The organism is Hydrogenophaga sp. OTU3427 (assembly GCF_038440225.1).
In the GTDB taxonomy this organism is placed as follows: domain Bacteria; phylum Pseudomonadota; class Gammaproteobacteria; order Burkholderiales; family Burkholderiaceae_C; genus Hydrogenophaga.
In genome coordinates, this window is record NZ_JASATI010000014.1 from 1 (window position 1) to 104,552 (window position 104,552).

Genomic DNA, 104,552 nt, shown 5'->3' on the forward strand with positions numbered 1-104,552 from the left:
CCCCGGGCCCCCCCCGCCGGGGCGGGCTGCGCGGGACGGCTGGTGTCGCCCCCTTGAGGGGGTGACGCGCCCTTAGGCGCGGCGCGGGGGTGGGCTCGTTCAAATGGCCACCATTTCGAAATCTTCCTTGCGCGCCCCACACTCTGGGCAGGTCCAGTTCATGGGCACGTCGGCCCACTTGGTGCCCGGCGCAATGCCATGGTCGGGTGCGCCCGCGGCCTCGTCGTAAATCCAGCCACAAATCAGGCACATCCAAGTCTGGGGTTCGGTCATGATGCAGGAAAAATCATTGTCTTAGAATGGTTTCATTGTAGCCAGCCCCCGGTGGTGCCCCTGGGCACACCCGGGGTCGACAGACCCCCCACGCGCCCCGCGCCGCGCCGCCGAATGCCATCCCCCACCGATCCCTCCGCCACGACCAGCACGGGCGAAGCCGTGTCGCTGCCCTGCGTCATGGCCTTCAACGCCAACGACCCCAGCGGCGCCGGCGGACTGGGGGCCGACGTGGCCGCCATGTCCAGCGCCTCGGCCCACGTGCTGCCGGTGGTCACCGGGGCCTACGTGCGCGACAGCAGCGACATCCATGGCCACGTCGCCTTCGACGAGGAGGCGGTGGACGACCAGGCCCGCTGCGCGCTGGAGGACATGACGGTGCAGGCCATCAAGGTCGGCTTCGTCGGCACGCCCGAGAACCTCAGCGCCATCGCCGAGATCGCCTCCGACTACCCCGACCTTCCGCTGGTGGCCTACATGCCCAGCCTGGCCTGGTGGAACGAGGTCGACATGGAGAACTACCTCGACGCCTTCGCCGAGCTGCTGCTGCCGCAGACCACGGTGCTGGTGGGCAACCACAGCACCCTGTGCCGCTGGCTGTTGCCTGACTGGGCCGACGAGAAACCCCCCGGCCCACGCGACGTGGCCCGCGCCGCGGCCGAACACGGCGTGGCCTACACCCTGGTGACCGGCTTCAACGCCGCCGACCAGTACTTGGAAAGCCACCTGGCCACGCCCGAGACCGTGCTGGCCACCGCCCGCTACGAACGCTTCGAGGCCACCTTCACCGGCGCCGGCGACACCTTGTCGGCCGCGCTGGCCGCGTTGATTGCCGTGGGCGCCGACCTGCAGACCGCCTGCGCCGAGGCCCTGACCTACCTCGACCAGTGCCTGGACGCGGGCTTCCAGCCCGGCATGGGCCACGCCATGCCCGACCGCCTGTTCTGGGCCCACGACGGCGATGAATCGGAAGACGACGAGGGGGAGGACGCGGGCCCGGGCACCGACGACTTCCCCGTCGGCGACACCAAACACTGAACCACGATCACGATCCCATGGACCACAACCAGCAACTGTTCGAACGCGCCCAGAAGGTCATCCCCGGCGGCGTCAACTCCCCCGTGCGCGCCTTCCGCGCCGTCGGCGGCACGCCCCGCTTCGTGCAGCGCGCCCAAGGCGCCCACTTCTGGGACGCCAACGGCAAGCGCCACATCGATTACATCGGTTCCTGGGGCCCCATGATCCTGGGCCATGGCCACCCGGCCGTGCTCGAAGCGGTGCAGCAGGCGGCCCTGGACGGTTTCAGCTTCGGCGCCCCCACCGAACGCGAGGTGGAACTGGCCGAGGCCATCCTCGAACTCGTGCCCAGCATGGACATGGTGCGCCTGGTCAGCTCCGGCACCGAGGCCGGCATGAGCACCATCCGCCTGGCGCGCGGCGCCACCGGCCGCAAGAAGATCATCAAGTTCGAGGGCTGCTACCACGGCCACGCCGATGCCCTGCTGGTCAAGGCCGGCTCGGGCCTGGCCACCTTTGGCAACCCCACCAGCGCCGGCGTGCCGCCCGAGGTGGTGCAGCACACCCTGGTGCTGGAGTACAACCACATCGAGCAGCTCGAATCCGCTTTCGCCGAACACGGTGCCGACATCGCCTGCCTGATGATCGAGCCCATCGCCGGCAACATGAACTTCGTGCGCGCCAGCGTTCCCTTCATGAAGCGCTGCCGCGAGCTGTGTTCCCAGCACGGCGCACTGCTGGCCTTCGACGAGGTGATGACGGGTTTTCGCGTTGCCCTGGGCGGCGCACAAAGTGTCTACGCCCAGCTCATCCCCGGCTTCGAGCCCGACATGACGGTCATGGGCAAGGTGATCGGCGGCGGCATGCCGCTGGCCGCCTTCGGCGCCAAACGCGCCGTGATGCAGCAGTTGGCACCCCTGGGCGGCGTCTACCAGGCCGGCACCCTGAGCGGCAACCCGGTGGCCACCGCCTGTGGCCTGGCCACCTTGAAGGAAATCCGCAAGCCCGGTTTCTTCGACGCCCTGTCGGCCCGCACCCAGTCGCTGGTCAGCGGCCTGACCGCCGCGGCCCGTGACGCCAACGTGCCCTTCTGCGGTGACAGCCAGGGCGGCATGTTCGGCTTCTTCCTGCTGGACACGCTGCCGCAGAACTACGCCACCGTCATGACCACCGACGGCCCACGCTTCAACGCCTTCTTTCACGGCATGCTGGACCGCGGCATCTACTTCGCGCCCGCGCTGTACGAGGCCGGCTTCGTGAGCGCGGCCCACGGCGAGGCCGACGTGGCGGAAACGGTGGCGGCGGCGCGCGAGGTGTTCGCCCAGCTGGCCTGACACCACGCTGTCAGTGCCGCTGGGGTCTCACCGGGGCACCTGGAAGCGGCTCCGCGCCCGCGCCGCGTTTGTGGCCACCACACAGCCGGGCGCATGGTCGTTCACCAGCCCCATGGCCTGCATGAAGGCATAGACCGTCGTCGGGCCCACGAACTTCCAGCCGCGCCGCTTCAGGTCTTTGGACAAGGCCGTGGATTCGGGCGAGATCGACACCGACTGCGGCGCGGCGGCACGCAGGGGATCGGCTTCGAACCGCCAGAAATAGCTGGCCAGCGAACCACACTCCGCCTGCAGGTCGACGGCCCGGCCAGCGTTGTGGATGACCGCTTCGATCTTGCCCCGGTGGCGGACGATGCCCGCATCCTGCAGCAGGCTGTCGACCTTGTTCCCGTCGAAACGCGCCACGCGGTGAAAGTCGAAGCCCGCGAAGGCCCGCCGGAAGTTCTCGCGCTTGGCCAGAATGGTCCGCCAGCTCAGGCCGGACTGAAAACCCTCCAGGCACAGCTTCTCGAACAGGCGCACGTCGTCATCGACGGGGAAGCCCCATTCGCTGTCGTGGTAAGCCTCGAATTCGGGCGCGGCGGCGCACCAGCGGCAGCGGGGCTGGCCGTCGGTGCCGATCACGGTCGAAGGCGCGTCCATGAGGCCCCGCGCCTCCGGCTCAGGCGAACACGCCGGCCGTGTCCTGCATGCGTGCCGACACCTCGCCCAGGTGGTGAAGGGTGTCGCCCCAGGTGAGCTCCAGCTGGGTCAGTTTCTTGAAGCAGTGGCTGACGATGTACTCGTCGGTCACGCCGATGCCGCCGTGCAGTTGCACCGCCTGCTGGCCCACGAAGCGCATGCTGGTGCCCAGTTGGTACTTGGCGCGCGCCATGGCACGGCGGCGCTCGTCGGTCGGGGCGTTGAGCTTGAGGCTGGCGTAGTAGCTCATGGAGCGGGCCAGTTCCAGCTGCATCTTCATGTCGGCCACCCGGTGGCGCAGGGCCTGGAAGGTGGCGATGGCCACGCCGAACTGCTTGCGCGTGTTCATGTAGTCCACGGTGATGGCCAGGGTCTGGTCCATCACGCCCACGGCTTCGGCACACAGGGCGGCGATGCCGATGTCGATGCCGTGCGCCAGCGCGGTCTGGCCGTCGGTGGTGATGAGCGTGGCGGGGCTGTGGGTCAGGGTCACGTCGGCCGCGCGGCCGCCGTCCTGCGTGAGGTAGCCGCGCGTGGCCACGCCGGCCGCGCCGCGCTCCACCACGAACAGGGCCATCCGGCCCTTGGCCATCGCCGGCACCACAAAGGCGTCGGCCTGGTCCCCGGCGGGCACCAGGTGCTTGGTGCCGCTGACGGTCCAGCCATCACCGGCCGCCGTGGCCACCGTGTCGCAGACATCGGCGCGGTAGCGGGCCTTGCGTTCCTGGTGGGCCAGCACGACCAGCTTCTCGCCGCTGGCCATGCCGGGCAGCCAGGCGGCCTTCACATCGGCACCGGCGTAGGCGCCGATGACGCCGCAACAGACCAGTGTCTGCGCCAGCGGCTCCAGCACCATGCCGCGCCCCAGCTGCTCCATGACCACCATGCCCTCGACCGGGCCCATGTTCAGGCCACCGTCGTCTTCGGACACGTAGAGCCCGGCCAGGCCGAGTTCGGCCAGTTCGTTGTAGGCCTCGCGCGAGAAGCCACCGGCGGCCGTGATGCCGCAGCGGCGCTCGAAGCTGTAACCCTTCTCGACCCACTTGGCGACGGCGTCGCGGAGCTGCTGCTGGTCGTCGGAAAAATCAAAGTCCATGTCGTGTCTCCTGATCAGCCCAGCACGGTCTGTGCAACGATGTTGCGCTGCACTTCGTTCGAGCCGCCGTAAATGGTGGTCTTGCGCATGTTGAAGTAGGTCGATGCCAGCGGCGCGTTGGCCCACACGCCACCGGGGAAGTCGCCCTGCCAGCCGGCTTCCATGGCTTCTTCGATGAAGGGCAGGCTGTAGGGGCCGGCGGCCAGCATCATGAGCTCGCTGTAGCGCTGCTGGATTTCGCTGCCCTTGATCTTGAGCAGGCCGGCGATGTCCAGCGAGTTCTTGCCCGACTTCTCGGCCGACAGCACGCGCAGCACCAGCATCTCCAGCGCCACCACGTCCACCTCCAGTTTGGCGATCTCGTCGCGGAAGCGGGTGTCGTCCCACACGCCTTCGGTCTTGGCGATGCGCTTGAGGCGTTCCAGCTCGCGTTTGGCGCGGTTGACGTCGGCGATGTTGGTGCGCTCGTGGCTCAGCAGGTGCTTGGCGTAGGTCCAGCCCTTGTTCTCCTCGCCGATCAGGTTCTCGGCCGGCACCACGACGTTGTCGAAGAAGACCTCGTTGACCTCGCACTCGCCGTCGAGCAACTTGATGGGGCGCACGGTGACGCCGGGCGACTTCATGTCGATCAGCAGGAAACTGATGCCGGTCTGGGGCTTGCCTTCGGTGCTGGTGCGCACCAGGCAGAAAATCCACTCGCCGTACTGGCCCAGCGTGGTCCAGGTCTTCTGACCGTTGACCAGGTAGGTGTTGCCCTGGCGCTCGGCGCGGCATTTGACGGAGGCGAGATCGGAGCCCGAGCCCGGTTCGCTGTAGCCCTGGCTCCACCAGACCTCACCGCTGGCGATGCCGGGCAGGAAACGCTGCTGCTGCTCGGCGTTGCCAAAGGCCATGATCACCGGCGCCACCATCACCGGGCCAAAAGGCACGATGCGCGGCGCACCGGCCAGGGCGCATTCTTCCTCGAACAGGTGCTTTTGCACGGCGGTCCAGCCGGGGCCGCCAAACTGCTGGGGCCAACCGTAGCCCAGCCAGCCCTTCTTGCCCAGTATCTTGGCCCAGCGCTGCATGTCGTCGCGCGACAGTCGCAGCGCGTTGTGCACCTTGTGCGAAATGTCGGCGGGCAAGTTGTCCTTGACCCAGGCCCGGATTTCCTCGCGGAAAGCCTGCTCCTCAGGGGTGAATGCCAAATCCATGGGTGTCTCCAAAATGGTGCGTGCCTGCTCACGATACAGGACCGACAACCGCGTTTTTAGCACGGTCGTTCGTTTTTATTTGTCCTCGTCGCGACAACACGGCGCGGCCGCCCCCACAACCCGCGCTTCCACCCCACCCGTCACTGGGCGCGCGCCAGCTCCACGCCTTTCTTGGCCAGGGTGTCGATCTCGGTGCTGATGTTGGCCAGCACGCTGGCCACCACCGCGAATTCGCGTCCGGCCGTCCCCGCGCGCGCGGCCATGACCTGGGCGTTGAAGGACACCACCTTGGCCTCGCGTGCGACCGACTGGATGTCGCCCACGATGGCGCGCAGGGTGCCGCTGACTTCGCGTTCGCGCGCGCTGCTCAGGGCATCGATGGCCTCGGTGGCGAGATTGAGGGCCGCGAGCACCCCATCGGTGCGCTCCAGCAGGCGATCGAGGCGGATGGCCGCACCACTGGAGGACAGCGTGGCCAGCTCGATCGCCGCCCGGGCGTCCTGAATGAAGGCCTGCACCGTGGTCTCCACCCCGCCGGAGCCGAAATACACCTGCTTGACCGCCGCCCCCTCCTTGGGGTTGAGGCCACGGGCCACGTCCACCAGGGTCGCCTGGCTGCGCACAAAGGTGTCCAGCGACTGCTGGGCCTTCTGCGCCATGCCGGTGCGTCCCTGCACCGCCAGCACGGTCTGCAGGATCAGGCGCTGCGACAACATGCGCTGGCGCGCCGCGAGGTTGACGATGGACAGGGCGGGCGTGGAAGCCAGCCCGCCGGGAGACGAAGAGATCGTGCTGCTCATGGACGGCCCTCAAGACATGGAGATGGGCACATACCAGCATTTAGCGTGCCATGCCCCCACGAGCACGGGCGCCACGGCTCAGGTGGCGAGCAGGACGCCCCTGAATTCATGGATGTGGGCGAACTCCAGCTTGCAGCTGACGCAGCGGTAGCGGCCGTTGGGCCGCATCGCGCCCTGTGCGTCGCGCGCCAGCACCGGCCGGTAGGCCGAGGCGCCACACTGGTGGCAGACGTTGACCGGCCGCCCGTCCACCCAGGCCAGACCCTGCCGCTCCCAGGAACGGGGGCGGGCGGGCACCGCGCCGGACAAGATGGCCTGGGGGCGCATGCCCAGGTCGAGCACACTCGAGGGTCGCATCGCGGGTCTCCGGAAAGAAAGGTTCGGCCCATTCTGGGCAACGTGCGGCTCACCCAGCGATACGAGGGTCCACCGGCCGATCAGCGGTGGTATCCGGCCCCCCGGCCGGTCGCATGGTGATGACCCCAAAGGGGCACCGCCATTCGCACTTGCGGCAGCCAGTGCAGTCCTGCGCGTCGTGCAGGGTCGAGGCCTTGCGCCCGGCACTGGGCTCCAGGGTCAGCAAGTGCAGGGGGCAGGCCGCCACGCACCAGCCGCAGCCTGTGCAGCGGGTGGTGTCGATGTCGGGCAGCCAGGGTCGGCGCGGTGCGGGCATGGTGGCCCCATTCTGACGCCGGCGCCCCTCCCCGGCACAAGATCCCCGGGCCTAGACGTCCTGCCCCGTGGGCGCCCGACTGCCCCGGGACTGCGGGCGCAGGGGCACAATGCGGGCATGCCCCGCCTGCTGTATTGCCTGTCGCTGCTGATCGCCGCCCTGCTGGGCGGTGGTGGCGCCAACGCACAGACCGCGGCGCCGGTCCGCGTCTACAACACCTACCTCAGCGCGCCCTTCACCGGCCCCACGCCGGGCACCGGCCTGGCCAGCGAATTGGTGGCCTACCTCAACCAGCGACTGGGCGGCGAGCCAGTGCTGCAACTGGAGACCCTGCCGCGCACCCGGCTGCTGCGGCTGATCAATGCCGATGGCCGCCCGGGCTTCAGTGGTGCCGCCCTGTTCCTGCACCCCAGCTTCATCGGCGACCCACAACGCCGGCGTTTCCTGTGGACACACGCCTTCGTCGAGGACCGCAACGTGCTGGTGCTGCGCGCCAGCCACCGGCCTGTGCCCCACGCGCTGACGCAGCTGCAAGGACTGCGCTTCGGCGGCATTCACGGCAACCGCTACGGAGCGATCGACGACCTGGTCGCCACCGGCCAGTTGTTGCGCGAGGACGTGCGCCAGGAACTGTTCAACCTGCGCAAGCTGGCGCGAGGACGCATCGACGTCACCCAGACGAACCTGTCCTACTTCCGTTCGATGAGCCGGGAGGCCGGCCTGGTCGCGCCGCTGGTGGCGGTCCCGCGTCCCGACCAGACGGCCTTTGGCCGGCACATCATGCTCAGCCGCGACCTCGCCGGCCTGCACCAGCGTCTGGAAACGATCGTGGCGCACATGCCCCAGGACGGGGACTGGCAAGCCATCCTGCGGCGCCACGGGCAGTCACCGGTGCAGGCCGCCGACACACGCTGATCAGGCGACAGCGGCGCCCGTGCGCATCAGGCGCTCGAAGGCATCGGCGGGCAACGCCGGCGCATACAGGAAACCTTGCCCGAAATCGCACCCTGCCGCGCGCAGCAGCGCCGCCTGCTGCTCGGTTTCTATGCCTTCTGCCACCACCCGCAAGCCCAGCTTGTGCGCCATTGCGATGATGGCCTCGCACAAGGCCAGATCACGCGAGCCGGGCTGCAACGGGCGCACGAAGGCCTGGTCGATCTTGAGGAAATGGACCGGATAACGCTGCAGGTAGGCCAGCGACGAATACCCGGTGCCGAAGTCATCCAGTGCGATGCCGATGCCGGCCGCGCCAAAGGACGCCAGCAAGTCGTGGGTGCGGCTGGACGCGTCCATCAGCACGCCTTCGGTGATTTCGATCACCACGCTGTCACCCACCATGCCATGGGACTCCAGGTGCGCCAGCCAGCGCTCGGCCATGGCCATCGGCTCCTGCCGGAACTGCACCGGCGAGGTGTTCAGGCTGATGCAGAAACCAGGGTCCAGCGTCTGGCGCCAACGTGCGGCCTGCGCCGCCGTGGTCTCGAACACCCAGTCACCGATGGCTGGCATCAGGCCTGTTTCCTCGGCCACTGGAATGAAGGTCGCCGGGTTGACCATGCCACGCCCGGGGTGCTGCCAGCGCAACAAGGCCTCGGCCTTGTTGATGCGGCCGGTGGGCAAATCCACGATGGGCTGGTAATGCAATTGCAGTTCCCCGCGCTCCAGTGCCCGGCGCAGGTCACGCGCCACGCGGGCGCGCGACAGCGCCGCCTCCTGCATGGCGGCGGTGAAGAACTGCCACCGGCCCTGACCGAGGACCTTGGCCGCATGCACCGCCTGGTCGGCCTGCTTGAGCAGCACCTCGGCCGAAGCGCCGTCGTCCGGATGCACAGAAATGCCCACGCAAGCGCTCACGTAGGCCGTGTCGGCGCCCAGCACAAAGGGTGAAGCGAAGGCCCGCTGCAGGTCGGTCGCGAGGGCTTCGATCTGCAGCGTGTCGTGGGTGCGCGGCAGGATCAGTGCGAATTCGTCGCCGCCGATACGCGCCAGCGTGTCGCCATCGCGCACCACCGACAACAGCCGCCGTGCCACTTCCTTGAGCAGAACGTCGCCGATCGAATGACCTTGCGTTTCGTTGATTTCCTTGAAGCGGTCGAGATCGATGACCAGCAGCCCGAGCCGGTGCCCGGCGCCATCGCATTCCCGCAGGTCCTGCGCCAGGCGCTCCAGAAACATGGTGCGGTTAACCAGGCCGGTCAGCGGGTCGAAGTTGGCCTGGCGCCAGATCAACTCCTGCGAGGTCTTGAGGGCCGTGATGTCGTTGAACAGCACGACCCGGCTCTGCGCCTGGCCTTGCATGTCGCGCACGGTGCGCATGGTGACAGAGCACACGATGTCCTCGCCGTCCTTGCGCCCCACCCACAGCTCGCCCTGCCACTGCCCGGTGTCGGCCAGCTGCTCGCGCAGGCGCCGGTAGAAATCGTCGCCGTGGCGGCGCGAACGCAGCTGCCGCAGCTGACCGCCGCGCAGGATGTCCTCCAGCTCGTAGCCGGTGATCTGGGTCAGGGCCGGGTTGACCGACAGGATGTTGTTGTCGAGATCCACGACCAGCATGGCCTCCGGGCTGCTCTGGAAGATCAGGTTGGCCATTCGCATCTGCGTTTCGGCGCGGTGGCGTTCGCTGACGTCGCGCACGCTGCCGGTGAAACCACGCTGGCCGTTGACCACCATCTCGCGGACCGCCAGCTCCATCGGGAAGGTGCTGCCGTCCTTGCGGCGCCCCACCACCTCGCGGCCCGGGCCGATCACACGTGCCTCGCCGGTGGCAATGAAATGGTGCAGGTAGCTGTCGTGCTCACTGCGGTAGGGGTCCGGCATCAACAGGCTCACGTTGTGCCCCACGACCTCGTCGGCGCTGTAGCCGAAGATGCGCGCGGCCGCCAGGTTGAACGTGCGGATGTGGCCCGCCTCGTCGATGGAAATGACGCCGTCGGACACGGTGTCCACGATGGCCTGCAGCAAGGCTTCGTTGGCCTGCAGCTGGGTCTCGCTGGCCAGCCGCTGGGTGATGTCCTCGCCGATGCTGGCCGTCCCGATGGGCTGGCCGTCGGTGTCGCGCAACACCGAATTGGTGAAACGCACCGTGAGCGTCTGCCCGGAACGGGTGCGGATGTTGTTCTGGAAATGGCGCGCCTGCGGCTCGTCGTGGATCACCGCCTGGAACACCTCCGCCACCTCGGTCTGGGGCCCGGGCGCAAAAGACTCGAACCAGTTGCGTCCCAGCAACTCGTCGCGGCTCCAGCCGGTGACGCGCAGCAGGTGGTCGTTGCAGTAGGTGATGCGCCCGGTCATGTCCAGCGTCACGGCCATCAGCTCCACGTTGTCCACGATGTCGCTGTAGCGCCGCCGGGATTCGATCAGTTCCCCCAGCAGCGCACGCAAGCGGTCGCCCGCGCCATTGAGGGCGTCGACCATCTGATCGAGCTCGTCACGCGAGCGCAACAGCCGGGGCCCGCGCCGCAAGCTCAGCCGTCCCTGCCCCAGCGGATTGCGCGAGCGCGTGACCGAGGTGGCGATGTGCTGCAGGTGCCGCCCCACCTGCCACTGGAACAGCACGAGCACGAACACCCAGATGAGCAGGAACGTGACCAGCGCGTTGGCGAGCCAGGTCCAGCGCTGCGCCTGCACCCGCTGGAGGGCCCCCGCCTGGCTGGCCACCAGCACCACCTGGCCCAGCGCCGCCGAGTCGGGGCCATCGGCACGCGTCAGCTCAAACCGGTGCTCCAGCACGCCTTGCGTGGGTATCACGCCCACACTGGCCAGGACCGTGCCATCGCTGTCCAGCACCCGCGCATGGCGCATGTCGGGCACGTTGAGCAGGCCCTGAAGCTGCAGGCGCAGTGCATCGGTGTCCATGTCCCACAGCTGCTCGGCCAGGGCTGCCGCGTAGCTGTCCTGGATCAGGCGCAGCCCCTCGACGAGCCGCGCCTGTTCGGCCTGGCTCTCGCTGTCGACCCGCAGCGCCGTGACACCCAACGCCAGCGCCAGGCTGAACACCAGGGTCAGCAGCGCGAACCGCCCGCCGATGCTGCGCAGCAGCAACGCACGCTGGAAAAAGCGCAGCACGTGGCGCAGGCGCCCGATATCGGCAGGGGATGAGTCGATAAGTGGCATTTCTGACATGACAGGCGCAACCATACATGGAACACGGCCCCCGCGGCCAGTCCCCGCGCCAACGGCATGGCCGCCGCACAACACACCTCGCCAAAACACAAACAGAAGGCAAAAAACCCCGCTTTTCAGAACCTGGACAAACGCCCACGGGCGTAGATTCGAGTCCACTGCACAGGGCCGCGTCCGTCCTGTGCCCCCGCGGTGCGCTGAGCACCCAGGCCCATTTCCGCATCCACACGCCCAGCCATGCGACCGACCCCACCGCCGCCCCTGCCCTACCGCCGCCTGCTGGCGCCGGGAGCCGCGCTTGTGGCCGGGCTCCTGGGCCTGGGCTGCAGCACCCTGGACGTGCCCCACGCCCACAACCACCCCGCCAGCTCCCAACCCAAGGTGCGGGCCGTGCACCACTGGGACGTACTGGCCGCCGACGTGGCCGAGCGCATCGCCGCCAGCATGGGCGACACCGTGCTCCTGCCCGCGGCGCCGACCAGGACCGCCGACCCTGGCGAAGCACCGCCCCCCCCCGTGCCCCAAAAGCTCGGTGCGCTGAGCTGGCGGCTGCAACCGCAGCGGCCGTCCACCTTCAACCGCGCCTTCAATGCCCTGCTGACGCACCGCCTGGTGCAGCAGGGCCTGGTGCTGACCAGCGAGTCCACGCCGGCCCAGGGCAGCATCGACTACGAGGTCCAGGTGATCGAACACGGCAGCCGCGTGAGCAACGGCTCGCCCCTGGCCATGACACAGCTGGCCGCCGGCATCGCCGTGCTGCGCGACTGGACGGCCTACAGCCAGGGGCCTCTGAGCGCCGGGCTGACCGTCCTGACGGTGGGGGCGCTGGCCGACACCTCGCGCCTCCTGCTCGACGGCCGGGCCGCGGGTGGCCCCACCCGCACCGAGGTGCTGGTGACCACCACCGTCAAGCTCGCGGGCCGGCTGCACAGCACCACCGCCGACATCTACTACATCGACCCGGCCGACCTGCCCCTGTACACGCCGGTGCCGGACCCGCCGCCGCCACCGCCACCGCCGCCCCCCACACCGATGAAGACATGGAAGATGGTGGCCGAATGAAGCACGGCATGCCACGCAGACGCCTGCTTGGTGGGTTGGCCGGCCTGGCTGCGGTGGGCCTGGGCGCCTGCGCCAGCCCGCCCAGTGGCGACACCCTGATCCAGCTGAACTACCAGGCGGCAGACGCGCTGCTCAAGGGCGTGACGCTGGATCCGCGCCAGCCGGTGCTGATCGCCACCCTGGTCGACCTCGACGACCTCGGCCGCAGCTCGCGGCTGGGGCGCCTGGCGGCCGAACACGTGGCCGCGCGCCTGTCCAACCGCGGCGTGATGGTCAAGGAGCTCAAGCTGCGCGACCAGATCTTCATGGAGCAGAGCAGCGGCGCGCTGATGCTCTCGCGCGAGCTCAAGGACCTCAGCATCGAACACGCCGCGCAGGCCGTGGTGGTGGGCACCTACACGGTGGCCGGCAACACCGTCTACGTGAGCCTGAAGCTGGTGCGCCCCGAGGGCAACATCGTGGTCGCGGGGCACGACTACGCCTTCACCCTGGGCGACAGCAACCGCGCGCTGATGCGTTGACGGGCCGGTGACGCGGTGGCGGCACAATGCGGTGCCCGCCCACACCGACGCCCACCCCATGAACCTGAAAAAGCCACTCGCCCTGGCCGCCCTGTCAACGGCGGTGCTGGCCTTCGTGGTGCTCGATCTGGGCCGGTTCCTGAACCTGGAACTGCTCAAGCACAGCCAGGCCGGCCTGACCGCGCTGCGGGAGCAACACCCACTGGCCTTCCTGCTGGGCTACGGCCTGCTCTATGTCGGCACCACCGCGGTCTCGCTGCCCAGCGCGGGCCTGCTCACCGTCACCGGCGGCGCGCTGTTTGGCCTGGGCTGGGGCACGCTGGTGGTGTCCTTCGCCTCCAGCATCGGCGCCACCCTCGCTTTCCTGCTGTCGCGCGGCCTGCTGCGCGACAGCGTCGCGGCGCGCTTCGGCCGGCGGCTGGCCGAGATCGACCGCGGCATCGCCCGCGATGGCGCCCTCTACCTCTTCACGCTGCGCCTGATCCCGGCCGTGCCCTTCTTCATGCTCAACCTGCTCATGGGCCTGACGGCCATGCGCACCTGGACCTACCATTGGGTCAGCCAGCTCGGCATGCTGCCGGCCACCCTGGTCTACGTGAACGCCGGCACCCAGCTGGCGCAACTCGACAGCCTGAGCGGCATCCTGAGCCCGGCGCTGCTGGGCAGCTTCGCCTTGCTGGGCCTGTTCCCGCTGCTGGCGCGGCGCGCGCTCGACCTGTGGCGGCGCCGGCGGGGCCACGCCCGCTGGGCCGGCCAGCGCCCGCGCCAGTTCGACCGCAACCTGGTCGTCATCGGCGCCGGCGCCGGTGGCCTGGTCACGGCCTACATCGCCGCCGCCGTCCAGGCCAAGGTCACGCTGGTCGAGGCCGGCGCCATGGGCGGCGACTGCCTCCACCATGGCTGCGTGCCCAGCAAGGCCCTGATCCGCAGCGCCCGGCTCGCGCACGAGATGCGCCACGCCAGCCGCTACGGCCTCACCGACACCGAACCCGCCATCGCCTGGCGCACGGTCATGCAGCGGGTGCGGCAGGTCATCGCCGACATCGCCCCCCACGACAGCGTGGAGCGCTACACCGGGCTGGGCGTGGATGTGGTGCAGGGCCGCGCCACGCTGCTCAACCCCTGGACGGTGGAGATCACGCTGCCCGAGGGCGGCACGCGGCGCCTCAGCACCCGCCACGTGGTCATCGCCACCGGCGCCAGCCCCATCGTGCCCGACGTGCCTGGCCTGCACGAGGCCGGCTTCGTCACCAGCGACACGCTGTGGGCCGCGCTCGCGCGGCTGGACACACCACCGCGCCGCCTGCTGGTGCTGGGCGGCGGCCCCATCGGCTGCGAGCTGGCCCAGGCCATGCAGCGGCTGGGCTCGCGGGTGACGCTGGTGCAGCGGGCCACGCGCCTGCTGCCACGCGAAGACGCGGACGTGGCGGCCAGCGTGCACACCTCGCTGGCGGCCGACGGCGTGCGGGTGCTGACCGGCCAGCAGGCCTTGCGCTGCGAGCGCGAGGGCGGCGATTGGCGGCTGCGGGTGACCCAGGCCGGCCAGGAACAGGCCCTCCCCTTCGACCTGCTGCTCTGCGCCGTCGGCCGCCAGCCGCGCCTGCAAGGCTTCGGCCTGGAAGCGCTGGGCATAGACACCACGCAGACCCTGGACACCAACGAGTACCTGCAGACGCTCTGCCCCAACGTCTACGCCGCCGGCGACGTGGCCGGCCCGCACCAGCACACCCACGCCGCCGCCCACCAGGCCTGGCACGCGGCGGTCAATGCCCTGTTCGGCGAATTCAGGCGTTTTCGCGTCGACCACGCGGCGCTGCCCCACGCCACCTTCGTCGACCCGGAGGTGGCGCGGGTCGGCCTCAACGAACAGGAAGCACGTGCCCAGGGCGTGGCCTTTGAAGTGACGCGTTTTGCGCTGGCCGACCTTGACCGCGCCATCATCGAAGGCGAGCCCCAGGGTTTCGTCAAGGTGCTGACCGTGCCGGGCCAGGACACCCTGCTGGGCGCCACCATCGTGGGCCGCCACGCGGCCGATCTGCTGGCCGAGTTCGTGCTGGCCATGCGCCACGGCCTGGGCCTGAACAAGGTGTTGGCCACCGTGCACACCTACCCCACCCTCGCCGAGGCCAACAAGCACGTGGCCGGCGAATGGAAACGCGCCCACGCGCCCGCCCGATTGTTGCAATGGGTGCGCCGCTACCACGACTGGAAACGCGGCTGATGTGCCCCCATGCTCCTCACTTCGTGTGTTCGCTGCCCCCCGAGGCGGCGCGGCCAGGCTTGGGACGGCCCGGTGCGGCGACCTGAAAAACAGATGCAATCAACCCAAACACCCGTGCTGCGCGACATCGTCCTGATCGGCGGTGGCCACAGCCACGTCGGCGTCCTGCGCCGCTTCGCCATGCGGCCCGAACCAGGCCTGCGCCTGACCTTGATCTGCAACACCGTGGACACGCCGTATTCGGGCATGCTGCCGGGCCACATCGCCGGGCACTACGGCTTCGACGAGGTCCACATCGACCTGTCGCGCCTGGCCGCGCTGGCGGGCGCGCGTCTGTACGTGGACGAGGTCACCGGGCTGGACCGCGGTGCCCGTCGCGTGCTGTGCCGCGACCGCCCGCCCGTGCCCTACGACCTGTGCAGCATCAACGTCGGATCCACGCCGCAGGTGTCGCGGGTGCCGGGTGCCACCGAACACGCGGTACCGGTCAAGCCCATCCAGGGCTTCAACGCACGCTGGCTGGCTCTGCTGGAGCGCGTGCGCCAACACCCGACGCCGCTGTCCATCGCCCTGGTCGGTGGCGGCGCCGGTGGCGTGGAACTCACGCTGGCCATGCAGCACCGGCTGCGGCAGGAACGCCAGGCGCTGGGCCACGACCCCGACACGCTGCAGTTCCACCTCTTCACCCGCGATGCCACCGTTTTGCCCACCCACAACGCCTGGGTGCGCCGCCGCTTCACGGATGTGCTGGCGCGGCGCGGCGTGGCGCTGCACACCGGCGCCGAGGTGGTGCGCGTCGAGGCGGGCGGCCTGCACACGGCCGATGGCAGCGCCTGGGCGGCCGACGAGATCGTCTGGGTCACGCAGGCCGGCGGTCCCGCCTGGCTGCAAGGCAGTGGCCTCGACCTGGACCGCGATGGCTTCGTGTGTGTCAACGCCCAACTGCAAAGCAGCGACCCCCAGGTGTTCGCGGCCGGCGACGTGGCGTCCTTCACCACACGGCCGCTGGAGAAAGCCGGCGTGTTCGCGGTGCGCATGGGCATGCCGCTGGCCGACAACCTGCGCCGCGCCGCACGCGGCGAGGCCCTCCAGCCTTACCGTCCGCAACGCCACTGGCTGGCCCTGATCAGCACCGGCGACCGCCACGCCGTGGCCTCGCGTGGCCCCTGGGGGTTCGCCGGCGACTGGGTCTGGCGCTGGAAGGACCACATCGACCGCCAGTTCATGCGCCGCTTCAGCGACTTCGGCACCATGCCCGCGCCGCGCGCCAAGGCGCCGGCGCCCCGGCTGGCGCTGTCGCCCGAGGAGTCGCAGCAGGCGATCTCGGCCATCGCCATGCGCTGCGGCGGCTGTGGCGCCAAGGTCGGCGCCACGGTGCTGTCGCGTGCGCTGGGGGCGCTGCGGCCGGTGGAACGCGCCGACGTGCTGATCGGTCTGCACGCGCCCGACGACGCCGCCGTGGTGCGGGTGCCGCCGGGCCAGGCCATGGTGCACACGGTGGACTTCTTCCGCGCCTTCATCGACGACCCCTACCGCTTCGGCCAGGTGGCGGCCAACCATGCGCTGGGCGACATCTTCGCCATGGGCGCCGAACCGCAGACGGCCACCGCCATCGTGACCGTGCCGCCGGGCCTGGAAGCCCAGGTGGAGGACACGCTGTTCCAGATGATGAGCGGGGCGGTCGAGGTGCTCAACGCGGCCGGCTGCGCCCTGGTGGGCGGCCACACCGGCGAAGGCCAGGAGCTGGCGCTGGGTTTTGCCGTCAACGGCCTGATCGACGAAGGCATGCAGGGCGTGTTGCGCAAGGGGGCGCTGCGCCCCGGCGACGTGCTGCTGCTGACCAAGCCCATGGGCACCGGCACGCTGTTCGCGGCCCACGCGAGGGCGGCCGAGCTGCCCGGCTTCCGTGGCCGCTGGGTGCCCGAGGCGTTGCGCCACATGCGCCAGTCCAACCAGGCCGGCGCCCGCGTGCTGCGCGCCCACGGCGCCACCGCCTGCACCGACCTCACCGGCTTCGGCCTGCTGGGCCACCTGGTGGAGATGACAAGGCCCTCGGGCGTGGACGCCGAGCTGGACCTGTCGGCCCTGCCCCTGCTGCCGGGTGCGCTGGAATGTGTGCAGATGGGCGTGGCCAGTTCACTCGCGCCGGCCAACGTGCGCCTGCGCCGCGCCCTGCGCAACCAGGCCGATTGTGTGGACCACCCGCGCTACCCGCTGCTCTTCGACCCCCAGACCGCCGGTGGCCTGCTGGCCGGCGTGCCCGCCGACCAGGCCACCGCCTGCCTCGCGGCCCTGCGCGAAGCCGGCTACGCCCACGCCGCCCTCATCGGCCGCATCACCGCGCAAGGCGACGCGCTGGCGCCGGTGACACTGAACGCCTGATCCCACCCGTTTTCAACCTGCCGCGATGCGCTGCACCGTCCACAGGGCACCCACGATGGCGATGCTCAGGGAACCACCCGCCACGACGATCCAGCGGTAGAAGCGTGTGCGGCGCAGCCACCAGGCCAGCGGCAGGAACACGCCCACGATGGCCAGCTGGCCCAGCTCCACGCCCAGGTTGAAGCCCCCCAGCGCCACGGCCAGCGCGTGTGCCGGCAGGCCCAGATCGAGCAGCACGTTGGCGAAACCAAAGCCGTGGACCAGGCCGAACACAAAAGCCAGGCGCCAGCGCCGCACGGACCACCAGCCCAGCAGGTTGTTGAGCGCGGCCAGCACCACCGAGATGGCGATCACCGGTTCGATGAAACTCGCCGGTGGCTGCACCCACTGCAGCACCGACAGGCCCAGCGTGATCGAGTGCGCGACGGTGAAGGCGGTGACCACGCCCAGCACGTCGAACACGACCGGTCGCGCGCGTGCCCGCGCCGCCCAGTGCGTGAGCCGCTGGCGCGACGGCAACAAGGGCGCCAGCACCAGCAGGCTCAGCAGGAAGAGGATGTGGTCGATGCCGATCCAGATGTGCCACACGCCTTCGACGATGTAGTTGAGCAGCACCGTCCCCACCGGGGCCTGCACCACGCGCAGCGGCGCCTCGGGCCGGTCGGGACTGAGGATGGCGCTGCTCTGCGCGTCGGGCAGGTCGATGCGCAAGAGGCCGCGGTGCAGGTTGTCCTGGTCGAACATCAGGCCATAACGCAGGCGCAGGCCATCGCCGGCCGGGTCGACGCCGGGCGGGCAGCGCAGCCGCCATTCGCTGCTGAGGTACACCCCATCGGCGCGTTCGCTGGCCTGGGTGTCGATGGGTTCCAGCGCGCAGGCGGCCTCGGCGCTGCGCACCACCAGGCCCTGGGCCAGCCAGGCCTCGATGTCGCGGCTTCGCGCCGCCACCTCGCCCCAGCTGACCTGGCCGTCGCGGTTGGCGTCGAGGTCCAGCACCCGGTCGACGTCGCGCAGGTGCAGGTCGGTGCGCAGCACCGGCGCACCATCGCGCTGGGAGAAGCTGAGGTAGGCGTTGCTGCTGGAATGGGCCTGCGCGGCGGTGGCGATCACCCACAGGCCCAGCCAGCACAGCCAGCGCCAGGCATCCGGACGAACACAACGCGGGGATCGCATGGTGGGCCGACCTTCAGGAGCGGCCCAGCGCGGCCTTGAGTTGCTGGGCCAGCGCCGCCAGCGCCGGTTCGGTGTAGCCGGTGCGCGCCATCCACGCCAGCACCGGTTCGGCGGCCTTGGGCTGCTGCAGCTTGAGCGCGGCCTCGGCCAGCAGCACGGCGTCGGGCGGGTCGTTCTGGCTGCGCCAGTTCTCCGCCGCCAAGGCCAGGCCGACCGCCACGTCGTGGCCATGGCGGATGAGGTAGATCAGCTTGGGCCGCTCGATCAGCGCCTCCTGGCGCAGGTCCTGCCCGCTCATGCGCTGCGCCACCTGTTCGGCCAGGCGGGCGGTCTCGCCATCACCCAAGCCCTGGCTGGCCAGCAGCGACTGCACCAGCAGCGCATCGGTCGGGTTGGGGCTGGAGGCCAAGCGCCTGGCGTCGGCAAAACGGCGCTGTGCATTGAGCAGTTCCACCAGCGCCAGGCGCACCGAATGCGCTCGCGGCCGGGCCGCGAGGTGTTGTGTCCAGACGGCGATGGCGCGCTCCGTCTGGCCTGCCGCGCGCAGCGCCTCGCCCTGGTGGAAACGCAGCCAGTCCTGCGACGCCCCGTCCCGGAATTCGGGCAGGGCCGCGACCCGCTCCAGCTGCGCCGCGCCGTCGGCCGCGTGGCCGCTGCGGTAGAGCAGCACGGCGGCACAGGCCTGGCCTTCGCCCGCGCCGAAGCGCTGGCCCAGGGTGTCGCAATCCTGGCGCGCGGCGGCCATGTCGGACAGCAGCAGGTGCAGGGCAAAACGCCAGGACCAGAACTCGGCGCGCTGGCCGTCGAGCGCGATGGCGGCGTTGATGTCGGCCAGGCCACCCTGGAAATCGTGGAAACCCTGTTTGACCAGGCCACGCAGGTAATGCCCCTGCGCCGGCAGGGCGGCCGCGTCCCACCAGGGCAGCAGCGCGGCCTTGGTCGAGCCCAGCCAGCGCAGGTCGCCCTCGGTGAGGCCGATCAGGAAGGTCTCGCGCGCGTAACGCAATGCAAGGGCCATGTCTTTGGGTTCGCGCCGCCAGTCGCGCTCGGCCTCGCGCAGGGCGCTGTTGCCGGCGGCGATGCCATGCGCCGACAGCGGCAGCACCACCTGCGCGGCCTCAGGCGTGAAGCGCTTCTGTGCCCACGCCGGCCCCCAGGACCACAGGACCAGCGCGGCCGGCAACAGCGTGTGGCGCAATACCTGAGCGGAGAAAAGGAGATCGGCCAGGGGCTTCAAAGCTTTCATGGGTCACGTTATCCTGCGCGGGCGCTGTTTGCGGGTTGGCGCATTCTGCGTTTTTTTCCACCCATCCGCTTGAAAGAGGTGACTGATGAAATACCTGCTCGCCGCGATTGCTTCCGCATTCCTGTTGGCGTCCATGCCCTCGATGGCCGCCAGCCACGGAGGCGGCAAGATGGAAGACTGCTCCAAGAAGGAAAACGCCGACAAGGCCGAGTGCAAGAAGAAGTGACACACACCGCCTGAAGGCGGTTCAAAAGGCCCCACCAGGGGCCTTTTTTGTGTCCGGACGGCAGCGGTCCCAACGCAGTTTCGCCCCACTTTAAGCAACCTATTGACACACAAGCTGCTGCACCGCAGCAAACACCGGTTCACAAAGTGCCCACCCAAGCCGCAACTGATCTGTAGGGAAATCCATGATGGAAATGCCCTGACACATGCTTGTATCGTTTGACAATTGGCCCTCTAATAAGCCACATATTGTCATAACAAGCCACCCAGACTTGTCGCGGTGGACGCTGGCACACCGGAGATTCGGTGCAGGTTGATCGGGCGCAGTTTGATCAAGGAGATCTCAGGGTGACAGCAGCAAGCACGGATGAGCGCCCCCGGGTGCTCGAATGCCGCGGGGTGGAGCGGCGCTTCGGCGGCCTGGTGGCCGTGACCGGCGTCGACATGCACGTCGCCCAGGGCGAGATTTTTGGCCTGGTCGGCCCCAATGGCAGCGGCAAGACCACCATGACCAACGCCATCACCGGTTTCTTTCCGCCGCAGAAGGGGCGGATCCTGCTCAACGGCGAAGACATCACCGGCCTGGCGCCCCACAAGGTGGCCCGCCGGGGCGTGGCCCGCACCTTCCAGAACCTGGCACTGTTCAACGGCATGACGGTGCTCGACAACATCCTGCTGGGCCGCCACGTGCACATGAAGCCCAGCGTGTGGCGCACCGCGCTCTACCCCTGGCTGGCCCGGCCGCAGGAGATCGCCCACCGCGAGGTGGTGGAAGAGGTGATCGACTTCATGCAGCTCGAGGGCGTGCGCGACGAGCCGGTGGACGCGATTCCGCTGGGCCTGAAAAAGCGCGTGGAGCTGGCACGCGCGCTGGTGGCCGAGCCCAGCTTCCTGGTGCTGGACGAGCCCATGGCCGGCATGAACCAGGAGGAAAAGGAGTACATGGCGCGCTTCATCCTCGACGCCCGCGAGGAACGGGGCGTGACGGTGATGCTGATCGAACACCACATGGACATCATCACCGGCATCTGCGACCGCATGATGGTGCTGAGCTACGGCGAGGTGATCGACACCGGCATACCCAAAGACGTGATCGCCGACCCGCGCGTGATCAAGGCCTACCTGGGAGGTGCCCATGCCGTCCAGTGAGCGCCGCGCCGGCCGCCGGTCCGACACCTGGGACCTGAACCCCCGCACCACCCTGCCCCGCCTGCTGGCGGCCAACGCCCGCGTGCTGCCACAGGGCGTGGCCTTCCGCGAAAAGGACCGCGGCATCTGGCAGGAAACCACCTGGCAGACCGCCCAAGACAAGGCCCTGCGCTGCGCCGCCGGCCTGCAGGCTCTGGGCCTTCACAAGGGCCAGACCGTGCTGGTGCTGGGCGACAACCGGCCCCACCTGTACCTGGGCATGCTGGCCGTGGGCATGCTGGGCGGCTACGCCACGCCGGTCTACCCGGACGCGACGCCGGAAGAAATCCTGCACGTGGTCAACAGCGTGCAGGTGCAGTTCGTGCTGGCCGAGGACCAGGAGCAGGTGGACAAGGCACTGGACCTGCGCGAGCGCGGCGCGCCGCTGGAACACATCGTCTACGACAACCCACGTGGCCTGTCGCGCTACAAAGCGCCCGGCCTGGTGTCGTGGGCGGCGCTGCAGACCGAGGGCGCGGCACGCCTGAACACATCGCCCCAGCTGGGCCAGCAGCTGATCGAGGGAGCCCAGCCCGACGACCCGGCCGTGCTGATCCATTCTTCTGGCACCACCGGCAAGCCCAAGGGTGTCGCGCTGTCGCATTTCAACGTGTTGTCGGGCGTGGCCAATGCCTTCCAGGCCGAGTCCTTCGACTTCGGCGAAAACATCCTGGCCTACCTGCCCATGGCCTGGGTGGGCGACTTCGCGATCACCATGGGCGCCGGCGTCGGCCTGCACTTCAGCATCCACATCCCCGAGCGGCCCGAGACGGTGCTGCACAACCTGCGCGAGATCGCGCCCACCTACTACCTGGCCGCGCCGCGCAGCTGGGACAACCTGCTGACCCAGGTGCAGGTGCGCATGGAAGACTCGACCTGGCTGAAGAAAAAGCTCTACGACTTCTTCATGTCCCTGGCCATCGCGTCCGAGAAACGCAAGCTCGCGGGACAGCCACCCACCCCGCAACAGAAACTGCTGCGCCCGCTGGGCGAGTGGCTGGTGACCGGCCCGATCAAGGACCAGCTCGGCATGAGCCGGCTGCGCAACGCCTTCACCGGCGGCGAGGCGATCGGCGAGGACACCTTCGTCTTCTACCGCGCCCTGGGCGTGCGCCTGCGCCAACTCTACGGCCAGACCGAGAGCAGCGCCTTCAACGCCATGCAGGCCCCCGACGAGGTGCGCCTGCACACCGTGGGCCGGCCGCTGCCCGGCGTGGAGGTGAAGATCAGCGACGGCGGCGAGATCCTGATCCGCTCGGGCAGCGTGTTCGCCGGCTACCACCAGAACGAGGCCGCCACGCGCGACACGCTGGAGGACGGCTGGCTGCACACGGGCGACGCCGGCTACCTGGAGGCCGACGGCCAGCTGGTGGTGCTGGGCCGGCTGTCCGAGGTGGTCCACACCGCAAACAACGAGCGCTACATCCCCAACTACATCGAGAACCGCCTCAAGTTCAGCCCCTTCGTCAAAGACGTGGCCGTGCTGGGCAAGGGGCGTGAGACGCTGGCGGCCATCGTCTGCATCGACAAGGAACCGGTGGGCCACTGGGCCGAGGTGCGTGGCATCTCCTACATCTCCTACGCCGACCTGTCGCAAAAACCCGAGGTCATCGCCTTGCTGGCCGACGCGGTGCGCCACGTCAACACCCTGTTGCCCGAGGGCCTGCGGCTGCGCCACTTCGTGAGCCTGCACAAGGAGTTCGACGCCGACGACGGCGAGATCACCCGCACCCGCAAGCTGCGCCGCAACGTGGTGGAAGAGCGCTACGCGCCCATCATCGACGCCATCTACGGTGGCCAGACGCAGGTCAGCATGCGCGCGCAGATCACCTACGAGACCGGCGAGGTTGGTGTCACCGAACGCCTGTTGACCGTCAAGGCGGTGGGAGCCTGATCCATGGACCTGATGTACTTCCTCGAACTGGCGGTCAACGGCGGTCTGGCCGGCCTGATGTACGCGCTGGTGGCCATGGGCATCGTGCTCATTTACAAGTCGTCCTCGGTGCCCAACCTGGCGCAGGGCGGCCTGACCATGCTGGGCGCCTACATGGTGCTGGCCTTCGCCAACGGCCTGGGCCTGTCCATGTGGTTCGCCATCCCGCTGGCCATGGCCACCATGTTCCTGGCCGGTGTCAGCATCGAGCGCGTGGCGCTGCGCCGGCTCGCCGGCCGCCCCATCGTGATGATCCTCATGATGACCCTGGGGCTGGACATCTTCATCCGCGCCACCACCATGACGATCTGGGGCGGCAGCGGCCGGCCCATGCAGCTGGGCATCAGCGACGAGCCGCTGTTCCTGGGCCCGCTGCTGCTCAACCGCGCCTACGTGATCGGCGCCGCCGTGTCGCTGGTGCTGTTCGTCGCCTTCATGCTGTTCTTCCGCACGCGGCGCGGCGTGGTGCTGCGCGCCATCGCCGACGACTACACCGCGTCGTGGTCGGTGGGCATCTCTGTGGAACGTGGCGTGGCCCTGTCCTGGGCCTTGTCCTCGGTGGTGGCCACCACGGCCGGCGTGTTGTGGGGCTCGGTGCAGACGGTGGACCAGACCCTGGCCATGCTGCTGCTCAAGGGCATCACCGTGGGCGTGCTCGGCGGACTGGACAGCCTGGGCGGCGCCATCCTGGCCGGCCTGCTGCTGGGCATGCTGGAGAGCGTGGCCTCGGGCTACCTCGACCCGCTGCTGGGCGGCGGCACCCGCGAGCTGGTGGTGGCGGCGGTGCTGATCCTGACCATCATGGTCCGTCCGCACGGACTCTTCGGTCGCCACGACATCGAAAGGATCTAGCGATGCTGTACCGCCAAGCCGGCATCTTCCACACGAACTACGCGAGCGACCGCGCGCTGTTCAACATTCCCTTCGAGCGCCGCGCCATCGTCGCCGTGCTGCTGCTGGCCCTGGCCGCGCCCTGGCTGGTCAGCTCGCTGGTGCTGACCAGCTACCTCAAGCCCTGGCTGATCTGGACCGCCGCCGTGCTGGGCCTGAACCTCATCCTGGGCTGGGCCGGGCAGTTCCATTTCGGCTACGCGGCCATCATGGGCATCGGCGCCTACGCCTCGGTGCACGCCACGCGCCATGGTGTGCCCTGGGAGATCGCGGTGGTGCTGGGCGGCGTGACCGCCGCGGTGGTGGGCGTGGTCTTTGCCTTCGCCGCGCTGCGGGTCAAGGGCCTGTACCTGGCGCTGTCCACCCTGGCCATGCAGTTCGTCATGGACTGGGTCATCTCGCACGTGCCGGCCATCAGCGGCGGTGTGTCGGCCACGCTGCAGGCGCCGCCCATGAAGCTGCTGGGCCAGGCCGTGACGTCCGAAGCCGGCGTCTACTATGTGGTCCTGGCCTGGGTGATTTTTGTCACAGTTTTCATGCTCAACCTGCGCCGCACCGCGCTGGGCCGGGCGCTGGTGGCCGTGCGCGAAAAGGACTTCGCGGCCGCCGTCATCGGCGTGCAGAGCTTCTATTTCAAGCTGGTGGCCTTCGCCACCTCGGCCTTCATCGGCGGCGTCAGCGGGGCCATGCTGATCTTCGGGTTCTACAAGGCGGTCACACCCGAGCAGTTCGCGGTCAACGTGTCCATCGAGCTGCTGGCCATGGTCATCGTCGGTGGCCTGGGCAGCATCATCGGCAGCTTCTTCGGCACCGCCTTCATCCTGCTGCTGCCCGGCCAGATGAACAGCCTCGTGGCCTGGCTGGCCAAACTGTTCGGCCTGGACATCGGTGTCGAGACCCTGGCCCACATCCCCCACATGGTCTATGGCGCCACCATCATCGCGGTGCTGCTGATCGAACCCATGGGCCTGGGCAAGATGTACGGCAACGTGCGCAACTACCTGCTGGTCTGGCCCTTCGGCTACGCGCGCAAGTGAGGCACGACCACATGAACGCCACCCGTCCCATCCTCACCCTCAACAACATCGAGGTCATCTACGACCGCGTCGCTCTGGCCATCAAGGGGGTGTCGGTGCAGGTGCCCCAGGGCGGCATGGTGGCCCTGCTGGGCGCCAACGGCGCGGGCAAGAGCACCACGCTCAAGTCCATCAGCGGACTGCTGTTGCCCGAGCGCGGCGAGGTCACGCGCGGGGACATCCGCTTCATGGACCAGGACATCGCGGGCCTGGCGCCACAGGCGCGCGTGCGGCTGGGCATCGTGCAGGTGCTTGAAGGGCGGCGCGTGTTCGAACACCTCACACCCGACGAGAACCTGGTGGCCGCCTCGGCCGTGGCGGGCGGCTCACGCACGGACATGAACCGCAACCGCGACATGGTGTACGCCTACTTCCCGCGCCTGCACCAGCGGCGCACGGCGCAGTCCGGTTTTTTGTCGGGCGGCGAACAGCAGATGCTGGCCATTGGCCGCGCCCTCATGACGCAGCCAAAGCTGCTGATGCTCGACGAACCCAGCCTGGGCCTGGCCCCTTTCCTGGTGGCCGAGATCTTCGACATCGTCAAGCGCATCAACCAGCAGGAGGGCCTGTCGGTGCTGCTGGTCGAGCAGAACGCGATCGCCGCGCTCGAGGTTGTCTCGCACGGCTACCTGCTGGAAAACGGCCGCATCGTCATGCACGACAGCGCCGAGGCCATGAAGCAGAACCCGGACATCCAGGAGTTCTACCTGGGCGGTTCGGAAGGTAAGAATTTCCACGACATCAAACACTACAGCCGGCGCAAGCGCTGGCTGAGCTGACCACCATGGCGTGAGGAAAACACGTTCCGGGCATGCGCGTACTTGGTGCCCAGGGAACGGCTGTTCAAGCGTACGCAGGAGACTTTCGATGAAACGTGCATTGCTATCCACCTTGTCGGGCCTGGTCCTGATGCTGGGCGGGCAGTCCGCCATGGCGCAGCAGGCGCCCGTCAAGTTCGGCCTGTGCTACGACCTGAGCAAGGCCTACACCTTCGTCACGCCACAGATCGTGCAGGCGGTGAAGGACTACGCCGACATCCTCAACGCCCGGGGCGGCCTGGAGGGCAGCCCGATCGAGATCGTGGCCCAGGACCATGGCAACGAACCCCAGCGTGGCATCGAGTGCTACGAAAAACTCAAGCGCGAAGGCGTGATGATCTTCGACACCCTGTCAACCCCGGTGTCGCGCGCCGTGCTGCCGCGTGCCATGGCCGACGGCAACATCATGCTGCAGTCCTTCGTCGGCCGGGGCGACGCCATCGACGGCGACGTGTTCAAGTGGATCTTCCCCATCGGCCCGACCTACTGGGGCCAGATGGCGAACAACATCCAGTACATCAAGAACCAGAACAAGGGCAGCCTCAAGGGCGTGAAGGTCGGCTTCATCTACCCCGACTACGCCTTCGGCCAGGAACCCATCCCCATCCTGAAGACGCTGGCCGACAAGGAAGGCTTCGAACTCAGCCTCTTCCCCAACCCCATGCCCGGGCGCGACCAGGCGGCGGTGTGGACCCAGATCCGCCGCTTCAACCCCGACTGGGTGATCACCTGGAACCTGTCGGCCATGCACGTGGTGGCCGCGCGCGAGATGAAGCGCAACGGCATCGCCATGGACAAGCTGATCAGCGTGAACTGGTTCAACGAGGTCGACATCGCCAACATCGGCGCCGCCGAGGCCAAGGGCATGAAACGCGGCACCAACGTGGCCGGTGGCCAGGACCACGCGCTGATCAAGCAGATCACCACCGAGCTGTACGACAAGGGCAAGGGCAACGGTGAACGCAAGAACCTGCAGGACGTGTACTACAACACCGGCCTGGCCATGTACTCGGTGGCCTTCGAGGGCGTGCGCGCGGCGATCAAGGCCGGCGGCCGTCCGCTCACGCCCGCCAAGGTCAAGACCGGCCTGGAAAGCCTGCGCAACTTCGACGCCAACGGCCTGCTCGCGCCCGTGACCGTGACCGCGCAGGACCACGGCGGTGGCGGCAAGACCCGCATCGAGATGTGGGACGGCGCCAAGTGGGTGCCCCAGTCCGACTGGATCTCGGCCTACAACGACGTCGTGATGGAGGTCGTGAAAAAGGAATCGGCCGAATTCGCCAAGACGAACAAGTAAGCGCCCGCGCCGCACGAGGCGGTTCGCGCTCCGGTGATTCCGGCGCGCGGACCACCTTCGTCAATCCGCCAGCGGATCGATGTCGCTCTCGCCGTCGCCGCCCTCGTCCAGCGCCTGCATGTTGTCCAGGATCTTGAGCAGGTAGTGCACGGTGTGCACGATGTCGTTGGTGGAGAAGTCCTTCAGTGCCAGGTCGTAGTAGCCGCGGATCTTGGGCAGGGCAAAGTGCTGCCACACCCGGCGCCCGTTGTCCGTCATCTGGATGAGGCGGGAACGGCGGTCGGCCGGGTCGGCCGCGCTGACCAGGTGTCCGGCGCGCTCCAGGCGCCCGATCACGCCCGAAAGGTTCTGGCGGCTGACCATGAGGTAGCGGGCCAGGTCGCCCAGTTTCATGCCGCCGTCGACCTGGGGCCGCGACAAGGCCCCCAGCACCGCCCACTGCTGCGTGGTCAGGCCTTCTTCCTCGATCGCCCTGGAACCCGTCTTGTGCAGCATGTTGGCGCATTGGTACAGACGGAAGAAAAGCCGGTTGGCCAGCTCCGTGCGCATTTCATGGGCTTGATCCATGGTTGCTTCCTTGTTGTTCACACGACACGCGCCAACCGCCACGGCGGGCAGGGCCTTCAGAACGTATGACGATCGACGCGACCCCTTGTAGATCGTCAACATGTTCTCAACGCGGCAAGCGCATCAGCGTGCTCTTGCCGAACAGCGACTCGACCAGGTCCACCGCGAGCTCGGCGGTCTTGTTGCGCACGTCCAGCGCGGGGTTGAGCTCAACGATGTCCAGCGAGGCCAGGCGGCCGCTGTCGGCGATCATCTCCATGCACAGCTGGGCCTCGCGGTAGCTGGGGCCACCGGGCACGGTGGTGGCCACGCCGGGCGCGATCTCGGGGTCGAGGAAGTCGACGTCGAAGCTCACGTGCAGGTGGGTGTTGGCGTCCATGCCGTCCAGCGCGCGCTCCATGGTTCGGCGCATGCCTTCCTCGTCGATGAAGCGCATGTCGAACACTTCCAGCCCCTGCTCGTGCACCAGGCGCTTTTCACCCGCGTCCACGCTGCGAATGCCGATCTGGCGGATCTGGTCCGGCCGCAGGGCCGGCGTGTGGCCACCGATGCCGGTCAGCCCGGCCGGCCCCAGGCCGCACAGACAGGCCACCGGCATGCCGTGCACGTTGCCGCTGGGCGTGAGGGTGCTGGTGTTGAAGTCGGCATGGGCATCGAGCCACAACACGCGCAGCTGCCGGCCCTGCTCGCGGCAGTGGCGGGCCACGGCGGCGATGCTGCCCACGCCCAGGCAGTGGTCGCCCCCGAGCAGGATGGGCAGGTGCCCGCCGCGCAGCGCGCCGTACACGGCGTCGAACACAGCCTGGTTCCAGGCCACCACCTCGGGCAGGTGGCGGTAGCCATCGACCGGGGGTTGCCACGGGTTGGTCGGGCCGGCCAGGTTGCCGCCGTCCAGCACCCGCAGGCCATGGGTCTCCAGCGCCGCCCGCAGGCCGGCCACGCGCAGGGCCTCGGGCCCCATGGACGCGCCACGCGCGCCGGCGCCGATGTCGGTGGGGGCGCCGATCAGCGCGGCGGTGGTGACGGCGGGAAGGAGCTCGGTGTTCATGGCCAAAAGCATAGCGGTCTTTGTGCCCGCCCGGGCAGGCCGGAACGGCCAGTGCCCGGCGACGTTGCACGGGGCCGCACAGCGGCCTACACTGCCAGCCCGCCCCCCGCAGGAGACACCGACCATGAAGCTGTACTTCCACCCGGCCTCGACCACCAGCCGTGTCGTCCAGATGTTCGCCACCGACCAGGGCATCGCGCTGGACTACCAGGTGGTGGACCTGTTCACCGGCGAACACATGCAGGCGCCGTTCGCCGCCATCAACCCCAACTGCCTGGTGCCGGTGCTGGAAGACGGCGGCTTCCGCCTCACCGAGTGCTCGGCCATCGTCAAGTACCTGGCCGACCAGGCCGGCTCGCCCGCCTACCCCCGGGACCTGCAGGCGCGCGCCCGCGTCAACGAAATGATGGACTGGTTCAACGCCAACATCTACAAGGACCTCGGCTACGGCCTGATCTACCCGCAGATTTTCCCCGGCCACAAGCGGCCTGGCGACGCGGTACAGGCGGGCACCCTGGCCTGGGCCAGGGACAAGAGCGGTATCTGGCTCAAGACCCTGGACACCCACCTGATCGGGCCGGACAAGGCCTACCTCTGCGGCAACAGCATCAGCCTGGCCGACTACCTGGGCGCCGAGATGATCGCCCTGCTGGGCATGATCGGCTCCGACCTCGCCGCCTACCCCAACATCCGGCGCTGGATGGGCCACATGATGGCGCTCAAGTCCTGGGCGCCGGTGCACGGGGTCATCAACGGCTTCGCGGCCTCGCTCAAGGGCCAGACCTTCGTCACGGTGTGAGGCCGGCCATGATCCACGGCCTGCACCACAACGCCTACCGCTGCCGCGACTCGGAAGCCACGCGGCGCTTCTACGAGGATTTCCTGGGCCTGCCGCTGGCCGGCACGCTGGAGATCGGCGAGACCAAGAGCGGGCGCAAGACCGACACCCTGCACACCTTCTACCGCCTGGGCGACGGTTCCTTCCTGGCCTTCTTCGAGGCGCCGGACATGCCCTTCGACTTCAAGGTCCAGCACGACTTCGACCTGCACATCGCGCTGCGGGTGGACGCCGACACGCTGCAGCGCATGTTCGAACTGGGGCGGGCGCAGGGCATCGAGACCCGCGGCATCTCGGACCACGGCTTCATCCACTCGATCTACTTCCGCGACCCCAACGGCTACGTGATCGAGCTGACCACCCCACTGCCCGGGCACGACCAGGCCATGGACCCGGCACGCAACGGCGCGCGGGCCAAGCTCGACCGCTGGACGGCGGCCAAGGCCGGCGCCTGAACTCAGGCGGTCAGCGCGGTGCTCGGCGAGCTGGCCTGGGTGCCCATGACGTTGGCGCCGATCTGCTCGTAGAGCGACTGCGCCAGCTTGGCGATCTCCTGGTTGAAGCCGCTGCCCGTGTCGTCCTGCGCCGACTGGGCCAGCTCCTTCAAGGCACCGGCCAGGCGCTCCATCTCGGACACCGTGCCGTCCTGGTTGATGTTCAGCGCGTCGTAGCCGCTGCTCTCCGACGACGACGACGCGGTTGCGCCGCAACCGCGCCCAGGGTGGCCTGCGCGCCGAGCTGACCCTGCCGCTGGCCGCCTGAGAACGTGTTTCAGGTCCCCCAGTCGGGCGGCAGTTGCTTGCGCCGGCGCGCCGCCCGTTCCTCGCGCTCCTGCGCCAGCTGGGCCTCCAGCTGCTCGCGCCCCTGGCGGGTGACGGAAATCAGGCGCTCCACGTCCGCGTGGTGCGGGTGCTGCAGTTCCAGCATGCCCAGGTTGTGGCGGCGAAAACGCATGGCCAGCTCGCGCGCCTCGAAGGCGGTGTGGCCGACCGCCTCCAGCACCTTGCGGGCGCTGCCCAGCGAGGACTCGAACAGCTCGCGGTCGATCAGCGTGACGCCCCGGTCGCGCAGGGCGTTCCAGTGCCCCACGTCGCGCGCCCGGGCCACCAGCTGCAGCTGCGGGAAGTGCTCGCGGGCCAGGTCGACGATGGCCAGGCTGGTGTCGCGGTCGTCCACCGCCACCACCAGCACGCGGGCGCTGGCGGCGCCCGCGTTGTGCAGCAGGTCCAGCCGCGTGGCGTCGCCATAAAAGCTCTTGAAGCCAAAACGCCGCAGCGACTCGACCTGGTCGGGGTTGTGGTCCAGCACCGTGGGCTTGAGGCCGGCCGCCAGCAGCACGCGGGTCACGATCTGGCCGTAACGGCCGATGCCGGCGACGATGATGGGCGCGTCCTGCACGTCGAAGGGCTCGGGTTCGGGCCGGGCCGCCGCGCCGCTGTGGCGCCGCGCCAGGCGGTCGACCAGCAGCAGCAGCAAGGGCGTGAGCAGCATGGACAAGGCCACCGCGCCAATCCACAGCGCGGCCGTGGCTGGCGCCACCACCCGCGCCGTGGCCGCGGCGCCAAACAACACGAAGGCGAATTCGCTGCCCTGCGCGATCAGCAGCGCGAACAGGTTGCGCTGCGCCAGCGGTATGCCCACGGTGGCGGCCAGCGGCCGCATGATGGCGAACTTGATGGCCATGAAACCCAGGGTGATGCCCAGGGCCTGCCAGGGCTGGGCCAGCAGCACGCCGAAGTCGATGGACATGCCCACGGCGATGAAGAACAGGCCCAGGAACAGGCCCTTGAAGGGCTCCAGGTCGGTTTCGAGGGCGCGGCGGTACTCGCTGTCGGCCATCAGCACGCCGGCCAGGAAAGCGCCCAGGCCCATGGAGAGGTCAACCCAGCGCATGAGGTAGGCCACGCCGATGACCAGCAGCAGGGCGGCGGCGGTGAAGACCTCGCGCACGTCGCTGCGGGCGATGGCGCGGAACAGCGGGCGCACCAGGTAGCGGCCGCCGAACACGATCGCCACCACCACGGCCAGCGCCCGGGCGGCCAGGAAACCGCCACCGTCGGCGGCCACGTCCTCACCGGCCACCAGGCCCACGGCCAGGGCCGGCAGCAGGGCCAGCAGGGGGATGGACTGGATGTCTTGCGCCAGCGACAGCGCCACCGTGGTCTGGCCGGTTTCGGTCTGCGCCTGGTGGCGCTCGGCCAGGGCCTGCAGGGCGATGGCGGTGGACGACAGCGAGAGGCCGAAGCCCAGCACCAGCGCGGCCTGCCAGCCGGCGCCCAACCACCAGGCCAGGCCGCCGATGGCGCTGCTGCACAAGGCCATCTGCAGGCTGCCCCAGACGAAGATGGGCTGGCGCAGCCGCCAGACCTTGGCCGGCTCCAGCTCCAGGCCCACGAGGAACAGCATCAGCACCACACCGAATTCGGCGAAGTGCAGCACCGACGCCGCGTCGGCGATCAGGCCCATGCCCCAGGGCCCGATGGCGATGCCGGCCAGCAGGTAGCCCAGCACGGCGCCAAAGCCCAGGCGCTTGGCCAGTGGCACGGCCAGCACGGCCGCGCCCAGGTAAACCAGGGCCGGCGTCAGCCAGTCGCCCGCCGCCACGTGGCCGACGGTTTCGGCGCTCATGGCTGGCTCCCATGGCTCTGCGGGCGGTCGCTGTCAGGCACCTCGCAGCCCACACATTCGATGTCGGCGATCTCGGGCCAGTCGGGGTAGCTGGACAGGCGCTGCACAAACACGTCCACATGGGCGCGCAGCTCGTCCTCGGCCACCGCATGGGCGCCATGCAACACCAACGGCGGCAGGAAACGCATGCCACACAGGGCAGCGGTCTGCTCGTAGGGCGGCAGGAAGGCATCGAAAAAATAGCGGTTGTAGCCCTGCGGGTGGTAGGCCGACTCGGCGCCGCCGGTGCTGGCCACCAGCCAGACGTCCTTGCCACGCAGCGCCTGCCCGCGCCGGCCGTAGGCCCAGCCGTGGCTCAGCACCTCGTCCTGCCACAGCTTGTGCAGCGGCGGGCTGGCGTACCACTGGATGGGGTGCAGCCAGACCAGCAGCTGCGCCGCCGCCAGCCGGGCCTGCTCGGCGGACACGTCGATGTCGTAATCGGGGTAGCTGGCGTACAGGTCCATGACCTGCACATGGGGCAGCGCGCGGGTGGCCTCCAGCAAACGCCGGTTGACGCGGGATTCGCGCCAGTGGGGGTGGGCGGCCACCAGGTAGACCGGGGGTGGATGGGATGCTTCAGGAGGATTCATCTCGTCACGATAACGCAAGCCCTTTGCCACAGGGCTGGCGTAATATCGATGGTCTGTTGCGGGCTGGCCGCTGACGTCATCCATGGAGCCATGGGCATGATTGAACAGAATCAGCATTTCAAGCGGGTCACGACCGCCTTCCCCCACATCGGGAAGAACATCCGCCTGCTCTGGGGCCATCCCGAATTCGCGCTCTACATGGCCAAGCTCATGGGCGACACCCGCAACGGCGAGCGGCGAGGCTTCCCCGACGATGTGCACGACTCCATGCTGCGCCTGCTGGAGCAGCACGACCGCGACTTCCCGCGCAAGCCACAAGCGTCCCGGGACCTCTGGGCCGACCAGCCCGACGACTGAGGAAGTGTGAGCACCCGCCCGCGCAGCGGTATCACGGCCCCAGGTATTGCGCGATGTCCACCTCGTCGATCTGCTCGGGCAGCAGGTACTTGCGGGCGTAGGTTGCATAGACCCCGGAGCTGAGAAAAAGGTCGAACAGCACCGGGTCGATGTGCCGCTTCATCTTGAACTTGTGCAGGATCTTGATGGATTCCGACAGGGTCTTGGCCTTCTTGTAGGGGCGGTCGCGCGCGGTCAGGGCCTCGAAGACGTCCGCGATCGCCATGATGCGCGAGGGAATGGACAGCTCGCGCTCCGTCAGGCGCCGCGGGTAACCGCTGCCGATCAGCGTTTCGTGGTGGGTGCCGGCGTACTCCGGCACGCGCTTGAGGTTGTAGGGCAGCGGCATGTTCTCGAGCATCACGATGGTCTGGACGATGTGCTCGTTGATCTTGAAGCGCTCTTCGTCCGTCAGGGTTCCGCGCGCGATCGACAGGTTGTAGACCTCGCCGTGGTTGTAGAGGTGCTCGGGCACTTTCAGGGTGAAGCCATAGCGCGAGTCCAGGGCCGCGGTGGGCGGGCGCTCGAACAGGTGCTGCGCCTTGTCCGCCAGCAGTTGCTCCTGCGCCGGCAGAGGCCGCGCCGGTTCGCGTTCGAAGCGCTTGAGTTCGTCGTGGGCCAGGCCCAGCCGGTCGTCGAAATGCCGAACCCAGGTGGTGCGCGCGATGTCCCTCAAGCGGTCGACCTTGTCGGGTGCCATGAACTCGCTGCCCAGGTTGCATTCGGCCACGAAGGCGAAGTCGGCCACCAGCTCGGCGCGCCTCGCCTCGAAGGCCGCATTCGCCGAAGCCGCCTGTGCGGGGTCCTCGACGATGGCCTCCAGGCAGGCGATGCGCGCGTCGCGCAGCAACACCTCGAACCGGGTCCGGATCTCGTGGATGCGGTTGAAGATGGTTTCCAGCTTGGTCGCCTTGTCCACCACGAACTCGGGCGTCGTGACCTTGCCGCAGTCGTGCAACCAGGCACCGATGCGGAATTCGCGCCACTCGTCCTCGGTCTTGAACTCGAAGTCGGCCAGCGGGCCCTCTTTCACCTCGCATGCCTTCTGCGCCAGCATCATCGCCAGCTGCGGCACGCGCTCGCAGTGGCCACCCGTGTAGGGGCTCTTGGTGTCGATGGCGCCGGCGATGATCTGGATCATCGAATCCATCAGGGCCTTCTGCGCGTCGAGCAGGATCTGGTTCTCCAGCGCCACGGCGGCCTGGGCCGCCAGCGCCTCGACAAAACTCACGATCTCCGGGTCGAACGGAATCACCTCACCGGTCTTGGGGTGCAGGGCGTTCATCAGCTGGACCAGCCCCAGGACCTGTCCCTCGCTGGCCTTGAGGGGCACGTTCAAGGTGGAGACCACGCGGATGCCCGACTCCTCGCTGAACCGCTTGGTGCCACTGACGTCGAAGCGCGTTTCGCTGTAGATGTCGTCGATGACCACGGTCTCGCCGCTCAGCACGACGTGGGTGGCGACGAATTTGTGGTCGGGCCGGCCGTGGATGTCGTAGAGCGCCAGCTCGGTGGTCGGCAGGGGGTCGTCGCTGGTGCGCAAGGCGAAACGCAAGGTGTTGCGCTCGGTCTTGAGGAACAGGGTCGCGGCCTGACACTGCGCGATCTCGCGCGCGCCGAACAGCGCCGCGCGCAACAGCTCCGCGCGGTCGTGCGTGCGCCCGAGTTCGATGCCCGTCTCCACGATCCGGGACAGCTTGGCCTGCGCCGTCTCCAGCGCCACCGTGCGCTCCTTGACCGAGCGGTGCATGACCGTCTGGGCCTGCCCCAGCGCGTTGATTTCGTAGAGGTAGGACTGCACCTCCGCCGGCTCGGCCGAGAAATCCAGCACGCGCAGCCGCTCGGAGTCCTGCGCCATGCGTCCCAGGGAACGCGCGATGCCGCGTGTGCCGATCAGGGCAATGGGCACCAGCACCACCAGCAGGGCACAAGTGATCAGCAGCACATCGCGCCGCGCGCGCTCGACCGGCCCGGTGTAGTCGGCCACCGGCGCCCAGGAGACCACCTGGTAGCGGCCGCTGCCGGCGATGTCGAGCTTGCGCACCACCAGCAGGTGGGGCTCGCCGCCCAGCTCCAGGAAGTGCGACACCTCCGGCGCCATGTCCTTGAGCAGACCGGCCACGGCCGCCACCTTGGGGTGGGCCACCCCGGCCATGGGTTGCAGCATGCCGGTGTTGGTCTGGAAGCCCGACGACCCCTTGCCGTGCGCTGCCAGAAGCCGCCCCTGTTCATCGACCACGCCGATGAAGGCGTTGTCGCTGATCTGGTAGCTGGCGAGCACCCCCGGCAGCATGTGCAGGCTGATGTCGATGCCGTAAACCCCGCCGCCCTGGGGCATGGCGGCGGCAATCGTCACACCCTCGCGCTGGGTGGACGCAAACACGTAGGGCGCGGTGAGTAGGGCGCCCGGCGTGGCCAGCGCACCCCGGTACCAGGGCCGGTCCAGCGGGGTGTATGACGCCGGCTCGCTGCGCTCGTCGAGCAGCCGACCGTCCGTGTCGAGGAACTGCCACCGCTCCGTGCGGCGGCCCTGGGCATCCGCCTGGATGACCCTCACGGCGAGTTCGGTCTGCCCGGGCGCCACCAGCGCCTGGACCACGGAGGGGTCGCGGTGCACGCCTATCGCCTGGTAGAAGTCGCCGTTGGCCAGACCGATGTATTCGCCATAAACGCCCGGGTTCTGCCGCACCGAGGTCTTGAGCACCGCCAGCACCGCCTCCGCCGGCATGGACTGGCGCTTGAGCAGCGTGGCCGCGTCGCCCGCCGCAAACGCCAAGGCGCGCCGGGCATGGGCCTCCAGGCTCAGCTGCAAGTTGTCCGCGATGCCCCGCGTGATCAGCTCGAACCGTTCGGTGGCGCCAAACTCCGCCGTTTCGCGGAATTTGCCAAACACGGTGCCCAGAAAAACGGCGGACAGGATCAGCACCAGCGCACTGGCGGAGATGACGATCCACTGCTGGAACCTGATGGTTTTGATGCCGAACATCCGATATGCCGAATAAGGGTGGAGGTGTCGAGCCTTGTGCGCAATATAGCGCCGACGGCACGCCTTGGGTCCGGCACCAGGCGACTGGGGACCCTCGCGGTAAAATGAGCGCCCCTCCACAGCCTCTGGACACATACCATGAACCGCTGTCACGGGCGCCGCCACGGCGCCTTGATGCTGGCCATCGCCTCGCTGGCCACCGCCTTTGTTCCCTCCCACGCCCAGGCCCAGGGCCGGGTCTTCCCCGACAGCGCGCTGCGTGGCCACCTCGTCGTGACCAACCCGCCCGACGTGCTGCTCAACGGCCAGCCCGCGCGGCTGTCGCCCGGCTCGCGCATCCGCGGCACCAGCAACACGCTGGTGTTCCCGCAGTCGCTGCAGCAACAGTCGCTGGTGGTGAACTACACCCGCGAAGCCACCGGCCTGGTGCACGACGTCTGGATACTGACCGCCTACGAGGCTGCGCAGCCACGCGCCGGCTGGGACGGTGTGATCCGCAATTACCGCTTCCAGTCCGAGCAGGACGCCGCCAAAAGCAGCGGCCGCTGAGGCCGGAGACCCCCATGAGCAAAAAAGTTTTCATCAAGACCTTCGGCTGCCAGATGAACGAGTACGACTCGGACAAGATGGCCGATGTGCTGGGCGCCGCCCAGGGCTACGAACCCACGCAGGACGTGGAGGAAGCCGACCTCATCCTGTTCAACACCTGCTCGGTGCGCGAAAAAGCGCAGGAGAAGGTGTTCAGCGACCTGGGCCGCGTCAAACACCTCAAGGACAAGGGCGTGCTGATCGGTGTCGGCGGCTGCGTGGCCAGCCAGGAGGGCGAGGCGATCATCAAGCGCGCCCCCTATGTGGACGTGGTGTTCGGCCCGCAGACCCTGCACCGCCTGCCCGAGATGCTGAACGCCCGCGCCGCCCTGGCCCGGCCCCAGGTCGACATCAGCTTCCCCGAGATCGAGAAGTTCGACCACCTGCCGCCCGCCCGCGTGGAGGGCGCCAGCGCCTTCGTGAGCATCATGGAAGGCTGCAGCAAGTACTGCAGCTACTGCGTGGTGCCCTACACCCGCGGCGACGAGGTCAGCCGCCCCTTCGAGGACGTGCTGGTGGAGGTGGCCGGCCTGGCCGACCAGGGCGTGAAGGAGATCACGCTGCTGGGCCAGAACGTCAACGCCTACCGGGGCAAGATGGGTCAGGATTCGAAGTCCGGGCCCGAGATCGCCGACTTCGCCCTGCTGCTGGAGTACGTGGCCGACATGCCTGGCATCGAGCGCATCCGCTACGTGACCAGCCACCCCAACGAATTCACGCCGCGCCTGATCGAGGCCTACGCCAGGCTGCCCAAGCTGGTGAACCACCTGCACCTGCCGGTGCAGCACGGCAGCGACCGCATCCTGATGGCCATGAAACGCGGCTACACCGCGACGGAATACAAGAGCACCATCCGCAAGCTGCGCGCCATCCGCCCCGACCTGTCGCTCTCCAGCGACTTCATCGTCGGCTTCCCGGGCGAGACCGACGAGGACTTCGGCAAGATGATGAAGCTCATCGAGGACGTCGGTTTCGATGCCTCCTTCAGCTTCATCTTCAGCCCGCGGCCCGGCACCCCGGCCGCCAACCTGCCCGACGACACGCCCCACGCGGTCAAGCTCCAGCGCCTGCAGCGGCTGCAGGCCAGCATCGAGGACAACGTGCGCCGCATCAGCGCGGGCCTGGAAGGCCGGGTGCAGCGCATCCTGGTCGAAGGGCCATCGCGCAAGGACGCCAGCGAGCTGATGGGCCGCACCGAATGCAACCGCATCGTCAACTTCCCCGGCGGCCCCCACCCGGCCCGCCTGGTCGGCCAAATGGTGGACGTGCGAATCACCTCGGCCCAGCCACACTCGCTGCGCGCCGAGGTGGTGGTGAAGGAAGACCTGCCCGCCTGAGCCCCCCCCACAACCTCCCTCCCCCCCAAAAAAAACGGCGCCATCGGCGCCGTTTTGCTTGCCCGTCACGCCCGCCAACACTCACCCGGGGGCACCGCGGACCTGGCTCCGCCAGTCCGCAGGTGCCGCCCCTCGAGGGGGTGACGCGCCCCTGGGCGCGGCGCGGGGGTGGGCTCAATCAGTCGGCCTGCTTGCGCAGGAAGGCCGGGATCTCGAAGTCGTCCATGCCCCCCGAGGACAGGGCGTCGACCTTGGCCGCCGCCTGGGTGCGGTTGGTGCGCCACACGCTGGGCACGGCCATACCGCTGTAGTCGTTCTGCTGCGCGGCCGGGCCGGCACCGATGGCCGAGCCACCCATGGCGTTGACGCCGGGGGCGACGTGGAAGGGCATGTTGTCGGTGCCGGTGCGCAGCACCTGCAGCGGCGGCGCCTGGCGGCGCGCGTTCTGGCGGCTCAGGCCGGTGGCCACCACGGTCACACGGATGGCGTCGCCCAGGGCCTCGTCGTAGGCGGTGCCGTAGATGATGTGGGCATCGGGCGAGGCGAAGGCGCGGATGGTGGTCATGGCCAGCTTGGATTCGCTCAGCTTGAGCGAGCCCTTGGAGGCCGAAATCAGCACCAGCACGCCCTTGGCGCCCGAGAGGTCCACCCCCTCGAGCAGCGGGCAGGCCACGGCCTGTTCGGCGGCGATGCGGGCGCGGTCCGGGCCGCTGGACGTGGCGGTGCCCATCATGGCCTTGCCGGGCTCGCCCATGACGGTGCGCACGTCTTCGAAGTCGACGTTCACATGGCCCGGCACATTGATGATCTCGGCAATGCCGCCGACCGCGTTCTTGAGCACGTCGTTGGCGTGGGCAAAGGCCTCTTCCTGGGTGATGTCGTCGCCCAGCACTTCCTGCAGCTTCTCGTTGAGCACCACGATCAGCGAGTCGACGTTCTGCTCCAGCTCGGCCAGGCCGGCGTCGGCGTTGGCCATGCGCTTGGGGCCTTCGAAGTCGAAGGGCTTGGTGATCACACCCACGGTGAGGATGCCCATTTCCTTGGCCACGCGGGCGATCACGGGCGCGGCGCCGGTGCCGGTGCCGCCGCCCATGCCGGCGGTGATGAAGAGCATGTGCGAACCGGCGATGGCTTCGCGGATGTCGGCTTCGGCCAGCTCGGCGGCCTCGCGGCCCTTGTCGGGCTTGCTGCCGGCGCCCAGGCCGGTGGTGCCAAGCTGGATGGTGCGGTGGGCCGCGGTGCGCGACAGCGCCTGCGCGTCGGTGTTGGCGCAGACGAATTCCACGCCCTGCACGCCGCAGCCGATCATGTGCTCGACCGCGTTGCCACCGCCACCGCCGACACCGATCACCTTGATCTGCGTGCCCTGGTTGAACCCTTCTGCCTCAATCATTTCGATGCTCATGTTTTTCTCCTTGAATGCTTGCTGATGGTTGCCATTGAATCTGTGTGTGCCTGAACCGCTGCGGGTTCAGCCAGGCGGCCCGGTTTCGCTCGGTCGGCGTCGGCGTGGCCGTGGCGCGGTGGTGGTCTTGGTCATCAGAACGTCCCCATGAACCAGTCTTTCACTCGGCCCAGCGCGCTGTGCACCGACCCCGTTTTCTGCGCCACCTTGTGGCCACGCAGCCGCGCCAGGCGCGCCTCTTCGAGCAGGCCCATGACGGTGGCGGCGCGCGTCTGCGCCACCATGTCCGACAAGGCACTGGTGTACTTGGGCACGCCACGGCGCACCGGCTTGAGGAAGATGTCCTCGCCCAGCTCGACCATGCCGGGCATGACCGCACTGCCGCCGGTGATCACCACGCCGGAGGACAGCACCTCCTCGAAACCCGAGTCGCGCATGGTCTGCTGCACCAGGGCAAAAATCTCCTCCACGCGCGGCTCGATCACGCCGGCCAGGGCCTGGCGGCTGAGCATGCGCGGGCCGCGGTCGCCGAGGCCGGGCACTTCCACCTGGGTCTCGGGGTCGGCCAGCAGCTGCTTGGCGCAGCCGCTCTCGACCTTGATGTCCTCGGCGTCCTTGGTGGGCGTGCGCAGGGCCATGGCGATGTCGCTGGTGATCAGGTCGCCCGCGATGGGGATGACCGCCGTGTGGCGGATGGCGCCACCGGCGAAGATGGCGACGTCGGTGGTGCCGGCGCCGATGTCCACCAGCGCCACGCCCAATTCCTTCTCGTCGTCGGTCAGGATGGACTGGCTGGACGCCAGCGGGTTGAGCATGAGCTGGTCGACCTCCAGGCCACAGCGGCGCACACATTTGATGATGTTCTCGGCCGCGCTCTGGGCGCCGGTGACGATGTGGACCTTGGCCTCCAGGCGGATGCCGCTCATGCCGATCGGCTCCTTCACCTCCTGGCCGTCGATCACGAACTCCTGCGGCTCCACCAGCAGCAGGCGCTGGTCGGTGGAGATGTTGATGGCCTTGGCGGTCTCGATCACACGCGCCACGTCGGCCGGCGTGACCTCGCGGTCCTTGATGGCCACCATGCCGCTGGAGTTGATGCCGCGGATGTGGCTGCCGGTGATGCCGGTGTAGACACGGGCGATGCGGCAGTCGGCCATCAGCTCGGCTTCCTTGAGGGCCTGCTGGATGCTTTGCACCGTGGCGTCGATGTTGACCACCACACCGCGCTTGAGCCCGTGGCTGGGGGCCACGCCCAGGCCCGCGAGCTTGAGCGTGCCGCCGGGCTGCACCTCGGCCACCACCACCATGATTTTGGAGGTGCCGATGTCGAGTCCGACCACGAGATCCTTGTATTCCTTGGCCATGATGGATGCTTGTTTTACCTGTTGTGGTTCGAGGGTTTCGGGGTGGCTGGCCGAGGCGCGGGGCGGGGCGCCGGCTTGGCGGCGGTGGCTGCGTCCACGGTGGAGACACCGCGCATGCGCACGGCGTAGCCGTTGGGGTAGCGCAGGTCGGCCGATTCGATGTCGCGCTGGTAGCGGGCCGTGACCTGGCCCACCGTGCCGACGAACTGCGCGGCGCGGGCCATCAGTTCGCTGGGCTCGCCGCGGCCGAGTTCAACCTGGGCCTGGTTGGACAGCACCACCCGCCAGTTGCCGCGCGGGTTGAGTTCCAGCCGCCGGATGTCGAGGTCGATGCGCCCGAACACGCTGCTGAGATCGCGGTAGAGCGCCAGCACCTGGGGCGCCTGGTCGTCGGGGCCGGCGAGTTCCACCAGCGCGTCGTTATCGATGTTGTCGGGGTTGGCCTGGAACACCTGGGCCTGGGCGTTGAGCAGGCGGTCCTCGCCGGCGTCGCCCCACCAGGCCACGGCCTGGTGCTCGGTCAGCGTGACCTTGAGGCGGTTGGGAAACTCGCGCTGCACCACCGCCTGGCGCACCCAGGGCACGGATTCGAACAGGCGCTGCGCCTCGGCCAGATCGAGCGTGAGGAAGGAGCCGTTGAGGCGCGCCGCGATGTGCGAACGCAGCGTCACCACGTTCTGGTGAGCCACGTCGCCTTGCACCTTGATGCCGGCCAGGTGCCAGGCCGGGTGCCGCACCAGCCACATGCCACACGCGCTCAGCCCCATGAGGACGAACAGGCCCAGCAGCAACTGGCTGGCCAGTGCCATCAGGCGGACGTCGGTGGGGGTGTCGAGCACGGGGTTCATGGACGTGGCGGGCTCAGGCGTTGTCCAGCGTGGCGGCCTGCAGCACCTGCAGACACAGCTCGGGGTAGGCGATGCCGGCGGCACGCGCCGACATGGGCACCAGCGAATGGCCGGTCATGCCGGGCGAGGTGTTGATCTCCAGCAGGTAGGGCTTGCGGGTGGTCGCGTCGATCATCACGTCGGCCCGCGCCCAGCCGCGGCAGCCCAGGGTCTGGAAGGCGTCGAGCACCAGCGCCTGGATGCGCGCCTCCTCGCCATCGGGCAGGCCACAGGGCACCAGGTACTGGGTGTCGTCGGTGAAGTACTTGTTCTGGTAGTCGTAGTTGCCGTCGGGCGCCACGATGCGGATCACCGGCAGCGCCCGCGCCGTGTCGCCCGTGCCCAGCACCGGGCAGGTGACCTCATCGCCGGCGATGAACTGCTCGCACAGCACCAGCGGGTCGTGCTGCGCCGCCAGGCGGTAGGCCTCGTCGCACTGCGCGGCATCGATCACCTTGGTCAGGCCGATGGTGGAGCCCTCGCGCGCCGGCTTCACGATCATGGGGCTGCCCAGGGCCGCGAAGGCATCGCGCGTGGCCAGGGCGCTGTCGACCTGGCGCCAGCCCGGCGTGGGCAGGCCCACGGCCGACCAGATGCGCTTGGTCATGACCTTGTCCATGGCCACGCTGGAGGCCAGCACGCCGGAGCCGGTGTAGGGAATGCCCAGCAGCTCCAGCGCACCCTGCACCGTGCCGTCTTCGCCAAAGCGGCCGTGCAGGGCAATGAAGCAGCGCTCGAAGCCTTCGGCCTTCAGCGCCGACAGCTCGCGCTCCGCCGGATCGAAGGCGTGTGCGTCCACGCCACGTTCCCGCAGCGCCTTGAGCACGCCCGTGCCCGACATCAGCGACACCTCGCGTTCGGCCGAACGGCCGCCCATCAGCACCGCGACCTTGCCCATCGTCTGTTCCACCGTCATGCCCCCGCCCCTTGTGCGACCGCCACCATCTCCACCACCTTGCCCGGCACGGCCCCGATGGAGCCGGCCCCCATGCACAGGATCACATCGCCATCGCGGGCGTTGTCGACGATGGCCTGAGGCATGTCGGTGATGTCGTCCACGAACACCGGCTCGACCTTGCCGGCCACGCGCAGGGCCCGCGCCAGGCTGCGGCCGTCGGCCGCCACGACGGGCGCCTCGCCGGCGGCATAGACCTCGGACAGCAGCACCGCGTCGGCCTGGCCGATGACCTTGATGAAATCCTCGAAGCAGTCGCGGGTGCGGCTGTAGCGGTGCGGCTGGAAGGCCAGCACCAGGCGTCGACCCGGGAAGGCGCCACGCGCCGCGGCCAGCGTGGCGGCCATCTCCACCGGGTGGTGGCCGTAGTCGTCGATCACGGTGCAGTGGCCGCCGTCGCGTGTGGCGACCTCGCCGTAGCGCTGGAAACGCCGGCCCACGCCCTTGAATCCGGCCAGGGCGCGCAGCACGGCCTCGTCGGGCAGGCCCAGTTCCACCGCCACGGCGATGGCGGCCAACGCGTTCTTCACGTTGTGCTCGCCCGCGAGGTTGAGCACCACGTCCAGGTCGGGCAGCACCACGCCGTTGCGGCGCAACACGGTGAAGTGCATCTGCCCGCTGGCCGCGCGCACGTTGACGGCGCGCACCTCGGCGTCCTCGTTAAAGCCATAGCTGGTGACCGGGCAGGACACCTGCTGAACGATGTCGCGCACCGCCGCGTCGTCGGTGCAAAGGATGGCCACGCCGTAGAAGGGCATGCGGTGCAGGAAGTCGACGAAGGCCTGCTTGAGCCGGCCGAAGTCGTGCCCGTAGGTCTCCATGTGGTCGGCGTCGATGTTGGTCACCACCGCCATCACCGGCAACAGGTTCAGGAAGGACGCGTCGGACTCGTCGGCCTCGACCACGATGTGTTCGCCACTGCCCAGCCGGGCATTGGCGCCGGCGCTGTTGAGACGGCCACCGATCACGAAGGTCGGGTCCATGCCGGCCTCGGCCAGCACGCTGGCCACCAGGCTGGTGGTGGTGGTCTTGCCGTGGGTACCGGCGATGGCGATGCCCTGCTTCAGGCGCATCAGCTCGGCCAGCATCAGGGCGCGCGGCACGACCGGGATCTTCTTCTCGCGCGCGGCGACCACCTCGGGGTTGCTGGCCAACACCGCGGTGGAGGTGACCACCGCGTCGGCGCCGGCGATGTGGGCCGTGGCGTGGCCGACAAAGGTGCGTATGCCCAGGCTGGCCAGGCGGCGCAGCGTGGCGCTGTCGGACAAATCGGAGCCCGAGACGGTGTAACCCAGGTTGCTCAGCACTTCGGCGATGCCGCTCATGCCCGAGCCACCGATGCCGACAAAGTGGATGTGGCGGACGGCGTGTTTCATGTGTTGTTTCCTCCGGCCAGTGCTTCACAGGCCATCACCACTTCGCGGGTGGCGTTTGTTTTTTCGAGTGCCTTGGCCTGGGTGGCCCGCGCCAGCAGTTCACCCCGGTCGGTGTGGGCGATGAAGTCGGCCAGGCCCTGCGGCGTCAGGTCGCTCTGTGGCAGCAACCAGCCGGCGCCCGACTCGGTCAGGAAGCGGGCGTTGACGGTCTGGTGGTCGTCCACGGCGGCCGGGAAGGGCACGAACAGGGCGGCAGCGCCGATGGCGGCGATTTCGGTCACGGTGCTGGCACCCGCGCGGCAGACGATCAGGTCGGCCTCGGCGAAGGCACTGGCGGTGTCGTCGATGAAGGGCGTGAGCTCGGCATCGACGCCGGCGGCGGCGTAGTTGGCGCGCAGCTCGTCGATCTGCCGGGCGCCGCTCTGGTGTGTGACCCGTGGCCGCTGCCCGGCCGGCAACAGGGCCAGCGCGCGCGGCACGATGTCGTTGAGGGCGCGCGCGCCCAGGCTGCCCCCCACCACCAGCAGCTTCAGCGGGCCGCTGCGGCCGGCGAAACGTTGCGCAGGTTGGGCCTGCTGCGTGAAGGCCGCACGCAGCGGGTTACCCACCCAGATGCCTTTCGGCATGGCCTTGGGGAACGCGGTGAACACCCGGTCGGCGACGCTGGCCAGCACCTTGTTGGCCAGACCGGCGACCGAGTTCTGTTCGTGCAACACCAGCGGCTTGCCGGCCAGCACGGCCATCATTCCGCCGGGAAAACTGATGTAGCCACCCAGGCCCACGACCACGTCGGGACGCACGCGACGCACCACCTGCAGGCTGTGCCAGAAGGCGCGCAGCAGACGCAGCGGCAGCAGGGCCAGCGTGAGCAGGCCCTTGCCGCGCACGCCGCCGAAGGCCACGGGCTCGAAGGCAAAACCGCGCGGCGGCACCAGCTGGGCCTCCATGCTGCCCGGCGCGCCCAGCCAGTGCACCCGCCAGCCGCGTTCGCGCAGGGCCTCGGCCACCGCCAGACCGGGGAAGATGTGGCCGCCCGTGCCGCCCGCCATCACCAATGCGGTCCTGCTGACGACAGCCCCCACGCGCCCCGCTGCGCGTGGTTCGCTGCCCCCCATGGGGGCATTCGCCACTTGGGGCGGCCCGGCGTGGCTCATGGCCGCCCCCCGCGCATCAGCTGCCGGTTTTCATAGTCCACGCGCAGCACCACGGCCAGGGCCACGAGGTTGAGCAGGATGGCCGAACCGCCGTAGCTCATCAGCGGCAGCGTCAGGCCCTTGGTGGGCAGCGCGCCGAGGTTGACGCCGATGTTGATGAAGGACTGGAAGCCCACCCACAGGCCCACGCCCTGGGCCACCAGGCCGGCGAAGACCTGGTCCAGCGCGATCGCCTGGCGGCCGATGTGCATGATGCGGCGGGTCAGCCACATGAACATGACGATCAGGGTCAGCACACCCATCAGGCCGAATTCCTCGCCGATGACGGCCAGCAGGAAATCGGTGTGCGCCTCGGGCAGCCAGTGCAGCTTCTCCACGCTGCCGCCCAGGCCGACGCCGAAGATCTCGCCCCGGCCGATGGCGATGAGGGCGTGCGACAGCTGGTAGCCCTTGCCCAGGGCGTGCTCCTCGCTCCAGGGGTCGAGGTAGGCAAAGATGCGCTCGCGCCGCCATTCGCTGGACAACACGATCAGGCCGAAGGCGCCCACCACCAGCAGGGCGATCAGGAAGAACATGCGGGCGTTGACGCCGCCCAGGAACAGGATGCCCATGGCGATGACCACGATCACCATGAAGGCGCCCATGTCGGGCTCGGCCAGCAGCAGCACGCCCACCAGCACCACCGCCACGCCCATGGGGGTGACGGCCTTGAAGAAGTCTTCCTTCACTTCCATCTTGCGCACCATGTAGCTGGCGGCGTAGAGCAGCACCGAGAGCTTGGCCAGCTCCGAGGGCTGGAAGCTCATGAAACCCACCGATATCCAGCGGCGCGCGCCGTTGACCACCGTGCCCACATGGGGGATCAGCACCGCCACCAGCAGCACGATGGAGGCCATGAACAGCCAGGGCGCCAGCTTCTCCCACACCCGCAGCGGCAGCTGGAAGGCCATGAAGGCCGCCACCAGGCCAATGCAGATGAACAGGGCATGGCGGCTGACGAAATGGGTGTGGGCGTAGCGCGCGAAGCGCGGGTTGTCGGGCAGGGCGATGGAAGCCGAGAACACCATCACCAGCCCCCAGGCCAGCAGGGCCACGACCACCCACACCAGGGGCTGGTCGAAACCGGCAGCGGCCACCGGCCGGGTGCGGCCGCTGTCGTAGCTGCCGGTCTGCAGGCGCACCGGCAGCTCACCCACGGACTCGGTGGCCGGGCGGCCCAGCCCCAGGCGGGCCAGCGTGGCGCGCAGCAGCTTCATGCGAGGCCTCCCGCTTCCACGGCCAGGGCCTGCACCGCCGCCACGAAAACTTCGGCCCGGTGGCCGTAGTTGCGGAACATGTCCAGGCTGGCGCAGGCCGGCGACAGCAACACGGCGTCACCGGGCTGGGCCTGTTGCGCGCACAGGGCGGTGGCGGCCTCCAGCGTGTCGGCGTCGAACAGGGGCACGCCGGTGTGGGCCAGCGCCTCGCGGATGCGGCCGGCGTCGCGGCCGATCAGCACCACCGCGCGCACATGGCGCGCCACCGCTTCGGCCAGGGGAGTGAAATCCTGGCCCTTGCCCTCGCCGCCCAGGATGACCACTAGGCGGCGCTCGGTGCCCAGCCCGTTGATGGCGGCCAGCGTGGCGCCCACGTTGGTGCCCTTGCTGTCGTCGAAGTACTCGACCTCGCCGACGATGGTCACCGGCTCCACGCGGTGCGGTTCGCCGCGGTACTCGCGCAGGCCATGCAGCATGGGGCCCAGCGGCGCGCCGGTGCTGGTGGCCAGGGCCAGCGCGGCCAGGGCGTTGCAGGCGTTGTGGCGGCCACGGATGCGCAAGGCCTCGGCCGGCATCAGGCGCTGCATGTAGACCTCGGGCGCCGAGGTGTCGCCCCGGCGGACCTTGCGGGTCTCGTCCACGGCCAGGGCGCGCACCAGCCAGCTCATGCCGTTGACGTCTTCGATGCCCCAGTCGCCGGGACGGCTGGGCAGGTCGGTGCCGAAACTGGCGTGGTCGCGGGCCGGCAGCGTGCGGGTCACCTTGCCTTCGCGCTGCACCACCGGCTCTGGGCGCAGGGCCATCACACGCCCGTCCTGGCGGTTGAGCAGCATCAGGCCCTGGCGGCCAAAGATGCGGGCCTTGTCGGCCGCGTAGGCGTCCATGTCGCCGTGCCAGTCCAGGTGGTCCTGGGTGACGTTGAGGATGGTGGCCGCGGTGGGCTCGAAACCGGTGACGCCATGCAGCTGGAAGCTGGAGAGTTCGAGCACCCAGGCGGCGGGCAGCTCGCCGGCGTCCAGCGCCTGGCCCAGCATGTCCAGCATGGACGGGCCGATGTTGCCGGCCACCGCCACCGACAGGCCGGCGCGCTCCAGCAGCAGGCCGGTGAGCGAGGTCACGGTGGTCTTGCCGTTGGTGCCGGTGATGGCCAGCACCTGCGGACGGTAAGGCGCCGCTGCGTCGTCGGCCAGCACCTGGAGCGCCTGGGCGAACAGATCGAGCTCACCGACGAAGGGGATGCCCTGCGCCACGGCGGCGTCGGCCAGGCCCTGCCACTGGGCCGGCGCGAGGCCGGGGCTGCGTGCGACCAGGGCGTAGCCGGCGCCGTCCAGCAGCGTGGCATCGAGCGCGCCCGACAGCAGGCGCGCGCCGGGCACGGCCTCGGCCAGCGCGGCCTGCTGCGGCGGCGCTTCGCGGGTGTCGACCACGGTCACCTGCGCGCCCAGGCGGGCACACCAGCGGGCCATGGCCAGACCGGACGCGCCCAGGCCCAACACCAGCACGTGACGATCCTGCAGAGAGGTGGGCAGGCGGTTCATCGCAGCTTCAAGGTGGAGAGGCCGACCAGGCACAGCAGCATGGTGATGATCCAGAAACGCACGACCACCTGCGTTTCCTTCCAGCCGGTTTTCTCGAAGTGGTGGTGCAGCGGCGCCATCTTGAACAGGCGGCGGCCTTCGCCGTAGCGGCGCTTGGTGTATTTGAACCAGGTCACCTGCAGCATCACCGACAGGGCCTCGACCACGAAGATGCCGCCCATGATGGCCAGCACGATTTCCTGGCGCACGATGACGGCGATGGTGCCGAGGGCGCCGCCCAGCGCGAGCGCGCCCACATCGCCCATGAAGACCTGGGCCGGGTGGGTGTTGAACCACAGGAAGGCCAGGCCGGCACCGGCCATGGCGGCGCAGAAGATCAGCAGCTCGCCGGCGCCCGGGATGTAGGGCATGAACAGGTAGCGTGCGAACACCGAGCTGCCCGTGACGTAGGCGAACACGCCCAGGGCCGAACCCACCATCACGACCGGCATGATGGCCAGGCCGTCGAGGCCGTCGGTGAGGTTGACCGCGTTGCTTGAGCCAACGATGACCAGGTAGGTCATGACCACGAAGCCGACCACCCCCAGCGGGTAGCTCACTTCCTTGAAGAAGGGCAGCAGCAGGCCGGCCTGCGGCGGCAGGGCGACGGTGAAGCCCGAGGCCACCCAGCCGAAAAACAGCTCCAGCACGCGGCTGTTGCTGCTCTCGGAAATGCTGAACACCAGGTAGAAGGCGGCCACCAGGCCGATCAGCGACTGCCAGAAGTACTTCTCGCGAGAGCGCATGCCCTCGGGGTCCTTGTGCACGACCTTGCGCCAGTCGTCCACCCAGCCGATGGCGCCAAAACCCAGGGTCACGATCAGGACGATCCAGACGAAGCGGTTGGAGAGATCGAACCACATCAGCGTGGACACCGCGATCGAGAACAGGATCAGCACCCCGCCCATCGTCGGGGTGCCACTTTTGCTGAGATGGGTCTGCATGGCGTAGCCACGGATGGGCTGGCCGATCTTGAGCGCCGTCAGGCGGCGGATGAACATGGGACCGGCGGCCACGCCCAGCAGCAGCGCCGTCATGGCGGCCATCACGGCGCGGAAGGTGATGTACTGGAACACCCGCAGGAATCCGAATTCGGGCGACAGGCCCTGCAGCCACTGGGCCAGACTAAGCAACATGGGAAACCCCTCCTGCGGTGGTGTCCGCCAGGTCTTGCAGGGCCTGAACCACGCGCTCCATGCGCATGAACCTGGACCCCTTGACCAGCACGCTGCCCGCCGTGACGGCCTGTGCGTTGGCGTGTGACACCAGCGCGTCGACATCGGTGAAAAACAGCAGGCGCGGGGCCGCTGCGGTGGTGTGGAAGCTGGGCGCGGCCTGGGCGAACCAGTCGCCGGTGCACAACACCTGCGTGATGCCGCTGTCCAGCGCGTGCGCCAGCACTTCCTGGTGAAAAGCCAGCCCCTGGTCGCCGACCTCGCCCATGTCGCCCAGCACCAGCAGCTGGGGTCCGGGCAGGCTGGCAAGCACGTCGATGGCGGCGCGCACCGAATCGGGGTTGGCGTTGTATGTGTCGTCCACCAGCGTGATGGCACGGCCCTGCAACACCAGCGGCACGGTGCGTGAGCGGCCCTTGACCGGCTCGAAATCCGACAGGCCCTGGGCAATGGCCGGCAAGGCCACGCCCGCGGCCAGCGCGCAGGCCACGGCCGCCAGCGCGTTGCGCAGGTTGTGACGCCCGGCGATGCGCAGGCTGCAGCGCAGGCCGCCGGCCGGGGTGTGGGCCACCAGCTGCCAGGCGGCGCCGGACCAGGTGGCTTCGCCCCAGACGTCGGCACCACGGTCGCTGTCGCTGAACGTGCTGCAGCGGCGGCCGGCGGCCAGCGCGCGCCACAGCGGCGTGTGTTCGTCGTCGGACGGGAACACCGCCACGCCGTCGGCGGGCAAGGCGTCGAACACGGTGGCGTTCTCGCGTGCCACGGCTTCCACCGTGGCCATGAATTCCTGGTGCTCGCGCTGGGCGTTGTTGACCAGGGCCACCGTCGGCGCGGCCATCACGGCCAACCCCGCGATCTCGCCCGGGTGGTTCATGCCCAGCTCGACCACCGCCAGCCGGTGTTGCGGCAGCAGGCGCAGCAGCGTCAGCGGCACGCCGATGTCGTTGTTGAAGTTGCCCTCGGTGGCCAGGGCGCCCTCGCCCGCCGCCGCGCGCAGCACGGATGCGAGCATCTGCGTGACCGTGGTCTTGCCGTTGCTGCCGGTGACGGCGATCAGCGGCAAGTCAAACTGCGCGCGCCAGGCTGCGGCCAGCTGGCCCAGGCCCAGGCGGCTGTCGGGCACCTCCGCGCCGGCCAGCCCGGCCGCGGCCAGGCCTTGTTCGGCCAACGCGGCCACCGCGCCGGCGGCGGCGGCCTGAGGCAGAAAGTCGTGGGCGTCGAAGCGTTCGCCGCGCAGCGCCACGAACAGGTCGCCCGCGCACAGGCTGCGCGTGTCGGTGTGCACGCGGCGGATGTCCTGGGCGGCGGCGTCGCCCACCACGCGGGCCTGTGGCAAGGTGCCCAGCAGTTGTGCCAGTGTCTTCATGCCTGGGCTCCCGGGCCACGCGCCGCCAGGGCGGCCGTGGCGTGCAACACATCGGAAAACGGGTGGCGCTGGCCCTGGATGTCCTGGTAATCCTCGTGGCCCTTGCCGGCGATCAGCACCACGTCCTGTGGTGCGGCCGCCCGCACCGCCTGGGCGATGGCCTCGGCGCGGTCAGGCAGCACCCGCGCCCGGGACGGCTCGCGCAGGCCAGCCGACATCTGCGCGAGGATGGCCAAGGGGTCTTCGCTGCGCGGGTTGTCGCTGGTGAGCAGCAGCACGTCGGCCTCGCGCTCGGCCACGGCCGCCATCAGCGGGCGCTTGATCGGGTCGCGGTCGCCACCACAGCCCACGAGGCACCAGAGGCGCCCCTGACGCTTGCCTGCCAGGGGCTGCAGGGCCACCAGGGCCTTGTCCAACGCGTCCGGCGTGTGGGCGTAGTCCACCAGCACCAGCGGCGCACCGGCGTCGGCCGGCACCACCTGCATGCGGCCGGGCACAGGCGTGAGCGCGGCGCATGCGCCAATGGCGGACCGCAGGTCGACACCGAGCGCGCGGGCCGCGGCGATCACGCCCACCAGGTTGCTGAGGTTGTAGCTGCCCACCAGGGGCAGCTCCAGCGGCGCGGTGGGGGTGGGGTCGCCGGCTTCGCGGATGACGCAGGACATGCCACGCGCCGTCACCGCATGTTCGCTCACGCGCAGGCGGGCGCCCGGCTCGGTGATGGACACGGTCCACAGGTCGAGTTCGGCGCGTTGCGCGAGTTCGAGCGCCAGTGCCGCGCCCTGCGGATCGTCGATGTTGACCACGGCGGCGCGCAGGCCGGCCCAGTCGAACAGCGCGCGTTTGGCCCGCCAGTAGCTGGCCATGTCGCCGTGGTAATCGAGGTGGTCCTGGGTGAAGTTGGTGAACAGGGCCACCGCCACGCGGGTGGCGTCCAGACGGCCTTCAACAATACCAATGGACGAGGCCTCCACCGCGCAGGCGCGCACGCCGTTGTCGGCAAAACCGCGCAGGCCGCCCTGGAACATGAAGGGATCGGGCGTGGTCAGGCCGGTATTCGTCCATGCGCCGCCCGGCTGGCCCAGGCCCAGGGTGCCCACCACGGCGCAGGGCTGGCCAGCGGCCTGCAGCAGCTGCGCGAGCCACCAGGCGCTGGATGTCTTGCCGTTGGTGCCGGTGATGGCCACCACGTCCAGGGCCTCGCTGGGCTGCCGGTAGAAATCGGCGGCCAACGGTGCGCTGGCGGTTTTCAGGTGGCCCAGGGTGGCGATGCGCTCGTCGTCGAAGGCAAAGGCCTCGACGCCATCGCGCTCCACCAGGCAGGCGGCCGCGCCCGCGGCCAGGGCCTGGTGCACGAAGCGGCGGCCGTCGGCGGCGGCGCCCGGCCAGGCCACGAAACCGTCGCCCGGGCCCACGCGCCGGCTGTCGGCCTGCAGGCTGCGGCAGCCGCGCTCGCGCAGCCACGCCACCGCCTGGGAAGTGCCGTGCAGGTGACGCATCAGAACGACTCCTCCACCGACTTGGCCACGATCTGCGGCTTGACTTCCATGTCGGGCGAGACGCCCATCACACGCAGCGTCTGCTGCACCACCTCGCTGAACACGGGTGCCGCCACCAGGCCACCGAAATACTGGCCGTTGCTGGGCTCGTCGACCATCACCGCCACGATGATGCGCGGCGTCTCGATGGGCGCCATGCCGGTGAACCAGGCGCGGTAGCGGTTGCTGGCGTAGCCCTTGCCCACCTGCTTGTGGGCCGTGCCCGACTTGCCACCAACCGAATAACCCACGGTCTGCGCCTTCTGGCCGGTGCCGCCGGGACCGGCGGCCATCTGCAACATCTTGCGCACGGCGGCGGCGTTGGCGGCCGAGAACACCTGCACGCCCACCGCTGGCTCGGACCGCTTGAGCATGGTGGCCGGGATGATCTGGCCGTCGTGGGCGAAGGCGGTGTAGGAGCGCGCCATCTGGAACAGCGACGCCGACAGGCCATAACCGTAGGACATGGTGGCCTGTTCGATCGGGCGCCAGGTCTTGTGCGGGCGCACCCGGCCGGTCACGGCGCCGGGGAAGTCGATCTGCGGCTTCTGGCCGAAGCCCAGCGCGGTGAAGGTGTTCCACATCTCCTGCGCCGACATCTTCTGCGCGATCTTGGTGGCGCCCACGTTGCTCGACTTCTGGATCACGCCTTCGACCGTGAGCGCGCCGTAGGCGTGGGTGTCGGTGATGGTGGCGCCAGCCAGGGTCAGGCGCCCCGGCCCAGTGTCGATGATGGTCTGCGGCGTCACCCGGCCGGCCTCCAGCGCCATGGCCACGGTGATGGGCTTCATGGTGGAGCCGGGCTCGAAGCTGTCGGTGAGCGCCCGGTTGCGCAGCTGCTCGCCACTCAGGTTGACGCGGTTGTTGGGGTTGTAGCTGGGGTAGTTGGCCAGCGCCAGCAGCTCGCCGGTGACGGCGTCGAGCACGACCACGCTGCCGGCCTTGGCCTTGTTCTGCTCGATCGCGTCCTTGAGCTTCTGGTAGGCGAAGAACTGGATCTTGCTGTCGATGGACAGCTGCAGGTCGGGTCCGTCGACCGGCGCGACGACATCGCGCACGTCCTCGACCACGCGGCCCAGGCGGTCCTTGATCACGCGGCGCGATCCCGGCTTGCCGGCCAGCGCCTTGTCGAACGCCAGTTCCACGCCCTCCTGCCCGAGGTCCTCGACGTTGGTGAAACCCACCACGTGTGCCGCGGCCTCGCCCTCGGGGTACTGGCGCTTGTAGTCCTTGCGCAGGTACAGGCCCTTGACGCCCAGCGCATGCACCTTCTGCGCCAGCGGCTCGTCAACCTGGCGCTTGACCCAGACAAAACTCTTCTTTTCGTCGGACAGGCGCTTCTTCAGGTCGGCGTACGGGATGTCGAGCAGCCTGGCGGCGTCGCGCAGCTTGGGGTCGTTCTTGTCCACGTCCTCGGGGATGGCCCAGATGCTCTGAGCCACCACGCTGGTGGCCAGGATCAGGCCATTGCGGTCGAGGATGCGACCCCGGTTGGCCGGCAGCTCGAGCGTGCGGGCAAAACGCACCTCGCCCTGGCGCTGGAAGAAATCGTTGCCAATCACCTGCACGTAGGCGGCGCGCCCGGCCAGGCCCAGGAAGGCCAGCGCCAGGCCGGCCACAATGAACTTGCTGCGCCACACCGGCGTCTTGCTGGCCAGCAGCGGGCTGGAGCTGTAGGCGATGCTGCGGCTCATGGCGTCTTCTCCGCGCCGGCGTCGTTGGGCAGCGCCACCGGCGCGGCCTTGACGTATTCGGTGATGGCCGGATTGGCCGGACGCATCTGCAGCTGGCGGGTGGCGATCTGCTGCACCCGGCCCGGCGTCGCCTGAGCACGTTTTTGCACCACCAGTTGCTCGTGGTCGGCTTCCAACCGCTGCGCCTGCGCGCGCATGCGGTCCAGCGCGGTGTAGAGGCGGCGCGAGTCGTATTGCACGTGCACCAGATAGAAAGCGCTGACCAGCACGGCCAGCAGGAGCACCAGGTTCAGCCGTATCACAGTGCCGTCTCCGTGCGCTCGGCCACCCGCATCACGGCGCTGCGGGCGCGCGGGTTGGCCGCCACTTCTTCGGCGGAGGGCATCACGCGGCCGATGCTGCGCAAGGCCATGGGCTTGGGCGCGGCAAAGGGCGCACGGCGGTCGAACACCTCGCGCGACTGCTGGGCGATGAACTGCTTGACGATGCGGTCCTCCAGCGAGTGGAAGGCAATCACCACCAGGCGGCCGCCGGGACGCAACACGTTCAAGGCCGCGCTCAGCGCTTGTTGCAGCTCTTCAAGCTCGGCGTTGATGAAAATCCGAAGAGCCTGAAATGTGCGCGTTGCAGGGTCCTTGCCCGGCTCGCGGGTTTTGACCGCGCCAGCCACGACTTCGGCCAGCTCGGCGGTGGTTCGAAGATGGCCCCGTTCCTGTCGGCGACGATCAATCGCCTTTGCAATCTGTTGAGCAAACCGTTCTTCGCCGTATTCACGTATCACCTCCGCCATCTCGGCCACGCCGGCCGTTGCGAGCCACTCGGCCACGCTTTGACCGCGCGTGGTGTCCATGCGCATGTCCAGCGGGCCGTCGTGGCGAAAAGAAAAACCCCGTGCGGGGTCGTCGATCTGGGGGGAACTGACACCGAGGTCCATCAGCACCCCGTCGGCGGAGGCGGCCTCCAGTTCACCCAGGTGCTTGAAGCCCTGGTGGCGCACCTCGACACGCGGATCCGCGTCGGCCAGCGCATTGGCCACGGCAATCGCCTGCGGGTCCTTGTCGAACACGGTCAGGCGCCCCAGCGACGACAGCCCCGAGAGGATCAGGCGCGAGTGGCCGCCGCGGCCGAAGGTGGCATCGATGTAGCGGCCATCCGGCTGAACAGAGAGGGCGTCGACCGCCTCGTTCAACAGGACGGTGCGGTGACTGAGTGTGTCTTGCACCGTCGGCCTTCAGAAAGAGAAGTCCTTGAGGACGTCGGGCATCTCACCCTGCATCGCCTCGGCTTCCTGGGCCGCGTAGGTGGCGGCATCCCAGAGCTCGAAATGGTTGCCCATGCCCAGCAACACAGCCTCCTTGCTCAGACCGGCGGCGGCCCGCAGCTCGGGCGAGATCAGCACACGCCCGGCGCTGTCCATCTCGGCGTCCATCGCGTTGCCCAGGAAAATGCGCTTCCACCACTGGGCCGACATCGGCAGCGCGGCGATGCGCTCGCGGAAGGTCTCCCACTCGCTGCGCGGGAACACCATCAGGCAACCATGGGGGTGCTTGGTGACCGTGAGCTGTCCGGCGGCCGTGGCGCTCAGCACGTCGCGGTGCCGCGTCGGCACGGACAACCGGCCTTTGGCATCGAGACTGAGGGAGGAGGCGCCTTGGAACACGTGTGGACCTTAAAACTACACTTTTCACCACTAAATTGCACTTTTCCCCACTTTATCAGGAAAACACGCACACACAAGACCGCATGTCCGTTTTTTTTCAATGAAATCAAGCACTTAGACAATATTTACAAAGCATCTTGAAGGATAAAACTCATTGAAAATGAAGCACTTAGCGGCGGCTGTGAATGTGATGCTTCAAAAACAAAGCACCCGGCGCGCGGCAGCGGGCCGGGTGCTCAAAGCCAAGGCTTTTGGTTACAGGATGTAGCGCGACAAATCCTCGTTGCGGCTCAACGCGCCCAGGCGGGCATCGACGTAGGCGCCGTCCACGTTCACGGTCTGCCCTTGCAGCTTGGTGGCGTCGAAGCTCACCTCGTCGAGCAGGTGCTCCATCACGGTGGACAGGCGGCGGGCACCGATGTTTTCGGTGCGTTCGTTGACGTCGAAAGCGATCTGCGCCAGCCGGGTGATGCCCTCGGGCGTGAACTCGACCGCCACGCCCTCGGTGGCCAGCAGCGCCTGGTACTGGCGCACCAGGCTGGCGTGGGTTTGCGTGAGGATGGCCTCGAAGTCCTGCACCGACAGCGACTGCAGCTCGACACGGATCGGGAAACGCCCCTGCAGCTCGGGGATCAGGTCGCTCGGCTTGGCCAGGTGGAAGGCGCCGCTGGCGATGAACAGGATGTGGTCGGTCTTGACCATGCCGTATTTGGTCGACACCGTGGTGCCCTCCACCAGCGGGAGCAGGTCGCGCTGCACGCCCTGGCGCGAGACTTCGGCGCCGCTGCCTTCGCTGCGCGAGGCCACCTTGTCGATCTCGTCGATAAAGACGATGCCGTTCTGTTCGGCGCTGGTGATGGCCTGCTGCTTGATCTCTTCCTCGTTGACCAGCTTGGCCGCCTCTTCGTCGATCAGCAGGCGGCGTGCCTCGGCGATGGGCAGCTTGCGGGTCTTGCGCTTGGCGCCGCCCATCTGGCTGAACATGCCACGCAACTGCTCGGCCATCTCTTCCATGCCAGCCGGCCCCATCACCTCCAGCGCGGGCGCGGCCTGTGCGAGGTCGATCTCGATCTCCTTGTCATCGAGCTGGCCTTCGCGCAGCTTCTTGCGAAAGGCCTGACGGGCCGCGCTGTCGGGCGCCGGGCTGCCGACGCCCACATCGCTGCGCGGCGGCGGGATCAGCACGTCGAGGATGCGGTCCTCGGCAGCGTCCTCGGCGCGCATGCGCTGGCGCTTCATCGCGGTTTCGCGGGTCATCTTGACGGCGCTGTCCACCAGGTCGCGGATGATGGTGTCCACGTCCTTGCCCACGTAGCCCACCTCGGTGAACTTGGTGGCCTCGACCTTGATGAAGGGCGCGTCGGCCAGCCGGGCCAGGCGGCGCGCGATCTCGGTCTTGCCCACGCCGGTGGGGCCGATCATCAGGATGTTCTTGGGCGTGATTTCGTGGCGCAGCTTCTCGTCCACCTGCTGGCGCCGCCAGCGGTTGCGCAGGGCGATGGCCACGGCGCGTTTGGCGCCGGCCTGACCGATGATGTGGCGGTCGAGTTCGGAAACAATTTCCTGCGGGGTCATCGAGCTCACGACAAAACCTCGATCGTGTGGTTCATGTTGGTGTAGATGCAGAGTTCGCCGGCCACTTTCAGCGCCTCGCGCACGATCTGCTCGGCGCCCAGTTCGGTGTGGTCGACCAGGGCCTTGGCGGCGGCCTGGGCGTAGGCGCCGCCCGAGCCGATGGCCACGATGCCGTGTTCGGGCTCCAGCACGTCGCCGTTGCCGGTGATGATGAGGCTGGCGGTCTTGTCGGCCACGGCCAGCATGGCCTCCAGGCGGCGCAGCACGCGGTCGGTGCGCCAATCCTTGGTCAGCTCGATGGCGGCACGCACCAGGTGGCCCTGGTGCTTCTCCAGCTTGGCCTCGAAGCGCTCGAACAGGGTAAAGGCGTCGGCCGTGGCGCCGGCAAAACCGGCCAGCACCTGGTCGCGGTAGAGCTTGCGCACCTTGCGCGCCGTGCCCTTGACCACGATGTGGCCCAGGGTCACCTGGCCGTCGCCTCCGATGGCGACCTGCATGCCGGCCGGCGTGGCGCGGCGCACGCAGACGATGGTGGTTCCGTGAAAAGATTCCATGTGAAAGATTCCATTGCGGGCCCGGCGCGGTGTCGGGCGGAGGGCAGACTATAGGCCAAGCACCCGCTCAGACCCGCCGGCGCGGCAGGACCTCGGCCACCTCGGCCACGCCCACGATGTGGAAAAAAACCGCCAGCAGCCCATGCACATCCTGCAGCTGGACCCGACGTCCGCCGTCCTTGAGCGCCATCGCCCACTGCAGCAAGGCACCGGCCGCCACGAAGTCGGTGCGGGTCACCGCGCTGCAGTCGATGCCCACCACCCCGGAGCCCGGACCGGGTCCGGCGATGGCGTTGAGGTCCGTGGTCACGTCGCCGTGCAAGGCGCCCTGGAGCCGCCCCGCACACGGCACCGCCGACGTGGCCTGGACCGCGGCCGCGCTGGGGCGCCGCGCCTGGGCGCTGGCGGGCACGCCATCCAGTTCGCGCAAGTCGCAGGTCGGCAGTGCCCATTCGGGAGGGGTCACGCCATAGGTCACGCAATAGTCCAGCGCGGCCAGGTCGAACTCGTCGGCGCGGCCCATGATCTGCAGGGCCGCCAGACGCAGGCGCCACCAGACGGGGTTGTTCTCGCGCCGTCCGGAGGGCGTGCTGGCCCGCAGGCTGCGGCGCAGGGTGGCCGACCCCACCAAGGCCAGCGCCAGCGGCTGCGTGATCCAGCGCTCGAACACCGCCAGCAGGTGGTGCGCCGACACCGCGTCGGCGGAGGCCAGGGCGCGCCAGTCCATGACGAGCAGGCCGTCAAGCCCATCGGCCGCCTGGGCCAGTCCATCCACGGCGGCCACGTCCAGCACGGCCGGGCAGACCCACACCACCGGGGCGTTTTCAGCGCCACCGGCAGGGGACACCACGTCGCTGGCGGCCCCCGACACCTCCCAGGGCGGCACGGCATCGGCGTGCTCGCGCGCCCACTCGGCGGCATGCAGGTCGAAGGCATCGCGGCGCCCGGTGGCGCGGAACAGGTCCAGCAGCAGCTGGCGCACATCGGCGGCCACCACGCCCGGCGTGGCCAGGGCCAGCGCGGCCCCCAGGTGACGCTCGGCCCCTGCGTCGTCGCCGTTGGCGAAACGGACCGCGGCTTCCTCGATGCCCGGCAGATCCAGGCAGCGCGCGAGGTGCAGCCCCTCCACCTCCAGCACGGCCGGGCGCGACGCCCCCGGGGCCGGCGCCTGGGTGGTCTCGTCGCCAAACGTGACCGGCAGGGGCGGCTTGGTGGTGGCACGCGACGGGCCGGGCAGCGGCCACTGGGTCTCGTTGGCCGGCTGGGTGGCCAAGTCAAGCCGGTCGGCGCCATCGGTGGTCGACGCGCCCCAGGTGTTGCCGGGTCCGTCGAACGCATGGGCCTGCAGGTGGGCCGCGCCGTCGGCGGGCGGCTGCTCGGCAGGGGGGGCCTGGATGCGCTGCGAGGCCCGCGGGGCGTCCTCGCCCGGCACCGGCTGCCACCAGTGGGTGGACATCTGGGCCTCGATGGCGTCGATTTTCTTGATCGTCTGCTCGCGGCCATCGCCTTCGGACGGCACGCTGCTCTGGAAGAAGGAGGGCCGCGCCACCATCTCCTGGGCGTTCTGTTGCTCGCGCTTGCGTATGGCACGCAGCATGTCGAACTCGCGCTTGCGCACGAAGTCGTTGCGGCGCTTGCGTTCGATGGCGGCCTTGAGCGCCTGCTTGTCGGTCAGCTGCCCGGTAGCGGACAGGCCACTTTCAGCCCAGGGCGCGGCCGGGCCGCGCACCATTTGCACCACCTTGGAGAGAAAGCCGCCGGACGGTTCCTTGGCCATTGGGTCGTTTGGGCCATTGCCGCACGCCAGGCGTGGGCCTCAAGCCCGGGGGCTCAATCCCCGAACATCTTCTGTTTGAGCTCGCGGCGCTGCTGCGCTTCCAGCGACAGGCTGGCGGTGGGGCGCGCCAGCAGGCGGCCGACGCCGATGGCCTCGCCGGTTTCGTCGCAGTAGCCGTAGTCGCCAGCGTCGATGCGGGTGATGGCCTGCTCGATCTTCTTGAGCAGCTTGCGCTCGCGATCGCGGGTGCGCAGCTCCAGCGCGTGTTCTTCCTCGATGGTGGCGCGGTCGGCCGGATCGGGCACGACCACGGTGTCTTCGCGCAGGTGTTCGGTGGTCTCGCCCGCGTTGGCCAGCATGTCGGCCTTGAGGTTGCTCAGCTTGAGACGGAAGAACGCGAGCTGCACGTCGTTCATGTACTCGCTGTCAGGCATGGACAAGACCTCGTCATCGCTCAACTGATCGACCGGTTTGGCCTTCCAGTTGTTGGCGAGTTTGGGATCTTTGCGGACAGGGGTGTGCACGGGAGTGTTCATAGCACGTTCATTCGAAAAGGAAAAGGTCGCCTTCGCGGCGTCCGGGTCGTGAGTGGGCACCGAAATGGCCTGGGCCATCTGCGCCATCATGGCTTTTTTGGCGGCCCGCTTGCCCACGGCCAGGACGGCAACCTCCTGGCCAGGGCGAACGCTGCCGGGCGTGTCGCGCCCCGCTGCGCCCGTCGCGGCCGCCTTGCCTGGCACGGGCGCTGCCGGGGCACTGGTCTTGGCGACGGGTTTCACGGCCACCTGGGCCGTGGTCTTGGTCTTGGCCGCGGGTGCTTTCGCGGGAACGGCCTTGGCAACGGGGGGCGCAGGCTTGGTCACTGCCTTCGCAGCTGTTTTGGCCGGTGCGGCGGTCTTGGGGGCGGCCTTGGCAACCGGCTTCTTGGCCGCCGGCGGGCTCACCGCGGGCTTGGCCGGTTTGGCCGATGCCTTGGTTTCCGGTTTCGCTGCGGCCTTGGTCTTGGCGGCGGGTGGCGGCACAGCCTTCTTCACGGCCTTCGCCGCGGGTTTGGGGGAGGCCTTGGCGGGGGTGGACTTGCCAGCCGTTGCCTTGGACACCGCCACAGACTTGGCCTTGGCGGCGGCTTGGGCGGTTGGTTTGGCGGCGGCTTTCACGGCAGATCTCCTCTGAACACCAGTCGAATCGGCAGCACCCACAGGACTGTGGGCCGCCAGCGTGCCTGCGGTTATACCCTGTTTGTGCACCGCCTCCTGTTCGGACGACTCGGACCGGAATCCCAGACCACGAAGTATGGACAGAATCAGCATGGCGTCAACCGGTGACGGCGCGGTGGCGGGGTCAGGCCAGGCACTGGTCCAGGCCCTGCACAAGGATGTCGCGCGGCAGATCGATGCCGATGAACACCATCTTGCTCACGCGGGCCTCGCCCTCGGGCCAGACCGGCCCCAGGTCGCTGCCCATGAGCTGGTGCACGCCCTGGAAGATCACCTTGCGGTCGGTGCCCTGCATGTCGAGGACACCCTTGTAGCGCAGCATGCGCGGGCCGTACACCTGCACGATGGCGCCCAGGAAGTCCTCCAGCTTGGCCGGGTTGAAGGGCTTGTCAGCGCGGTAGACGAAGCTTTTCACATCGTCGTCGTGGTGATGGTGGTGGCCATGCCCATGCTGGTGCGAGGGGTGGTCGCAGTGTTCACCGTGCTCATGGTCATGGTGATCGTGGCCATGATCGTCGTGGTCATGGTCGTCAACCTTGAGGAAATCGGGGTCGATGTCGAGCTTGGCGTTCAGGTTGAAGCCGCGCAGGTCGAACACCTCCTGGATGGACACCTCGCCAAAATGGGTGGCGCGCATGGGCGCGCGCGGGTTCATGTGCTTCAGGCGGTGGGTCAGCGCGTCCAGCGTCTCGGCGTCCACCAGCTCGGACTTGCTGATGAAGATCTGGTCGGCGAAACCCACCTGGCGGCGGGCTTCCTGGCGCTCGTTGAGTTGCTCGGCCGCGTGTTTGGCGTCCACCAGGGTCAGGATGGCGTCCAGCAGGTACTGCTCGGCCACCTCGTCGTCCATGAAGAAGGTCTGCGCCACCGGGCCGGGGTCGGCCAGGCCGGTGGTCTCGATCACCACCCGCTCGAAGTCCAATTCACCCTTGCGCTTCTTTTCCGCCAGGTCGGCCAGCGTGGAGCGCAGGTCGTCGCGGATGCTGCAGCAGATGCAGCCGTTGCTCATCTGGATGATGTTCTCGGTGGTGTCGGCCACCAGGATCTCGTTGTCGATGTTCTCTTCGCCGAACTCGTTCTCGATGACGGCGATCTTCTGCCCGTGTGCCTCGCTCAGCACGCGCTTGAGCAGCGTGGTCTTGCCCGAACCGAGGAAGCCGGTGAGGATGGTGGCGGGGATCAGTGACATGGCGGAAACCGTGTGGGAAGAAGGTGGGCGCCTGGCGCCAGCCCCCGGTGGGCCGTTCAGGCAGCCGCAGAGTGTATTCGACCTGACCGCCGCCCGCTCGCCTCAGGGACGCAGGTAGACAAAACCCTCGCGGGCCTGCAGGCGGGCCACCTCGGCCACGCCCGAGGGCACGATCCTGGCTTCCATCAAGACCTTGTTGGCGTCGATGTTGCGGCTCACCAGGGTGTTGTTGCAGACCCGGAACTCCACCCCCTTGGACGCCAGGTCGCCCACGCTGCCCGAAAAGGGCTGCTGCTGCGGCGTGGTGGCGCCTTCGAGCAGGAAATCGATGCCGGCACCGTGGGTGACCACCACGATCTTGGCCTGCGGATCGGCCGCCAGGTGGTTGCGGATGTTCTGGATGGCGCGGGCCGCCTGCGGGATGCCGTCGCTGAGGTGGTAGACCACCTTGACCGCCTCCTGGGCATGCGCCGCGGCACCGGTGGCCAACACCGCCACGACCAGCCAGGCGCGCAGGAACTTCTGAAACAGACCCGACATTCGAACCTCCATGTCATCAAAAAATGTTTGTGTTCACCCGGAAGCCCCGCCCTTGCGCCCGGTCTTGCCGGCGCGCGGGTGGGCCGCGTCGTAGACCTGGGCCAGGTGCTGGAAATCCAGCCGGGTGTAGACCTGTGTGGTGCCGATGTTGGCATGGCCCAGCAATTCCTGCACCGCGCGCAGGTCACCGCTGGACTGCAGCAGGTGGCTGGCAAACGAGTGCCGCAGCATGTGCGGGTGCACCGGCGTGGCCAGACCGGCCTGCTGCGAGCGCTGGCGCAGCCGCAGCCGGATGTGCTGGGGCGTCAGGCGCCGGCCATGGGCGGCGATGAACAGCGCCGGATCGTCGCCCGCCCAGTGCGCGCGCAGCGGCAACCAGGCCGCCAGGGCCGTCAGCGCCGCCGCGCCCACCGGCACGCTGCGGCGCTTGCTGCCCTTGCCCAGCACATGGGCTTCGCCGGCCTGCATGTCGATCCAGCCCCGCGCGCTGGCGCTGGCGTGCGCATCCAGGCCCACCAGTTCGCCCAGGCGCAGGCCGCTGCCGTAGAACAGTTCGGTGATGCAGCGGTCGCGCGCCTCGCGTTCGGGCGCATCGTCCGGGTTTTCGTGATCGGCCAGCCGCACCGCGTCGTCCACCGCCAAAGCCTTGGGCAGCGGCTTGCCGGCCTTGGGCGCGCGCACGCCCGAGACCGGGTTGGCCTCGATCAGCCCCTGCCGCCCGAGCCAGACATACAAACCGCGCCAGCCCGACAGGATCAGGGCGATGCCGCGCGCGCTGCGCCCGCCGCTGTGCATCTGCGCCACCCAGCGGCGGATGTGGGCCTCGCGCACGGCACACAGGGTGACACCGGCCGCCACGGCCTGGCGCGCCAGCTTGTGCAGGTCTTCGGTGTAGAGCGCGACGGTGCGCTCGGCCAGGCGCTTTTCCACCCGCACATGCTGCAGGTAGGCGGCCACCAGGGCCACGTCGGCCTCGCCCAAGGCCATGGCGGCATCGGTTTCGGACGGCGGGGCACCAGCGGCCATCGGGAGAGCCTCAGTCGGTGGCGGCGGCCGTCACCGGGCGCAGCCGCGACAGGGCCGCGCTCGCCAGTTCGGCGATGCGCTCGAGGAAATCGGTGCCCATGCCGGCGTGAAAGCGCTGCGGATCGGGCGACCCCAGCACCAGCAGGCCAAAGGCCTTGGGTGCCGCGCCGGCGCGCAAGGGCAACAAGGCCAGCGAGGCCGCCAGCGACGGGTCGTCCAGCCACTGCGAGGCCTCCAGGCCGGGGTTGGCGCCGCAGTAGGGCATGGTCAGCGAAGAGGCAAAGGCCTGCGCGTCCTCGCTGGCCCCCTGGGCGAAGGGCAGGCCCGCGAACTCGGGCGCCACGCCCCAGACGCGGATGGCGGCCTGGGGCACCACGAACTGGGTCTTGAGCTGGGCCACGATGGTCTGCGGCAACGCCGTCGGCTCGCGGGTGAGCAGCAGCTCGCGTGTCCAGCGCTGCAGCTTGTCGGCGATGGCCACGTTCTCCTGGCCGTGGCGGATCATCTCGGCCGCCTTGAGCTCCAGCGCGCGGATCTTTTCGCGCAGCATCTCGGCCTGGCGCTCCTGCAGGCTCACCGCGCGCTGGCCATGGGGGCTGGTCAGCTGTACCGTGGCCAGCAGCTCCGCGTGGCGCTCGAAGAAATCGGGCGTGTTGAGCAGAAAGTCGGCGATGTCGTCTTCGGTGATGGGGTTCATGGTCATGGTGGTGGTTCGGGTCTCGCCGCGGGGACGCGTCAGCCCAGGTCGGGCAGCTCGATTTCGCCCTGGAACACGGTGGTGGCCGGGCCGGTCATGAGCACGGGCGCGCCCAGGTCGCCCTGGCCACCGGCCCATTCGATGGTGAGCGGGCCGCCGCGCGTGGCCACGTCCACCCGGGCGTCCAGCAGGCCCAGCCGGATGCCGGCCACCACGGCCGCGCAGGCCCCGGTGCCACAGGCCAGGGTTTCGCCCACGCCGCGCTCGAACACCCGCAGCTTGATGTGGCCGCGGTCCAGCACCTGCATGAAGCCGGCGTTGACGCGTCGCGGAAAGGCTGGATGGGACTCGATCAGCGGGCCCAGGCCCGCCACCGGCGCATGGTCGACGTTGTCCACCTGCAGCACCGCGTGCGGGTTGCCCATGGACAACACCGCCACCGGCACGGCGGCGTGGCCGGGCAGCGGCAGGGTCCAGAGCGGCCAGCCACCGGGCAGCGCCTGCCCGTCGGTGTAGGCCTGGCCGGCGTCGAAGGGCACGCGCGGCAGCTCGAACACGGGCGCGCCCATGTCCACCGTCACGCGGCCGTCGGCGTTCATGCGCAACTCGATCACGCCGCCATGCACCTTGACACGGACCCGGTCCTTGGCCGTCAGCCCGCGCTCGCGCACAAAACGAACGAAGCAGCGCGCGCCGTTGCCACAGTGTTCGACCTCGCCGCCATCGGCGTTGTGGATCACGTACTCGAAGTCCACTCCGTCCGTGGGGGCCGGCCGCACGGTGAGGATCTGGTCGGCGCCGACGCCGAAATGGCGATCGGCCAGGAAGCGGTACTGGGCCGCGCTCAGGCCCAGGCGGCCCTGGGTCTCGTCGAGCACGACAAAGTCGTTGCCCGCGCCCTGCATCTTGGTGAATCGGATCAGCATGCCCACATTATCGACCGTGCGTCGGGCCCTGGTGTGGGGCGGTCACGGGGCGTCATCCCCGCAGCAGCAGCTCGATGCGGCGGTTGCGCGCCCGCGCCTCGTCGGTGTCGCCGGCCACCAGGGGCGCGCGCGCGCCCCAGGCCTCGACGTCCATCGCCGCGGCCGGCAAGCCGCGCCGCACGAGTTCGTCGCGCACCCGCAGCGCGCGCTGGGCCGCCAGGGCCGCGCTGTGGTCGGCCTGCGGCCCGCCGTCGCCGTGGCCCAGGATGCGGGCCTGCCACACCGGCCCGCCACGCAAGGCGGCGGCCACCTGGTCCCAGACCCGGGCCGCGGCGGGCGATGGCTGGTCGCTGCCGGCCTCGAAGGCGCGGTCGGCCGGCCAGCGCAGCTGCAGCGTGTTGTCGGCGCCGCGCAGGACCTCGACACCCGCCTCGGCCAGCGCCTCGGCCAGCCCGGCCCGGCGCGCCTCCATGGCCTCGGTCCACACGGGCGGGGCCCCCGCGCCCTGCGAGGCCGCCACCGCGGCGGCGCCCGTGATCACGGTCGCCGGCCCCTGCCCGGACGCACAAGCCTGCAGGCCACACAGCAACAGCAGCCCGGCCCCACGCCAGCGGTACAACGGAAAGGAAAGGGGGCGTTCCCGGGTCGGCTCTGGGCTCACGTCAGACACTCCAAAACCGCCACCTTACCCCATCGCGACGCGCCCCGGGCTCACTTGGCCGCGGGCGTGGCCTCGGCCATGTAGATCTCGACGCGGCGGTTGCGGGCACGGCCATCGGCGCTGTCGTTGGAGGCGATGGGTGCACGCTCGCCCATGCCCGAGACCTCGAAGCGGCCGGCCGCCACGCCCCGACCCACCAGGTGGTCGCGGGTGTGGCTGGCGCGGCTGACCGACAACGGGTCGTTGACCGCGTCGCTGCCGGTGTTGTCGGTGTTGTCGGTGTGGCCGATGATGCGCACCCGCGCCTGCGGGTTGGCCACCAGGCCCTGGGCGAAGCTGTCGAGCACGGCGGCGAAATTGGGCTTGATGTCGGCACGTCCGACGTCGAAGGAGATGTCGCTGGGCACGTTGAGCTTGAGCTGGTTGTCCTCGGTCTTGACAACGTCGATGCCCGTGCCCTGGGTGGCGGTTTCCATCTTGCGGCGCTGGTCTTCCATGCGCTGGGTCCAGACGTAGCCGCCCAGCGCGCCGACACCGGCCCCGATGGCGGCGCCCTTGGCCGCGCCACTGCCACCACCGGTCATGGCGCCCAGCACCGCGCCCGCTGCCGCCCCGATGCCAGCGCCCTTGGCCGTGCCCTGCTGGGTCTCGCTCATGTTGGCGCAGCCGGTGGCCAACAAGGCCGCGGCCAGCAAAGGCGCCAGGATATGTGTCTTCTGCTTGTTCATGTGGAACCTCCTTGAATGTGTCACGCCAGCCCTCCGGCGGACGCGCTTCATTGTCAGAGGCAATACATGTCGGCTTTGCAAACGATGTACAGCAATTTGTGAACAAGTGTTCTGCTCGCCGCCAACAGCGGCATGCACAATGGACGCACCATGGCACGCATTTCCCAACTCCTGCACCCCCAGCGCGACCCCGCGCCCCTGCGCCCCGCGGCCACCGTGCTGCTCATGCGCGACACCACCGATGGCATCGAAGTGCTGATGACCCGGCGCTCGCTGAGCGCCAGCTTCGCCCCGGGCGCCTACGTGTTCCCGGGCGGGGGGGGGGCGGGCGCCGCCCGCGCCCCCCCCCCCCAGGCCGCGCGCCGCCCCCCCCCCCGCCCCCCCCACCACCCCCCACCCCACCCCCCGGTTGCGAGCGCGGGGGCGCGCCCCCGGCCCGCGGGCCCCGCCGGGTGCGCCCGGGCCGCACCCGTTTCGCGGGGGGGCGGCACCGCCCCCGCCGACAGCGCCACCCACACACTGGCCGCGCGCCGCCCCACCCAGAGCGACCAACACCTGACCCAAGCCATCGCCGCCATCCGCGAGAGCTTCGAGGAGCTGGGCGTGCTGCTGGCCCGCCATGCCGACGGCCGCTGGGCGGGTGCCGACGACATCGCCGCGCTGGACCGCCAGGCGCCGTTCGCCGCCCAGTGCGCGGCACGCGGCCTGACGATGGCGGCCGATCAGGTGTATGTGCTGGCGCACTGGATCACCGACCGCGACCTGCCACGCCGATTTGATGTGCCCTTTCTGGTGGCCCGCATGCCGGCCGGACAGACACCGGTGGCCGACGAGGCCGAGCAGTTCGAACCGGTGTGGGTGCGTCCCGCCGACGCGCTGGCGCGGCACCGCGAAGGCAGCTTCTTCATCATCTTCCCGACCATCCGCACGCTGGAGCGGCTGGTGGGTTATGCCAACGTCGATGCCGTGCTGGCCGCCTGCGCCAGCGAACAGCCGCTGTGGACCAGCTGTCCGCGCGCCGGGCTGAAACACGGCAAGGAATCGCGCCACATGGAACACGAGACCGAGTTCGGCGAGCTGGCGCTGGTCAGCCCAGACGGCCAGATCGTGCACGAGCTGGCCTGGCAGACCGAGACCGCCGTGCCGCTGCTCAAGAACGTGATGCGCCTGACCGCGCCCAACCCGGGCTTCATGACCGGCCCGGGCACCAACAGCTACCTGGTGGGCGACCCCGGCACCGGCTACATCGCCATCGACCCCGGCCCGGACGACGCCGGCCACATCGAGCGCCTGTGGCGCGCCTGTGGCGGCCAGATCCGCAGCATCGTCTGCACCCATTCGCACCCGGACCACTCGCCAGGCGCGCGGCGGCTGCAGGCGCTGTGCGAGAGCGAACCGCCCATCCTGGGTCTAGCCAGCCACCCCACGGCACGCGCCGACAGCCAGTTCAGCCCCGACCACGAGCTGACCGATGGCGAACAGCTCGTGCTGCAAGGGGCCAGCGCCGAACGCCACACCCTGCAGGTGGTGCACACCCCCGGCCATGCCGCCAACCACCTGTGCCTGCTGCTGGTCGAGGACGGCCTGCTGATTTCAGGCGACCACATCCTCAATGGCAGCACCACGGTGATCAGCCCGCCCGACGGCGAGATGCAGGCCTACCTGGACTCGCTGGACAAGCTGGCCGCGCTGTGCGCGCAGCACGAGGTCGAGTTCATCCTGCCGGCCCACGGCCATGTGCTGGGCGACGCGCCCGGCGCCATCGCCCACCTCAAGGCCCACCGCCTCAAGCGCGAGGCCAAGGTCGCCGCCGCCATGCGCGCCCTGCCCGAGGGCAACCTGGACGACTGGGTGCCGCTGGCCTACGACGACGTGCCCGAGCGCCTGTGGCCGGTGGCCAAACGCTCGCTGCAGGCCCACGTGGACCACATCCGCAGCCTGGGGGGCTTCAATGTCTGAGGACGGCGGCGGCGTGCGGCTGTCCAAACGCGTGGCCGAGCTCAAGGCCTGCTCGCGCGCCGAGGCCGAGCGCTACATCGAAGGGGGCTGGGTCAGCGTCAACGGTGAGGTGGTGGAGTTGCCGCAGCACCGCGTGGCCGAAACCGACACCGTGGCCATCGCGCCCGATGCGCGCGCCCTGCCACTGCTGCCGGCCACCGTGTTGTGGCACAAGCCGGCCGGCGTGCGCTGCGACATCGACCAGGCGCCCAAAACCGAGTGGCTGGGCAGCGCACAGCGCAGCCCCGACGACCGCAGCGGCCAGCGCCTGCTGCTCAAACACTGGGCCGGCCTGCGCTGCGTGGCGCCGCTGGACACCGTGGCCAGCGGCCTGGTGGTGTTCAGCCAGAGCCAGCCGGTGCAGCGCCACCTGGTGGCGGACGCCATCACGGTGGAACACGAGCTGTGGGTGGACGTGAACGGGCCGGTGGGGCCCGAGGCGCTGGCCGCGCTGCAGCGCCAGGTGCGCGCCAGCGTGAACCGCCAGAACGAGGCCGGCACCCGCCTGCGTGTGGCGGCCAAGGGCTTGCGCAAGGGCCAGCTGGCCGCCTGGTGCGAAGCCGCCGGCATCCGGCCTGATGGTGTGCACCGCGCCCGCCTGGGCCGACTGGCCCTGGGCACGCTGGCGGTGGGCCAGTGGCGGCTGATGATGGGCTATGAGCGCTTTTGAGCTCACGCCACAAGAATAAGTGTGAAGTCTGCCGGTACGCCGGATTCTGTGCGTGCGGGTTGCCCCGCACGTGACCGCCATTCCTCTGGGCCGCTGGTCACCCAAGCGGCTCGATGCTGCCTACCCGCCCACTCGCCTTGCGGAACCACAAGGATCCACCACACGGCGAACCGCATGGCTTCAGATGGGCCTATTTGGCATTGCTGCGCGTAGAGATTGCCCGTTTCACCCGAACTGAATCGGCTCGTCTCTGTTGCTCTGATCCGCACCTCACGGTGGAGAGCCGTTAGCTCCTACGCTGTCCTGTGCAGTCCGGACGTTCCTCCAGTGCGACCTTTCGGTGCTTGCACCAGCGGCGGTCTGGCAGGCTTCACCCCCCGATTATCGCCACAATGGAGGTTGACGCTCCCATCTCCCCCACCCACAAGGACCTCCCATGAAAGCCGACAACATCCTGCACACCATTGGCCAGACCCCCCACGTGCGCCTGCAACGCCTGTTCGGAACGGCCACGCAGCAGGTGTGGATCAAATCCGAACGAAGCAACCCCGGCGGCTCCATCAAGGACCGCATCGCGCTGTCCATGGTGGAGGACGCCGAGCGCTCGGGTGCGCTGAAGCCGGGCGGCACCATCGTCGAGCCGACCTCGGGCAACACCGGCATCGGCCTGGCCATGGTGGCGGCCGTCAAGGGCTACAAGCTGATCCTGGTGATGCCGGACAGCATGTCGGTCGAACGCCGCCGCCTGATGCTGGCCTACGGCGCCAGTTTCGACCTGACGCCGCGCGAAAAAGGCATGAAGGGCTCCATCGCCCGCGCTGAGGAGATCGTCGCCAGCACGCCAGGTGCCTGGATGCCCATGCAGTTCAACAACCCGGCCAATGTCGAGGTGCACGTGCGCACCACGGCAGAAGAAATCGCCGCCGACTTCCCCAGCGGCATCGACGTGCTCATCACCGGCGTGGGCACCGGCGGCCACCTCACCGGCTGCGCCCGCGTGCTCAAGGCCCGCTGGCCCCGGCTCAAGGTCTACGCCGTCGAGCCCACAGCCTCGCCCGTCATCTCCGGTGGCCAGCCCTCGCCCCACCCCATCCAGGGCATTGGCGCCGGCTTTATCCCCAACAACCTGGACACCACCCTGCTCGATGGCGTGATCCAGGTCGACGCCGAGCCGGCGCGCGAGATGGCGCGCCGCTGTGCGCGCGAGGAAGGCATGCTGGTGGGCATTTCCTCGGGAGCCACGCTGGCCGCCATCGCCCAAAAGTTGCCCGAGCTCGCGCCGGACGCGGTGGTGCTGGGCTTCAACTACGACACCGGCGAGCGTTACCTCTCCATCGAAGGTTTCCTGCCCGCCTGAGCGGAACCACCCCGTTGCTTGCCCGCTGCGCGTGGCCGCTTCCCCCTCCAGGGCGACACCAGCCGTCCGGCAGAGCCGGCCCGGCGGTGTCCGCTGGGTGATCCATCTCTTGCGCCAGGGACGAAGCACACGGGCCGAAACTAAAATGGGGGCCTGCTTGATCAACACGAGCCCCCATGATCCGACTGACCGAACTCAAGTTGTCGCTGGCCGACGTGCCGGTGGAACACCGCCGCGCCGCCGACGCCCCGACCGAAACCGAGGCCGACCGCGCGCCGCCGCCCCACCCCATCGCCGTGCTCACGCGCCTGGCGGCCGAGTTGCTGGGCATCGCGCCCGAGGCCATTGCCCGTCTGCAGGTCTTCAAACGCAGCTTTGATGCCCGCAAGGCCGCGTTGCTGGCGGTCTACATCGTCGACCTCGAGCTGACCGACCCAGCCGCCGAGACCGCCCTGCTGGCGCGGCACGCCGGCCGTCCACATGTCGGCCCCACGCCCGACATGGGTTGGACGCCTCCCTGCGCCGCACCGGCCAGCCTGCCTCACCGCCCGGTGGTGGTGGGCTTCGGACCCTGTGGCATCTTTGCCGCGCTGACGCTGGCGCAGATGGGCTTCAAGCCCATCGTGCTGGAGCGCGGGCGCCCGGTGCGACAGCGCACCAAGGACACCTGGGGCCTGTGGCGCAAACGCGTGCTGCTGCCCGAGAGCAACGTGCAATTCGGTGAAGGCGGCGCCGGGCTGTTTTCGGACGGCAAGCTCTACAGCCAGATCAAGGACCCTCGCTTCCTGGGCCGCAAGGTCATGCGGGAATTCGTCGACGCCGGCGCTCCCATCGAAATCCTCTACGAGGCCCACCCCCACATCGGCACCTTCAAGCTGGTCAAGGTGGTGGAGCACATGCGCGAGGAAATCGTGCGCCTGGGCGGTGAGATCCGCTTCGAGCAGCACGTGAGCGACGTGCACATCGTGGACGGTGCGCTGCGTGGCCTGACGGTGCGCGACCTCGCCAGCGGCCAGGCCCAGGAACTGCGCACCGACCACGCCGTGCTGGCCCTGGGCCACAGCGCACGCGACACCTTCGCCGCGCTGCACGCGCGTGGCGTGGACATCGAGGCCAAGCCCTTCTCGGTCGGCTTCCGGGTCGAGCACCCGCAGGGCGTGATCGACCGCGCCCGCTGGGGCCGGCACGCCGGCCACCCGCTGCTGGGGGCGGCCGAATACCGGCTGGTACACCACGCCAGCAACGGCCGTGCGGTCTACAGCTTCTGCATGTGTCCCGGTGGCACGGTGGTGGCCGCCACCTCCGAGCCCGAACGGGTGGTCACCAACGGCATGAGCCAGTACTCGCGCAACGAGCGCAACGCCAACGCCGGCATCGTGGTCGGCATCGACCCCGAGCGCGACTTTCCCGGCGGCCCGCTGGCCGGCATCGCGCTGCAGCGCGCGCTCGAATCACACGCCTACGTGCTGGGCGGCGGCAACTACAACGCGCCAGGCCAGCTGGTGGGCGATTTTGTCGCCGGCCGCGCGTCGACCGCGCTGGGCGAGGTGGAACCGTCCTACAAGCCGGGCGTGACCCTGGGCGAGCTTGACACCGCCCTGCCCGCCTACGCCATCGAGGCCATGCGCGAGGCCTTCCCGGCCTTCGGCAAGAAGATCGTGGGCTTCGACCGCTTTGACGCGGTGCTGACCGGCGTCGAAACCCGCACCTCCTCACCGATACGCCTGCCGCGCGGCGAGGACCTGCAAAGCACCAACGTGCGCGGGCTTTACCCCGCCGGCGAGGGCGCGGGCTACGCCGGCGGCATTTTGTCGGCCGGGGTGGACGGCATTCGGGTGGCCGAGGCGCTGGCACGGCAGATGGCCGCCGCCTGAGACCAGTGGTGGTGATGTTGCCACTGGTTACAACAGGGATTCACAAGCGCTTGACACAAGAGGCGCACACTTTGTCCACCCACTGTTGGGTCATGAGGTTGAGATGAAGACACACAGCCATTGGACACGCGGCTTGGCGGGCCTGGCGGGCGCCGCCATGGTGTCGCTGACGGGTTGCGCCCAGGCGCAGGAGCAGGGCCGGGTCCTCAGCAGCACGCCGGTGATGCAGGCCGTGGCCGTGCCACGCGAGGTCTGCACTGACCGCACGGTCGTCGAGCAGGGCCAGAAATCGGGGGCCGGTGCGTTGCTGGGCGGTATCGCCGGCGGCGCGGCGGGCAATGCCATCGGCGATGGCGCGGGCCGCGCGGCGGCCACCGTCATCGGCGTCATCGGTGGTGCCGTGCTGGGCGACCGCATCGAAGGTGGCGGCCAGCCCCAGACGCGGGTGGTGCGGCAGTGTGGCACCCAGACGGTCTACGAAGACCGTGCGGTCGCCTATGACGTGGTCTACGAATACGCCGGCAGGCAATACAACGTGCGCATGGCCGAGCCGCCCGGCCCCTACATCGACTTGCAGGTCAGCCCGCTGGGCGCCATGCCGGACAACCCGCCCCAGGCCTACCCCTCGCCCGGCTACGCGCCCCAGTATGCCCCTCAGTACGCACCGCAATATGCGCCGCAGTACGCCCCCCAATACATCTCGCCGCCAACGGTCACGCGCATCATCGTCGCGCCCGACCCCTACTTCCCGCCGCCCCGGGTGGTGGTGCCGGCACCGATCTACATCCGTCCGGACAGAGACCGCTGGGACCACCGGGACGGCCGCCGGGATGACCGGCGTGACGAGCGCCGCGGCGAACGCCGGGACGACCGGCGGGACGACCGACAGGAAGCGCGGAGGGATGACCGCCGCCAGGCGGCGCCTCCCGCCCCGCCGCCCCACATCCGTCCGTCGCCGCTGCTGCCCCAACGGCGCCCCGCCGACGGCGACAACGACCGGATGTGAGCCGCGCCGGCCGGGCGCCGGCGGACAAAAAAATGCCAGCCCCGAAAGGCTGGCATTTTTGTTGGCGTGGGGGCGGGTCAGCCGGCCTGCTGCAGGCGGGCGATGCGCTCTTCCATCGGCGGGTGGGTCGAGAACAGCTTGCCCAGGCCGCCGGCAATGCCCATGGCCTGCATGGTCTTGGGCAGCTCGCCGGGCACCATGCCGCCCAGGCGGGCCAGGGCGTTGATCATGGGTTGCTTGCGGCCCATGAGGTGGGCGGCACCCGCGTCAGCGCGGAACTCGCGCTGGCGGCTGAACCAGGCCACGATGATGGCGGCCACGAAGCCCAGCAGGATGTCCAGCACCACGGTGGTGACCATGTAGCCGATGCCAGGGCCCGAGTTCTCGCTGTCGCCCTTGCGCAGGAAGCTGTCGACGGCATAGCCGATGACGCGGCTCAGGAAGACCACGAAGGTGTTCATCACGCCCTGGATCAGGGTCATGGTGACCATGTCGCCGTTGGCCACGTGGGCGACCTCGTGGCCGATCACGGCCTCGACCTCCTCGCGTGTCATGTTGTGCAGCAAGCCGGTGGACACCGCCACCAGGGCCGAGTTCTTGAAGGCGCCGGTGGCGAAGGCGTTGGGCTCGCCGTCGTAGATGGCCACTTCGGGCATGCCGATGCCGGCCTTTTCGGCAAAGCGCTGCACCGTCTGCACGATCCAGGCCTCATCGGCGTTCTGCGGCTGGTTGATCACGCGCGCGCCGGTGCTGAACTTGGCCATGGGCTTGCTGATCAGCAGCGAGATGATGGCGCCGCCAAAACCCATGATCAGCGAAAACCCCATCAGCGCGCCCATGTTCAGACCGTTGGCGGTGAGGTAGCGGTTGACGCCCAGCAGGCTGGCCGTGATGCTCAGCACCAGCATGACGGCGACGTTGGTGAGGACAAACAACAGGATGCGTTTCATGGGTTCTCCGGGGTAGAAACAAGGGCCGCATGATAGTGGGGGCGCCGCCGCCCCATTTCAAGCAAGGCCACGCGCGCCGTGGGGACCTTGCGGGCACGGAAGACATCGGCATCGGCGTAGAAGGCGGGGTCCTCGTTCCAGGGCCACCAGCCGGGCACGCCCAGCACCGGCAGCGGGGTGAAGGGTTTGGCGCGCAGGCCCTCGGCCCCGAGGCTGCCGGCCAGCCAGGCGTCCCAGGCCACATCGTCAGCCTGACCCGGCGGCACCGGCACCACGTACACATGGGCGGTGATGCTTTTGTAGGGCGACACCAGCTTTTCCAGCAAGGCGTGGCCGAACAGCTCCAGGCGCGCCTGCGCCCACAGCGGCCGCAGGTCCACGAACAGCCGGCGCCAGTCGCGCGCCAGCAGGGCCGTCCACAAGGCTTCGGGCGCCTGCAAGAGGGCGGCGTTTTCGTCGAACAGGGTGAGGGCGTCGCGCAAGGGGCCGCGTGTGCCCTGCACACCCTGGCGCGCGATCTCGGCCGCCTGCAGGCGGTTGAGCTGTTGCTTGGTCCGGGGGAAACGCAGCCAGCACAGGCCGTTGAAGAAGTCGTGCAGGTTCTCGCGCGTGGGCACCTGGCGCTGGTCGAAGATGAAACGCTCGTAGGCCGTGCCTTCGGGCAGGGCTGACTGCGGGACAAAGCTGACTGACAGCCCTTGCGCCTCTCCGGCGGCCGACAGCAGGTCCGGCAGCGGTTCGCCCGCCCGCCAGCAGCCGGCCAGGGGCATGCCCCTGGTGCGCCAGCCCGCCAGCCAGGGTGCCGACCAGACGATCTCAGGCGGCATGCACCAGGCGCCAGGGCAGCGCCTCGCCCGAACGCAGGGGCTTGAGTTCGGCCTCGCCGAAGGCGAAGGACTCGGGCGGTGTCCAACTTTCGCGCCGCAGGGTGATGGTGCCGGTGTTGCGCGGCAGGCCGTAGAAATCGGCCCCAAAGAAGCTGGCGAAGCCTTCGAGCTTGTCCAGCGCGCCAGCAGCGTCGAAGGCCTCGGCGTACATCTCGATGGCGGCGTGGGCGGTGTAGCAGCCGGCGCAGCCGGTGGCGTGTTCCTTGAGGTGGGCCGGGTGCGGGGCGCTGTCGGTGCCCAGGAAAAAGCGCGGGTGGCCGCTGGTGGCGGCCTGCACCAGCGCCAGGCGGTGGGTTTCGCGCTTGAGCACCGGCAGGCAGTAGTAGTGTGGGCGGATGCCGCCGGTGAAGATGGCGTTGCGGTTGTAGAGCAGGTGGTGCGCGGTGAGGGTGGCACCCAGGAAGCGGTCGGCCTCGCTCACGTAGTCGGCGGCGTCCTTGGTGGTGATGTGCTCGAAGACGATCTTGAGTTCGGGGAAGGCGGCGCGCAGCGGGATGAGGTGCTGCTCGATGAAGGCGGCTTCGCGGTCGAACAGGTCGATCTCGGGGCTGGTGACTTCGCCGTGCACCAGCAGCAGCAGGCCCTCGCGCTGCATGGCTTCCAGCGTGGCGTAGGTCTTGCGGATGTCGGTCACGCCGGCATCGCTGTTGGTGGTGGCACCGGCCGGGTAGAGCTTGGCAGCGACCACACCCGCGTCTTTGGCACGCTTGATTTCGTCGGCAGGCAGGTTGTCGGTCAGGTACAGCGTCATCAGCGGTTCGAAGGCCACGCCGGCGGGCACGGCCGCCTGGATGCGCTGTTTGTAGGCCAGGGCCTGCGCGGCGGTGGTCACCGGCGGGCGCAGATTGGGCATGATGATGGCACGCCCGAACTGTGCGGCGGTGTGGGGCACCACGGTGTGCAGCGGGTCGCCGTCGCGCACGTGCAGGTGCCAGTCGTCGGGGCGGGTGAGGGTGATGTGGTTGGCGCTCATGGGTTTATTTTCTCACCATGGTTGTTGGCGAGATCGGGGCGACCGGGTGGCCTGCGCCGCTCGTGTCCCCCGCCGGCTGCGCCGGCTCCTCCTTTACCTCGCTCTGCAGGCCACCCGGTCACCCCGATCTGAAGCGATCTTGGCGCACCACCGCTGGCACACCCACAGGCTGGTTGACCGATGGACTGGGGCGTCTGGCGCAGCGGCATAAAGGGGGAGCCGGCGCAGCCGGCGGAGGACAGCCGCGGAGGCAGGCACCCCAGGCCGTCGGGCGAAGCGAGGGCAAACAGTCAACCCGCCAACTGACGCGACAAATCGTCCCAGAAGCGGTCGACCGCGCGTTTGGACTTGGTCCCCACAGGCCGCTCGCGGTAGATGCGGATGTCCAGCGCCATCTCCAGGTCACCACCCGCCGGCACCAGCTTGTGCGCGCGCAGGTCCTTGCGCACCGCGCTGGAGGGCAGGAAGGCGATGCCGTGACCTTCGAGCGCCATGGCCTTGAGGCCCTCGGCCATGTCGGTCTCGTAGACCCGGTCCAGCCAGGTGACGGCACCCGACTGCTTGAGGATCAGCTCGACCACCCGCCCCAGGTAGGCGCCGGGCGCGTAGGCCAGGTAGGGCAAGGGGTGGCTGGCCTGGCCGGGCAGGCGGTGCATGGGTTCGCCATCGGCGTTGGGCTTGACATAGGGCGCCAGTGTCTCGCGCCCCAGCGGCAGCATCTCGTAGCGGTCGGTGTCCAACTGTATGGGCTGCGAGGCGTGGTGGTAGGCGATCAGCAGGTCGCAACTGCCTTCGACCATGCGCATCACGGCATCGTGCACGTTGAGCGCGATCAGCCGCGTCTTGACCGGGCCACACACATCGCGCAGGCCGGACAGCCAGGCCGGGAAAAAAGTGAAGGCCAGGGTGTGCGGGACGGCGAACTCGATCACGTCCTGCGCCGCCGCCGTGTGCGAACGCAGCATGGTGCGGGTGGACTGCAGCGACTGCAGGATGTCCAGCGATTGCTCGTACAGGGTCTGCCCGGCGGGGGTCAGCCGCGTGGGGTAGCTGGAACGGTCCACCAGGTCGGTGCCGGCCCAGGCCTCCAGCGACTGGATGCGGCGAGAGAAGGCCGGCTGGGTCACGTGGCGCAACTGGGCCGAGCGGCTGAAGCTGCGCGTCTCGGCCAGGCTGACAAAATCCTCAAGCCACTTGGTTTCCATGGAGCGCGATTATGCGACGCCACCAGCGATGCCATCGGCACCACTTTGCTGCAGCGCCCACATGCCGGCGTACACGCCGCCACGCGCCACCAGGTCGGCGTGGGTGCCGCGCTCGACGATGTGGCCGTGCTCCAGCACGATGATCTCGTGGGCATCGACCACGGTGGACAGACGGTGGGCGATGACCAGCGAGGTCTTGTTGCGCGCCGCCGTTTTCAGCTCGCCCTGGATGGCGCGCTCGTTGGCCGAGTCCAGCGCTGAGGTGGCCTCGTCGAAGATGACGATGGGCGGGTTCTTGAGCAGGGTGCGCGCGATGGCCACGCGCTGCTTCTCGCCGCCCGAGAGCTTGAGCCCGCGCTCGCCCACGGTGGTGGCGTAACCCTGGGGCAGGCGGCTGATGAAGCCGTGGATGTGCGCCGCCTGCGCGGCGGCCACCGCCGCCTCGTGCCCGGCGTCGGGACGGCCATAGAGGATGTTGTATTCGATGCTGTCGTTGAACAGCACGGTGTCCTGCGGCACGATGCCGATGGCGTGGCGCACACTGGCCTGCGTGACCTGGCGCACATCTTCACCATGGATGGTGATGCGCCCGGCGTTCACGTCATAAAAGCGGTAGAGCAGGCGCGCCAGCGTGGACTTGCCCGAACCGGACGGCCCCACCACGGCCACCGTCTTGCCGGCGGGAATCTCGAAGCTGATGCCATGCAGGATCTCGCGCGCCGGCTCGTAGCTGAAGCGCACGTCCTCGAAACGCACCGTCGGCGGGCCGTCCAGCCGCAGTTCGGTGGCGCCAGGCGCGTCGGCAATCTCACGCTCCTTTTCCAGCAGCACAAACATCTTGTCGAGGTCGGTGAGGCTTTGCTTGATCTCGCGGTACAACACGCCCAGAAAGCCCAGCGGGATGTAGAGCTGGATCATGAAGGCGTTGATCATGACCAGATCGCCCAACGACATGGCGCCGCTGGCCACGCCCTGGGTGGCGCGCCACAACATGGCCACCAGCGCCACGGCAATGATGAGCTGTTGCCCGGTGTTGAGCAGGGACAGCGTGGTCTGGCTCTTGATGCGCGCGCGGCGCAGCTTCTCCAGGCTTTCGTCGTAGCGGCGCGCCTCGAAGGCCTCGTTGTTGAAGTACTTGACGGTCTCGTAGTTGAGCAGCGAGTCGATGGCCTTGGTCTGGCTCTGCGATTCGATCTCGTTCATGCGGCGGCGAAACTGCGTGCGCCACTCGGTGACCCAGACCGTGAAGCCAACATAGAGCACCAGCGCGCTCAGCGTCATCCACACGTACCACATGTCGAACTGGCTGCCCAGCACGGCCAGCACGAACACCACCTCGATGATCGTCGGAAAAATGCTGTAGAGCGAGTAGGAGATGAGCGACTGCACGCCGCGGGTGCCGCGCTCGATGTCGCGGGTCATGCCGCCGGTCTGGCGCTCCAGGTGGAAGCGCAGGCTCAGGGCGTGCAGGTGGCCAAACACCTCCAGCGCGATGCTGCGGGTGGCGCCCTCGGTGGCCTTGGCGAACACCAGCTCGCGCAGCTCGGTGAACAGGCTGGTGGAAAACCGCAGCAGCCCATAAGCCACCAGCAGGCCCACCGGCACCACCAGCATGGCCTGCGCGCTGCCCGGCGCGATGTTCATGGCGTCCACCAACTTCTTGAGCAGCAGGGGCACGCTCACGTTGGCGGCCTTGGCGCCCACCATGAAGGCCAGGGCCAACATCACGCGCCACTTGTAGCGCCACAGGTAGGGCAGCAGGCGCTGCAGGGTGGCCCAGTCCGAGCGCCCCTTCTGGCCAGGGGAAGGTGCCGGGGCCGGGCCGGCGTGGGAGGGCGAAAAGGAACGCATGGGAGACAATCCGGAATCTTTGTTCACCGATTGTGCCCATGTCCACCGACACCCCTCCCCTCGTCAACCCAGTGCCCTTGCCCGTGGACAAGGAACTGGTGCTCAAGGTCATCCCCATGCCGGCCGACTGCAACGCCAACGGCGACATCTTTGGCGGCTGGGTCATGGCCCAGGTCGACCTCGCCGGTTCGGTGCTGCCCGCGCGCCACGTGCAGGGCCGCATGGCCACGGTGGCGGTCAACGAATTCATCTTCAAGCAACCGGTGCGGGTGGGCGACATCCTGAGCTTCTTCTCCAGCGTCACCCGCGTCGGACGCACCTCCATCACGGTGCAGGTGGAGGTGTACGCCGAACGCTTCCGCTCCCAGGGCCAGTACGTGAAGGTGACCGAGGCGAGCCTGACCTATGTGGCCATCGACGACGACGGCCGGCCACGCCCCATTCCGCGCTGACCCCGCGCTGAAGTGCGTTCTCAGAACCGGCCGTGGCGCCCTGCCCCGCCGGTGAAGCGCGTGGCCCCCGCCAAGGCCTCGCCCAGGCAATCGCGGCCCTGCGCCCACTCCTGGTGCAGGGCCTGCGGCAAGGGCAGGTCCCATTGCCGGTAGGCGCTGAGGCGGTCGGCCCGCATCGTGGCCTGGGGAAAGGTCGCCAGTTGCTGCGCCAGCGCGATGGCGGCCTCGCGCGCGGTGCCGGTGGGCACCACCCGGTTGGCCAGGCCCATGCGCAAGGCCTCGTCGGCCTCGACCTTGCGCCCGGTCAGGATCAGGTCCATGGCATGCCCCATGCCGATCAGGCGCGGCAGCCGCACGGTGCCGCCGTCGATCAGCGGCACGCCAAAACGCCGGCAATAGACGCCGAAGTAGGCATCGGCCTCCAGCACCCGCATGTCGCACCACAAGGCCAGCTCCATGCCGCCGGCCACGGCCGCGCCCGCCACCGCCGCGATCACCGGCTTGGACAACAGCAGGCGCGACGGCCCCATGGGCCCGGGCGGGCGCGGTTCGTCCGCCGCGAAGTCCAGCCGCCGGGCGATGGCCTGCGCCATGTCCTCGCCTTGGCGCGCCAGCGCCGCCCCATGCTGCAGGTCCCAGCCCGCGCAGAAATGGCCATGTCCGCCATGAAACACCGCCACCCGTGCGTCGGGGTCGTCATCAAAGGCGACAAAGGCCTCGAACAAGGCGCGCGCGGTGCTGTCGTCGACCGCGTTGCGCACGTCGGGACGCTCCAGCGTGACCACCGTGACGGCACCAACTTGCTCGACATGCACCCCTTGCACGGGGCCTGCTGCACCACTTTTGTTCATCAACAACCCGCTGTGTGGAAAGACCTGTGAACGCCGCGCCATGCACTGGCGCATGGGCGACTCGACATGGGGAAGAACCCTAGGGGGCTCGCGGAAGCTTACCGCTATAACTCACGCACTCACAAGCAAGGAGACATGCGTGCAACTGCTGCAACTGCTGATCAGCGGCGCCGCCCAGGGGTGTATCTACGGATTGATCGCCCTGGGTTTTGTGCTGATCTACAAGGCCACTGAAACCGTGAGTTTCGCCCAGGGCGACCTGATGATGGTGGGCGCGTTTTGTGGACTCGCCGCGACGACGGCGCTCGGATTTCCCTTCTGGCTGGGCATCGCCAGCGCGGTGGTGGCCATGATGGTGTTCGGCTTCGTGCTGGAGCGCCTGGTGGTGCGGCCCATCCTGGGACAACCGGCTTTTTCCATCGTGATGCTGACCATCGGCGTGGGCTATGTGGCGCGCGGCCTGATCACCATGATCCCCAACGTCGGCACCGACACCCACACGCTGCCCGTGCCCTACGCCGGCGAGGTGCTGAAGCTGGGCACCGCCGTCATCGCGGCCGAACAGCTGGTGGTGATCGGCGCGACCGCGCTGCTGTGCGGGCTGCTGTTCGCGATGTTCAAGTACAGCAAGCTGGGCATTGCCATGCAGGCCTCGTCGCAGAACCAGCTGGCGGCCTACTACATGGGCATCCCGGTCAAGCGGCTCAACGGCCTGGTGTGGGGACTGGCCGCGGGTGTGGCGGCGGTGGCCGGCCTGCTGCTGGCCCCCATCACCTTCGTGCACGCCAACATGGGCTTCATCGGCCTGAAGGCCTTCCCGGCGGCGGTGGTGGGCGGCTTCAGCAGCCTGCCCGGCGCCATCGTGGGCGGCCTGGTGATCGGCATCGTCGAGGCCTTCTCGGGCTTCTACCTGCCCGAGGGCTTCAAGGACATCGCCCCCTACATCGTGGTGCTGCTGATGCTGGTGCTCAAGCCCAACGGCCTGTTCGGCGAGAAGCTGCGCAAGAAAGTCTGACCCCATGCGATACATCTTCAAGACCGACTACGACCAGGACATCCGGCTGGCCAAACACGGCGGCCACACCTTCTGGTACAGCGCGCTGATGCTCTTCCTGGTGGCCGCGCCCTGGGTGGTGGACGAGTACTGGCTGGCGCAGCTGACCTTCGTGCTGATCTACGCCATCGTGGGCCTGGGACTGATGCTGCTGGCCGGCTTCACCGGGCTGTTCTCGCTGGGCCACGCTGCCTTCCTGGGCGTGGGCGCCTACACGCAGGCGGTGCTGGTCAACGCCGGGCTGCCGTTTCCGCTGGCGCTGGTGTGCGCCGGACTGCTGTCGGCGGCGGTGGGCATGGTGGTGGGCCTGCCGGCGCTGCGCGTCAAGGGCATCTACCTGGGCATGGCCACCCTGGCCTTCGGCTTCATCGTCGAGGAGGTGATGGCGCGCTGGGAACATGTGACCGGCGGCAACGCCGGCCTGTCGGTGCAACCGCCCCAGCTGTTCGGCTGGCAGCTCGACACCACCGAGGAGTTCTACGGCCTGTGCCTGCTGCTGTGCGTGGGCGCCACACTGGCCATCGTGAACCTGATGCGCTCGTCCACCGGTCGTGCCTTCGTGGCCATCCGTGACTCGGAGATCTCGGCGCAGAGCATGGGCATCCACCTGGCGCGCTACAAGACGCTGAGCTTCGCGCTGTCGGCCGCGCTCGCCGGCATCGGCGGTGCCCTGTACGCGCACAAGATCCAGTTCCTGTCGCCCGAGCAGTTCAGCATCATCCAGTCCATCGACCTGCTGCTGATGGTGGTGATCGGCGGGCTGGGTTCCATCCACGGCGCCTTCCTGGGCGCGATCTTCCTGATCGTCATGCCGCAGATGATTGCCCAGGCCAAGGACTTCCTGCCGCCGGCCATCGGCGGGGCCACCGGCCTGCAGGGCACGGTCTACGGCATCGTGCTGGTGGCCTTCGTGCTGTTCGAGCCCATGGGCCTGTACGGGCGCTGGCTCAAGATCCGCACCTACTTCCAGCTCTTCCCCTTCTACCGGCGCGGCATGTTCAAGCGCCAGAAGTCCTTTCAGAAATCGGATCGACTCAAATGAGCCAGCCGCAACCCCCCAACGCCGATGTGCTGCTGTCGGCCCAGAACCTGAGCGTGCGCTTTGGCGGCGTGCTGGCCGTCAACAACGTGAGCTTTGACGTCAGGCGCGGCGAGGTGTTCACCCTGATCGGACCCAACGGCGCCGGCAAGACCACGGTGTTCAACCTGATCAGCCGCATCTACACACCCACCAGCGGCACCATCGACTACGCCGGCCCCGACGGCATGCTGCGCCTGACCGACAAGGCCCCCCACGAAATCGCCAAACTCGGCATCGCGCGCACCTTCCAGAACATCGAGCTGTTCGAGCACGCCACCGTGCTGCAGAACCTGCTGATCGGGCGCCACACCCACCGCCGCACCGGACTGTGGAGCGAGATCTTCTTCACCGCCCGGACCCGCGCGGCCGAGATCGAGGCGCGCGAGAAGGTCGAGCAGGTGATCGAGCTGCTGGACCTGCAGCACCACCGCGAGTCCATGGTGGCGGGCCTGCCCTACGGCGTGCGCAAGGTGGTGGAGCTGGCGCGCGCCCTGTGCACCGAGCCCCAGCTGCTGCTGCTGGACGAGCCCTCCTCGGGCCTGAACGTGGAGGAAACCGACGACATGGCCTTCTGGATCACCGACATCAAGGACGAGCTGGGCATCACCGTGCTGATGGTGGAGCACGACATGGGCCTGGTTTCCAAGGTGTCCGACCGCGTGCTGGCCATGAGCATGGGCGCCGAGCTGGCCACCGGCACGCCGGCCGAGGTGCAGCGAGACCCCGGCGTGATCGAAGCCTACCTGGGCTCCATCGACGACGTGTCCAACCTGCGCCGCGAGAACCACAAGGCACACAGCCAGGGAGCCCAGGCATGACCGCGCCCGTGACCGACAACGCCGTGCTCAAGCTGCTCAACGTGGAGAGTGCCTACGGCCCCATCAAGGCCATCCGCGGGGTGAGCCTGCAAGTGCGTCGCGGCGAGATCGCCACCGTGCTGGGCTCCAACGGCGCCGGCAAGACCACCATCCTCAAGACCATCAGCGGCATCATCGACCCGCGCAAGGGATCGATCGAATTCAAGGGCGAGAACATCACCGCCCAGGATCCGGCCCTGATCGTGCAGCAGGGCCTGATGCACGTGCCCGAGGGCCGCGAGGTGTTTCCGCTGCTGTCGGTGCGCGACAACCTGCTCATGGGCGCCTACACCCGATCGGACCGCGATGGCGTGGCGCGCGATGTCGAGGTGGTGTTCGGCTACTTCCCCATCCTCAAGGAGCGCGCAGCGCAGGACGCCGGCCTGCTCTCGGGCGGTCAGCAGCAGATGCTGGCCATCAGCCGCGCGCTCATGGCCAACCCCGACCTGATCCTGCTCGACGAGCCCAGCCTGGGCCTGTCCCCGAAGCTCACCAAGGAGATCTTCGAGATCGTGGTGCGCATCAACCGCGAGCGCGGCACCACCATCCTGCTGGTGGAACAGAACGCCAACATGGCGCTCAACGCCTCGGACTACGGCTACGTGCTGGAGAACGGGCGCATCGTGATGGAAGACACCTGTGCCCGGCTGCGCGAGAAGGAGGACATCAAGGAGTTCTACCTCGGCATGAAGGAAGAAGGCGTTCGCGCCGACCGGCGCTGGAAGAAGAAGAAAACCTGGAGATGAGAGCGATATGAGCAACTTGTGGGACCTGTCCCGAGTACAGCCCCAGACCCAGGTGGTCATCCCGGGCGAGACCATCCCGGCCATCTTCTGGAACGCGGCCAAGGCCCGGAGCGACAAGGTCTGGCTGCGCCAGAAGGACTTCGGCATCTGGCGCATCTGGACCTGGCAGCAGACGGCCCAGGCAGTGCGCGAGATCGGCAACGGCCTGCTGGCGCTGGGCTTTGCCCCGCAGGAGACCGCCTCCGTGCTCTCCAACACCAACATCGACTGGGTGCTGTGCGATCTCGCCATCCTCAGCGCCGGCGGCGTGGCCAACGGCATCTACCCCACCGATGCCGCCGAGCAGGTGCATTACCTGTGCGAGGATTCGTCCACCACCATCCTGTTCGTGGAGGACGACGAGCAGCTGGACAAGGCGCTGGCCGTGCGCGAGCGCCTGCCCAAGCTGCGCAAGATCGTGGTCTTCGACATGGAGGGCCTGCGCGAGCTCGACGACCCGCAGGTGATCAGCCTGGCCGAGCTGCGCGAGCTGGGCCGCACCCATGGCCGTGAGCACCCACAGGCGCTGGACGCGCGCGTGACCGCCTGCCAGCCCGACCAGCTGGCCATCCTCATCTACACCTCGGGCACCACCGGCCGCCCCAAGGGCGCCATGCACAACCACCGTGCCCTCGTCTACACCGTGCGGGGCTACAACACGCTGATCGCGCAGGACGACACCGACGAGCGCATGTGTTTCCTGCCGCTGTGCCACGTGGCCGAGCGCCTGGGCGGCGAGTATTTCGCGATGTACACCGGCACCATCCTCAACTTCGTCGAAAACCCCGAGACGGTGCCCGAGAACGTGCGCGAGATCGCGCCCACGGTCTTCACCGCCGTGCCCCGCGTGTGGGAGAAGTTCTACTCGGGCGTGATGATCTCCCTCAAGGAAGCCAGCCGCCTGCAGCAGCTGGCCTACGGCTGGTCCATCGGCGTGGGCACGCGCATCGCCGACAAGGTGCTGGCCCGCCAGCCGGTGCCGGGCTGGCTCAAGCTGCAGTTCCACGTCGCGCGCGTGCTGGCGCTCAACAACGTGCGCAAGCTCATCGGCGTGCACCGGGCGCGGTTCCTGGTCACCGGTGCCGCGCCCATCTCGCCCGACCTGGTGCGCTGGTACCTGGCGCTGGGCCTGCCCATGCTGGAGGTCTGGGGCATGACCGAGTCCTGCGGCGCTTCCACCGGCATGCCCGCCGACCGCATCAAGCCCGGCTCCATCGGCCCGGCCACCAGCTACAACGAGGTCCGGCTCGACCCGGCCACCGGCGAGATCCTGGTGCGCGGCCCCAACGTCTTCATGGGTTACCTCAACCAGCCCGAGAAGACCGCCGAGACCATCGACGCCGACGGCTGGCTGCACACCGGCGACGTGGGCACCGTGGACGAGGAAGGGTTTTACCGCATCACCGACCGCATGAAAGACATCATCATCACGGCGGGCGGCAAGAACATCACCCCCAGCGAACTGGAAAACGAGTTGAAATTCTCTCCCTACATCACCGACGCGGTGGTCATCGGCGACAAACGCCCCTACCTGAGCGTCATCGTGATGATCGACCAGGAGAACGTGGAGAAGTACGCCCAGGACCACGACGTGCCCTTCAGCAACTACGCCTCGCTGACCAAGTCGGCCGAGGTCCAGGAACTGATCCAGGCGGAACTCGACCGCGTCAACAAGAAGTTCGCCCGCGTCGAGCAGATCAAGAAATTCTGGCTGCTGGACACCCAGCTCAGCGCCGAGGACGAGGAACTCACCCCCACCATGAAGCTCAAACGCAAGCTCGTCCAGCAAAAGTACGCCCCTCAGATCGAGGCCATGTACCGCTGACGACCACCGCGCATCGCATGGCCTATTTCACAGATCCACACAGGAGACCACAGGAATGAAGATCAAGACCCACCTCACCGTCACCGCACTGGCCACCCTGGCGATGCTGGGCAGCACGTCCGTGCTGGCCCAATCGCAGGGCGTGAGCAAGAACGAGATCGTGCTCGGCTCGATCCAGGATCTGTCCGGCCCGCTGGCCGGCTTCGGCAAGCAGGTGCGCCTGGGCATGATGCTGCGCGTGGACGAACTCAACGAACAGGGGGGCCTGAACGGGCGCAAGGTCAAGCTGCTGGTTGAGGACTCGGGCTACGACCCACGCCGTGCCGTGCTGGCGGCGCAGAAGCTGGTCAACCAGGACAAAATCTTTGCCATGGTGGGCCACATCGGCACCGCCCAGAACGTGGCCACCTTCCCGGTGCTGTTCCCCAAGAACGTGGTGAACTTCTTCCCGGTGACGGCCGCGCGCGAGATGTACGAGCCCTTCCACAAGCTCAAGTACTCGTTTGCCGCCACCTACTTCGATCAGATGCGCCTGGCGGTGCCCAAGCTGGTGAAGGAAAAGGGCTCGCAAAAGGTGTGTGCGATGTACCAGGACGACGAGTTCGGCCTGGAGGTGCTGCGTGGCGCCGAGGAAGGACTGAAGACCATCAACATGCAGATGGCCGAGAAGACCTCGTACAAGCGTGGCGCCACCGACTTCTCGTCGCAGATGCAGAAGCTGGCGTCCGAGAAATGCGACATGGTGGTGATGGGCACCATCATCCGCGAGACCATCGGCGGCATCGCCACCGCGCGCCGCCTGGGCTTCAACCCCACCTTTGTCGGCTCCAGCGCGGCCTACACCGACCTCATCCACAAGCTCGGCGGTGCGGCCATGAACGGCCTCTACGCCACCATGACGGTGCAGCACCCCTACCTGGACGAAGCGGCCCAACCGATCCGCTTCTGGGCCACCAAGTACCAGACCAAGTTCAACGAAGAACCGACGGTGTTCTCGGTCTATGGCTACAACGCGGTCGATGCCTTCCTGCGCGCCGCCTCCAAGGCCGGCAGCAACCTGAGCACCGACAGCTTCATCAAGGCCATGGACACCATGGTGATCCCGCCCGACATCTTCGGCAGCGCGGAAATGACCTTCTCGCCGACCAAGCGTCTGGGCAACAACGACACCCGCATGTCCCAGTTGCAGGACAACCGCTGGAAAGTGGTGTCGGGTTACCTGAACAAGTGACGGGATGCCCAGCGGGTGGCCAGGTGCCACCCCGCCTCCCGAACCCGGCGGCCCCAGTGGCCGCCTTTTTCATGCCCGCATCGGTTGCCTGTGCAAAGGCAGGCTGAGCACAAAACAGGCGCCGCCGCCAGGTGTGGCCTCACAGCGGACCTGGCCGCCATGGCGCTGCGCGATGGTGCGCACCAGCGACAGCCCCAGGCCCACGCCGCCCTCGCGTTCGCTGGCGCCCGGCAGGCGGTAGAAGGGCTCGAAAATCCGGTCCCGCAGCTCAGCCGGCACGCCCGGCCCGTGGTCGCGCACCCACAACTCGGCCATCGCGCCATCGCGGCTCACGCGCACCAGCACCTCGATGGGCTGGGCCACGCCACGGGCGTCCCGGCCGTAGCGGCGGGCGTTCTCCAACAGGTTGCGCAGCAGGCGGCGCAGCAGGCGCGCGCTGCCCCACACCGATGGCGCCGGGCTGCCCTCGTCGACCTGAAGCAAGGCGCCGGCGTGGGCACATTCCTCGGCCGCCAGGCCCATCAGGTCGACCTCTTCCAGCTGCCCCATGGGGGCATCGGCCAGATCGAGCCGGCTGGCCAGCAGGATCTCGTCGATCAGTTGGTCCAGCTCGGCGATGTTGCGGGCCAGTTCGTCGCGCACCGCGACGCCGGTGCCCGCCGGTCCGGACGGCATCAGCTCCAGCCCCATGCGGATGCGGGCCAGCGGCGAGCGCAGCTCGTGCGAGGCATTGGCCAGCAAGGCCTTGTGCGAACGCACCAGCGTCTGCACCCGTTCGGCCGCGACGTTGAAGCGCTGCGCCAGCGACGCCACCTCGTCCTCGCCCTGCTCGGGCAGACGCACCGACAGATCGCCGGCGCCCCATTGCTCGACGCCCCGCTGCACGGTTTCCAGACGCTGGGTCAATCGCCGCACGATGGGGTAGGCGCCCAGGGCCACCGCCACCGCCACCAGGCCCAGCAGGCTGGCGAAGTCGAAGGGGGGCTGCATCCAGAAAGGCTCGTTGCGCCCACCTGGCGGGCGGGGGGGGCGGGGCAACTGGATGGACAGTGTCTCCCCCCCGATCATGGGCACCTGGAACTCCAGCCCTTGCCCGGGCACCCGCACGCCACGGCCGGTGGCCTGACCGACGATGTCGCCTTCACTGTTGCGCACGACAATTTCGCGCCCCGGCCGCTGCGAGCGGTCGTGCTCTACCTGCACGCGCCAGATCCAGCCCACCAGCAGCGCCATGACGGCCACGGCGGCCACCACCGCCAGCCAGATGCGCAGGTACAGGCGCTGCCCGAGCAAGGCAATCACGGCCGTGCTCCGCAGGCGCCCGCGTCAATCCTGCTGTTTGGCGAACACATAGCCGACACCACGCACCGTGAGGATGCGCTTGGGGTTCTTGCTGTCGACTTCGATGGCGTTGCGGATGCGGCCCACGTGCACATCGATGGAGCGGTCGAAGGCCTCGAGTTCGCGCCCACGCACAGCCTCCATGATCTGGTCGCGCGTGAGCACCCGGCCGGCGCGCTCGGCCATGGCCAGCAACAGGTCGAACTGGTAGGACGTGAGGTCGCAGGCCTGGCCACCCACGGTCACGTTGCGGGCATCGCGGTCGATCTCGAGCGAGCCGAACTGCAGCGTGGGCTGGCGCGGTTCGGCACCGTCGCTGCGCGGCTCCGATTTGCGGCGCAGCACCGCGCGGATGCGGGCCAACAGCTCACGCGGCTCGAAGGGCTTGGGCAGGTAGTCATCGGCTCCCATCTCCAGGCCGATGATGCGGTCCATGGGATCGCCCTTGGCGGTCAGCATCAGCAGCGGCACACGCGCGGCGTCGCCCGGCAGGGCGCGGATGCGGCGGCAGACCTCCAGGCCGTCCATGTCGGGCAGCATGAGGTCCAGGATCACCAGGTCCGGCAGCAGGTCGCGCAGCGCGGTCAGCCCGCGGCCACCTTCGTCGGCGTGGCTGACCTGGAACCCCGACTGCCCCAGGTACTCGGCCACCATGCGGGCCAGGCGGCTGTCGTCTTCGATGATGAGGATGTGTGGGTTGGCCATACTGTTCAGTGTAGTGTGGCGGGTGCCCATGGCACCGTCTTGTCGGCCGCGTAAAGTTTCGTGAAATCAGGGGCCTGGCGCCCTGGCCTGCACCCGCGACGCCAGCCACACCAGCAGCAGCACCGGCAGGCCCAGCAACGCGGTGCCGGTGAAGAAACTGGCGTAGCCGTGGGCGTCGACGAAGGCCCCGGAAAACCCGGCCAGCCACTTGGGTGCCAGCAGCATCATGGAACTGAACAGGGCGTACTGCGTGGCCGAATAGCTGACGTTGGTGAGGCTGGACAGGTAGGCGATGAAACCGGCCGAGGCCACGCCCGCGCTGAGGTTGTCGGCGGAGATCACCAGCACCAGCGCGGTCACGTCGTGGCCATGGCCATCCAGCCAGGCGAACAGCAGGTTGCTGCAGGCGCTCAGCAGCGCGCCCAGCATCAGCACCCGCATGACGCCCCAGCGCATGGCCAGCGCGCCCCCCACAAAGGCCCCCACCAGCGTCATGATGACGCCATAGACCTTGGTCACCGCGGCCACCTCGTCCTTGGTGTAACCCATGTCCACGTAGAAAGGGTTGGCCATGATGCCCATCACCACGTCGCTGATGCGGTAGGTGCCGATCAGCCCGAGCACCAGCACCGCCTGCAGGCCGTAGCGCCTCAGGAAATCGGCGAACGGCTCCACCAGCGCGCCGCGCAGCCATTCCCCCAGGTTGCGCGAGGGCGGCAGGCTGCGGTGCGCGGGCTCGTCCGACAGCAAGACGGTCAACACCCCCAGGGACATGGACGCCGCCATCACCAGGTAGGCGGTCTGCCAGGCGGTCTGCTGGTAGCCGGCCACGCCGCCCAGTTCGGCGCGCGCGGCCAGCCACAGGACCCCGGCGCCGGCCCAGATCATGGCCAGGCGGTAGCCGGTCTGGTAGGTGGCGGCCAGCGCGCCCTGGTGGCGCGCATCGGCCGACTCGATGCGAAAGGCGTCCAGCGCGATGTCCTGCGTGGCCGAGGCGAAGGCCACCACCAGCGCGCACCAGACAATGGGGCCCAGGGTCTGACGCGGATCGGCCAGTGCCATGCCCACCAGCCCGGCCGCGATCGCCAGTTGCGACAGCAGCAGCCAGGCACGCCGCCGGCCCAGGGCACGGGTCAGCCCGGGCAGCGGCATGCGGTCGACCAGGGGCGCCCAGCACCACTTGAAACCGTAGGCCAGGCCCACCCAGCTCAGGTAGCCGATGGTGGTGCGGTCCAAGCCGGCTTCGCGCAAGCGGAAACTCAGCGTGCCCAGCACCAGCAGCAGCGGCAGGCCGGCGGAAAACCCCAGCGCCAGCATGCGCAGGCTGGCCGGCGCCAGGTAGACCCGCCAGGCTTCGCGCCAGCCCACGCGAGGCCCGGCATCGGGAAGGGCGTCGGCGGCGGCAACAAGCGGGCGGGCAATCGGATCGGCCATGAAACCTCAAGTAATGCAAGGCATCGCAACGCAGCGCGCCTTTTTCACTATTATTCCCGCATATGTGCTGGCTCTGCGACGCAAAAACCATCTCTCCCGTTGCCCTGGAAAACCAGTCAGGCGAGGCCACGTCCAATGGCGGCCACCGCTGGTCATCACGGCGGGCCTTTGTGCTGGCGGGTGCGGGCCTGGCCGCCAGCACCGTGGGGGCGCCAGTGGCCGCCCAGGTGAACGTGGGCAGCGCCTCCAGCCTGCGCAAGCTGGTGCCGGCCGAGAAGCTGGAGGTGGCCGCCGCCCAGCAATACGCCCAGATGCTGACCGAGGCGCGCGACAAGCGCGCGCTCGCGCCCGACGACCATCCCCAGCTGCTGCGGCTGCGGGCCATGGCCCGCCGCATCATCCCCTTTGCCACGCCCTGGAACGACCGCGCGCGCCAGTGGCGCTGGGAGGTCAACCTGATCGGCAGCAAGCAGATCAACGCCTTCTGCATGCCGGGCGGAAAGATCGCCTTCTACACCGGCATCCTCGACCAGCTCAAGCTCAGCGACGACGAGGCCGCCATGGTCATGGGCCACGAAATGGCCCACGCGCTGCGCGAACACGCCCGCGAACGCATCGCCAAGAGCCAGGCCACCGGCATCGGCCTGTCGCTGGGCGCACAACTGCTGGGCCTGGGCGAGCTGGGCAACATGGCGGCCAACATGGGCACGCAGCTGCTCACGCTGAAGTTCAGCCGCGAAGACGAGACCGAAGCCGACCTGGTGGGGCTGGAACTGGCCGCGCGCGCCGGCTACCGGCCTGAGGCGAGCGTCAGCCTGTGGGAGAAGATGGGCGCGGCCACCGGTGGTGGCGGACCCGGCTTCCTGTCCACCCACCCAAGCGGGCCGGACCGCATCCGCCAGCTGAAGGACAACGTGCCCAAGGTGGACACCCTGTTCAACCAGGCACGGCGCGGCGGCTGACCGGCGAGTCAGCCGTCAGCGCCTTTTCAATGTCTTGTTAGAAATCCAGAAAGACATTGCACAGGCGCTCAGGTGCCGCGCACGTAGGGGTTGCTGCGGCGCTCCCGCCCGAAACTGCTTTCCGGGCCATGGCCGGGGATGAACACCGTCTCGTCCCCCATGGGCCACAGGCGCTGGGTGATGCTGGCGATCAGGGTGTCGTGGTCGCCCTGCGGGAAATCGGTGCGGCCTATGCTGCCGGCGAACAACACGTCACCCACGAAGGCGCGCTGGATCTCGGGCGAATGGAACACCACATGGCCGGGCGTGTGCCCGGGGCAATGGCGCACGTTGAGCGTGTGGTGCCCGATCTGCACCGTGTCGCCATCGGCCAGCCAGCGCGTGGGCGTGAAGTGCCCGGCGGGCGGAAATCCGAACATGACGCTCTGCTGCGGCAGGCCGTCGATCCAGAACTGGTCGCCCGGGTGCGGGCCGACGATGGGCAGGCCCAGGCGTTCGGCCAGTTCGGCGGTGCCGCCCGCGTGGTCGATGTGTGCATGGGTGAGCCAGATCTGCTCCAGCTCGACACCAAGGCGTTTGACTTCCGCCAGCAGGCGGTCGAGATCACCACCCGGATCGATGATGGCGGCCTTGTTGGTCTCGTCGCACCAGACGATGGACGCGTTTTGCTGGAACGGGGTGACGGGAACGGTGTGGTAGCGCAGCATGGAAACGGCGTAGGAGTTGGATAACAAAGTCTCAAAATTCACAACATAGTTTCAAATCCCGGGCTAGACGCTTCGGCCTATCACACAACATAGTTTCAAAATACGTTGATTTGAAATGACTTTTGGGAGCGTAGCACCTTGGGAGCCGGGTATGATGCGCCCGAGGAAGCACCAAAGTCACTTTTTGTGCAAAACAACCTCTCAACCACATCGAGCGCCGCAATACTGAGTTTCTGACGCGCTCTTCCAGCAAGCCTCCTACTGATTTCATCGATGGCTTGGCTATGCCCACCGGGAAAAACTTGGGAGAGTTCCTGCGCTCTGCCATGGCACCTAATGACGATGCCCAAGCCTCGGTTACCCCGCCCTTCCTCTTTGCTGACGCACAACAAGGAGGTTGAGGGGTACTCAAAGTAGTTGTTGGGGATGTGTCATCAACTAGGTCCCAGTGGACCTGGTAAACCCGATGGAGCCGTCTACCAGGAGCATTGAGTTGCAGAAGGGGCGGTACTTCCAAGAACCATCATCTACTGCCAGCCATGGTAGCTGTGACACTCCATTGGCCCACCGCCACGCATGGCAATCTTCCCGGTAGACTGGGACTTAAAGATGGGTCGGCAACCTGCGCATGGCAGGAAGATCTTGCTCCCCCGAAAATGTAGCAGTTTCCAATGAATTCCCTCCCTGTCGTCAGCCTATCCCAACTCGAATCGCACTTATGGGAGTCAGCAAATCTACTGCGCGGTCCAGTCGATGCAGCCGACTTCAAAACGTACATCTTTCCACTGCTCTTCTTCAAACGCATCTGCGACGTCTGGGATGAAGAATACCGAGAGATCGTTGACGAAACCGGGAATGAGCAGCTGGCCTGGTTCCCGGAGTCACACCGGTTTCAGATTCCCGATGACTGTCACTGGGTCGATGTTCGTGCCAAGCCAACCAACGTCGGTGCAGCACTCCAGCACGCCATGCGCGGCATCGAGAAGGCGAACCCTGACACACTTTATGGGGTGTTCGGCGATGCCCCATGGACGAACAAAGAGCGCCTGTCGGACGCGCTGCTTAAGGATCTGATCGAGCACTTCTCTGCGCTGCTGTTGGGTAACAAGAACGTCGCCTCCGATTTGGTCGGTGACGCCTACGAGTACCTAATCAAGAAGTTCGCCGACGCCACCAATAAGAAGGCCGGTGAGTTCTATACCCCGCGCAGCGTGGTACGGCTGATGATCGACATGCTCGATCCCAAAGAGACTGAAACCATCTACGACCCCGCTTGCGGCACAGGCGGCATGCTGTTGGCTGCTGTGCAGCACGTCAAAGAGATGCACGGTGACGTCAAGCGACTGTGGGGCAAGCTGTATGGCCAAGAGAAGAACCTCACGACATCATCCATTGCACGGATGAACCTGTTCCTCCATGGGATCGAGGACTTCCAGGTGGTACGGGGTGACACCTTGCGCAATCCGGCTTTCTTTGACGGCGACCGACTGGCCACGTTTGATTGCGTGATCGCCAATCCTCCTTTCTCCCTGGAAAAGTGGGGTGAAGACCTGTGGCTGAACGACCCCTTTGGACGCAACTTTGCCGGTTTGCCGCCCTCATCTAGCGGCGACTTCGCCTGGGTGCAGCACATGGTGAAGTCCATGGCCGAGGTCAGCGGACGAATGGCGGTGGTGCTTCCTCAGGGCGCCCTGTTCCGCAAAGGGGCCGAAGGTGAAATTCGACAAAAGCTTCTGGAATTGGATCTGGTTGAGGCTGTCATTGGCTTGGCACCAAATCTGTTCTACGGCACGGGGCTCGCCGCATGTATTCTTGTGCTGCGCAAGCGCAAGTCAGCCGAGCACAAACAAAAGGTGCTGATCGCGGACGCGTCGCGCTTGTTCCGACGAGGCCGGGCACAAAACTTTTTAGAGCCTGAGCACGCCGTTGAAATCCTGAGTTGGTATCGCAGCTTTGCCGATGTGCAAGACGCCGTGCGCGTCGTCAGCCTTGATGAGATCAAGGCCGAAGACTGGACGCTGAACATTTCGCGCTACGTGCTGCCGCCGCTGCAAGAAGACATTCCGCCACTATCTGAAGCCATCGAGGCCTTCAAGGACGCACTGACTCGTTGCCGTGAGGCAGAGGAACGGCTCGCGCAGGTCATGACCGAAGGAGGATGGCTGAAATGAGCCGCATGACCCAACAAGAACTCGAAAGCTATCTCTGGGGTGCTGCTGTGTTGCTGCGCGGCCTGATTGATGCCGGCGACTACAAACAGTTCATCTTTCCGCTGCTGTTCTACAAGCGCGTCTCCGATGTCTGGGACGAGGAGTACCAAGCCGCACTGGCCGATTCGGACGGCGACTTGTCCTACGCCGAGTTTGCTGAAAATCATCGGTTTCAGATCCCCGAGGGGGCCCACTGGAACGATGTACGGCAAACGCCGAAGAACGTCGGCGCGGCCATCCAGAAGGCCACGCGCGCCATCGAGTCAGCCAACCCTGACATGCTCGATGGCATCTTTGGCGATGCCCCGTGGACCAACCGCGAGCGTCTGCCCGATGAAACGCTGAAGAATCTGATCGAGCACTTCTCAACGCAGACGCTGTCGGTGGCCAACGTGCCTGAAGACGAGTTGGGGAACGCCTACGAATACCTGATCAAGAAGTTCGCCGACGACTCCGGCCACACGGCGGCCGAGTTCTACACGAACCGCACCGTCGTCCACCTGATGACGCAGCTTCTGGCGCCACAGGCGGGCGAGTCGATCTACGACCCCACATGCGGCACCGGTGGCATGTTGATCTCTGCGCTGGATGAAGTGAAGCGCTCGGGTGGCGAATACCGCACCCTCAAACTGTACGGGCAGGAGCGCAACCTCATCACATCGTCCATCGCCCGAATGAACCTGTTCCTGCACGGGGTGGAGGACTTCGAGATCATCCGCGGCGACACCCTGGCCGAGCCCAAGCACATCGAGGGCGACCGCCTGCGCCAGTTCGACGTGATCTTGGCCAACCCACCGTACTCCATCAAGCAGTGGAATCGCGAGGCTTGGAGCAGCGACAAGTGGGGCCGCAACTCGCTCGGCACGCCGCCTCAGGGCCGCGCCGACTATGCGTTCCAGCAACACGTCCTGACCAGTCTCAGCACCAAGGGTCGGTGTGCTGTGCTCTGGCCTCATGGCGTCTTGTTCCGCAACGAGGAGCAAGCCATGCGCGCCAAGATGGTCGAACTGGACTGGGTCGAGGCCGTCATCGGCTTGGGGCCCAACCTGTTCTACAACTCCCCAATGGAGTCGTGCATCGTCATCTGCAACCGCAAGAAACTCGCCGCTCGCAAGGGAAAGGTGATCTTCATCGACGCGGTGAACGAGGTCACCCGGGAACGGGCACAGAGCTTTCTGAAGCCCGAGCACCAGCAGCACATCCTGAGCGCATTCAACGCGTTCACGGATGAATCCGGTTTCGCCAAGGTTGCCACCCTGGCCGAGATCGGCGTCAATGCGGGCAATCTCTCGATCCCGTTGTACGTGAAACGCATCGCTGCGGCCGGCGCAACCGACAGCAATCGCGACACGGTATCGCTGTGCTCCGCCTGGGACCAATGGCAAACCGATGGCCGCGCGTTCTGGCGACAGATGGATGCGCTGGTGGATACGCTAGATAGCCTTTCCAAAGCTGAGGATACGCAATGAAGCTCCAAGCTATTCGGTTATCGAACTTTCAGTCATTCGGTGAAGATCCCACCGAAATCACGCTCGAAGACATCACCTACCTGATTGGCCCGAATGGCTCAGGTAAAACGGCTGCGCTGCAGGCCTTGTGCCGACTATTCGCCTTCGACCCGTCGTTGCGCCGGATTCTGCGTTCAGACTTTCATGTGCCCTGCAGTGAAGCAGAAACACCAGATGAACGACACCTCTGGATTGAGGCTGACTTCCTCTTTCCCGAGCTGGCAGAAGACGAAGACAACACAACCGTAGCCCCGCATTTTGCACATATGCGGCTGGATGAGCTCGACGGTATTCCGCGCGTTCGTTACCGTCTCAGTGCGAGCTTGGGTGTGGATGGCGATATCGAAGAGTCCATGGCGTACGTGCTGGACCTGGATGCTGACGGCGGGCCACTCAGCACTGCGCAAGTTCCCAGAGCTGAGCGTAACCATATCCACGTCCACTATCTTCCGGCACAGCGTGATCCTGCCGACCACATCGCATACGGCGCCAATGCTCTTCTAGGAAGAATGCTTCGCGCAGTGAAGTGGGATGCGGAGCGTGACGAGATCAAGACGCTGACCGATCAGATCAGTAACAGTTTGGCCGCGAACCCGTCAGTCAATGCGTTGAGCGAAAGCCTCAAAACAACGTGGTCCACGCTGCACAAAGGCAAGTTCTTCGCCGATCCGAAGATCACCTTTGTGACCTCCGAGATCGAGGCCTTGCTGCGCCACATGTCGGTTTCATTTTCGCCTGGGCACGATGAGAGTCTGGTCGATTTTTCCCGGCTGAGCGACGGTCAGAAGTCGATGCTGTACCTGTCTCTCGCACTGTCGTCTCAAGCCATTGGGCGCGCCGTACTTGCCGGGCAAGACACTTCGTTTGATCCCGACAAATTGCGCCCACCTGTCTTTACTCTGGTCGCCGTTGAAGAGCCCGAAAACAGCCTCTCCCCGCACTACCTCGGGCGGATCGTTAGTGCTTTAAACACCATGGTTCAGCACCCGGACGCCCAGGCCCTCATCGCCACGCATGCGCCGTCGATGCTGCGCCGCGTTGCGCCAGAGCATATCCGCTATCTGCGGCTGACCGAAGCACGGCAATCACGCATCACGCACATCCTTTTGCCGGAAGACACGGACGAAGCGCACAAATTCGTGCGTGAAGCTGTCCAGGCATTTCCCGAGATCTATTTCTCGCGTCTGGTCGTTCTGGGCGAAGGCGATAGCGAAGAGATCGTCTTGCCACGTCTGCTGCAGGTCAAAGGCGCTCCAGTAGACGAATCCGCCGTCACGATTGCTCCGCTGGGGGGCAGACACGTTAATCACTTCTGGCGCCTGCTAGCGGCATTGCAGATTCCGTACCTGACGCTCCTTGATCTGGATGTAGCTCGTTACGCTGCGGGCTGGGGAAGGATCAAGTACGTAAACGATCAGTTTGCAAAATTCGCTCCCGCAGAACGTCTCCCATCCTCTTGGAAAATATCTCAATGGGATGCCGATGAAGTACCGGTACGGACTCATCACTTCTTTGAAGACGGGACAAAGAATGTTTTCGAAAGACTTGAAAACAGCAACGTATTTTTTTCGTACCCCATGGATCTCGACTTCGCCATGCTGCTCGCCTTTCCCGAAGCCTACGGTGTCGAAGAAGACGTGCCGGATGATTCAACGATCAAGGCCGTGCTTGGGAAAAGCCACCACAACGCTAACCAATACAGCCCTGAGGAACAGAAACTGTTCAACACCTACCACCAGCGCTTCAAGCTGGGTAGCAAACCCGCTGCCCACATTGATGCACTGGCCCGACTGACGGATGCAAAATTGCGGGCAAACATGCCGGCTTCGCTGAGCAGGCTGGCTGATGCCGTTATCACCAAACTGGCGGAGCTGCCCGAGTGATTGCCGTTGACGCTTGGCAGCCTGCAGATGGACTGACGCTCGAACCGAATGCGCTGCTTGCCGCGAAAGAGCAGGAGCGTTGCCTTGCGCTCACGGCCGGGCCCGGTGCAGGTAAAACCGAGATGCTGGCACAGCGCGCAGATTTCCTATTGCGCACTGGCACCTGCAGATATCCCAAACGGATTCTGGCAATTTCGTTCAAGGTTGATGCCAGCAAGAATCTGAAGGAACGTGTCCAGCGTCGCTGTGGCGCTGATCTCGCTTCACGCTTTGACAGCTACACCTTCCATGCCTTTGCCAAGCGCATCATTGATCGTTTTCGACCCGTACTGACAGGAAAGGATGCCCTTGAGGCTGGCTACACGCTTGGCAGCCCGAAGGTGACGCATAAACAGATTGAGTTCGGTGATCTTATCCCTCTTGCCATTCAGATACTCAAAAAGTCAAAAGTTGCCCGAAACGCTATTCGCCAGACCTACAGCGACGTTTTCCTAGATGAATTTCAGGACTGCACAGACAAACAATACGAGCTCGTGAAGCTCGCCTTCCAAGGTACCAGCATCCGGCTGACGGCAGTCGGCGATACCAAACAGAAGATCATGGGCTGGGCCGGTGCGCTGGATGGCATCTTCCAGACATTTGCAGCCGATTTTGCGGCGACTCCGCTCAACATGTACCGCAACTTTCGCTCCAAGCCGCGACTGCTGCGCTTGCAGAACGAAATCATCCGCGTGCTTGATCCTGCATCGGTCATGCCGGAAGAGCAAATTGCAGGGGATGAAGGGGAAGTCCTCGCCTTGGGCGTCGAAGACAGTCGACAAGAAGCTGAACATCTGGCTGAGCAGATCGCCGCGTGGGTCGAAGTTGAACAGATTCCGCATTCAGAAATCGCCGTACTGATCTCCAAGCAACCGGATCTCTACGCCAACCATCTCATTGCCAAGCTCGAAGCCAGAGGCATCCCCTACCGCAACGAACAACAGCTGCAGGACATCACCACAGAGCCCGCAGCGCGCTTGGTGGTCGATTACCTGTCGTGCATCTACGGCAATCGTGAGCCCAAGTCATGGGTGCGGATGATGAACCTGCTGGTGCCTTTTGCGGATGATGAAATCCAGGCCAACACCCGCCGGGACTTTGATCGCCTGATCAAAGCACAGCGCAAGAGCGCATCACTTCTGGAGTTGATTGATGAGCCCTACTCAGGTTGGTGGGAGTCGGCGCGAGGATTTTTGAACAAGATCCCCCGAGAAACCTTGGTAGCGCTCTCGCCTGACTACGAATCGTCAGATCGGCTAAAAGAGGTGGTCCGCGACACCAAAGCACGTATCGAAGAGTTGCTCAAAATTGAACCGGAATTACCCAAGGCGCTTGAGCGCTTTGTAGATGACAAAGCGGTGCGCATTCTGACCATCCACAAAAGCAAGGGCCTGGAGTTCGACTCGGTCATCATTCTAGGTGTTGAAAATCAGACTTTTTGGGGCAAGCCCGACGAAGAACGCTGCGGTTTCTTTGTCGGTGTTTCGCGCGCGAAGCGGCGGCTGGTTGTCACCATGAGCAAGCACCGGGAAACCCCGCCCTCTAATCCATATCGCTGGCAGGAAGAACGGACTCCACACAAGGAGTTCTTTGGTTACGTCATGCCGTTTGTGAGCAAAGAAAATGAAGAATGAATTCCTGAAGCCCGGCTGGCGTCGGGTGCGATTTGGCGACGTGGTGCGCCTCTCGAAAGCCCGCAGTCAAGATCCGTTGGCCGATGGCATTGAACGCTACGTCGGTCTGGAACATCTCGAACCCGGTGATTTGCGCATCCGCAGTTGGGGCAGCGTCGCTGCCGGCGTGACCTTCACCAGCGTGTTTCAACCGGGGCAGGTGCTGTTCGGCAAGCGCCGTGCTTACCAGCGCAAGGTGGCTGTGGCGGATTTCTCTGGTGTGTGTTCCGGTGACATCTATGTGTTGGAAACCAAGGATGCGCAGGTCTTGCTGCCGGAGTTGCTGCCCTTCATTTGCCAGACCGACGCTTTCTTCGATCATGCGGTCGGCACATCGGCAGGCTCCTTGAGCCCCCGTACGAACTGGACGAGTTTGGCGGATTTTGAATTTGTACTGCCACCGATTGATGAGCAGCAATCGGCCATAGCCCTACTGAGCGCTGCAACCGACCAGTGTCATGCCATTGAAGCTGCACATCGCGCCGCAGGCCGGATGCTGCAGTCGTTCAAGGATTCACTGCTTCTGAACAAACCAACATCCTTAGCAAATTCCTATCTGCTGGGCGACCTCTTGTTGAGGTCACCGGAAAGCGGCTGCAGTGCGCCGCCAAAGGATGCCGATACGGGCTATTTCGTACTCGGATTGGCTGCACTGTCCCGCGATGGATATGTTTCAGGGGACTTCAAGCCCGTCGAGCCAACGAGCAAGATGGTCGCGGCAAAACTCTCTATGGGCGACATTCTGATTTCTCGATCCAATACAGTGGAACGAGTTGGGTTCGTTGGGATTTTCAGCGACAACCGTGACGACGTGTCCTTTCCGGACACGATGATGCGTCTCCAGCCAAACCATGCACTGGTTCACCCAGACTTCTTGGAAGCCCTGTTACAGACCACATCTGCCCGCGAATTCCTGATGCGAATTGCGGCGGGCACCAGTGCGAGCATGAAGAAGATCAATCGTGCCAACTTGCTGCAGATGCGCTTGAACGTGCCGGATCTTGATGCTCAGGAATGGGCACTCGATGAACTGCAGAAATTTAAGAACGCGATTGCAACGCAAAAGGCGCGCTGGGATGCAGCGCGGCAGCTAACAAGACTAATTGCCATGAGAACAATTGGGGGAGCGGCATAGTGTTTAACGAAGCCAACACCGTCGAAGCCTACGTCCGCGATCTGCTTGCCGGCCCAGTTAAGACTGTCCCGGCCAACACCGCCCAGGAACCTCACACCAGCTACGGCCCGAGTCCCAAAGGCATCGGCTGGCGCTACGCCGCCGCTCCTGCTGACGTGCCGCGCCAGATTCAGGAAGTGCTGGTCGAACCTTGGCTGCGCGATGCGTTGATTCGCCTGAACCCCGAGATTGCCGCACAGCCCGACCGTGCCGACGAAGTGCTCTACAAGCTGCGTGCCATCGTGCTGTCGGTGCGCTCGGATGGTCTGATCCGCGCCAACGAGGAGATGACCGCATGGATGCGTGGTGAGCGCTCGATGCCTTTCGGCCACAACAACGAGCATGTACCTGTGCGGTTGATCGACTTGGATGACCTGGCGCAGAACCAATACATCGTCACCCAACAGTACACCTACCGTGCAGGTCCCACCGAGCGCCGCGCCGATCTGGTGCTCTTGGTCAATGGACTGCCGTTGGTGCTGATCGAGGCCAAGACGCCGGTCAAGAAGTGCATCAGCTGGGTCGATGGCGCGGTGCAGGTGCACGACGACTATGAGAAATTCGTGCCGGAGCTGTTCGTTTGCAACGTGTTCTCGGTGGCCACCGAGGGCAAAGCCTACCGCTATGGCTCCATCGGCCTGCCGGTCAAAGACTGGGGCCCTTGGCATCTAGATGATGATGGGGAGGATGGTCAGCACCACCCGCTGAAGTCGCTCAAGCTGTCCGCCGAGAGCATGCTGCGCCCGCATGTGGTGCTTGATATTCTCGGCAGCTTCACCCTGTTCGCCACCAACAAGAAAAAGCAGCGCATCAAGATCATCTGCCGCTACCAACAGTTTGAAGCGGCCAACAAGATCGTCGAGCGCGTGCTGGCGGGTTACCCCAGGAAAGGACTGATCTGGCACTTCCAGGGGTCGGGCAAGTCACTGCTGATGGTGTTTGCAGCGCAGAAGCTGCGCATGCACGCGGGCTTGAAGAACCCCACAGTGCTGATCGTGGTGGACCGCATCGACCTGGATAGCCAGATCACCGGCACGTTCACCGGAGCAGACATTCCCAATCTGGAGAAGGCAGACAGCCGGGAGAAGCTGCAGCAGTTGCTGGCCCAGGACGTGCGCAAGATCATCATCACCACGATCTTCAAGTTTGGCGAGGCTGCGGGCAGCCTGAACGACCGCAGCAACATCATTGCGCTGGTGGACGAGGCGCACCGCACCCAAGAGGGTGACCTCGGCCGCAAGATGCGTGAGGCCCTGCCCAATGCGTATTTGTTCGGCTTGACCGGCACGCCGATCAACCGTGCAGACCGCAACACTTTCTATGCCTTCGGGGCCGAAGAGGACGAAAAGGGCTACATGAGCCGCTACGGCTTCGAAGAGTCGATCCGCGACGGTGCGACGCTGAAGCTGCACTTCGAGCCTCGGCTGATCGACCTGCACATCGACAAGGCCGCGCTGGATGCCGCTTACAAAGACATGACCGGAGGCCTGTCGGATCTCGACAAGGACAACCTTGCCAAGACCGCCGCCAAGATGGCCGTGCTGGTGAAAACGCCCGAGCGCATCCGCAAGATCTGCGAGGACATCGTCGAGCACTTTCAGGCCAAGGTGGAGCCCAACGGCTTCAAGGGCCAGATCGTCACCTTCGACCGTGAATCCTGCCTGCTGTTCAAAGCCGAGTTGGACAAGCTGCTGCCGCCCGATGCGACAGACATCGTCATGTCGGTGCAGGCAGCAGACAAAAAAGAACACCTGGAGTACGCGCCTTACGACCGAAGCCGCGACGAAGAAGAGCGACTGCTGGATCGCTTTCGCGACCCGGCCGACCCGCTGAAGCTGATCATTGTCACGGCCAAATTGCTGACCGGCTTCGATGCACCGATCTTGCAGGCCATGTACCTGGACAAGCCGCTGCGTGACCACACGCTGCTGCAGGCCATCTGCCGGGTGAACCGCACCTATTCTGAGCAGAAGACGCACGGCTTGATCGTGGACTACCTCGGCATCTTCGACGACGTGGCGGCAGCGCTGGAGTTCGACGATCAAAGCGTCAAGCAGGTGGTTAGCAACATCCAGGAGCTGAAGGACAAATTGCCCGAAGTCATGCAGAAATGCCTGGTCTTTTTTACCGGCTGTGATCGCAGTTTGCAGGGCTATGAAGGCTTGATCGCTGCACAACAGTGCCTACCCAACAACGAGGTGCGCGACAACTTCGCCGCCGAGTTCAGCGTGCTGGGCCGCATCTGGGAGGCGCTGTCACCGGACACTGTGCTGGGTCCGTTCGAGAAGGACTACAAGTGGCTGTCGCAGGTGTACCAGTCGGTGCAGCCGTCCAGCGGCCACGGCAAGCTAATCTGGCACTCGCTGGGCGCCAAGACCATCGAGCTGATCCATCAGAACGTGCACGTCGATGCCGTGCGCGACGACCTCGACACGCTAGTGCTGGATGCCGACCTGCTGGAAGCAGTGCTCTCCAATCCTGACCCCAAAAAGGCGAAGGAGATCGAGATCAAGCTGAACCGACGCATGCGCAAACACGCGGGCAATCCGACGTTCAAACAACTGTCAGAACGGTTGGATGCACTGAAGGACCGCTTTGAATCTGGCCAGATCAACAGTGTCGAGTTTTTGAAGCAGCTCTTGGAAATTGCCAAAGAAACGTTGCAGGCAGAAAAGGAAGTGCCACCTGAAGAAGACGAGGATCGTGGCAAGGCGGCATTAACAGAGCTGTTCAACGAGGTTAAAACGTCAGAGACGCCCATCATGGTCGAACGGGTGGTCGCAGACATTGACGAGATCGTGAGACTCGTCCGCTTCCCTGGTTGGCAAGGCACGCAGGCTGGTGAGCGCGAGGTTAAAAAGGCACTACGCAAGGCCCTTTTCAAATACAAGCTGCACGCGGATGAGGAGCTATTTGAGAAGGCTTACAGCTATATTCGACAGTACTACTAAAGTTTTGCCAACTTTCAGCAACTTGACCTTTACAGCATTACCAACCAGGGACAGTTACTGGCCCAGTGGACCGGGTTTACCCAAAACATGTGACAAGCTGACCTTGGTGAGGAAGGGGCACCGTGCCCACAAAACAGCTTCTCTAACAGGGTCTCCAGAGGTGACTACGTAAGAGCCATTTGCCGAGACCTCTGATCTTCTAATGACTCGATAGCCGGTGCAAACATATCAGGCGCATTAGCACGAATCCACGAAACGGCCGCTTTGCAATGCACGTGAACGTCAGATCTTGCACACCCTGGATTGCTCAATATGTAGTCACGGATAGCTTCAACCGCCCGCCGCTTGCGTCGCTCAAAACTTGAATCTTGTCGAAACGCTCGTGGGTTTGTACCCAATTGAGTCAATCTTTGGCGAAGCGTGGTCACGGCGATCCCGAGGGTCTGGGCGGCCTCTTTAAGCGTCGTCGCATTGGCGATGACATCATGAATATCGGCGGGTAGCGAAGGAGGGGTC

The 104,552-nt window shown here is 67.4% G+C and carries 91 protein-coding genes and 1 other RNA gene; 38 read left to right on the forward strand and 54 right to left on the reverse strand.

The features are described 5' to 3' along the window. Positions 1 to 99 precede the first annotated feature (99 nt). The gene (locus tag AAHB17_RS10365) at positions 100 to 273 is read right to left on the reverse strand and encodes a rubredoxin (RefSeq protein WP_342130488.1); all 174 of its coding nucleotides are present in this window, start codon (positions 271 to 273) and stop codon (positions 100 to 102) included. Positions 274 to 387: 114 nt separating this feature from the next. On the opposite strand from AAHB17_RS10365, the gene thiD reads away from it, so the two are divergent. Both thiD and hemL read left to right on the forward strand, forming a co-directional pair. Further along, complete coding sequence (thiD, locus tag AAHB17_RS10370) at positions 388 to 1,311, forward strand: bifunctional hydroxymethylpyrimidine kinase/phosphomethylpyrimidine kinase (protein WP_342130489.1); 924 nt, start codon at positions 388 to 390, stop codon at positions 1,309 to 1,311. A 17-nt stretch (positions 1,312 to 1,328) separates the two neighbouring features. Next, positions 1,329 to 2,624 (forward strand): glutamate-1-semialdehyde 2,1-aminomutase, encoded by a 1,296-nt coding sequence (gene hemL / locus AAHB17_RS10375; protein ID WP_342130490.1) that lies wholly within the window; start codon positions 1,329 to 1,331, stop codon positions 2,622 to 2,624. A gap of 27 nt (positions 2,625 to 2,651) precedes the next feature. On the opposite strand, the gene AAHB17_RS10380 is transcribed toward hemL, so the two are convergent. From AAHB17_RS10380 to AAHB17_RS10405, 6 genes are all read right to left on the reverse strand, one after another. Then, positions 2,652 to 3,266 (reverse strand): DNA-3-methyladenine glycosylase I, encoded by a 615-nt coding sequence (locus AAHB17_RS10380; RefSeq protein ID WP_342130491.1) that lies wholly within the window; start codon positions 3,264 to 3,266, stop codon positions 2,652 to 2,654. Between the two features lie 19 nt (positions 3,267 to 3,285). Next, positions 3,286 to 4,401, reverse strand: a complete 1,116-nt coding sequence (locus AAHB17_RS10385; RefSeq protein WP_342130492.1) for an acyl-CoA dehydrogenase family protein — start codon at positions 4,399 to 4,401, stop codon at positions 3,286 to 3,288. A 14-nt stretch (positions 4,402 to 4,415) separates the two neighbouring features. Then, on the reverse strand, positions 4,416 to 5,597 hold the full coding sequence (locus AAHB17_RS10390; protein WP_342130493.1) for an acyl-CoA dehydrogenase family protein: 1,182 nt from the start codon (positions 5,595 to 5,597) through the stop codon (positions 4,416 to 4,418). 140 nt (positions 5,598 to 5,737) lie between these two features. Next, entirely contained in the window at positions 5,738 to 6,397 is a 660-nt protein-coding gene (locus AAHB17_RS10395) for a methyl-accepting chemotaxis protein (RefSeq protein WP_342130494.1), read from the reverse strand. Positions 6,398 to 6,475: 78 nt separating this feature from the next. Next, positions 6,476 to 6,754, reverse strand: coding sequence for a hypothetical protein (locus tag AAHB17_RS10400; RefSeq protein WP_342130496.1), 279 nt, complete (start codon positions 6,752 to 6,754; stop codon positions 6,476 to 6,478). Between the two features lie 49 nt (positions 6,755 to 6,803). Then, positions 6,804 to 7,070: a 4Fe-4S dicluster domain-containing protein gene (locus AAHB17_RS10405; protein ID WP_342130497.1), complete on the reverse strand. Its 267-nt coding sequence runs from the start codon at positions 7,068 to 7,070 to the stop codon at positions 6,804 to 6,806. A gap of 117 nt (positions 7,071 to 7,187) precedes the next feature. On the opposite strand from AAHB17_RS10405, the gene AAHB17_RS10410 reads away from it, so the two are divergent. Further along, a complete protein-coding gene (locus AAHB17_RS10410) occupies positions 7,188 to 7,985 on the forward strand; it encodes a substrate-binding periplasmic protein (RefSeq protein WP_342130498.1) in 798 nt (265 codons plus the stop codon). On the opposite strand, the gene AAHB17_RS10415 is transcribed toward AAHB17_RS10410, so the two are convergent. Next, complete coding sequence (locus tag AAHB17_RS10415; protein ID WP_342130499.1) at positions 7,986 to 11,183, reverse strand: PAS domain S-box protein; 3,198 nt, start codon at positions 11,181 to 11,183, stop codon at positions 7,986 to 7,988. 246 nt (positions 11,184 to 11,429) lie between these two features. Here AAHB17_RS10415 and AAHB17_RS10420 point away from each other — a divergent pair, with 246 nt between their 5' ends. From AAHB17_RS10420 to selD, 4 genes are all read left to right on the forward strand, one after another. Next, positions 11,430 to 12,254: a hypothetical protein gene (locus AAHB17_RS10420; protein ID WP_342130500.1), complete on the forward strand. Its 825-nt coding sequence runs from the start codon at positions 11,430 to 11,432 to the stop codon at positions 12,252 to 12,254. Between the two features lie 8 nt (positions 12,255 to 12,262). Then, positions 12,263 to 12,775, forward strand: coding sequence for a FlgO family outer membrane protein (locus tag AAHB17_RS10425; protein WP_342130501.1), 513 nt, complete (start codon positions 12,263 to 12,265; stop codon positions 12,773 to 12,775). A gap of 58 nt (positions 12,776 to 12,833) precedes the next feature. Next, the gene (locus AAHB17_RS10430; protein ID WP_342130502.1) at positions 12,834 to 14,996 is read left to right on the forward strand and encodes an FAD-dependent oxidoreductase; all 2,163 of its coding nucleotides are present in this window, start codon (positions 12,834 to 12,836) and stop codon (positions 14,994 to 14,996) included. A gap of 93 nt (positions 14,997 to 15,089) precedes the next feature. Beyond that, positions 15,090 to 17,378: a selenide, water dikinase SelD gene (selD, locus tag AAHB17_RS10435; protein WP_342130503.1), complete on the forward strand. Its 2,289-nt coding sequence runs from the start codon at positions 15,090 to 15,092 to the stop codon at positions 17,376 to 17,378. A gap of 12 nt (positions 17,379 to 17,390) precedes the next feature. On the opposite strand, the gene AAHB17_RS10440 is transcribed toward selD, so the two are convergent. Together AAHB17_RS10440 and AAHB17_RS10445 are read right to left on the reverse strand one after the other, a co-directional pair. Continuing rightward, on the reverse strand, positions 17,391 to 18,551 hold the full coding sequence (locus AAHB17_RS10440; protein WP_342130504.1) for a HupE/UreJ family protein: 1,161 nt from the start codon (positions 18,549 to 18,551) through the stop codon (positions 17,391 to 17,393). Between the two features lie 13 nt (positions 18,552 to 18,564). After that, entirely contained in the window at positions 18,565 to 19,797 is a 1,233-nt protein-coding gene (locus AAHB17_RS10445) for a hypothetical protein (protein WP_342130505.1), read from the reverse strand. Positions 19,798 to 19,882: 85 nt separating this feature from the next. On the opposite strand from AAHB17_RS10445, the gene AAHB17_RS10450 reads away from it, so the two are divergent. From AAHB17_RS10450 to AAHB17_RS10480, 7 genes are all read left to right on the forward strand, one after another. Further along, the gene (locus tag AAHB17_RS10450) at positions 19,883 to 20,023 is read left to right on the forward strand and encodes a hypothetical protein (protein ID WP_342130507.1); all 141 of its coding nucleotides are present in this window, start codon (positions 19,883 to 19,885) and stop codon (positions 20,021 to 20,023) included. 347 nt (positions 20,024 to 20,370) lie between these two features. Then, a complete protein-coding gene (locus tag AAHB17_RS10455) occupies positions 20,371 to 21,171 on the forward strand; it encodes an ABC transporter ATP-binding protein (RefSeq protein WP_342130508.1) in 801 nt (266 codons plus the stop codon). Further along, positions 21,158 to 23,104 (forward strand): AMP-dependent synthetase/ligase, encoded by a 1,947-nt coding sequence (locus AAHB17_RS10460; protein WP_342130509.1) that lies wholly within the window; start codon positions 21,158 to 21,160, stop codon positions 23,102 to 23,104. Before AAHB17_RS10455 ends, AAHB17_RS10460 begins: the two co-directional genes overlap by 14 nt. A 3-nt stretch (positions 23,105 to 23,107) precedes the next feature. Then, positions 23,108 to 23,995, forward strand: coding sequence for a branched-chain amino acid ABC transporter permease (locus tag AAHB17_RS10465; protein ID WP_342130510.1), 888 nt, complete (start codon positions 23,108 to 23,110; stop codon positions 23,993 to 23,995). Positions 23,996 to 23,997: 2 nt separating this feature from the next. Continuing rightward, positions 23,998 to 25,071, forward strand: coding sequence for a branched-chain amino acid ABC transporter permease (locus AAHB17_RS10470; RefSeq protein ID WP_342130511.1), 1,074 nt, complete (start codon positions 23,998 to 24,000; stop codon positions 25,069 to 25,071). Positions 25,072 to 25,082: 11 nt separating this feature from the next. After that, positions 25,083 to 25,889, forward strand: coding sequence for an ABC transporter ATP-binding protein (locus tag AAHB17_RS10475; RefSeq protein WP_342130512.1), 807 nt, complete (start codon positions 25,083 to 25,085; stop codon positions 25,887 to 25,889). Between the two features lie 88 nt (positions 25,890 to 25,977). Continuing rightward, the gene (locus tag AAHB17_RS10480) at positions 25,978 to 27,225 is read left to right on the forward strand and encodes an ABC transporter substrate-binding protein (protein ID WP_342130513.1); all 1,248 of its coding nucleotides are present in this window, start codon (positions 25,978 to 25,980) and stop codon (positions 27,223 to 27,225) included. A gap of 60 nt (positions 27,226 to 27,285) precedes the next feature. On the opposite strand, the gene AAHB17_RS10485 is transcribed toward AAHB17_RS10480, so the two are convergent. Then, positions 27,286 to 27,792, reverse strand: coding sequence for a MarR family winged helix-turn-helix transcriptional regulator (locus tag AAHB17_RS10485; RefSeq protein ID WP_342130514.1), 507 nt, complete (start codon positions 27,790 to 27,792; stop codon positions 27,286 to 27,288). Between the two features lie 106 nt (positions 27,793 to 27,898). After that, a complete protein-coding gene (gene rocF / locus AAHB17_RS10490; RefSeq protein ID WP_342130515.1) occupies positions 27,899 to 28,840 on the reverse strand; it encodes an arginase in 942 nt (313 codons plus the stop codon). A 124-nt stretch (positions 28,841 to 28,964) separates the two neighbouring features. Here rocF and AAHB17_RS10495 point away from each other — a divergent pair, with 124 nt between their 5' ends. Further along, positions 28,965 to 29,639 carry a glutathione S-transferase family protein gene (locus AAHB17_RS10495; RefSeq protein ID WP_342130516.1) on the forward strand — a complete coding sequence of 225 codons (675 nt, stop codon included), beginning with the start codon at positions 28,965 to 28,967 and terminating at the stop codon, positions 29,637 to 29,639. An 8-nt stretch (positions 29,640 to 29,647) separates the two neighbouring features. Further along, entirely contained in the window at positions 29,648 to 30,133 is a 486-nt protein-coding gene (locus AAHB17_RS10500) for a VOC family protein (RefSeq protein ID WP_342130517.1), read from the forward strand. Between the two features lie 2 nt (positions 30,134 to 30,135). Here AAHB17_RS10500 and AAHB17_RS10505 read toward each other — a convergent pair whose 3' ends face one another. The 3 genes from AAHB17_RS10505 to kefF all read right to left on the reverse strand — a co-directional run bounded on the left by AAHB17_RS10505 (position 30,136) and on the right by kefF (position 32,938). Continuing rightward, positions 30,136 to 30,315, reverse strand: coding sequence for a hypothetical protein (locus tag AAHB17_RS10505; RefSeq protein WP_342130518.1), 180 nt, complete (start codon positions 30,313 to 30,315; stop codon positions 30,136 to 30,138). Between the two features lie 134 nt (positions 30,316 to 30,449). Then, positions 30,450 to 32,306 (reverse strand): glutathione-regulated potassium-efflux system protein KefC, encoded by a 1,857-nt coding sequence (kefC, locus tag AAHB17_RS10510; RefSeq protein WP_342130520.1) that lies wholly within the window; start codon positions 32,304 to 32,306, stop codon positions 30,450 to 30,452. Next, the gene (gene kefF / locus AAHB17_RS10515; RefSeq protein ID WP_342130521.1) at positions 32,303 to 32,938 is read right to left on the reverse strand and encodes a glutathione-regulated potassium-efflux system oxidoreductase KefF; all 636 of its coding nucleotides are present in this window, start codon (positions 32,936 to 32,938) and stop codon (positions 32,303 to 32,305) included. The genes kefC and kefF overlap by 4 nt, the downstream gene beginning before the upstream one ends. A gap of 96 nt (positions 32,939 to 33,034) precedes the next feature. Between kefF and AAHB17_RS10520 the strand changes: the two genes are divergently transcribed. After that, positions 33,035 to 33,295, forward strand: a complete 261-nt coding sequence (locus AAHB17_RS10520; protein ID WP_342130522.1) for a hypothetical protein — start codon at positions 33,035 to 33,037, stop codon at positions 33,293 to 33,295. Positions 33,296 to 33,326: 31 nt separating this feature from the next. On the opposite strand, the gene AAHB17_RS10525 is transcribed toward AAHB17_RS10520, so the two are convergent. After that, the gene (locus AAHB17_RS10525; protein WP_342130523.1) at positions 33,327 to 36,320 is read right to left on the reverse strand and encodes an HD domain-containing phosphohydrolase; all 2,994 of its coding nucleotides are present in this window, start codon (positions 36,318 to 36,320) and stop codon (positions 33,327 to 33,329) included. Between the two features lie 138 nt (positions 36,321 to 36,458). Here AAHB17_RS10525 and AAHB17_RS10530 point away from each other — a divergent pair, with 138 nt between their 5' ends. Both AAHB17_RS10530 and miaB read left to right on the forward strand, forming a co-directional pair. Then, positions 36,459 to 36,869: a hypothetical protein gene (locus AAHB17_RS10530; protein WP_342130524.1), complete on the forward strand. Its 411-nt coding sequence runs from the start codon at positions 36,459 to 36,461 to the stop codon at positions 36,867 to 36,869. Positions 36,870 to 36,883: 14 nt separating this feature from the next. Continuing rightward, positions 36,884 to 38,245, forward strand: coding sequence for a tRNA (N6-isopentenyl adenosine(37)-C2)-methylthiotransferase MiaB (gene miaB, locus AAHB17_RS10535; RefSeq protein ID WP_342130525.1), 1,362 nt, complete (start codon positions 36,884 to 36,886; stop codon positions 38,243 to 38,245). 178 nt (positions 38,246 to 38,423) lie between these two features. On the opposite strand, the gene ftsZ is transcribed toward miaB, so the two are convergent. The 26 genes from ftsZ to AAHB17_RS10665 form a co-directional block, all read right to left on the reverse strand. Further along, entirely contained in the window at positions 38,424 to 39,650 is a 1,227-nt protein-coding gene (gene ftsZ, locus AAHB17_RS10540) for a cell division protein FtsZ (protein ID WP_342130526.1), read from the reverse strand. A 134-nt stretch (positions 39,651 to 39,784) separates the two neighbouring features. After that, positions 39,785 to 41,014 carry a cell division protein FtsA gene (ftsA, locus tag AAHB17_RS10545; RefSeq protein ID WP_342130527.1) on the reverse strand — a complete coding sequence of 410 codons (1,230 nt, stop codon included), beginning with the start codon at positions 41,012 to 41,014 and terminating at the stop codon, positions 39,785 to 39,787. A gap of 14 nt (positions 41,015 to 41,028) precedes the next feature. Continuing rightward, complete coding sequence (locus AAHB17_RS10550; RefSeq protein WP_342130528.1) at positions 41,029 to 41,862, reverse strand: cell division protein FtsQ/DivIB; 834 nt, start codon at positions 41,860 to 41,862, stop codon at positions 41,029 to 41,031. A 13-nt stretch (positions 41,863 to 41,875) separates the two neighbouring features. Beyond that, positions 41,876 to 42,817 (reverse strand): D-alanine--D-alanine ligase, encoded by a 942-nt coding sequence (locus tag AAHB17_RS10555; protein ID WP_342130529.1) that lies wholly within the window; start codon positions 42,815 to 42,817, stop codon positions 41,876 to 41,878. Then, positions 42,814 to 44,232, reverse strand: a complete 1,419-nt coding sequence (gene murC, locus AAHB17_RS10560) for a UDP-N-acetylmuramate--L-alanine ligase (protein ID WP_342130530.1) — start codon at positions 44,230 to 44,232, stop codon at positions 42,814 to 42,816. The genes AAHB17_RS10555 and murC overlap by 4 nt, the downstream gene beginning before the upstream one ends. Continuing rightward, entirely contained in the window at positions 44,229 to 45,347 is a 1,119-nt protein-coding gene (gene murG, locus AAHB17_RS10565; protein ID WP_342130531.1) for an undecaprenyldiphospho-muramoylpentapeptide beta-N-acetylglucosaminyltransferase, read from the reverse strand. Before murG ends, murC begins: the two co-directional genes overlap by 4 nt. A 35-nt stretch (positions 45,348 to 45,382) precedes the next feature. Then, a complete protein-coding gene (gene ftsW, locus AAHB17_RS10570) occupies positions 45,383 to 46,642 on the reverse strand; it encodes a putative lipid II flippase FtsW (RefSeq protein ID WP_342130532.1) in 1,260 nt (419 codons plus the stop codon). Continuing rightward, positions 46,639 to 48,180, reverse strand: a complete 1,542-nt coding sequence (gene murD, locus AAHB17_RS10575; RefSeq protein WP_342130533.1) for a UDP-N-acetylmuramoyl-L-alanine--D-glutamate ligase — start codon at positions 48,178 to 48,180, stop codon at positions 46,639 to 46,641. The genes ftsW and murD overlap by 4 nt, the downstream gene beginning before the upstream one ends. Further along, positions 48,177 to 49,355 carry a phospho-N-acetylmuramoyl-pentapeptide-transferase gene (gene mraY / locus AAHB17_RS10580; protein WP_342130534.1) on the reverse strand — a complete coding sequence of 393 codons (1,179 nt, stop codon included), beginning with the start codon at positions 49,353 to 49,355 and terminating at the stop codon, positions 48,177 to 48,179. The genes murD and mraY overlap by 4 nt, the downstream gene beginning before the upstream one ends. Further along, the gene (locus tag AAHB17_RS10585) at positions 49,345 to 50,760 is read right to left on the reverse strand and encodes a UDP-N-acetylmuramoyl-tripeptide--D-alanyl-D-alanine ligase (protein ID WP_342130535.1); all 1,416 of its coding nucleotides are present in this window, start codon (positions 50,758 to 50,760) and stop codon (positions 49,345 to 49,347) included. Before AAHB17_RS10585 ends, mraY begins: the two co-directional genes overlap by 11 nt. Further along, positions 50,757 to 52,259, reverse strand: a complete 1,503-nt coding sequence (locus AAHB17_RS10590; RefSeq protein WP_342130536.1) for a UDP-N-acetylmuramoyl-L-alanyl-D-glutamate--2,6-diaminopimelate ligase — start codon at positions 52,257 to 52,259, stop codon at positions 50,757 to 50,759. Before AAHB17_RS10590 ends, AAHB17_RS10585 begins: the two co-directional genes overlap by 4 nt. Beyond that, positions 52,259 to 53,992 carry a peptidoglycan D,D-transpeptidase FtsI family protein gene (locus AAHB17_RS10595; protein WP_342130537.1) on the reverse strand — a complete coding sequence of 578 codons (1,734 nt, stop codon included), beginning with the start codon at positions 53,990 to 53,992 and terminating at the stop codon, positions 52,259 to 52,261. The genes AAHB17_RS10590 and AAHB17_RS10595 overlap by 1 nt, the downstream gene beginning before the upstream one ends. Then, positions 53,989 to 54,294 (reverse strand): cell division protein FtsL, encoded by a 306-nt coding sequence (ftsL, locus tag AAHB17_RS10600; RefSeq protein WP_342130538.1) that lies wholly within the window; start codon positions 54,292 to 54,294, stop codon positions 53,989 to 53,991. The genes AAHB17_RS10595 and ftsL overlap by 4 nt, the downstream gene beginning before the upstream one ends. Beyond that, a complete protein-coding gene (gene rsmH / locus AAHB17_RS10605) occupies positions 54,291 to 55,214 on the reverse strand; it encodes a 16S rRNA (cytosine(1402)-N(4))-methyltransferase RsmH (RefSeq protein WP_342130539.1) in 924 nt (307 codons plus the stop codon). Before rsmH ends, ftsL begins: the two co-directional genes overlap by 4 nt. Positions 55,215 to 55,223: 9 nt before the next feature. Continuing rightward, on the reverse strand, positions 55,224 to 55,652 hold the full coding sequence (mraZ, locus tag AAHB17_RS10610; RefSeq protein WP_342130540.1) for a division/cell wall cluster transcriptional repressor MraZ: 429 nt from the start codon (positions 55,650 to 55,652) through the stop codon (positions 55,224 to 55,226). 255 nt (positions 55,653 to 55,907) lie between these two features. After that, on the reverse strand, positions 55,908 to 57,236 hold the full coding sequence (hslU, locus tag AAHB17_RS10615) for an ATP-dependent protease ATPase subunit HslU (protein WP_342130541.1): 1,329 nt from the start codon (positions 57,234 to 57,236) through the stop codon (positions 55,908 to 55,910). Beyond that, on the reverse strand, positions 57,233 to 57,781 hold the full coding sequence (gene hslV / locus AAHB17_RS10620) for an ATP-dependent protease subunit HslV (protein WP_342130542.1): 549 nt from the start codon (positions 57,779 to 57,781) through the stop codon (positions 57,233 to 57,235). The genes hslU and hslV overlap by 4 nt, the downstream gene beginning before the upstream one ends. A 67-nt stretch (positions 57,782 to 57,848) precedes the next feature. Then, positions 57,849 to 59,558, reverse strand: coding sequence for an STAS domain-containing protein (locus tag AAHB17_RS10625; RefSeq protein WP_342130543.1), 1,710 nt, complete (start codon positions 59,556 to 59,558; stop codon positions 57,849 to 57,851). Between the two features lie 53 nt (positions 59,559 to 59,611). Further along, positions 59,612 to 60,715: an RNA polymerase-binding protein DksA gene (gene dksA / locus AAHB17_RS10630; RefSeq protein WP_342130544.1), complete on the reverse strand. Its 1,104-nt coding sequence runs from the start codon at positions 60,713 to 60,715 to the stop codon at positions 59,612 to 59,614. Between the two features lie 184 nt (positions 60,716 to 60,899). Beyond that, positions 60,900 to 61,964, reverse strand: coding sequence for a CobW family GTP-binding protein (locus AAHB17_RS10635; protein WP_342130545.1), 1,065 nt, complete (start codon positions 61,962 to 61,964; stop codon positions 60,900 to 60,902). Between the two features lie 102 nt (positions 61,965 to 62,066). Next, positions 62,067 to 62,504: a DsrE family protein gene (locus tag AAHB17_RS10640; protein WP_342130546.1), complete on the reverse strand. Its 438-nt coding sequence runs from the start codon at positions 62,502 to 62,504 to the stop codon at positions 62,067 to 62,069. A gap of 33 nt (positions 62,505 to 62,537) precedes the next feature. Beyond that, on the reverse strand, positions 62,538 to 63,530 hold the full coding sequence (locus tag AAHB17_RS10645; protein ID WP_446719583.1) for a tyrosine recombinase XerC: 993 nt from the start codon (positions 63,528 to 63,530) through the stop codon (positions 62,538 to 62,540). A gap of 10 nt (positions 63,531 to 63,540) precedes the next feature. Further along, the gene (locus tag AAHB17_RS10650; protein ID WP_342130547.1) at positions 63,541 to 64,233 is read right to left on the reverse strand and encodes a DUF484 family protein; all 693 of its coding nucleotides are present in this window, start codon (positions 64,231 to 64,233) and stop codon (positions 63,541 to 63,543) included. 32 nt (positions 64,234 to 64,265) lie between these two features. Further along, on the reverse strand, positions 64,266 to 65,153 hold the full coding sequence (gene dapF, locus AAHB17_RS10655) for a diaminopimelate epimerase (protein WP_342130548.1): 888 nt from the start codon (positions 65,151 to 65,153) through the stop codon (positions 64,266 to 64,268). 52 nt (positions 65,154 to 65,205) lie between these two features. Next, positions 65,206 to 65,814, reverse strand: a complete 609-nt coding sequence (locus AAHB17_RS10660; RefSeq protein ID WP_342130549.1) for an OmpA family protein — start codon at positions 65,812 to 65,814, stop codon at positions 65,206 to 65,208. A gap of 50 nt (positions 65,815 to 65,864) precedes the next feature. After that, on the reverse strand, positions 65,865 to 66,542 hold the full coding sequence (locus AAHB17_RS10665; RefSeq protein ID WP_342130550.1) for an OmpA family protein: 678 nt from the start codon (positions 66,540 to 66,542) through the stop codon (positions 65,865 to 65,867). A gap of 150 nt (positions 66,543 to 66,692) precedes the next feature. On the opposite strand from AAHB17_RS10665, the gene AAHB17_RS10670 reads away from it, so the two are divergent. Both AAHB17_RS10670 and AAHB17_RS10675 read left to right on the forward strand, forming a co-directional pair. Further along, positions 66,693 to 68,501, forward strand: coding sequence for an MBL fold metallo-hydrolase (locus AAHB17_RS10670; protein ID WP_342130551.1), 1,809 nt, complete (start codon positions 66,693 to 66,695; stop codon positions 68,499 to 68,501). Beyond that, complete coding sequence (locus AAHB17_RS10675; RefSeq protein ID WP_342130552.1) at positions 68,494 to 69,210, forward strand: RNA pseudouridine synthase; 717 nt, start codon at positions 68,494 to 68,496, stop codon at positions 69,208 to 69,210. Before AAHB17_RS10670 ends, AAHB17_RS10675 begins: the two co-directional genes overlap by 8 nt. A 19-nt stretch (positions 69,211 to 69,229) precedes the next feature. On the opposite strand, the gene rnpB is transcribed toward AAHB17_RS10675, so the two are convergent. Continuing rightward, positions 69,230 to 69,582: RNase P RNA component class A (gene rnpB / locus AAHB17_RS10680), an RNA gene on the reverse strand. A gap of 64 nt (positions 69,583 to 69,646) precedes the next feature. Here rnpB and cysK point away from each other — a divergent pair. The 3 genes from cysK (at position 69,647) to AAHB17_RS10695 (ending at position 73,447) form a co-directional block, all read left to right on the forward strand. Continuing rightward, a complete protein-coding gene (cysK, locus tag AAHB17_RS10685; RefSeq protein ID WP_342130553.1) occupies positions 69,647 to 70,567 on the forward strand; it encodes a cysteine synthase A in 921 nt (306 codons plus the stop codon). A gap of 176 nt (positions 70,568 to 70,743) precedes the next feature. Next, a complete protein-coding gene (locus AAHB17_RS10690) occupies positions 70,744 to 72,441 on the forward strand; it encodes an NAD(P)/FAD-dependent oxidoreductase (RefSeq protein ID WP_342130554.1) in 1,698 nt (565 codons plus the stop codon). A gap of 103 nt (positions 72,442 to 72,544) precedes the next feature. Further along, positions 72,545 to 73,447: a glycine zipper 2TM domain-containing protein gene (locus AAHB17_RS10695; protein WP_342130555.1), complete on the forward strand. Its 903-nt coding sequence runs from the start codon at positions 72,545 to 72,547 to the stop codon at positions 73,445 to 73,447. 77 nt (positions 73,448 to 73,524) lie between these two features. Here AAHB17_RS10695 and htpX read toward each other — a convergent pair whose 3' ends face one another. From htpX to AAHB17_RS10720, 5 genes are all read right to left on the reverse strand, one after another. After that, positions 73,525 to 74,397 (reverse strand): protease HtpX, encoded by an 873-nt coding sequence (gene htpX / locus AAHB17_RS10700; RefSeq protein ID WP_342130556.1) that lies wholly within the window; start codon positions 74,395 to 74,397, stop codon positions 73,525 to 73,527. Beyond that, complete coding sequence (locus tag AAHB17_RS10705; protein WP_342130557.1) at positions 74,394 to 75,224, reverse strand: DUF3025 domain-containing protein; 831 nt, start codon at positions 75,222 to 75,224, stop codon at positions 74,394 to 74,396. The genes htpX and AAHB17_RS10705 overlap by 4 nt, the downstream gene beginning before the upstream one ends. Continuing rightward, positions 75,214 to 76,257, reverse strand: coding sequence for a dihydroorotase (gene pyrC / locus AAHB17_RS10710; RefSeq protein ID WP_342130558.1), 1,044 nt, complete (start codon positions 76,255 to 76,257; stop codon positions 75,214 to 75,216). Before pyrC ends, AAHB17_RS10705 begins: the two co-directional genes overlap by 11 nt. 290 nt (positions 76,258 to 76,547) lie before the next feature. After that, a complete protein-coding gene (locus AAHB17_RS10715; RefSeq protein WP_342130560.1) occupies positions 76,548 to 77,462 on the reverse strand; it encodes a LysR substrate-binding domain-containing protein in 915 nt (304 codons plus the stop codon). A gap of 9 nt (positions 77,463 to 77,471) precedes the next feature. Then, a complete protein-coding gene (locus tag AAHB17_RS10720) occupies positions 77,472 to 79,313 on the reverse strand; it encodes an ABCB family ABC transporter ATP-binding protein/permease (RefSeq protein WP_342130561.1) in 1,842 nt (613 codons plus the stop codon). A 38-nt stretch (positions 79,314 to 79,351) separates the two neighbouring features. Here AAHB17_RS10720 and AAHB17_RS10725 point away from each other — a divergent pair, with 38 nt between their 5' ends. Continuing rightward, positions 79,352 to 79,765 (forward strand): acyl-CoA thioesterase, encoded by a 414-nt coding sequence (locus AAHB17_RS10725; RefSeq protein ID WP_342130562.1) that lies wholly within the window; start codon positions 79,352 to 79,354, stop codon positions 79,763 to 79,765. Between the two features lie 20 nt (positions 79,766 to 79,785). On the opposite strand, the gene AAHB17_RS10730 is transcribed toward AAHB17_RS10725, so the two are convergent. Continuing rightward, positions 79,786 to 80,616: a crotonase/enoyl-CoA hydratase family protein gene (locus AAHB17_RS10730; RefSeq protein WP_342130563.1), complete on the reverse strand. Its 831-nt coding sequence runs from the start codon at positions 80,614 to 80,616 to the stop codon at positions 79,786 to 79,788. A gap of 139 nt (positions 80,617 to 80,755) precedes the next feature. Here AAHB17_RS10730 and AAHB17_RS10735 point away from each other — a divergent pair, with 139 nt between their 5' ends. Genes AAHB17_RS10735 through AAHB17_RS10760 form a run of 6 tightly spaced genes read left to right on the forward strand, consistent with a single transcriptional unit; the run spans position 80,756 to position 87,449 of the window. After that, the gene (locus tag AAHB17_RS10735) at positions 80,756 to 81,631 is read left to right on the forward strand and encodes a branched-chain amino acid ABC transporter permease (protein WP_342130564.1); all 876 of its coding nucleotides are present in this window, start codon (positions 80,756 to 80,758) and stop codon (positions 81,629 to 81,631) included. Positions 81,632 to 81,635: 4 nt separating this feature from the next. Further along, positions 81,636 to 82,712 carry a branched-chain amino acid ABC transporter permease gene (locus AAHB17_RS10740; protein ID WP_342130565.1) on the forward strand — a complete coding sequence of 359 codons (1,077 nt, stop codon included), beginning with the start codon at positions 81,636 to 81,638 and terminating at the stop codon, positions 82,710 to 82,712. Then, a complete protein-coding gene (locus AAHB17_RS10745; protein ID WP_342130566.1) occupies positions 82,709 to 83,569 on the forward strand; it encodes an ABC transporter ATP-binding protein in 861 nt (286 codons plus the stop codon). The genes AAHB17_RS10740 and AAHB17_RS10745 overlap by 4 nt, the downstream gene beginning before the upstream one ends. Further along, positions 83,566 to 84,354: an ABC transporter ATP-binding protein gene (locus AAHB17_RS10750; RefSeq protein ID WP_342130567.1), complete on the forward strand. Its 789-nt coding sequence runs from the start codon at positions 83,566 to 83,568 to the stop codon at positions 84,352 to 84,354. Before AAHB17_RS10745 ends, AAHB17_RS10750 begins: the two co-directional genes overlap by 4 nt. Positions 84,355 to 84,361: 7 nt before the next feature. Next, positions 84,362 to 86,218: an AMP-dependent synthetase/ligase gene (locus AAHB17_RS10755; protein ID WP_342130568.1), complete on the forward strand. Its 1,857-nt coding sequence runs from the start codon at positions 84,362 to 84,364 to the stop codon at positions 86,216 to 86,218. A 55-nt stretch (positions 86,219 to 86,273) separates the two neighbouring features. Further along, positions 86,274 to 87,449: an ABC transporter substrate-binding protein gene (locus AAHB17_RS10760; RefSeq protein WP_342130569.1), complete on the forward strand. Its 1,176-nt coding sequence runs from the start codon at positions 86,274 to 86,276 to the stop codon at positions 87,447 to 87,449. A gap of 69 nt (positions 87,450 to 87,518) precedes the next feature. On the opposite strand, the gene AAHB17_RS10765 is transcribed toward AAHB17_RS10760, so the two are convergent. The 3 genes from AAHB17_RS10765 to AAHB17_RS10775 all read right to left on the reverse strand — a co-directional run bounded on the left by AAHB17_RS10765 (position 87,519) and on the right by AAHB17_RS10775 (position 90,929). Then, positions 87,519 to 88,748: a sensor histidine kinase gene (locus tag AAHB17_RS10765; protein ID WP_342130582.1), complete on the reverse strand. Its 1,230-nt coding sequence runs from the start codon at positions 88,746 to 88,748 to the stop codon at positions 87,519 to 87,521. Positions 88,749 to 88,775: 27 nt separating this feature from the next. Then, positions 88,776 to 89,495, reverse strand: coding sequence for a response regulator transcription factor (locus tag AAHB17_RS10770; protein WP_342130570.1), 720 nt, complete (start codon positions 89,493 to 89,495; stop codon positions 88,776 to 88,778). 66 nt (positions 89,496 to 89,561) lie between these two features. Beyond that, positions 89,562 to 90,929, reverse strand: coding sequence for an AmpG family muropeptide MFS transporter (locus AAHB17_RS10775; RefSeq protein WP_342130571.1), 1,368 nt, complete (start codon positions 90,927 to 90,929; stop codon positions 89,562 to 89,564). Positions 90,930 to 90,991: 62 nt separating this feature from the next. On the opposite strand from AAHB17_RS10775, the gene AAHB17_RS10780 reads away from it, so the two are divergent. Next, the gene (locus AAHB17_RS10780) at positions 90,992 to 91,891 is read left to right on the forward strand and encodes a M48 family metallopeptidase (RefSeq protein WP_342130572.1); all 900 of its coding nucleotides are present in this window, start codon (positions 90,992 to 90,994) and stop codon (positions 91,889 to 91,891) included. 68 nt (positions 91,892 to 91,959) lie between these two features. Here AAHB17_RS10780 and AAHB17_RS10785 read toward each other — a convergent pair whose 3' ends face one another. Next, positions 91,960 to 92,598 carry an MBL fold metallo-hydrolase gene (locus AAHB17_RS10785; protein ID WP_342130573.1) on the reverse strand — a complete coding sequence of 213 codons (639 nt, stop codon included), beginning with the start codon at positions 92,596 to 92,598 and terminating at the stop codon, positions 91,960 to 91,962. A gap of 671 nt (positions 92,599 to 93,269) precedes the next feature. Here AAHB17_RS10785 and AAHB17_RS10790 point away from each other — a divergent pair. Genes AAHB17_RS10790 through AAHB17_RS10815 form a run of 6 tightly spaced genes read left to right on the forward strand, consistent with a single transcriptional unit; the run spans position 93,270 to position 104,036 of the window. After that, entirely contained in the window at positions 93,270 to 94,769 is a 1,500-nt protein-coding gene (locus tag AAHB17_RS10790) for a type I restriction-modification system subunit M (protein ID WP_342130574.1), read from the forward strand. Then, complete coding sequence (locus AAHB17_RS10795; RefSeq protein ID WP_342130575.1) at positions 94,766 to 96,277, forward strand: type I restriction-modification system subunit M; 1,512 nt, start codon at positions 94,766 to 94,768, stop codon at positions 96,275 to 96,277. The genes AAHB17_RS10790 and AAHB17_RS10795 overlap by 4 nt, the downstream gene beginning before the upstream one ends. Continuing rightward, complete coding sequence (locus AAHB17_RS10800; protein WP_342130576.1) at positions 96,274 to 98,199, forward strand: ATP-dependent nuclease; 1,926 nt, start codon at positions 96,274 to 96,276, stop codon at positions 98,197 to 98,199. Before AAHB17_RS10795 ends, AAHB17_RS10800 begins: the two co-directional genes overlap by 4 nt. Next, entirely contained in the window at positions 98,196 to 99,872 is a 1,677-nt protein-coding gene (locus tag AAHB17_RS10805) for an ATP-dependent helicase (protein WP_342130577.1), read from the forward strand. Before AAHB17_RS10800 ends, AAHB17_RS10805 begins: the two co-directional genes overlap by 4 nt. Continuing rightward, a complete protein-coding gene (locus AAHB17_RS10810; RefSeq protein WP_342130578.1) occupies positions 99,862 to 101,046 on the forward strand; it encodes a restriction endonuclease subunit S in 1,185 nt (394 codons plus the stop codon). The genes AAHB17_RS10805 and AAHB17_RS10810 overlap by 11 nt, the downstream gene beginning before the upstream one ends. After that, complete coding sequence (locus AAHB17_RS10815) at positions 101,046 to 104,036, forward strand: type I restriction endonuclease subunit R (protein ID WP_342130579.1); 2,991 nt, start codon at positions 101,046 to 101,048, stop codon at positions 104,034 to 104,036. The genes AAHB17_RS10810 and AAHB17_RS10815 overlap by 1 nt, the downstream gene beginning before the upstream one ends. 164 nt (positions 104,037 to 104,200) lie before the next feature. On the opposite strand, the gene AAHB17_RS10820 is transcribed toward AAHB17_RS10815, so the two are convergent. Next, positions 104,201 to 104,552: hypothetical protein (locus AAHB17_RS10820; protein WP_342130580.1), on the reverse strand; the 352-nt coding region annotated here is incomplete at its 5' end.

Excerpts from the sequence above, each read along its gene's own strand:
- AAHB17_RS10365 (WP_342130488.1), bottom strand. The coding sequence starts at position 273 with ATGACCGAACCCCAGACTTGGATGTGCCTGATTTGTGGCTGGATTTAC.
- thiD (WP_342130489.1), top strand. The coding sequence starts at position 388 with ATGCCATCCCCCACCGATCCCTCCGCCACGACCAGCACGGGCGAAGCC.
- hemL (WP_342130490.1), top strand. The coding sequence starts at position 1,329 with ATGGACCACAACCAGCAACTGTTCGAACGCGCCCAGAAGGTCATCCCC.
- AAHB17_RS10380 (WP_342130491.1), bottom strand. The coding sequence starts at position 3,266 with ATGGACGCGCCTTCGACCGTGATCGGCACCGACGGCCAGCCCCGCTGC.
- AAHB17_RS10385 (WP_342130492.1), bottom strand. The coding sequence starts at position 4,401 with ATGGACTTTGATTTTTCCGACGACCAGCAGCAGCTCCGCGACGCCGTC.
- AAHB17_RS10390 (WP_342130493.1), bottom strand. The coding sequence starts at position 5,597 with ATGGATTTGGCATTCACCCCTGAGGAGCAGGCTTTCCGCGAGGAAATC.
- AAHB17_RS10395 (WP_342130494.1), bottom strand. The coding sequence starts at position 6,397 with ATGAGCAGCACGATCTCTTCGTCTCCCGGCGGGCTGGCTTCCACGCCC.
- AAHB17_RS10400 (WP_342130496.1), bottom strand. The coding sequence starts at position 6,754 with ATGCGACCCTCGAGTGTGCTCGACCTGGGCATGCGCCCCCAGGCCATC.
- AAHB17_RS10405 (WP_342130497.1), bottom strand. The coding sequence starts at position 7,070 with ATGCCCGCACCGCGCCGACCCTGGCTGCCCGACATCGACACCACCCGC.
- AAHB17_RS10410 (WP_342130498.1), top strand. The coding sequence starts at position 7,188 with ATGCCCCGCCTGCTGTATTGCCTGTCGCTGCTGATCGCCGCCCTGCTG.
- AAHB17_RS10415 (WP_342130499.1), bottom strand. The coding sequence starts at position 11,183 with ATGCCACTTATCGACTCATCCCCTGCCGATATCGGGCGCCTGCGCCAC.
- AAHB17_RS10420 (WP_342130500.1), top strand. The coding sequence starts at position 11,430 with ATGCGACCGACCCCACCGCCGCCCCTGCCCTACCGCCGCCTGCTGGCG.
- AAHB17_RS10425 (WP_342130501.1), top strand. The coding sequence starts at position 12,263 with ATGCCACGCAGACGCCTGCTTGGTGGGTTGGCCGGCCTGGCTGCGGTG.
- AAHB17_RS10430 (WP_342130502.1), top strand. The coding sequence starts at position 12,834 with ATGAACCTGAAAAAGCCACTCGCCCTGGCCGCCCTGTCAACGGCGGTG.
- selD (WP_342130503.1), top strand. The coding sequence starts at position 15,090 with ATGCAATCAACCCAAACACCCGTGCTGCGCGACATCGTCCTGATCGGC.
- AAHB17_RS10440 (WP_342130504.1), bottom strand. The coding sequence starts at position 18,551 with ATGCGATCCCCGCGTTGTGTTCGTCCGGATGCCTGGCGCTGGCTGTGC.
- AAHB17_RS10445 (WP_342130505.1), bottom strand. The coding sequence starts at position 19,797 with ATGAAAGCTTTGAAGCCCCTGGCCGATCTCCTTTTCTCCGCTCAGGTA.
- AAHB17_RS10450 (WP_342130507.1), top strand. The coding sequence starts at position 19,883 with ATGAAATACCTGCTCGCCGCGATTGCTTCCGCATTCCTGTTGGCGTCC.
- AAHB17_RS10460 (WP_342130509.1), top strand. The coding sequence starts at position 21,158 with ATGCCGTCCAGTGAGCGCCGCGCCGGCCGCCGGTCCGACACCTGGGAC.
- AAHB17_RS10465 (WP_342130510.1), top strand. The coding sequence starts at position 23,108 with ATGGACCTGATGTACTTCCTCGAACTGGCGGTCAACGGCGGTCTGGCC.
- AAHB17_RS10470 (WP_342130511.1), top strand. The coding sequence starts at position 23,998 with ATGCTGTACCGCCAAGCCGGCATCTTCCACACGAACTACGCGAGCGAC.
- AAHB17_RS10475 (WP_342130512.1), top strand. The coding sequence starts at position 25,083 with ATGAACGCCACCCGTCCCATCCTCACCCTCAACAACATCGAGGTCATC.
- AAHB17_RS10480 (WP_342130513.1), top strand. The coding sequence starts at position 25,978 with ATGAAACGTGCATTGCTATCCACCTTGTCGGGCCTGGTCCTGATGCTG.
- AAHB17_RS10485 (WP_342130514.1), bottom strand. The coding sequence starts at position 27,792 with ATGGATCAAGCCCATGAAATGCGCACGGAGCTGGCCAACCGGCTTTTC.
- rocF (WP_342130515.1), bottom strand. The coding sequence starts at position 28,840 with ATGAACACCGAGCTCCTTCCCGCCGTCACCACCGCCGCGCTGATCGGC.
- AAHB17_RS10495 (WP_342130516.1), top strand. The coding sequence starts at position 28,965 with ATGAAGCTGTACTTCCACCCGGCCTCGACCACCAGCCGTGTCGTCCAG.
- AAHB17_RS10500 (WP_342130517.1), top strand. The coding sequence starts at position 29,648 with ATGATCCACGGCCTGCACCACAACGCCTACCGCTGCCGCGACTCGGAA.
- kefC (WP_342130520.1), bottom strand. The coding sequence starts at position 32,306 with ATGAGCGCCGAAACCGTCGGCCACGTGGCGGCGGGCGACTGGCTGACG.
- kefF (WP_342130521.1), bottom strand. The coding sequence starts at position 32,938 with ATGAATCCTCCTGAAGCATCCCATCCACCCCCGGTCTACCTGGTGGCC.
- AAHB17_RS10520 (WP_342130522.1), top strand. The coding sequence starts at position 33,035 with ATGATTGAACAGAATCAGCATTTCAAGCGGGTCACGACCGCCTTCCCC.
- AAHB17_RS10525 (WP_342130523.1), bottom strand. The coding sequence starts at position 36,320 with ATGTTCGGCATCAAAACCATCAGGTTCCAGCAGTGGATCGTCATCTCC.
- AAHB17_RS10530 (WP_342130524.1), top strand. The coding sequence starts at position 36,459 with ATGAACCGCTGTCACGGGCGCCGCCACGGCGCCTTGATGCTGGCCATC.
- miaB (WP_342130525.1), top strand. The coding sequence starts at position 36,884 with ATGAGCAAAAAAGTTTTCATCAAGACCTTCGGCTGCCAGATGAACGAG.
- ftsZ (WP_342130526.1), bottom strand. The coding sequence starts at position 39,650 with ATGAGCATCGAAATGATTGAGGCAGAAGGGTTCAACCAGGGCACGCAG.
- ftsA (WP_342130527.1), bottom strand. The coding sequence starts at position 41,014 with ATGGCCAAGGAATACAAGGATCTCGTGGTCGGACTCGACATCGGCACC.
- AAHB17_RS10550 (WP_342130528.1), bottom strand. The coding sequence starts at position 41,862 with ATGAACCCCGTGCTCGACACCCCCACCGACGTCCGCCTGATGGCACTG.
- AAHB17_RS10555 (WP_342130529.1), bottom strand. The coding sequence starts at position 42,817 with ATGACGGTGGAACAGACGATGGGCAAGGTCGCGGTGCTGATGGGCGGC.
- murC (WP_342130530.1), bottom strand. The coding sequence starts at position 44,232 with ATGAAACACGCCGTCCGCCACATCCACTTTGTCGGCATCGGTGGCTCG.
- murG (WP_342130531.1), bottom strand. The coding sequence starts at position 45,347 with ATGGGGGGCAGCGAACCACGCGCAGCGGGGCGCGTGGGGGCTGTCGTC.
- ftsW (WP_342130532.1), bottom strand. The coding sequence starts at position 46,642 with ATGAAGCTGCTGCGCGCCACGCTGGCCCGCCTGGGGCTGGGCCGCCCG.
- murD (WP_342130533.1), bottom strand. The coding sequence starts at position 48,180 with ATGAACCGCCTGCCCACCTCTCTGCAGGATCGTCACGTGCTGGTGTTG.
- mraY (WP_342130534.1), bottom strand. The coding sequence starts at position 49,355 with ATGTTGCTTAGTCTGGCCCAGTGGCTGCAGGGCCTGTCGCCCGAATTC.
- AAHB17_RS10585 (WP_342130535.1), bottom strand. The coding sequence starts at position 50,760 with ATGAAGACACTGGCACAACTGCTGGGCACCTTGCCACAGGCCCGCGTG.
- AAHB17_RS10590 (WP_342130536.1), bottom strand. The coding sequence starts at position 52,259 with ATGCGTCACCTGCACGGCACTTCCCAGGCGGTGGCGTGGCTGCGCGAG.
- AAHB17_RS10595 (WP_342130537.1), bottom strand. The coding sequence starts at position 53,992 with ATGAGCCGCAGCATCGCCTACAGCTCCAGCCCGCTGCTGGCCAGCAAG.
- hslV (WP_342130542.1), bottom strand. The coding sequence starts at position 57,781 with ATGGAATCTTTTCACGGAACCACCATCGTCTGCGTGCGCCGCGCCACG.
- AAHB17_RS10625 (WP_342130543.1), bottom strand. The coding sequence starts at position 59,558 with ATGGCCAAGGAACCGTCCGGCGGCTTTCTCTCCAAGGTGGTGCAAATG.
- AAHB17_RS10635 (WP_342130545.1), bottom strand. The coding sequence starts at position 61,964 with ATGTCACTGATCCCCGCCACCATCCTCACCGGCTTCCTCGGTTCGGGC.
- AAHB17_RS10640 (WP_342130546.1), bottom strand. The coding sequence starts at position 62,504 with ATGTCGGGTCTGTTTCAGAAGTTCCTGCGCGCCTGGCTGGTCGTGGCG.
- AAHB17_RS10645 (WP_446719583.1), bottom strand. The coding sequence starts at position 63,530 with ATGGCCGCTGGTGCCCCGCCGTCCGAAACCGATGCCGCCATGGCCTTG.
- AAHB17_RS10650 (WP_342130547.1), bottom strand. The coding sequence starts at position 64,233 with ATGACCATGAACCCCATCACCGAAGACGACATCGCCGACTTTCTGCTC.
- dapF (WP_342130548.1), bottom strand. The coding sequence starts at position 65,153 with ATGCTGATCCGATTCACCAAGATGCAGGGCGCGGGCAACGACTTTGTC.
- AAHB17_RS10665 (WP_342130550.1), bottom strand. The coding sequence starts at position 66,542 with ATGAACAAGCAGAAGACACATATCCTGGCGCCTTTGCTGGCCGCGGCC.
- AAHB17_RS10670 (WP_342130551.1), top strand. The coding sequence starts at position 66,693 with ATGGCACGCATTTCCCAACTCCTGCACCCCCAGCGCGACCCCGCGCCC.
- AAHB17_RS10675 (WP_342130552.1), top strand. The coding sequence starts at position 68,494 with ATGTCTGAGGACGGCGGCGGCGTGCGGCTGTCCAAACGCGTGGCCGAG.
- cysK (WP_342130553.1), top strand. The coding sequence starts at position 69,647 with ATGAAAGCCGACAACATCCTGCACACCATTGGCCAGACCCCCCACGTG.
- AAHB17_RS10690 (WP_342130554.1), top strand. The coding sequence starts at position 70,744 with ATGATCCGACTGACCGAACTCAAGTTGTCGCTGGCCGACGTGCCGGTG.
- AAHB17_RS10695 (WP_342130555.1), top strand. The coding sequence starts at position 72,545 with ATGAAGACACACAGCCATTGGACACGCGGCTTGGCGGGCCTGGCGGGC.
- htpX (WP_342130556.1), bottom strand. The coding sequence starts at position 74,397 with ATGAAACGCATCCTGTTGTTTGTCCTCACCAACGTCGCCGTCATGCTG.
- AAHB17_RS10705 (WP_342130557.1), bottom strand. The coding sequence starts at position 75,224 with ATGCCGCCTGAGATCGTCTGGTCGGCACCCTGGCTGGCGGGCTGGCGC.
- pyrC (WP_342130558.1), bottom strand. The coding sequence starts at position 76,257 with ATGAGCGCCAACCACATCACCCTCACCCGCCCCGACGACTGGCACCTG.
- AAHB17_RS10715 (WP_342130560.1), bottom strand. The coding sequence starts at position 77,462 with ATGGAAACCAAGTGGCTTGAGGATTTTGTCAGCCTGGCCGAGACGCGC.
- AAHB17_RS10720 (WP_342130561.1), bottom strand. The coding sequence starts at position 79,313 with ATGCGTTCCTTTTCGCCCTCCCACGCCGGCCCGGCCCCGGCACCTTCC.
- AAHB17_RS10725 (WP_342130562.1), top strand. The coding sequence starts at position 79,352 with ATGTCCACCGACACCCCTCCCCTCGTCAACCCAGTGCCCTTGCCCGTG.
- AAHB17_RS10730 (WP_342130563.1), bottom strand. The coding sequence starts at position 80,616 with ATGAACAAAAGTGGTGCAGCAGGCCCCGTGCAAGGGGTGCATGTCGAG.
- AAHB17_RS10740 (WP_342130565.1), top strand. The coding sequence starts at position 81,636 with ATGCGATACATCTTCAAGACCGACTACGACCAGGACATCCGGCTGGCC.
- AAHB17_RS10745 (WP_342130566.1), top strand. The coding sequence starts at position 82,709 with ATGAGCCAGCCGCAACCCCCCAACGCCGATGTGCTGCTGTCGGCCCAG.
- AAHB17_RS10750 (WP_342130567.1), top strand. The coding sequence starts at position 83,566 with ATGACCGCGCCCGTGACCGACAACGCCGTGCTCAAGCTGCTCAACGTG.
- AAHB17_RS10755 (WP_342130568.1), top strand. The coding sequence starts at position 84,362 with ATGAGCAACTTGTGGGACCTGTCCCGAGTACAGCCCCAGACCCAGGTG.
- AAHB17_RS10760 (WP_342130569.1), top strand. The coding sequence starts at position 86,274 with ATGAAGATCAAGACCCACCTCACCGTCACCGCACTGGCCACCCTGGCG.
- AAHB17_RS10770 (WP_342130570.1), bottom strand. The coding sequence starts at position 89,495 with ATGGCCAACCCACACATCCTCATCATCGAAGACGACAGCCGCCTGGCC.
- AAHB17_RS10775 (WP_342130571.1), bottom strand. The coding sequence starts at position 90,929 with ATGGCCGATCCGATTGCCCGCCCGCTTGTTGCCGCCGCCGACGCCCTT.
- AAHB17_RS10780 (WP_342130572.1), top strand. The coding sequence starts at position 90,992 with ATGTGCTGGCTCTGCGACGCAAAAACCATCTCTCCCGTTGCCCTGGAA.
- AAHB17_RS10785 (WP_342130573.1), bottom strand. The coding sequence starts at position 92,598 with ATGCTGCGCTACCACACCGTTCCCGTCACCCCGTTCCAGCAAAACGCG.
- AAHB17_RS10790 (WP_342130574.1), top strand. The coding sequence starts at position 93,270 with ATGAATTCCCTCCCTGTCGTCAGCCTATCCCAACTCGAATCGCACTTA.
- AAHB17_RS10795 (WP_342130575.1), top strand. The coding sequence starts at position 94,766 with ATGAGCCGCATGACCCAACAAGAACTCGAAAGCTATCTCTGGGGTGCT.
- AAHB17_RS10800 (WP_342130576.1), top strand. The coding sequence starts at position 96,274 with ATGAAGCTCCAAGCTATTCGGTTATCGAACTTTCAGTCATTCGGTGAA.
- AAHB17_RS10810 (WP_342130578.1), top strand. The coding sequence starts at position 99,862 with ATGAAGAATGAATTCCTGAAGCCCGGCTGGCGTCGGGTGCGATTTGGC.